The 115343-nt window shown below is 61.8% G+C and carries 101 protein-coding genes, 1 tRNA gene and 2 riboswitches (1 of these 104 running past the window's edge); of the genes, 45 read left to right on the top strand and 57 right to left on the bottom strand.

Annotated features, from left to right (window positions below):
- The 10 genes from EGM97_RS20335 to EGM97_RS20290 form a co-directional block, all read right to left on the bottom strand.
- A protein-coding gene (locus tag EGM97_RS20335) for an OmpP1/FadL family transporter (RefSeq protein ID WP_238964419.1) crosses the window boundary here: on the bottom strand, positions 1–1104 show its 5' portion. It extends 168 nt beyond the left edge of the window; only the first 1104 of its 1272 coding nucleotides appear in the window; its start codon is at positions 1102–1104; the stop codon falls past the left edge of the window.
- A gap of 49 nt (positions 1105–1153) precedes the next feature.
- A complete protein-coding gene (locus EGM97_RS20330; RefSeq protein ID WP_238964418.1) occupies positions 1154–1933 on the bottom strand; it encodes a thioesterase family protein in 780 nt (259 codons plus the stop codon).
- A gap of 105 nt (positions 1934–2038) precedes the next feature.
- Positions 2039–2659, bottom strand: coding sequence for a TetR/AcrR family transcriptional regulator (locus EGM97_RS20325; RefSeq protein WP_238964417.1), 621 nt, complete (start codon positions 2657–2659; stop codon positions 2039–2041).
- A gap of 97 nt (positions 2660–2756) precedes the next feature.
- On the bottom strand, positions 2757–4070 hold the full coding sequence (locus EGM97_RS20320; protein WP_238964416.1) for an NTP/NDP exchange transporter: 1314 nt from the start codon (positions 4068–4070) through the stop codon (positions 2757–2759).
- A gap of 70 nt (positions 4071–4140) precedes the next feature.
- Positions 4141–5184, bottom strand: a complete 1044-nt coding sequence (locus EGM97_RS20315; protein ID WP_477788842.1) for an oxidoreductase — start codon at positions 5182–5184, stop codon at positions 4141–4143.
- Positions 5185–5230: 46 nt separating this feature from the next.
- Positions 5231–5491, bottom strand: coding sequence for a DUF2790 domain-containing protein (locus tag EGM97_RS20310; protein ID WP_053153947.1), 261 nt, complete (start codon positions 5489–5491; stop codon positions 5231–5233).
- Positions 5492–5603: 112 nt separating this feature from the next.
- On the bottom strand, positions 5604–6977 hold the full coding sequence (locus EGM97_RS20305; RefSeq protein WP_238964414.1) for a heavy metal sensor histidine kinase: 1374 nt from the start codon (positions 6975–6977) through the stop codon (positions 5604–5606).
- Positions 6977–7681, bottom strand: coding sequence for a heavy metal response regulator transcription factor (locus EGM97_RS20300; RefSeq protein ID WP_238964413.1), 705 nt, complete (start codon positions 7679–7681; stop codon positions 6977–6979). Before EGM97_RS20300 ends, EGM97_RS20305 begins: the two co-directional genes overlap by 1 nt.
- A gap of 346 nt (positions 7682–8027) precedes the next feature.
- Entirely contained in the window at positions 8028–8846 is an 819-nt protein-coding gene (locus EGM97_RS20295) for an alpha/beta fold hydrolase (RefSeq protein ID WP_238964412.1), read from the bottom strand.
- 119 nt (positions 8847–8965) lie between these two features.
- A complete protein-coding gene (locus EGM97_RS20290) occupies positions 8966–9865 on the bottom strand; it encodes a LysR family transcriptional regulator (protein WP_238964411.1) in 900 nt (299 codons plus the stop codon).
- 104 nt (positions 9866–9969) lie between these two features.
- On the opposite strand from EGM97_RS20290, the gene EGM97_RS20285 reads away from it, so the two are divergent.
- From EGM97_RS20285 to EGM97_RS20270, 4 genes are read left to right on the top strand one after another with little or no spacing between them, the layout of a single operon-like run.
- Positions 9970–10638, top strand: coding sequence for an RraA family protein (locus EGM97_RS20285; protein ID WP_238964410.1), 669 nt, complete (start codon positions 9970–9972; stop codon positions 10636–10638).
- Positions 10635–11297 (top strand): RraA family protein, encoded by a 663-nt coding sequence (locus tag EGM97_RS20280; protein WP_238964409.1) that lies wholly within the window; start codon positions 10635–10637, stop codon positions 11295–11297. Before EGM97_RS20285 ends, EGM97_RS20280 begins: the two co-directional genes overlap by 4 nt.
- Positions 11297–11935, top strand: coding sequence for an RraA family protein (locus EGM97_RS20275; protein WP_238964408.1), 639 nt, complete (start codon positions 11297–11299; stop codon positions 11933–11935). The genes EGM97_RS20280 and EGM97_RS20275 overlap by 1 nt, the downstream gene beginning before the upstream one ends.
- Positions 11932–13146, top strand: coding sequence for a pyridoxal phosphate-dependent aminotransferase (locus EGM97_RS20270; protein WP_238964407.1), 1215 nt, complete (start codon positions 11932–11934; stop codon positions 13144–13146). Before EGM97_RS20275 ends, EGM97_RS20270 begins: the two co-directional genes overlap by 4 nt.
- Positions 13147–13245: 99 nt before the next feature.
- On the opposite strand, the gene EGM97_RS20265 is transcribed toward EGM97_RS20270, so the two are convergent.
- Positions 13246–14010 (bottom strand): SDR family NAD(P)-dependent oxidoreductase, encoded by a 765-nt coding sequence (locus tag EGM97_RS20265; protein WP_238964406.1) that lies wholly within the window; start codon positions 14008–14010, stop codon positions 13246–13248.
- Between the two features lie 261 nt (positions 14011–14271).
- Here EGM97_RS20265 and EGM97_RS20260 point away from each other — a divergent pair, with 261 nt between their 5' ends.
- Together EGM97_RS20260 and EGM97_RS20255 are read left to right on the top strand one after the other, a co-directional pair.
- Complete coding sequence (locus tag EGM97_RS20260) at positions 14272–15141, top strand: helix-turn-helix domain-containing protein (RefSeq protein ID WP_477788841.1); 870 nt, start codon at positions 14272–14274, stop codon at positions 15139–15141.
- 184 nt (positions 15142–15325) lie between these two features.
- Positions 15326–17179 carry an ABC transporter ATP-binding protein gene (locus EGM97_RS20255; RefSeq protein ID WP_238964404.1) on the top strand — a complete coding sequence of 618 codons (1854 nt, stop codon included), beginning with the start codon at positions 15326–15328 and terminating at the stop codon, positions 17177–17179.
- Positions 17180–17249: 70 nt separating this feature from the next.
- Here the strand turns inward: EGM97_RS20255 and EGM97_RS20250 are convergent, their stop codons facing one another.
- The gene (locus tag EGM97_RS20250; RefSeq protein WP_238964403.1) at positions 17250–18263 is read right to left on the bottom strand and encodes a GlxA family transcriptional regulator; all 1014 of its coding nucleotides are present in this window, start codon (positions 18261–18263) and stop codon (positions 17250–17252) included.
- A gap of 275 nt (positions 18264–18538) precedes the next feature.
- On the opposite strand from EGM97_RS20250, the gene gcvA reads away from it, so the two are divergent.
- Complete coding sequence (gene gcvA / locus EGM97_RS20245) at positions 18539–19471, top strand: transcriptional regulator GcvA (RefSeq protein ID WP_238964402.1); 933 nt, start codon at positions 18539–18541, stop codon at positions 19469–19471.
- A gap of 97 nt (positions 19472–19568) precedes the next feature.
- On the opposite strand, the gene EGM97_RS20240 is transcribed toward gcvA, so the two are convergent.
- The gene (locus tag EGM97_RS20240) at positions 19569–21362 is read right to left on the bottom strand and encodes a hypothetical protein (RefSeq protein WP_238964401.1); all 1794 of its coding nucleotides are present in this window, start codon (positions 21360–21362) and stop codon (positions 19569–19571) included.
- 437 nt (positions 21363–21799) lie between these two features.
- On the opposite strand from EGM97_RS20240, the gene yfcF reads away from it, so the two are divergent.
- The gene (gene yfcF, locus EGM97_RS20235; RefSeq protein WP_238964400.1) at positions 21800–22432 is read left to right on the top strand and encodes a glutathione transferase; all 633 of its coding nucleotides are present in this window, start codon (positions 21800–21802) and stop codon (positions 22430–22432) included.
- A gap of 157 nt (positions 22433–22589) precedes the next feature.
- Positions 22590–23417, top strand: coding sequence for an EamA family transporter (locus EGM97_RS20230; protein ID WP_238964399.1), 828 nt, complete (start codon positions 22590–22592; stop codon positions 23415–23417).
- 7 nt (positions 23418–23424) lie between these two features.
- Here EGM97_RS20230 and EGM97_RS20225 read toward each other — a convergent pair whose 3' ends face one another.
- From EGM97_RS20225 to EGM97_RS20210, 4 genes are all read right to left on the bottom strand, one after another.
- Positions 23425–25827, bottom strand: a complete 2403-nt coding sequence (locus EGM97_RS20225; protein ID WP_238964398.1) for an efflux RND transporter permease subunit — start codon at positions 25825–25827, stop codon at positions 23425–23427.
- Complete coding sequence (locus EGM97_RS20220; protein ID WP_238964397.1) at positions 25824–26918, bottom strand: WD40/YVTN/BNR-like repeat-containing protein; 1095 nt, start codon at positions 26916–26918, stop codon at positions 25824–25826. Before EGM97_RS20220 ends, EGM97_RS20225 begins: the two co-directional genes overlap by 4 nt.
- A gap of 89 nt (positions 26919–27007) precedes the next feature.
- Positions 27008–28357 carry a DUF1329 domain-containing protein gene (locus tag EGM97_RS20215; RefSeq protein WP_238964396.1) on the bottom strand — a complete coding sequence of 450 codons (1350 nt, stop codon included), beginning with the start codon at positions 28355–28357 and terminating at the stop codon, positions 27008–27010.
- Positions 28358–28381: 24 nt separating this feature from the next.
- Positions 28382–30034 carry a DUF1302 domain-containing protein gene (locus tag EGM97_RS20210; RefSeq protein ID WP_238964395.1) on the bottom strand — a complete coding sequence of 551 codons (1653 nt, stop codon included), beginning with the start codon at positions 30032–30034 and terminating at the stop codon, positions 28382–28384.
- 216 nt (positions 30035–30250) lie between these two features.
- Between EGM97_RS20210 and EGM97_RS20205 the strand changes: the two genes are divergently transcribed.
- On the top strand, positions 30251–31072 hold the full coding sequence (locus EGM97_RS20205; protein WP_238964394.1) for a GntR family transcriptional regulator: 822 nt from the start codon (positions 30251–30253) through the stop codon (positions 31070–31072).
- 78 nt (positions 31073–31150) lie between these two features.
- Here the strand turns inward: EGM97_RS20205 and EGM97_RS20200 are convergent, their stop codons facing one another.
- The 3 genes from EGM97_RS20200 to EGM97_RS20190 all read right to left on the bottom strand — a co-directional run bounded on the left by EGM97_RS20200 (position 31151) and on the right by EGM97_RS20190 (position 34341).
- Positions 31151–32797, bottom strand: coding sequence for a bifunctional 3-(3-hydroxy-phenyl)propionate/3-hydroxycinnamic acid hydroxylase (locus EGM97_RS20200; RefSeq protein WP_238964393.1), 1647 nt, complete (start codon positions 32795–32797; stop codon positions 31151–31153).
- A 91-nt stretch (positions 32798–32888) separates the two neighbouring features.
- Entirely contained in the window at positions 32889–33449 is a 561-nt protein-coding gene (locus tag EGM97_RS20195) for a VOC family protein (RefSeq protein WP_238964392.1), read from the bottom strand.
- A 40-nt stretch (positions 33450–33489) separates the two neighbouring features.
- Positions 33490–34341 carry a fumarylacetoacetate hydrolase family protein gene (locus EGM97_RS20190; protein ID WP_238964391.1) on the bottom strand — a complete coding sequence of 284 codons (852 nt, stop codon included), beginning with the start codon at positions 34339–34341 and terminating at the stop codon, positions 33490–33492.
- A gap of 125 nt (positions 34342–34466) precedes the next feature.
- Here EGM97_RS20190 and EGM97_RS20185 point away from each other — a divergent pair, with 125 nt between their 5' ends.
- The 6 genes from EGM97_RS20185 to EGM97_RS20160 all read left to right on the top strand — a co-directional run bounded on the left by EGM97_RS20185 (position 34467) and on the right by EGM97_RS20160 (position 38947).
- The gene (locus tag EGM97_RS20185; protein WP_238964390.1) at positions 34467–35048 is read left to right on the top strand and encodes an amino acid synthesis family protein; all 582 of its coding nucleotides are present in this window, start codon (positions 34467–34469) and stop codon (positions 35046–35048) included.
- 70 nt (positions 35049–35118) lie between these two features.
- On the top strand, positions 35119–36234 hold the full coding sequence (locus EGM97_RS20180; protein ID WP_238964389.1) for an alcohol dehydrogenase catalytic domain-containing protein: 1116 nt from the start codon (positions 35119–35121) through the stop codon (positions 36232–36234).
- Between the two features lie 59 nt (positions 36235–36293).
- Positions 36294–36845 (top strand): cupin domain-containing protein, encoded by a 552-nt coding sequence (locus EGM97_RS20175; protein WP_238964388.1) that lies wholly within the window; start codon positions 36294–36296, stop codon positions 36843–36845.
- Positions 36846–36881: 36 nt separating this feature from the next.
- The gene (locus EGM97_RS20170; protein ID WP_238964387.1) at positions 36882–37478 is read left to right on the top strand and encodes an NADPH-dependent FMN reductase; all 597 of its coding nucleotides are present in this window, start codon (positions 36882–36884) and stop codon (positions 37476–37478) included.
- Positions 37468–38319: a 3-hydroxybutyryl-CoA dehydrogenase gene (locus EGM97_RS20165; protein ID WP_238964386.1), complete on the top strand. Its 852-nt coding sequence runs from the start codon at positions 37468–37470 to the stop codon at positions 38317–38319. The genes EGM97_RS20170 and EGM97_RS20165 overlap by 11 nt, the downstream gene beginning before the upstream one ends.
- Positions 38306–38947, top strand: coding sequence for a TetR/AcrR family transcriptional regulator (locus EGM97_RS20160; protein WP_238964385.1), 642 nt, complete (start codon positions 38306–38308; stop codon positions 38945–38947). Before EGM97_RS20165 ends, EGM97_RS20160 begins: the two co-directional genes overlap by 14 nt.
- 148 nt (positions 38948–39095) lie before the next feature.
- Here the strand turns inward: EGM97_RS20160 and EGM97_RS20155 are convergent, their stop codons facing one another.
- Positions 39096–39557, bottom strand: coding sequence for a RidA family protein (locus tag EGM97_RS20155; RefSeq protein ID WP_238964384.1), 462 nt, complete (start codon positions 39555–39557; stop codon positions 39096–39098).
- Between the two features lie 303 nt (positions 39558–39860).
- On the opposite strand from EGM97_RS20155, the gene EGM97_RS20150 reads away from it, so the two are divergent.
- Both EGM97_RS20150 and arsJ read left to right on the top strand, forming a co-directional pair.
- Complete coding sequence (locus EGM97_RS20150) at positions 39861–40865, top strand: ArsJ-associated glyceraldehyde-3-phosphate dehydrogenase (RefSeq protein WP_238964383.1); 1005 nt, start codon at positions 39861–39863, stop codon at positions 40863–40865.
- Complete coding sequence (gene arsJ / locus EGM97_RS20145) at positions 40831–42099, top strand: organoarsenical effux MFS transporter ArsJ (RefSeq protein ID WP_477788840.1); 1269 nt, start codon at positions 40831–40833, stop codon at positions 42097–42099. The genes EGM97_RS20150 and arsJ overlap by 35 nt, the downstream gene beginning before the upstream one ends.
- Before the next feature lie 130 nt (positions 42100–42229).
- Here arsJ and EGM97_RS20140 read toward each other — a convergent pair.
- The 5 genes from EGM97_RS20140 to EGM97_RS20120 form a co-directional block, all read right to left on the bottom strand.
- A tRNA-Gly gene (locus tag EGM97_RS20140) sits at positions 42230–42305 on the bottom strand.
- A 62-nt stretch (positions 42306–42367) separates the two neighbouring features.
- The gene (pgsA, locus tag EGM97_RS20135; protein WP_053154194.1) at positions 42368–42928 is read right to left on the bottom strand and encodes a CDP-diacylglycerol--glycerol-3-phosphate 3-phosphatidyltransferase; all 561 of its coding nucleotides are present in this window, start codon (positions 42926–42928) and stop codon (positions 42368–42370) included.
- A gap of 32 nt (positions 42929–42960) precedes the next feature.
- Positions 42961–44784 (bottom strand): excinuclease ABC subunit UvrC, encoded by a 1824-nt coding sequence (gene uvrC, locus EGM97_RS20130; protein ID WP_053154197.1) that lies wholly within the window; start codon positions 44782–44784, stop codon positions 42961–42963.
- Between the two features lie 2 nt (positions 44785–44786).
- On the bottom strand, positions 44787–45428 hold the full coding sequence (gene gacA / locus EGM97_RS20125; protein WP_238964382.1) for a response regulator transcription factor GacA: 642 nt from the start codon (positions 45426–45428) through the stop codon (positions 44787–44789).
- A gap of 116 nt (positions 45429–45544) precedes the next feature.
- A complete protein-coding gene (locus tag EGM97_RS20120; protein WP_238964381.1) occupies positions 45545–45979 on the bottom strand; it encodes a GNAT family N-acetyltransferase in 435 nt (144 codons plus the stop codon).
- Positions 45980–46615: 636 nt separating this feature from the next.
- Here EGM97_RS20120 and EGM97_RS20115 point away from each other — a divergent pair.
- The gene (locus EGM97_RS20115; protein WP_238964380.1) at positions 46616–47686 is read left to right on the top strand and encodes a 3-deoxy-7-phosphoheptulonate synthase; all 1071 of its coding nucleotides are present in this window, start codon (positions 46616–46618) and stop codon (positions 47684–47686) included.
- Here EGM97_RS20115 and EGM97_RS20110 read toward each other — a convergent pair.
- Positions 47675–48769 (bottom strand): hypothetical protein, encoded by a 1095-nt coding sequence (locus EGM97_RS20110; RefSeq protein ID WP_238964379.1) that lies wholly within the window; start codon positions 48767–48769, stop codon positions 47675–47677. The genes EGM97_RS20115 and EGM97_RS20110 overlap by 12 nt on opposite strands.
- Positions 48770–49094: 325 nt before the next feature.
- Between EGM97_RS20110 and EGM97_RS20105 the strand changes: the two genes are divergently transcribed.
- The 10 genes from EGM97_RS20105 to EGM97_RS20060 all read left to right on the top strand — a co-directional run bounded on the left by EGM97_RS20105 (position 49095) and on the right by EGM97_RS20060 (position 62259).
- The gene (locus EGM97_RS20105) at positions 49095–49973 is read left to right on the top strand and encodes an esterase/lipase family protein (RefSeq protein ID WP_238964378.1); all 879 of its coding nucleotides are present in this window, start codon (positions 49095–49097) and stop codon (positions 49971–49973) included.
- A gap of 98 nt (positions 49974–50071) precedes the next feature.
- Positions 50072–50353, top strand: a complete 282-nt coding sequence (locus EGM97_RS20100; protein WP_053154209.1) for a peptidylprolyl isomerase — start codon at positions 50072–50074, stop codon at positions 50351–50353.
- Positions 50354–50514: 161 nt separating this feature from the next.
- Positions 50515–52383, top strand: coding sequence for an extracellular solute-binding protein (locus tag EGM97_RS20095; protein WP_238964377.1), 1869 nt, complete (start codon positions 50515–50517; stop codon positions 52381–52383).
- Positions 52383–53441: a microcin C ABC transporter permease YejB gene (locus EGM97_RS20090; protein WP_238964376.1), complete on the top strand. Its 1059-nt coding sequence runs from the start codon at positions 52383–52385 to the stop codon at positions 53439–53441. Before EGM97_RS20095 ends, EGM97_RS20090 begins: the two co-directional genes overlap by 1 nt.
- Positions 53441–54463: an ABC transporter permease gene (locus tag EGM97_RS20085; protein WP_238964375.1), complete on the top strand. Its 1023-nt coding sequence runs from the start codon at positions 53441–53443 to the stop codon at positions 54461–54463. The genes EGM97_RS20090 and EGM97_RS20085 overlap by 1 nt, the downstream gene beginning before the upstream one ends.
- A 14-nt stretch (positions 54464–54477) precedes the next feature.
- Positions 54478–56058, top strand: a complete 1581-nt coding sequence (locus EGM97_RS20080) for an ABC transporter ATP-binding protein (protein ID WP_238964424.1) — start codon at positions 54478–54480, stop codon at positions 56056–56058.
- 144 nt (positions 56059–56202) lie between these two features.
- Positions 56203–57618 (top strand): sigma-54 interaction domain-containing protein, encoded by a 1416-nt coding sequence (locus EGM97_RS20075; RefSeq protein ID WP_238964374.1) that lies wholly within the window; start codon positions 56203–56205, stop codon positions 57616–57618.
- A gap of 294 nt (positions 57619–57912) precedes the next feature.
- Complete coding sequence (locus tag EGM97_RS20070) at positions 57913–59304, top strand: GntP family permease (protein ID WP_238964373.1); 1392 nt, start codon at positions 57913–57915, stop codon at positions 59302–59304.
- A gap of 7 nt (positions 59305–59311) precedes the next feature.
- Positions 59312–60088 carry a 3-hydroxybutyrate dehydrogenase gene (gene hbdH, locus EGM97_RS20065; protein WP_238964372.1) on the top strand — a complete coding sequence of 259 codons (777 nt, stop codon included), beginning with the start codon at positions 59312–59314 and terminating at the stop codon, positions 60086–60088.
- A gap of 215 nt (positions 60089–60303) precedes the next feature.
- Entirely contained in the window at positions 60304–62259 is a 1956-nt protein-coding gene (locus EGM97_RS20060; protein WP_238964371.1) for an acetoacetate--CoA ligase, read from the top strand.
- A gap of 156 nt (positions 62260–62415) precedes the next feature.
- On the opposite strand, the gene EGM97_RS20055 is transcribed toward EGM97_RS20060, so the two are convergent.
- Positions 62416–63531: a PilT/PilU family type 4a pilus ATPase gene (locus EGM97_RS20055; protein WP_238964370.1), complete on the bottom strand. Its 1116-nt coding sequence runs from the start codon at positions 63529–63531 to the stop codon at positions 62416–62418.
- Between the two features lie 123 nt (positions 63532–63654).
- Between EGM97_RS20055 and EGM97_RS20050 the strand changes: the two genes are divergently transcribed.
- Positions 63655–66192 (top strand): hybrid sensor histidine kinase/response regulator, encoded by a 2538-nt coding sequence (locus tag EGM97_RS20050; protein ID WP_238964369.1) that lies wholly within the window; start codon positions 63655–63657, stop codon positions 66190–66192.
- A 54-nt stretch (positions 66193–66246) separates the two neighbouring features.
- A complete protein-coding gene (locus tag EGM97_RS20045) occupies positions 66247–66522 on the top strand; it encodes a peptidylprolyl isomerase (protein ID WP_053154239.1) in 276 nt (91 codons plus the stop codon).
- Positions 66523–66647: 125 nt separating this feature from the next.
- Here the strand turns inward: EGM97_RS20045 and EGM97_RS20040 are convergent, their stop codons facing one another.
- From EGM97_RS20040 to cobW, 14 genes are all read right to left on the bottom strand, one after another.
- Positions 66648–67562 carry a sugar kinase gene (locus EGM97_RS20040; protein WP_238964368.1) on the bottom strand — a complete coding sequence of 305 codons (915 nt, stop codon included), beginning with the start codon at positions 67560–67562 and terminating at the stop codon, positions 66648–66650.
- A 153-nt stretch (positions 67563–67715) separates the two neighbouring features.
- Positions 67716–68933: an amino acid deaminase gene (locus EGM97_RS20035; protein WP_238964367.1), complete on the bottom strand. Its 1218-nt coding sequence runs from the start codon at positions 68931–68933 to the stop codon at positions 67716–67718.
- Between the two features lie 39 nt (positions 68934–68972).
- The gene (locus tag EGM97_RS20030; RefSeq protein ID WP_238964366.1) at positions 68973–69737 is read right to left on the bottom strand and encodes an IclR family transcriptional regulator; all 765 of its coding nucleotides are present in this window, start codon (positions 69735–69737) and stop codon (positions 68973–68975) included.
- 175 nt (positions 69738–69912) lie between these two features.
- On the bottom strand, positions 69913–70299 hold the full coding sequence (locus EGM97_RS20025; protein WP_238964365.1) for a RidA family protein: 387 nt from the start codon (positions 70297–70299) through the stop codon (positions 69913–69915).
- 25 nt (positions 70300–70324) lie between these two features.
- On the bottom strand, positions 70325–71116 hold the full coding sequence (locus EGM97_RS20020) for an amino acid ABC transporter ATP-binding protein (protein WP_238964364.1): 792 nt from the start codon (positions 71114–71116) through the stop codon (positions 70325–70327).
- Entirely contained in the window at positions 71113–71775 is a 663-nt protein-coding gene (locus EGM97_RS20015; protein WP_238964363.1) for an amino acid ABC transporter permease, read from the bottom strand. The genes EGM97_RS20020 and EGM97_RS20015 overlap by 4 nt, the downstream gene beginning before the upstream one ends.
- A 9-nt stretch (positions 71776–71784) precedes the next feature.
- Positions 71785–72447, bottom strand: a complete 663-nt coding sequence (locus EGM97_RS20010; protein ID WP_238964362.1) for an amino acid ABC transporter permease — start codon at positions 72445–72447, stop codon at positions 71785–71787.
- Between the two features lie 54 nt (positions 72448–72501).
- Entirely contained in the window at positions 72502–73350 is an 849-nt protein-coding gene (locus EGM97_RS20005) for a transporter substrate-binding domain-containing protein (protein WP_238964361.1), read from the bottom strand.
- Between the two features lie 352 nt (positions 73351–73702).
- On the bottom strand, positions 73703–74026 hold the full coding sequence (locus EGM97_RS20000) for a YdcA family protein (RefSeq protein ID WP_477788839.1): 324 nt from the start codon (positions 74024–74026) through the stop codon (positions 73703–73705).
- A gap of 69 nt (positions 74027–74095) precedes the next feature.
- Positions 74096–75742 carry a phospholipase D-like domain-containing protein gene (locus EGM97_RS19995; RefSeq protein ID WP_238964359.1) on the bottom strand — a complete coding sequence of 549 codons (1647 nt, stop codon included), beginning with the start codon at positions 75740–75742 and terminating at the stop codon, positions 74096–74098.
- 198 nt (positions 75743–75940) lie between these two features.
- Positions 75941–76552: a vWA domain-containing protein gene (locus EGM97_RS19990; protein ID WP_238964358.1), complete on the bottom strand. Its 612-nt coding sequence runs from the start codon at positions 76550–76552 to the stop codon at positions 75941–75943.
- Between the two features lie 53 nt (positions 76553–76605).
- Positions 76606–77622, bottom strand: coding sequence for a magnesium chelatase ATPase subunit I (locus EGM97_RS19985; RefSeq protein ID WP_238964357.1), 1017 nt, complete (start codon positions 77620–77622; stop codon positions 76606–76608).
- A 73-nt stretch (positions 77623–77695) separates the two neighbouring features.
- Entirely contained in the window at positions 77696–81457 is a 3762-nt protein-coding gene (gene cobN, locus EGM97_RS19980; protein WP_238964356.1) for a cobaltochelatase subunit CobN, read from the bottom strand.
- 3 nt (positions 81458–81460) lie between these two features.
- Positions 81461–82525 (bottom strand): cobalamin biosynthesis protein CobW, encoded by a 1065-nt coding sequence (gene cobW, locus EGM97_RS19975; protein ID WP_275300718.1) that lies wholly within the window; start codon positions 82523–82525, stop codon positions 81461–81463.
- A 99-nt stretch (positions 82526–82624) separates the two neighbouring features.
- Positions 82625–82854: riboswitch (cobalamin riboswitch) on the bottom strand.
- 200 nt (positions 82855–83054) lie between these two features.
- A riboswitch (cobalamin riboswitch) is annotated at positions 83055–83277 on the top strand.
- 101 nt (positions 83278–83378) lie between these two features.
- Between cobW and EGM97_RS19970 the strand changes: the two genes are divergently transcribed.
- The 4 genes from EGM97_RS19970 (at position 83379) to cobM (ending at position 85491) form a co-directional block, all read left to right on the top strand.
- The gene (locus EGM97_RS19970; RefSeq protein WP_238964354.1) at positions 83379–83567 is read left to right on the top strand and encodes a CbtB domain-containing protein; all 189 of its coding nucleotides are present in this window, start codon (positions 83379–83381) and stop codon (positions 83565–83567) included.
- A gap of 11 nt (positions 83568–83578) precedes the next feature.
- The gene (locus EGM97_RS19965; protein ID WP_238964353.1) at positions 83579–84274 is read left to right on the top strand and encodes a CbtA family protein; all 696 of its coding nucleotides are present in this window, start codon (positions 83579–83581) and stop codon (positions 84272–84274) included.
- Positions 84271–84669: a cobalamin biosynthesis protein gene (locus EGM97_RS19960; protein ID WP_238964352.1), complete on the top strand. Its 399-nt coding sequence runs from the start codon at positions 84271–84273 to the stop codon at positions 84667–84669. Before EGM97_RS19965 ends, EGM97_RS19960 begins: the two co-directional genes overlap by 4 nt.
- 75 nt (positions 84670–84744) lie before the next feature.
- Positions 84745–85491 carry a precorrin-4 C(11)-methyltransferase gene (cobM, locus tag EGM97_RS19955; protein ID WP_238964351.1) on the top strand — a complete coding sequence of 249 codons (747 nt, stop codon included), beginning with the start codon at positions 84745–84747 and terminating at the stop codon, positions 85489–85491.
- 140 nt (positions 85492–85631) lie between these two features.
- Here cobM and nfuA read toward each other — a convergent pair whose 3' ends face one another.
- Together nfuA and EGM97_RS19945 are read right to left on the bottom strand one after the other, a co-directional pair.
- A complete protein-coding gene (gene nfuA, locus EGM97_RS19950; RefSeq protein WP_053154301.1) occupies positions 85632–86216 on the bottom strand; it encodes a Fe-S biogenesis protein NfuA in 585 nt (194 codons plus the stop codon).
- An 83-nt stretch (positions 86217–86299) separates the two neighbouring features.
- Positions 86300–88591, bottom strand: coding sequence for a fatty acid cis/trans isomerase (locus EGM97_RS19945; RefSeq protein ID WP_238964350.1), 2292 nt, complete (start codon positions 88589–88591; stop codon positions 86300–86302).
- Positions 88592–88744: 153 nt separating this feature from the next.
- Here EGM97_RS19945 and metH point away from each other — a divergent pair, with 153 nt between their 5' ends.
- The 4 genes from metH (at position 88745) to EGM97_RS19925 (ending at position 95443) form a co-directional block, all read left to right on the top strand.
- The gene (gene metH, locus EGM97_RS19940) at positions 88745–92455 is read left to right on the top strand and encodes a methionine synthase (RefSeq protein WP_238964349.1); all 3711 of its coding nucleotides are present in this window, start codon (positions 88745–88747) and stop codon (positions 92453–92455) included.
- An 86-nt stretch (positions 92456–92541) separates the two neighbouring features.
- Positions 92542–92760, top strand: coding sequence for a DUF2970 domain-containing protein (locus EGM97_RS19935; RefSeq protein WP_024781254.1), 219 nt, complete (start codon positions 92542–92544; stop codon positions 92758–92760).
- 546 nt (positions 92761–93306) lie between these two features.
- On the top strand, positions 93307–94965 hold the full coding sequence (locus EGM97_RS19930; protein WP_238964348.1) for a nitrite/sulfite reductase: 1659 nt from the start codon (positions 93307–93309) through the stop codon (positions 94963–94965).
- The gene (locus EGM97_RS19925; protein WP_238964347.1) at positions 94949–95443 is read left to right on the top strand and encodes a DUF934 domain-containing protein; all 495 of its coding nucleotides are present in this window, start codon (positions 94949–94951) and stop codon (positions 95441–95443) included. Before EGM97_RS19930 ends, EGM97_RS19925 begins: the two co-directional genes overlap by 17 nt.
- Positions 95444–95647: 204 nt before the next feature.
- Here EGM97_RS19925 and sohB read toward each other — a convergent pair whose 3' ends face one another.
- Positions 95648–96679: a protease SohB gene (gene sohB / locus EGM97_RS19920; protein WP_238964346.1), complete on the bottom strand. Its 1032-nt coding sequence runs from the start codon at positions 96677–96679 to the stop codon at positions 95648–95650.
- Positions 96680–96908: 229 nt separating this feature from the next.
- Here sohB and EGM97_RS19915 point away from each other — a divergent pair, with 229 nt between their 5' ends.
- The 4 genes from EGM97_RS19915 (at position 96909) to EGM97_RS19900 (ending at position 100858) form a co-directional block, all read left to right on the top strand.
- Positions 96909–97619: a histidine phosphatase family protein gene (locus EGM97_RS19915; protein ID WP_238964345.1), complete on the top strand. Its 711-nt coding sequence runs from the start codon at positions 96909–96911 to the stop codon at positions 97617–97619.
- 52 nt (positions 97620–97671) lie between these two features.
- Entirely contained in the window at positions 97672–97989 is a 318-nt protein-coding gene (locus EGM97_RS19910; RefSeq protein WP_139641940.1) for an SCP2 sterol-binding domain-containing protein, read from the top strand.
- 223 nt (positions 97990–98212) lie between these two features.
- Positions 98213–99931 carry a hydrogenase maturation protein gene (locus tag EGM97_RS19905; protein WP_238964344.1) on the top strand — a complete coding sequence of 573 codons (1719 nt, stop codon included), beginning with the start codon at positions 98213–98215 and terminating at the stop codon, positions 99929–99931.
- 63 nt (positions 99932–99994) lie between these two features.
- Complete coding sequence (locus EGM97_RS19900; protein WP_238964343.1) at positions 99995–100858, top strand: LysR family transcriptional regulator; 864 nt, start codon at positions 99995–99997, stop codon at positions 100856–100858.
- A 64-nt stretch (positions 100859–100922) separates the two neighbouring features.
- Here EGM97_RS19900 and EGM97_RS19895 read toward each other — a convergent pair whose 3' ends face one another.
- Positions 100923–101159, bottom strand: a complete 237-nt coding sequence (locus EGM97_RS19895) for an HP1242/YdcH family protein (protein WP_053154331.1) — start codon at positions 101157–101159, stop codon at positions 100923–100925.
- On the opposite strand from EGM97_RS19895, the gene EGM97_RS19890 reads away from it, so the two are divergent.
- Together EGM97_RS19890 and EGM97_RS19885 are read left to right on the top strand one after the other, a co-directional pair.
- Positions 101158–101328, top strand: a complete 171-nt coding sequence (locus EGM97_RS19890) for a hypothetical protein (RefSeq protein ID WP_238964342.1) — start codon at positions 101158–101160, stop codon at positions 101326–101328. The two genes, EGM97_RS19895 and EGM97_RS19890, sit on opposite strands and share 2 nt — an antisense overlap.
- A 60-nt stretch (positions 101329–101388) precedes the next feature.
- On the top strand, positions 101389–101910 hold the full coding sequence (locus EGM97_RS19885) for a DUF4142 domain-containing protein (protein WP_238964341.1): 522 nt from the start codon (positions 101389–101391) through the stop codon (positions 101908–101910).
- A gap of 70 nt (positions 101911–101980) precedes the next feature.
- Here the strand turns inward: EGM97_RS19885 and EGM97_RS19880 are convergent, their stop codons facing one another.
- From EGM97_RS19880 to EGM97_RS19830, 11 genes are all read right to left on the bottom strand, one after another.
- Positions 101981–102250 (bottom strand): hypothetical protein, encoded by a 270-nt coding sequence (locus EGM97_RS19880; protein WP_053154337.1) that lies wholly within the window; start codon positions 102248–102250, stop codon positions 101981–101983.
- A 109-nt stretch (positions 102251–102359) separates the two neighbouring features.
- Positions 102360–104471, bottom strand: a complete 2112-nt coding sequence (locus tag EGM97_RS19875) for a hybrid sensor histidine kinase/response regulator (RefSeq protein ID WP_238964340.1) — start codon at positions 104469–104471, stop codon at positions 102360–102362.
- A 252-nt stretch (positions 104472–104723) separates the two neighbouring features.
- The gene (locus EGM97_RS19870) at positions 104724–107819 is read right to left on the bottom strand and encodes an error-prone DNA polymerase (protein ID WP_238964339.1); all 3096 of its coding nucleotides are present in this window, start codon (positions 107817–107819) and stop codon (positions 104724–104726) included.
- The gene (locus EGM97_RS19865) at positions 107795–109210 is read right to left on the bottom strand and encodes a Y-family DNA polymerase (protein ID WP_238964338.1); all 1416 of its coding nucleotides are present in this window, start codon (positions 109208–109210) and stop codon (positions 107795–107797) included. The genes EGM97_RS19870 and EGM97_RS19865 overlap by 25 nt, the downstream gene beginning before the upstream one ends.
- 7 nt (positions 109211–109217) lie before the next feature.
- Positions 109218–109850: a translesion DNA synthesis-associated protein ImuA gene (imuA, locus tag EGM97_RS19860; protein ID WP_238964337.1), complete on the bottom strand. Its 633-nt coding sequence runs from the start codon at positions 109848–109850 to the stop codon at positions 109218–109220.
- Positions 109850–110467, bottom strand: a complete 618-nt coding sequence (gene lexA, locus EGM97_RS19855) for a transcriptional repressor LexA (protein WP_238964336.1) — start codon at positions 110465–110467, stop codon at positions 109850–109852. The genes imuA and lexA overlap by 1 nt, the downstream gene beginning before the upstream one ends.
- A gap of 165 nt (positions 110468–110632) precedes the next feature.
- Positions 110633–110911: a DUF971 domain-containing protein gene (locus EGM97_RS19850; protein ID WP_238964335.1), complete on the bottom strand. Its 279-nt coding sequence runs from the start codon at positions 110909–110911 to the stop codon at positions 110633–110635.
- Positions 110908–111870 carry a HEAT repeat domain-containing protein gene (locus tag EGM97_RS19845; RefSeq protein WP_238964334.1) on the bottom strand — a complete coding sequence of 321 codons (963 nt, stop codon included), beginning with the start codon at positions 111868–111870 and terminating at the stop codon, positions 110908–110910. Before EGM97_RS19845 ends, EGM97_RS19850 begins: the two co-directional genes overlap by 4 nt.
- Entirely contained in the window at positions 111867–112712 is an 846-nt protein-coding gene (locus tag EGM97_RS19840) for an ABC transporter ATP-binding protein (protein WP_238964333.1), read from the bottom strand. The genes EGM97_RS19845 and EGM97_RS19840 overlap by 4 nt, the downstream gene beginning before the upstream one ends.
- Positions 112712–113494, bottom strand: a complete 783-nt coding sequence (locus tag EGM97_RS19835; protein WP_238964332.1) for an ABC transporter permease — start codon at positions 113492–113494, stop codon at positions 112712–112714. Before EGM97_RS19835 ends, EGM97_RS19840 begins: the two co-directional genes overlap by 1 nt.
- Before the next feature lie 135 nt (positions 113495–113629).
- A complete protein-coding gene (locus EGM97_RS19830) occupies positions 113630–115033 on the bottom strand; it encodes an ABC transporter substrate-binding protein (RefSeq protein ID WP_238964331.1) in 1404 nt (467 codons plus the stop codon).
- Positions 115034–115343 lie beyond the last annotated feature (310 nt).

Genomic DNA, 115343 nt, shown 5'->3' with positions numbered 1-115343 from the left:
GAGGCTGATCACGCTGCGGTCCCCGGTCGGAATCCGAGGCCCGCGATTGGTGTTGTTGGCTGGCGACTGGTCGACCGAGAAGCCAGCACGAAGGACCCACTGATTGTTCAGCCTGTAGGCCGCGCCAATCGCATGGGCCCAGGTGTCATGCCAGTTCTGCTCTTCGCTGATGGTACCCAGCGCCCCGCTCAGCAGCGGAGGCAGGCCCGAGTTCTCGATGGTCAGCTCCTTGAAGCGACTCCAGCGCGTCCAGGTGCTGCCCAGATACAGGGTCCAGTCATCGTTGAGCTGGTGAGTAACCGAGAAGTCCACCGACTCCGGGGTATCGACGTCCAACGAAGCGTCGTAGCTTGTACCGCTTACCCCCAGCAGGCTGAAGACCCCATTGGTGAGCTTGGACTTGGCATCCAGGTGATAACTGACCTTGGAGTGATAGGTCAGCCCCAGACGAGTCCGATCCGTGGCCTGCACCAGGATGCCGGCGTTGAAACCGAGCGCCGTGTCGTCACCGGTGCTTTTCAGCTTCCCGTCATTGCTGCCGGGAGTGAGCGGGTTGAGCACCATTCCCGATATCTCGCCGCTGATACGATTGATCGTAGGACCGAAACCGATCGACACCTTGTCGTTGAAGGCGTAGCTGATGGTCGGCTGGAAGGTCAGCGTCTTGACCTCGCTCTTGTTGGCGTAATAACGCCCGGCAAAGTCGCTGCCGTAATCGGTAATCAAACCGAACGGGACATAGAAGCCAACGCCAACGGCCCAGTGCTCATCCACAGGCTTGACGTAATACCCCATCGGTATGGTGGTGGTCGGCACCATGTCGCCGTCCTCCTGGCCACCGAAGGTACTGCGCGTCTGGCTGATGTCTGCCTTGGCAAACAAGGTCGCCGCCCCGAGGCTGACCTGTTCCTTTTTCAAGCGAGACATGCCCGCCGGGTTACCGAAGACGGTGCTGGCATCTTCCGCCGAGGAAGAGCGCCCGGCAAACCCCACCCCCATCCCACTGATGCTTTGCTCGTTAAGCGCGAAACCGCTGGCAAGCACTTGGGATGTGGACAGCACTACAGCGAGACCCACCGGGGCCTTGAGCATTATTTTTTTCATTATTGGACTCTGGAAACAATTACCGAGGTATGGAGCAGTTGGTGTGTTGCTACGTAAAAATCGCCACGGTCTGGCGCGCCCAGAGCACCCGCCGACCGCTTTCGTCCCAGACTTCCATGTCCTGCAACGAATAACCTTCCTGTGCCTGCTGACTGAACGAGCTGACCAGAAACCATTCGCCAGCCACGGCCGGCTGCGGCAGGTCAATCGTCCAGGAGGCAGAGCTGATGGCGGCAGGTTCGGTGAAGCAGGTCATGGCCGCCGGTGGCAAGCTGTCCGCCAGCGCGATCAATGCCACCGCCGGGTCCACGCCTTGCGCATCCAAGTGACGTACCCACATCAACAATTCCGGATTGTCGGCGCCGGAGACTGGGAGTGAACCGCCCGCCGGGCGCATCTCGAAGTTGTAGGCACAGGCCGGCGCAATCCGCTTGTCCAGCGCCAGGGTGGCGTATCGAGAAGGCCCTTCCACCATTGGACATCCCCAGGATTCGTGGACGATCCGGCTGGGTCGCGGCTGGGCGAACAGCAATGTCGTGCGCAACGCCAGCTCATCGCCGGACAGGCAGTCCACCGAGACCGAGGTGACGGATCGCCCCTGGCGCAACACGCTGACATCGAAGGTCTGGGGCTGGGTCACCGGACCTATGAATGACACCTGCGCGGACTTGAAGGGAGGAAAGCCCTGGGGACGCTCGCGCAAGACCGCCTCCAGCGACAGCGCCGCCGACAGGCCGCCGAAAATGGTCCGGCCCTGCCGCCATTCTGGCGGACAGACGAAAGGCACACTTGGATCGAATTGCGCCACCACCTGGGCGAAGCTGGTCATAGCAGACCCTCGAAAAGCAGATGCGCCATGATTATTCATGTGACCATTTGTGTCAACAGTCACAAAAAAGGCAACGCAATCCTCATCGCATCAGCCGTGACCGGCTCAGGGCATGAGGCTACGCAAGACCAGATTGCAGATAAGCGTGGGGGCTTCTTCCACGTAATCGAGGTTGTGTTGCAACAGCAGCGGGTTGACGAAGGGCCGCAGCGCGAGATGTATCGCCTCCACGGTCTCATCCAGCGGCGTCTTGCGCTCGAACTCACCGCTCTCGCGCCCTTCGCGCACCACGTCCAGTACGAAGCGTTTGATCCGTTCGTTGTAGACCTGCGAGCTGGGCCAACGCTCCGAAGCCGAGTAGGCGGCAATGTCATACAGCTTGCGTTCGTTGAAGAACAGGTCCACGCCAGTGGTGATCAGAGTCTTGACCAGGCGCCGGAAACGCTCTGTGGAAGAGAGGTCCTCTTCCCGGGTGGCCTGTTCCACGGCCTCGACGATCTTCGCAAGGCAACCGGAGCAGATGGCTTCGCCAATCGCCTGCTTGGAGTCGAAGAACTTGTAGATGTAGGCCTTGGAGAATCCGATGGCCTTGGCCAGGTCGGACACCGTGGTCTTGGCGTAACCGTATTGACTGAAGTGCTCGTTGGCGGCCGCGACAATCTGGTCTCGGATGTCGTGATCGGCTGGGCCACGGGTGCTGGGCGAAGGAGATGATGATTGAGTCATGTGGGCAGCTTACGCATCCTGAGGGCCGATGACAAATTGTGACTTATTTTATTATTGGTCACAATTTGCCGTTCGTCGATTCCGACAGGATTTACGTTTAGGCGACACTGGCGTCCAACTCCGCCTCTTCCTGTCCATCATCAGCCCGCCGTCCCAACTGCCAGCCGAGCAATCCCCACACCAACGCGCAACCCGCACCGATCATGGCCGCCAGCCCGCCCCCCTGCCCCAGCACATCGAGCAGGCTTTTCACCCAACCGCTCATGGCATCACCCGCCCGATAAACCATCGTGTCGATAAAGTTCTTGGCTTTGTATTTGCTCTCGGCATCCAACGAGGCGAACAGCATTTCCCTGCCCGGCCGGACGAACGCGTACTCGCCGATCCGCCGCACCACCATCAATGTCGCCAGCAACGCGAACCCGGGCGCCAAGGCAAGCCCCAGAAAGCCGACGCACATGATCAACGGCACGATTGCCAGCAGCGCACGCACTCCCAGCTTCGGTGCGATACGCCCGCTGATGAACAGTTGGGACAGCAAGGCACCTGCCTGCACGATCACGTCGAGGGTGCCGAAGACACGAACCTGCGCCTCACGATCCGGGAAGTGCTCGCTCACCAGGCGGGCCTGTTCAAAATAGAGAAACGTACTGACCGTGGCCAACAGCACCACGAAGCCAGCGATCCCCAACAGATAGGGTGACCGGAGCACGGCCGTGAAGCCGCTGAACGGGTTGCCGCGCAGGGGCTGGCGAGGATGTTGCGTCGGCGCTGCACCCGGTCGACCGGCCCCGCCCTCCTCGCGCCATGCCATGAGCCTGCGCTTCAAGAGCAGCGTGGCACCGAGCAACAGAGCCGCCAACAGCATCAACCCCGAAGCGCCGACGACACCAATGAGCGCCGCGCTGAGGGCCGGTCCCAACAGCCCGCCGATGCTTGCACCTGCTGCGATGAACGCGAACAGGCGCTTGGCCTGTTCACTGTCGAAGACATCCGCCATCAGGCTCCAGGCCACGGAAACGACGAACAGGTTGTAGACCGATATCCAGACGTAGAAGACCCGAGCCAGCCACAGGCTGTCCGGTTGGTACTCGAACAGCTCGACGAACATCAGCAGGTTGATGCCAAAGAATCCATACACCCAGTCAACGAGTCGCAGGCGTGGAACCCTGGCACTGAGCCAGGCGAACAAAGGAACGGCAGCCAACATGACCAGGAAGGTCGCGGTAAACAGCCATTGCAGATTCTCCACGCCCGCCGCGATGCCCATTGATTCTCGGATCGGGCGCAGCATGAAGTAACCGGCGAAGAGGCAGAGAAACAGCAGAAACCCACACAGCGCCGGACGCAGTTCATCGTCGTGTGCGTTAAGGGCGATGCTCAATCGATGCAGATAAGTAAGCCTGCTCATGGAAGCTCCTGGGGATGGCAATGCACCAAGGGGCAGGCACGGGGGCATATCCCCGTGCCCAAAGGGAACATCAGCGATAGGTGACGCCTGTGAGCCGTTCGGAGACGGTCCAGAGTCGTTCGGCATCCGCCTCGTGGGTCGCGGCCGCCGGCGTTCTGGCAAAGCCCAGCGGGCCGCGTTTTTCCTCGTCGCCGATAGGACCGTAGTAGGCCCCGCCGGCAGCCTCGGGCGCAGTGGCTGCATACAGTGTGGACAACGCCCCTTGCGCGGCGGAGTGGTACGCATCACGGTCCTGCGCCCACCGCTGACCGAACTCGCTGTTCAAGCCGGGGCCACGTTCGACCAACTCGGTCACCGCGACACCCGGATGCGCCGCCAGGCTGCGGATGCCCCAACCGGCTGCCTCGCTGCGCCGTTGCAGCGCGAATGCCCAATGCAGGACGGCAAGCTTGGATTGCGCGTAGGCGGCATAGGGCTCGTATTGGCGCTCAGCCTGCAGATCATCGAAGTTCATCGCGCCACGGGCGGCGGCAATGCTCGAAAGACTGACCACCCGAGGATCCTGGCTCTGGCGCAACAACGGCACCAGCAGGCCGGTCAAGGCGAAATGCCCCAGGTAATTGGTGGCCAACTGGAGCTCGAAGCCATCGGCAGACGTCCCCCGCTCCGGCGGCGCCATGATGGCGGCGTTATTGATCAGGACATCCAGTCGCGGCAGCCTCTGGTTGAGTCTTTCGGCCAGGCCGCGTACCGATGAAAGATCGGCCAGGTCCAGCGTTTCGAACTGCACCCTGGCGTCGGGCACGGCCTGTCTGATCCGCGCGATGGCCTGGGCACCGCGCTCCGGGTTGCGAGCCGCGATGATGACCTCGGCACCCGCGCGGGACAGTGCCAGCGCATCCTCGTAGCCCATACCGCTCGTGCCACCGGTGATGAGGATGATCCGGCCTTTTTGCGACGGCATGTCGCGCGTCGACCATTGCGGTTTCGGTGCAACCTTGTCGGCGGCTTCGACGCTCACCACGCTGAGCAGCGTGACGCTGGCCGCCAGCACACGGGCCAGCCTCACCAGCCGGTTTCTGATGTCTACGGGTGTTGTTGTGCTGATCCACATCATGGGAATTCTCCATTTCGAAGGATGAACCGGCATTGCCGGACGCTTACTGGATGGCGCACGCCTCAGCCAATTGCAGGAAACTGACGCGCTCGATGACCCCTTGCGTATTCACATAGGTCATCTTGGCCCGCACGACCTCGCACGTTTGCGGTGCCGGTGCCTCGATGCGAATGACCCGGGCGATGTCCAGCGGCATGCCATATTCGTAGGCCGGGTCTTGCGTCTGCTCCTTGGCGAACAGGGACGGATTGCTCAATGCGATAACGGCCAGCAGGCTGGCGGTCGATACATTTCGGATGTTCATAACGGACTCCACGACTGTCCTCACCGGGATGGTCGTAGCACTCTAGGGAGGGGTGACTGACGTCAAGGTGACTGGCGACTGACAGGAAGATGTCAAACGCCAATCGGATCGCTTAGCGGACGGCCTGGCTTATCAAGGAAAATCCAAACGTATTGAACCCGTCCTGGCTGCGGGCGAACACGCGTCCTCCGTGCATGGACGCCACCGCCCGCACGATCGAGAGTCCCAGGCCGTGGTGCGCATCGCTTCGGGCCCTGGCGGCGTCGGCGCGATAGAAACGCTCGAACAGACGCTCCAGATGCACGCCGTCAATGGGCTCGCCAGCATTGGAAACGCTGACCTCCACCTGCATTCCCTGGCTCACCAGACTGACCGTGATGGTGCTCGCCGGGACCGCGTAGCGCGCTGCGTTCTGCAACAGATTGGCCAGGGAACGGTGGAACAGGCGCCGGTCGATCCGGGCTCGCATATCGCCGCTGATGACCACGCTCAGTTGCTTGTCGTGCAAGACGGGCTCGAGATATTCCACGGTCTTGGATGCCTCCTCGTAGAGCGAGACATCACTCAGCTCGGTTGCCCGCTGCCCGCTTTCAGCCCCCGCCAGGAACAGCATGTCATTGACGATGCCCCCCAGCCGCTCCAGCTCCTCGAGATTCGATTGCAACAGGTCCTGAAGCTCGCCTACATCCCGCCCGTGGGCCAAGGCCACCTGGGTCTGCCCGATCAGGTTGGTCAGGGGCGTACGCAGTTCATGGGCCACATTGGCATTGAACCCTTCGAGTTGGCACCAGGCGGCCTCCTGGCGAGCCAGGGCGCCGTTGAACGACATCGCCAGCTCCTGCAATTCGCCCGGCAGTGCATCGGTGTCCAGCCGCTGCTTCGAATCGCCCGGCGGCAGGCTGTTGGCCTGCCTGCTGAGTCGCCTCACGGGTCCCAGGCCAAAACGCGCGATCCAGTAACCGAGCAACGCCACCAGCACCACACCCAGGGCGGAAATCAGGATCAGTATCCTGGTGAAGTGGTCCAGGGTTTTCATGAATGGCGTCGAATCCAGCCCCACGATAAATCGCAATTCAGGACGGCTGCCCAGGGCGGGAATGGTTTTGACCAGCAGCTCCATCGGGCGATCCCGGTCAGCGATTTCGAGGGTGGAAAAGCCATCCGGACGCCTCGACCAGTCCTGGCCGTCCGGCATCTGCCCGCCATAACTGTAGGCCGGGTCATCGACCACGACCCAATAGCGCACCCGTTCATCGGCAGGCGTCAGGCCATCCAACTTCTGCCGCAGGCCGACCCAGAACGCCGGCGAGTCGTATTTCGCCAGCACCGGATCGAGCACGGAATGGCGCAGGATCAGCTCGTTCTGCATCTGCTCATTGAGCGATTGTTTCAACGAACAACGCAGCAACGTCGCGCTGACCGATGTGATCAGCATGGCGGCCAGCGCGAACATCAGGGCCAGCCGCCGGGCTATCGAACGCTTCATCATGGCTGCCCGGCCTGGCGACCATCAGTGTCGCGACTCTCCAGCACGTAGCCCATGCCACGGACGGTATGCAGCAGCTTGCGCGGATACGGAGCATCGACCTTGGCCCGGACGCGCTTGATCGCGACCTCGACCACGTTGGCGTCACTGTCGAAGTTCATGTCCCAGACCTGCTCGGCAATCATCAACTTCGACAGGATCTCGCCCTGATGCCGCGCCAACAGGCTCAACAGACAGAACTCCTTGGCCGTCAGGTCCAGGCGCAGCCCGCCCCTGGTCACCTTGCGCGCCTGCAGGTCGACTTCCAGATCGTCGATGCGCAGATGCGTCAGGTCGGCCGTGTCGCCGGCGCGACGCCGTATCAAGGCCTGGACCCGTGCGACGAGTTCGGCGAACGAAAAGGGTTTGCCCAGGTAATCATCCGCGCCCTCGCGCAGCCCTCGCACGCGATCGTCCACCGCTCCTCGGGCCGATAGCATGATGACCGGGGTGTTCTTGTGCGCGCGCAAGCCTTGCAGCACGTCGTATCCGTCCTTGCCGGGCAGCATCACATCGAGGATCACTACGTCGTAATCCAGCTCCAGCGCATAGTGCAGGCCATCGATGCCGTTGTTCGCCACATCGACGATGTAGCCCAGTTCACTCAAGCCACGATGCACATAGGAGGAAGTCTTTTCCTCGTCCTCGACGATGAGCAGGCGCATCAGGTAATTCCTCTGGAAGCGGGACAAGCAGGCACCACAGCCTGCATCAAGCCATCCTCCAGTCTAGATAACGAAAGTGTCCGGAGGCTGACCGCTTCCTGACATTACTGTCAGAATCGCCCGATGGCCGTATCGCGCCCAACCCGCTTCAATCGTCATTGAAAGGCGCGCCCGGGTCACTTTTACCGGGCGGCCCGGACCGCTCGGGGGCGCGACAGGTCGAGGCCAAACCTGACTGATCGGCGGCGGTGGCAGACGCAACCGTTGCCGCAGACACCTGCGCATCTGCCGAACCGTCGTGACATCGGCTCGTCCTGAGGCACCGTCATGCCCTCGTTGACCGAACTCAGCCGGTCCGGTCGCTTCCCTGGAAATCGGCAATCTGTTGCCACATCGCCACCGGGTTGGAATACATCGGAAAATGACCGCAGTGAGCGATCGGCGCCAACCGTACGCCGTTGGCCTGGATATGAGGAAGGTAGGACAATCCAGCGTTCTGCTCGCCATACATGAACATTCTCGGGCAGCTCAAGCCGAGGAACCTGTCCATCAGGTCGCCGTTGTCCGACAGGGCGACCATCGACTGGAAGATCCCTCGCACCGCCCCGGTACGCACCTTGTGCTTCAGGCTCGCCGAGTAGAGTGCGCTGGCGTAGGCCGGCGCCTGGCGGGTGCGCTCGATGAACGCCGCGAAGAAGGCGTGCGGTTCATCGCTGGGATAATCAACGATCTGCCGGCTGAGGAAGCAGTCTTCCGGCGCGATGTTGCCTTCGATGTCGACAAAACTGATCACTCGATCCGGGCATTGATCGGCCAGCATCAAGGCCGTCAGCCCACCCATCGAATGGCCCACCAGGTGGAAGCGTTCGAAATCGAAATGCGCCAGCACCTGTCGCGCCGTTTCCACCAGGAGGGGAATGCAGACTCGCGCCAGGTCATCGCACTGGCTTTCACCGCAACCAGGCGCGTCATAGGCGACAAACGGATGCCCGTCGAATGCCGGGTGCAACACGATATCGGCGTAGTCTTCCTTGGTTGAACCAAACCCGTGCAAGAACAGGATCGGCTCCTTGTCGCCGCCACGGTGGAGGGCGGCGATGTTCAGCGCAACACCCTGCACCGTCAGGGGTATCTCCAGATGATCGAACGTTTCGGCTGCGCACACGTAACAGACTCCTTGGGAAATGGAAGACCGGGCAACGGCACCGGCGGCCAGGCCCGCAATGTCGAGGTAATCCAGTGTTCTGTAAATTCCGGATTCGGGAAGATTTTCATAGGCCAGACCTATCGATTGCCTCGCGTTCGGAAACCGGCCACCACCTCTTCCACCAACGGGTTGCCCCGCTCCGCGTTCCAGGCCACGGCAGTGGTTACAACATTGAGCTTCTGGCTCAGCGACCTGAACACCACCCCTGGCGGTGCAAGTTTCTTCAGCGACGCCGGCACCAGTGCAATGCCCTGGCCATAGCTGACGAAGGCAATCTGCGAGGCAACGGAGCGCACCTCATGCAACACCCGAGGGGAAAATCCACTGGCCCGGCACGTTGCGATCAGGTTATCGAAATACACCGGACTGACCTTGCGGGAAAACATCACCAGGGGCTCGTTGGACAGGCTGGACAAGCTGATCCGCGTGCGCGAAGCCAGGGGATGATCGCTGGGCAAGGCCACCACCAGACGATCCTCCAATAATGGCAGCGACTCGATGGTATCCCCCAGGTCGCCATCCAGCCGCGCAAAAGCCAGATCGATGTCACCGGCCTCCAGCGCCGGGACAGCTTCAACGCTGTCGATTTCACGTACCGACACCGTGAGCTGCGGGTATTTGCTCTTCAAACGCTCGATCAAGCCTGGCAACACATCGAACATGGCGGTGGAGATCGCGCCGATGGTGAGCATGCCCGACTGCCCCGCCACCGCTTCTTCGACGGCCAGCTCCAGGCGCTCCAACTGCTCGGCGAACTTACGCACCGCCGGCAGGATCGCCACCCCCACAGGGGTCAATTGCGCACCGCGCCGTGAACGTTCGAACAACTTCACCTTGAGCGCCTGCTCCAGCACTTGGATCTGTTCGCTCAACGGCGGTTGGGACATGCCCAGACGCTTGGCCGCGCGGCCGAAGTTCTGCTCCTCGGCCACGGCGAGGAACAGCCAGAGATGGCGAATCAAACGAAAATTGATCATGGACGATCCATAGCCTGAGCGTATTTGTGGGTTAGTTGATAAGTAATATACCGATCAAGGCAACTCGCCAACACTGCAGCCTCCGTCATCCTGGAGGATTGCCAATGACCGCTGTGAGTTTGCTTGATCGCCTGTCGGCGCTGGACACCAATACGGTGTCCGATGCGCTGGATTTCCTTGGTCTTTCGGGAGCCACCGTTGGCCTGCGACCGCTGTGGAACTGTCCGAAAATCGTCGGCCGCGCCAGTACAGTGCTGCTGGCCGCGAAAACCGACGACGCGCCCACCGTGCACCTGATTACGCCGGTCATCGAAAGGATCGTCAGCGCCGACCGCGTGTTGGTGATCGCCGGTGGGCTCGAGGGCATTTCCTGCTGGGGCGATATCCTGGCCAACGCCGCAGTGGACAAGCAGGTGCGCGGCACGGTGATCGACGGTTTCAGTCGCGATATCGATGGCAGCGAGGCCATCGGCTACCCAGTGTATGGACGTGGCGTCACCATGATCAGCGCCCGCAATCGGGTCATTCAGGCCGACTCGGCAGTGGCCATCAGCGTCGCCGGTGTCCAGGTCAGCGAGGACGACTTTGTCATCGCCGACCAATGTGGGACGGTCTTCGTGCCCCAGGCTCACATAGACAAAGTACTCGACCTTGGCGAGCGCATCGCCCGACGCCAGGCAGGTATGGTCGAAGCAGTGCGTTGCGGCCGCTCGGTTGCCGAGGTGATGCATGACACTCAGTTCGAAGCCATCCGTGTGGAGGACGCCCGATGAGCCCCGAGGACAAAGATCTGGTGGCGCTGTTCGAGGGCCTGGACACGCCAGGCGTGTCCGACGCGATGGACAAACTCGGCCTGCCCGGCCAGTGCCTGGGCATCGCTGCGCTGGACAATTACAGGCACGTCATCGTCGGGCCAGCCTTCACCGTGCAGTACGTCACGGCCAGCGTTCCCCCTGGCACCGTGGGCGACTTTATCGAAGACGTTGCCCCCGGTGACATCGTGGTCATCGACAACGCAGGCCGCAGCGACTGCACGGTCTGGGGCGACATCATGACCCAGTACGCCGGCGCCCGGCGGATCGCGGCCACGGTCATCGACGGCGTCTGTCGCGACGTGAACAAGGCCCTGGGAGACGGCTATCCGATCTTCAGCAAGGGCCGCTTCATGCGCACCGGCAAGGACCGCGTGCAAGTGCAATCGGTCAACCAGCCAGTGTCCATCGGCACGGCCAGGGTCTGCGCACGAGACATCGTGGTTGCCGACGCCAACGGAGTGCTGATCGTGCCCCGCGACCGGGCCGCTGAGGTGGCGGCCTGCGCCCGTCGGATCGAATCGGTGGAAGCGGATATCCGCGCCCTGATCGCTCAAGGCAAAACCCTGAAAGAAGCCCGCGCCGCATTGGGTTATCACAGTCTGCAGAGGAAAATCTGATGGCCATGCTCCCCTTTCCCCCGGACTTCCAGGCCCAGGCCAGGTTGCTGGGCAGCTCGACCTTGTATGAAGCATCGCACCTGCCTTGCGCGGTGGACAGCGCCATCCGCCCGGTCTGGGACGGTGCGTTCATTGCCGCACGTGCTTATCCGCTGGAGTGTTCGCCAGGCGATAATCTGGCCCTGCACCTGGCCATGGAACGTGTACCGCGTGGCAGCGTGTTGGTCGTGGGCACCGGCGGTTTCATTGCCGGTTACTGGGGCGAAGTGCTCACCGTGGCCGCCGAAGCCGCGGGTGTCGCCGGCCTGGTTATCGACGGCGGCGTACGGGATGTCGCCGCACTTAAAAAACGCCGGTTTCCGGTGTTTGCCCGGGGCATTTCGGTCAAGGGTACGGTCAAGGCGAGCGCCCCGTCGGTGGGCCAGCCTTTCAACTTCGCCGGCGTCCCTGTGGCGCCGGGCGACCTGGTGGTGGCTGACGAAGACGGGGTGATCATCCTGCCCAAGGAGGATGCCGCGCGCACCCTGGCAGAAGGCCAGGCCCGAGCGGACAAGGAAACACAGATGATGCAGGCGTTGACCGAAGGCCGTTCGACCCTGGAACTGATGAACCTGACCGAATGGAGAACCCGTGCATGAACATCGACATCCAACGGTTGAACCGACACTTGGCGAATGCACAACCTTCGGCGACTTACCGGATCATGGATCGGGTGGCTGAACGGCGAGCGCAAGGCGCGAAAATCATTTCGCTGTGTGCCGGCGAACCCGATTTCGATACGCCCAGGCATATACGCGACGCGGCCATTGAAGCTATCGAACAGGGCCATACACGCTACACCCAGGTAGCCGGGGTGCGATCGCTCCGAGAGGCAGTGGCCGCCAAATTCCGCCGCGAGAATGGCCTGGACGTCACCTGGCAAGACACGCTGATCTGCAATGGCGGCAAACAGGTGATCTACAACGCCTTTGCCGCCACGCTCAACGAAGGTGACCAGGTGATCGTGCCGGCGCCGTACTGGGTCAGTTATCCGGAAATGGTGCAACTGTGCGCAGGGCAAGCCCGTATCGTCACCTGCGATATCGACACAGGGTTCAAGCTGACGCCAGCGGCGCTGGCCGATGCGATTACCCCGCAGACCCGCTGGCTGATCCTCAATTCGCCCTCCAACCCAACCGGTGCGGTGTACAGCCGGGACGAATTGCGGGCATTGGCCGAGGTGCTGCTGACTCACCCTCACGTGCTGATCCTGGCGGATGACATTTACGAGCATCTGATCTTCGATGACCAGGCATTCCATACCCTGGCCCAGGTCGAACCACGTCTGGCAGCGCGCACCTTGACCATGAACGGAGTGTCCAAGGCATACGCCATGACCGGTTGGCGCATCGGTTTCGCCACCGGCCCACGCTGGCTGCTGGAGGCCATGGAAAAACTTCAGGGGCAACAGACCTCAGGCGCCAGCTCCGTCTCTCAACAGGCGGCGCTCGCGGCGCTGAAAGGCCCCAAGGACTTCGTCCGGCAAAGCCGCGCCGCTTTCCAACGTCGGCGCGACTTGATGGTGGCGCTGTTGAACGATATCCCGGGCCTTGAATGCGTCAGCCCCGCCGGCGCGTTCTACGCCTTCGCGTCCTGCGCCGGACTGATCGGTCGTACCTCGGCGGGTGGCCGGGTATTGCACAGCGATGAAGAGGTCGCCCATGCCCTGCTCGACGAAGCGGATGTCGCCGTAGTGCACGGCAGCGCCTTTGGCCTGGGCCCATACCTGCGCATCGCCTACGCCCTGGATGACGTTTCGTTGCGCAAGGCCTGCGAGGCCATCGGCGCGTTCTGCACCCGCTTGCGTTGATCGGTGCCGAAAGAAAAAAGCAACCCGGCCGTGGCCGGGTTAGCTGTTACCGCCATTGAGTTTCGCCAGGCCCACCCCCTCGCTTCTGCGTAAGCACGATCAACCCGCAGTGACGGTCATGCCGCCGTCGGCCATCACCACCGAACCGACGATGAAGCTGGCGCGATCCGAGGCGAGGAACGCGACGACTTCAGCGATTTCCTCTGGCTGCGCGGCCCGTCCGATGGGAGCGGCCTCGCCATGCTGAGCCAGGAAACCCGGGCCGTCCTCGACCACGTCGTTGAGGATGTTGGTCACCACGTCGCCGACGCCGACGGCGTTGACGCGGATGCCATGCCCGATCGCTTCGAGGGCCAATGTTCGGGTCAGTTGGGCCAGGGCGCCCTTCGACGCCGTGTAGGCGGCAATGGTCGGGAAGGCGAAATAAGAGGCATAGGACGCGATGTTGACGATGGCGCCGGACTTGTTGGGCATCATCGCCTTGACCGCTTCGCGGCAATGCAGAAAGGCTGCCGTGGCGTTGACTGCCTGGATACGCTCCCAGTCTTCACGGGTCATGTCGATGACCAGCTTGTTGATGATGATCCCGGCGTTATTGACCAGGATGTCCAGCCGGCCGAACTGCTCGACGGCCAGGCCAACCGCGCGTTCGGCGGCGCCATCCTCGGTGATGTCGGCCACCAGCGGCACCAGTCCAGGGCGGGCCAGTTCTTCGACGGCGGGGTTACGGTCTTCGGCGACGACCTTGGCGCCACGGGCATGCAGCAATAGCGCGATAGCCTTGCCAATGCCACTGGCGGCACCGGTTACCAATGCGACTTTGCCTTCGACTTCGTTGGGAAAACGCTGCTTGATATCGGTCATGATTGCTCTCCTGCGTTGCGAGCCCGGGAGACATTCACCGGCTCGGCGCCTGTGAGGCGCTGTCGTTATCGACGGCTTCACTGTCTCGCAACGGGAGGATCCTGGCTTTTGCAGGCTTGCCGGGGCTGTCGGGATTTTGCGCTGGCAGGTCACGGCTGCGTTACCTTATAGGCCTGAATTTCATCCATGGAGCCTGCCGTGCCCCCACCTGACCATGACGACCTGGCCGCCAGCGATAACCGGCGCATCGTGGCCGAAACCATGCCGCAGCACCTGCCAGGAACGCCGCAGGCGTTGCCATCGCAGCCGCACCTGCAGGATGTGGTCGTCCAGCTGTTCAGCCATCACAGCATTGTCGAGCCGATCCTGGTGCCCGCCGTGGTGGAACCGCTACTGGTATGGGTCCTGACGGGTAGAGCCAGGGTCGAAGAGCGCGCCCTCGGCGGCGCGTGGGAATCCACCCTCGTGGAAGCAGGCGATTTCTTCCTCACCAATACCCGCGATCCTTACGAAATGCGCTGGCAAACACTGGAATGCGACACGTTCGAAGTGATGCACCTGTACCTCGGTCTGCCGCTGATCGATCGGGCTGCCCGCGATAGGCTGGGCGAGCACTGCGCCGCGGTGAGCTTTCTGGACATTTCCGGTGCCCGGGATGAACGGGTGAACTTCATCCTCGGTCAGTTGCGCCTCGAACTCACCGAGGAACGTCAGCCCAGCCCGCTGTTCGTTCACAGCCTGGCCCAGGCGCTGGCCGTGCACCTGATCCGTCGATACCTCGACCCGCACGGCAGCAACCGACGCAGCAGTGCCTTGCAAGCCTACAAACTGCGTCGGGTCCTGACGGCCATGGACGAGGGCCTGTCCGAAGACTTCAACCTCGCGCAACTGGCCCGGATCGCCGAGTTGAGCGAGTACCACTTCAGCCGGGTGTTCAAGCGCGCCACGGGATGGTCGCCTTCGCAGTATTTCATTCGCCTGCGGATGAATCGCGCCCGACATCTGCTGCTCGAAACCGACCGCAGCATCATCGATATCGGGCTTGAGGTGGGTTATTCCAGCCCAAGCCACTTCTCGCAGGTCTTTCGCCGCGAGGTGGGTGTCACGCCCAGCGCTTATCGCCAGGCATGAGCCGCGCTACAGAGGTTCCATAGACGAGCTGATGCTGGATCTATCAGGAATTAACTATGCTGGAAGTTCGCTTCTGATGTGGCGCCTTACACCCTGCTCAGCAGTGGCCTTCACCGACAACACGCGCCTCATGTTGCCGTTAGTGGCAAAATCCCTCTCTATTCAGAATCTTTCGGAGGCCCCAATGCTTCGTGTGTTTGAACGAAGACTCGACCCTTTCCCCCCCGATGAAGTCCCCCCGCCCCCCGTCGGCCTGGTCCGGTTCCTTTGGGCCTGCACCCGAGGCGCCCGCGGCTATGTCCTGGTGTTCGCGCTGCTCAGTGCCGGGGTGTCGATCTACGAGGCCTGGTTGTTTTCCTTTCTGGGGCAAGTCGTGGACCTGCTCTCGACCTGGCAAGCAGGCGGCGACGCGCAGGGGCAGGAAAGCCGGGTGCTGTGGGGCATCGGCATCGTGTTGCTCGCCAGCATCGGGTTGGTGGCGCTGCGCACCATGGTTCAGCACCAGGTATTGGCGATCAATCTGCCGCTGCGGCTGCGCTGGGATTTCCATCGCCTGATGCTGCGCCAGAGTCTTTCGTTTTTTTCCGACGAGTTCTCCGGACGGGTGACGACCAAGGTGATGCAGACGGCCCTCGCCGTGCGTGAGGTTCTGTTCACCGTCATCGAAATCGCCCCCGGCATCGGCGTGTACTTCATTGCGATCATCGCCCTGGCCGGCGGTTTCGCCCTGAAACTGATGCTGCCGTTCATTGCCTGGGTCGCGTTGTTCGGCCTGGCCATGCTGTACTTCGTGCCACGCCTGGGGCAAGTCGGACAGGAACAGGCCCATGCGCGGTCGTCGATGACCGGGCGCATTTCGGACGCCTACACCAACATCACCACGGTGAAGCTGTTTTCGCATTCCAAGCGCGAGGCGCATTTCGCCCGTGCGGCCATGGAAGATTTCAAGCTCACCGGCTTTCGCCAGATGCGCCTGGTGAGCCAGTTCGAAATCGTCAACCAGGCATTGGTAGTCGCGCTGATTCTCGGCGCCGGCGGCTATGCCCTGTGGTTGTGGCACCAGGGCGAAGTCGGCACCGGGGCCGTGGCCGCGATCACGGCCATGGCGCTGCGGATCAACGGCATGTCCCACTGGATCATGTGGCAGATGACCTCGTTGTTCGAGAGCATCGGCACCGTACAGGATGGCATGGCGACATTGACTCGCGGCCCCAAGGTCGTGGATGCGCCTGATGCCGGCGTACTGGTGCCCACTGGCGGTGCGGTGACCTTCGACAATGTCCGCTTCAACTACAACGGTGAACGCCAGGTGCTCGATGGCCTGAGCCTGGATATCCGTCCGGGGGAAAAGATCGGCCTGGTGGGCCGTTCCGGCGCCGGCAAATCGACCCTGATCAATCTACTGCTGCGCTTCTACGATGTGGACAGCGGTGAGATTCGCATCGACGGCCAGAACATCGCCCATGTCACCCAAGACAGTCTGCGCAGCGCTATCGGCATGGTCACCCAGGACACCTCGCTGCTGCACCGCTCCATTCGCGACAACATCGCCTATGGTCGTCCGGATGCGACCGAAGAACAGATCCGCAGGGCAGCGGCCAACGCCCAGGCCGATGGCTTCATCCGTCAACTGAGCGACCGACAAGGCCATTCGGGCTATGACACGCTGGTGGGTGAGCGCGGCATCAAGCTGTCGGGCGGGCAACGCCAACGCATCGCTATCGCTCGGGTGATGCTCAAGAATGCCCCGATCCTGTTGCTGGACGAGGCCACCAGCGCGCTGGATTCGGAAGTCGAAGTCGCCATCCAGGAAAGCCTCGATGAAATGATGGAGGGCAAGACAGTCATTGCCATCGCCCATCGACTGTCAACCATCGCCGCCATGGACCGGCTGATTGTCATGGACGAGGGACGCATTGTCGAACAAGGCACCCACGCTGAACTGCTGGCGAAGAACGGCACTTATGCGCGGTTGTGGCACCATCAGAGCGGTGGATTCCTGGGTGAGGATCGGGGAGTGGTTGAAGCGGTGGAATGACCATCCCACCGCTATTGCGGGCAAGCCTTGCTCTCACAGGTTGTGCCCGCTCGTGAAGGTACTTGGCCAATCACTTGACCCGCCGTCTTTCCATTGACGGGCGATAGCCAAAATACGAGGTGTAACACTTACTGAAATGGCTGGGGGAGACGAACCCACAGGCCACCAGGACCTCCGTTTGCGAAAGCGCCGTGTACTGGAGCAGTCGTCGTGCTTCGGTGATGCGCAGTTCCAGGTAATAACGTTGAGGGGGCGTGCCCAGCTGCTCCTTGAACAATCGCTCCAGTTGACGGCGGGAGCGCCCGGCATAACGGGCCAGTTCAGGCATCGCCAACGGTTCCTCCAGGTTCGCCTCCATGAGCGAAATGACTTCGCGCAAGGGCGGGCTCACGCAAACCAGTGGGGAAGCTTTGATACGCCTGTACCGCGATTCTTCGAATGACAGGATGTCTTCGATGCCATCCACCAGCGCCTTGCCATGCAGTCCGCCTACCCAGCTCAACGCCATCTGAAAAGCGCCCGCCGGACTCGACGCGGTGAGCCGATCCTTGTCGATGACCAGGGCGTCACTGGTCACCTGAGTCGCCTTGGCAAGTTCCGCGAGCGCCGGTCGGTGCTCCGGATGAATGGCGCATCGGTAGCCCTCGAGCAAACCGGCGACGCCGAGGAACCACGAACCATTCCATAACCCCGCCAGGCTGATGCCGAGCCCGGACGCGCCTTGCAGCAAAGCGATCAGGCCATCATCGGCCTTCAGCTCGGTCCGATAACCGCCGCAGATCACCAACAGATCCAGCCCCCGCAGCGTTTCCCGAGCCAGTACCGCATCGGGACGAATCACCAGCCCGAGATCACTGACGACCTCGGCGCTGTCCAGGCCGAATGTGGTGGTCGAGAACAGGCCAGGCCGCAGCAGATTCGCGGTCACGAGGGTGTCCAGGAACTGCGTGAACGCCGGTAACGAAAAATGCTCGAGCAACAGAAAGCCTGCGCGGGTTTCTCGTGCGGGTGTTGCCCTTTCTTCCGGCAGGAAGCGAAGGTTTTTCCCTTGCATTACCCCGCTGAACTGACGCCGTGTGATCACTGACTGCCTCGCCTCGCTCAAGCCAACTGGAAACCGTGGGCACGCGGATCTTCTCGTCGACGAAAATGGTGTTGTGCCCGATGATTTCAGCCCAGCCGCCCACGCGAATATGGCAGTCGTAAGTCCTTGAGGCATTATTCTGGTTATGCCGAGTGGTGCTTGCGGCTTGGGCCAAGATTACGTCTTGGCCTTGCGCATCGAAAAGAAATCTTTACGTCGATCAATGCATAACAAAATGTTATCAATCGGCGTCACCGCCGAATTGGGAAAGCAGCATGAGAGATCTGCCACCGACCGCTACATTGCGAGCCTTCGAAGTCGCCACCCGGCACACGACCTTTACCTCGGCAGCCAATGAGCTGCATGTGACTCAAAGCGCGGTCAGCCACCAGCTCAGGCATCTCGAAGAGCTATGGGGGTTGCGGCTGTTCGAACGTGGCAAGTCGCTCGGCCTCACGGCAGCGGGGGCGACGCTGGCGCCCATCGTGAGGGAATTCTTCATGAGCCTCGAAGCCACCCTGGCCGATCTTCGCGAGCAGAAAGGCAGGGTCCGGCTCGAAGTCAGCACCACGTACTCCTTCGCCCTGAAATGGCTGCTGCCACGCCTGCCGAGTCTCTCCCGCCAGCACCCCGAGCTGCTGGTCTCACTGGACACCACGGACAGGATCATCCACTTCTCCGAAGCCCAGGCCGACGTCGCGATCCGGCTCGGCAAGGGCCGTTACCCAGGCCTGTATTCAGAGTTCCTGTTCGGCGAGCAGGTATTTCCGGTGGCAAGTCCCGAGCTGTTGCAGCGATTCGGGACGCCGCACAGCCCCGCCGATCTGCTGCATTACCCATTGCTGACCCGAGACGGCGCCGAGCTGGTGCCGAAATGGGAGGTCTGGTTTGAAAAGGTCGGGCTGGAGTTTCTGCCGCTCAAGGAAAGTGTCAGGTTCGGGGACACCAACATGACCGTCGAGGCGGCCCTGCTTGGCCAGGGCGTAGCCCTGGTACGCAGTGGGCATGTTGAAGCCGAAATCAGCGATGGCCGGCTGGTGCGGTTGTTCGACGTGCCATTCCCGTCCCCCCTTGCCTACTATTTCGTCTGTCCAAAGGGCATCGAATCGCAGCCGCATATCGTCAGCTTTCGCCAGTGGTTGATCGGCGAGGCACTGAAGGTTCAAAAGATTTATGGGATGCATGAAGGGCTGCTCATGGAAGGATGAGGAGACTCCGGGCAGCCGTTGGAAGCGGGTTCACCCCAGCGCAATACAGCCCCCGTCCGCCGCCGGGTCCGGGGACTGTCAACCTCTGCGATGAAGCTCAAGACGATAAAATCGGCGCCAACTCGTTGGTAATCACCGGCTGCGAGAACCCGCACGTTGAGTTCATCTCGCTGACTATTTGGGATGAATACACCTGCACCTGACCGTGGGTGTCCGTAGAACCGGCGAGCGCATAGCCTTTCTTCAGGTCAATCATCGAGGCACTGACAATCGCATCCGACTGGTTGTACACCCACGTCTGGGGCCCGATCACGCCGACCTGGGTCTGTTGCAGGAAGAACTGTGTATAGAGCTGCTCCTTGGTGAACGTCCCCAGCCAGCCGGTCGTCACGCCAAAGCCGTCGTTGGAGAACAGGTTGTACACCAAAGAAGGCGGTGGATACTCGGGACTGCTGCTGGCGAGCGACTGCATCCACCACTCATTGAGCGTGACGTAATCGTCCACCTGTTGCGCATCGTTGTACCAGACCGACAGATCGCTATCGCTGCTGGCAATGTACTTCGAGCAATCACCGCCGGGTGCGGTCACCGACGCAACGGTGCCGTACCACCACTGCTTGTCCGCCGGCCGATTCTGGTAAGTGCGCGACGCGATGCCGTACAACTGCGCGGTGATCTGGACCTTCAGGTTGTCCAGATAGCTCGCTTCCAGCTGTTGCGACAGTTGCGCCCAATAGCTGTCACCGTTGACGACCTCTGCCGGGGTATTGGCGAGCAGCCCTAGGGTAACGCTGCGTCCCGAGAGGGGATCGTCATAGGTGGATTGCCAAAGCGTCTGCAGATCGTCTCCGGTTGCCTGTTGCAACTTGTCGTGCAACTGGGTGACGTAGTTGATCGTGGCATTGGACGCGGCGACGAGCAGGGTCTGGTATTGCTCGAGCGAGAATGTACCGCCGCTGCTCTTGGTCGCGTCGAGGGCCACCTGCACCCCCGATGAGACGAGTGCCGCCAGCGGCCCGCCGACACCCGGAATGGCATTGAGGCAAACCTGCACGGCACCGAACAGGCAATCGGTAAGAATCTGCAACGTCGGATCGGCAATCGCCGGGGCGGTAAAATCGACGAAGACCCCGGTGGACAGCGATGAGGAGACGCTCTCGCAGGTTTGCAGCGACAAGAACGTGCGGTGCAGCAACTTGAGCACGGTGGTGACGTTCTCGGCGCTCGCGTCGGGCACCGCACCGAGGTCATAGGCCGGGATACCGATCAGGCCACGGTTTGTGGTGTATTCCCAGGTCGGCCAGCCGGCCGCGAAGCCCAGGTTGTTGGCCACTCGCATGACGGCATTGGCCCAGACTGCCGGATCCATCAGATTGATCAGCTTGGCCGGTTGTTGGAGTGAAAAATACAGCTGGGTGTTCGGCGCATCGTAGAACGTCAGGGTCGGGTAGCTCGGGGTGAACACCAGCGCATTGAACGTCTCGCCATCGGTGACGTACATCGGGATCGCGAGCTGATTGGAACCGTTTTCCTCAAGCTGCGCCCAGTGCATGACGCCTTGTCCGCAACTCCGTGGGTCGGTCAAGTCATAGCCGGCCAGATCGCTCAGTGGAATCTGCATCACTTGCAATCCAGGATGCGGCAGGAAGCCGATGACGCCCCAGGTACCATCGCCCACTTCCCATGTCGGGACCGCGCCGGCAAAACCCTGCCCCGGTGCCCAGTTCATCACAGTGGCGACCGCATACTGCCCCATGGGTAATGAGGCGTCGGACGGCGCGTACTGCGCCAATGCGCTGGTACTGACATCCTGCCATTGGACGAGGGGCGTTGCTGACGACAAAAGCGGAAGCGCTTTCGAATCGGTAAGAAAGGCTTGCAGTGTATTCACGACAGTTCTCCTACGCGCAGTGTGGACAGCAATAGTCGCCGTGGACTTGCACGACGACCGGGAAATGCGCCGGTTGGCGCAAGCTCATATGGAAACTTTTCAACGAAGGCCCGGGTGCAAATCCAGCAGTGTCATTCGCTCGCAGATGCGCTGGCAGCCGGATTGAGACTCATGGGTTGTGCAATCGCAAGAGAGTCAGGGGAAGTCATGACGGCTCCTTGTCTTGAAGAAAGTTTTCAAAGGACCCAACGAAAACCTGTGGCAGCCGTCGATCCTTCCGGGCCAGCAAAACCGAGTGTAGTCGCAGTTTTTTCAGGCGTAAGAGCAATGCAGCCTGAGCGCTATTCCGGCCAGGAATACCCCCATGAAAAACCTGAATTGTATTTATAACGTGCGAACTCGTAGCGTGAGCCCTTCCCACATAAGGAGATGCCCCCGTGACCCAGTCCCGCCTGCGCCTGTACGTTGACGCCCAGTTCAGCAGCCCCTATGCCATGTCAGTTTTCGTGGCACTTCGTGAAAAGGGCATCGACTTTGAAATGAGCCCTATAGACCTCGATACGTCCGAAAACCTGGCCGAGAACTATGCGAGCCTTTCGCTGACCCAGCGTGTGCCGACCCTGGTGCATGGCGACTTCGCCTTGTCCGAATCGTCGGCGATCACCGAGTACCTGGAAGAGGCCTTTCCATCGACGCCGGTTTACCCGCAGGATCGATTCCAACGGGCGAAGGCACGACAGGTACAGGCATGGTTGCGCAGTGACCTGCTGCCAATCCGACAGGAGCGCTCGACACTGGTGGTGTTCTACGGGATCAAATCGGCGCCTTTGTCGCCAACGGCCGAGTCGGCAGCGCGCAAGCTGGTGAGTGCCGCACAAGCGCTGCTGGCCGACAGCCCGGAGTACCTGTTCGGCCAATGGTCGATTGCCGACGTTGATCTGGCGTTGATGCTCAACCGATTGATACTCAACGGTGACTCCGTGCCCGGCGCGCTGGTGGAATACGCACAGCGCCAATGGCAACGACCCACGGTGCAGGAATGGGTCAAGCTGCAACGTCCTGCGCTATAGAAGACACGCTGCAACAAGGCACGACGGCCGACGACGCCAGGGCCATGAGCGCCCTGGCGCCCTCTCCCATCAGCATCGATGATGCATGAGCGTCTATTCATGAAAGGATGAAGAGACTTCTCTATCGTCCGGGCTCCGGATTGCTTAACATCGGCGCATGCCTATCCATATCACTTTGCTGATCCTTTTCGCCGCACTCCTCCACGCCGGTTGGAATGCGCTGCTGCGTGGCGGCGCCGACCGGCTCTGGTCAATGACGATGATGTGCATCGCGGTCGCCATCGCCTGCACTGTCGCGGCGGCGTTCATGGTCCCGCCAGCGCCCGCCAGCTGGGGCTATGCGATGCTGTCGGCGGTGCTGCATGTCGGCTACAACCTGTTTCTGGTGCGCAGTTACCGGCTCGGCGACCTGGGGCAGACCTATCCGATTGCCCGTGGCTCGTCACCCGTCTTGATCACCCTGGGCGCCGCGATCTTTGCCGGAGAACACATCGCCCCCAGCACGTTGCTGGGGATCGCGCTGGTGTCGGGCGCAATCATTTCGCTGGCCTTCAGTGGACGCGAACTGTCGGTTCCCAGCCTGCCCTATGCGCTGGGAACAGGCTGCTTCATCGCGGCCTACAGCGTCACCGACGGCATCGGCACCCGGCTCTCCGGCGCGCCGCTGGCCTACACCGTGTGGATGTGCGCCTTGTGGGGCGTCCTGATGCCTTTGGTGTACATCGGCGTGCGCGATGCCCGCAGCCTGTTCTCCATCCGGCCCGGAATGTTTACCGCTTTGGCCGGCGGGCTGGTTTCCTTGCTGGCTTATGGAATCGTCATCTACGCCATGAACGAAGCGCCCCTGGGCGCGGTGTCGGCGCTGCGCGAAACCAGCGTGCTGTTTGCCGCGTTGATTGGCTACCTGTTCCTCGGCGAGACACTCACTGCCCGCCGGGTACTGGCGTGCGCGGTGATTGTCAGTGGCACTCTCTTGATTGGCTGACACGGCCTCACACCTTCGCCACCAACGTCCTGGGCTTGAGCAGGAAGTGCCCTAGCGCCGGAACGAGTACCAATGCGCCGACCATGTTCCAGATGAACATGAAGCCCAGCAGAATGCCCATGTCAGCCTGGAACTTGATGGGTGACAGTACCCAGGTCGCCACCGCGACGCCCAATGTGATCCCCGTCATCACGACGACTTTGCCTGTGGAAAGAAGCGCAAGATAGTAGGCATTGGACAAGCTGGAGCCGTTGCGCAGGTTCGTGAGTGTCACGCTGAGGATGTACAACGCGTAATCAACCCCGATACCCACACCCAATGCAATCACCGGCAGGGTTGCCACCTTGACGCCGATGTTCAGGCCCACCATCAAGGCTTCGCACAAGATCGAAGTCAGCATCAATGGCAGCACCGTGCACACCACCGCTCGCCACGACCTGAAGGTGATGAAGCACAGCGCGATGACGGCGGCATACACCATCAGCAGCATCTGCACGTTCGAACGCTTCACAACGATATTGGTGGCCGCCTCGATACCCGCGTTGCCCGCCGCGTTCAGGAATTGGATCTGATCGGTATTGTGGACCGCCGCGAACTGTTCGACGGTCTGGACCACACTTGTGAGCGTGTCAGCCTTGTGGTCCTTGAGGTAGACATACACCGTCAGCAGGTCGCAGTTCTGGTTGAACAGCTCTCGCGGCGCGCGGGTGATGATCGCGTTCAGCAGGCCCTGGTTACGCGGTATCTCATACCAGGTCATGCTGCCTTCGTTCATGCCGGCCGCGGCCTGCTTGCTCAGTGCCGCCAGTGAGGTCGTGGACACCACGCCCGGCAGCTGTTGGAGCTGCGCTTCCAGCGCATCGACCGACACCAGTGTCTGGTAGTTGGCACAGTAGTACTGGGGTGTTTTCACCATCACCACATACTTGTCGCTGCTGGCGGAAAAGTTGCTGACCATGAAGCGGTTATCGCTGTTATAGCGCGACTCGGGACGCAGTTCCGGCGCACCGGGGTTCAGATCGCCTATCTTCACCTGCAAGCTGACGGCAAACCCCACCGCTGCGAGGAGCAAGGCGACGATGATTGCGCCGCTCGCCCATTTACGTTCAGTGAACCGATCCAGGAACGCCCAGAACGGATGCCGGCTGTGATGAGCCTCCAGCCTCGAAAATTTGTCATTGGCGGCTTCACGCAGCGCCGCTGCCTTGCTGACACCGGTGTATGACAACAGTATCGGCAACAAGATCAGGTTGGTGAAGATCAGCGCCAGCACGCCTATCGTCGCGGTGACCGCAAGATCCTGGATCACCGGAATCCGGATGATCATCAGCACGGCGAAACCCACGGCGTCGGCCACCAACGCCATCAGGCCGGTCAGGAACAGCCGGCGGAAGGTGAAGCGTGCCGCCACCCATTTGTCGGCTCCGCGCCCGATGTCCTGCATGATGCCGTTCATTTTTTGCGCGCCATGGCTCAGCCCGATGGCAAACACCAGGAACGGCACCAGGATCGAATACGGATCCAGATCAAAGCCCAGGGTGGGCAGCAATCCCAGCAACCAGACAACGGCGATGATCGAGCACAACAGCACCAGCAACGTGCTGCGTACGCAACGGGTGTACCAGAACAACACGATGCCACAGATCACAAGCGTCGCGGCGAAGAACAGCTGCATCTGGCGCATGCCGTCAATCAGATCGCCGACGACTTTGGCGAAGCCGGTGATGTGGATCTTGATGTTGTCGGTTTCGTACTTCGCACGAATCTCCTCCAACCGGTTGGAGAGTGCGTTGTAGTCAAGCGGCTGTCCGTCATCGGAGGTGCTTTCCTGAAGCGGCAACAGCACGATGCTGGACTTGAAATTGGAAGCGACAAGCCGACCCACCTCACCCGAGCGCTCGACGTTCTGCCGCACCTGGTCCAGGCTTGCGGCAGAGCCGTCGTAATCGTCAGGGATCACTGGTCCGCCGTCGAACCCCTCTTCCGTGACACCGATCCAGCGGGTTGCCGGGGTCCACAGGGATTTCATGTAAGACCGATCAACGCCGGGTAGCAGAAACACCTCATCGTTGATTTTCTTGACCGTTTCAAGGTACGCGGCATCAAAAATGCTGCCGTGCCGGGCCTCGATCGCAATCCGCAGGGTGTTGCCGCCCTCCCCCAACTGGCCACGATTTTTCAAGTAGTTCTGCACATACGGATGATCGGTCGGGATCATCTTCTCGAAGGCGGCATTGAGCTTCAAACCCAGTGCCTGATAGCCGAGCATCAGGCTCAGCAGCACGCAGATCCCCAGAACGATACCGCGGTGATTGAACAACAGCCGTTCAACCGGCGTGCCGGAGGCCGGATCGAATACCTCCTGTTCAGGGACGGCGTGATGTTCGGCAGAACGAGTAAAGCTGTTCATTGGTCATGCTCCGGCGATTCGACTGTCACCGCGGACGACAGCATGCCGCGCGTGCTGCTGATGATCAGATCACCGTTCGCGGCTTGCGCCATGCCTGTGAAGTAGCTGGTATTGGGTATCTGCAAGGCCGTGGCCCGGGTGGCACCGTCGGCGAAGCGCAGCACTCGGCCCGACTCATCCGCGAGGAGTACCGAGCCATCGTCAAGCCGCAGGCCACTGGTCAATGTGACGGGTTGCAATGTGTCGAGTGTTTGCCAGGTAGCGCCGCGATCCCGGGACTCGAAGGCTTTGCCACGCAGCCCGAATGCCACGACGGACCTGCCACCGGTCGCTTGAAGCCCGAAGATGGTGCCCTCATAAGGCGACGCCAGCGCCTCGAACGTCTGCCCCTCGTCACTGGACCGCAACAGCGTCCCCTGCTCCCCGGCGACGAACAGATCCGCCCCCACTCGCTCGATGCTGTAGAGATGCAATCCGTTCGGGTTATCGAGACGGGAACGGATCGATTGCCAGCTGAGCCCGCCATCATGGGTGACGAACGCCAGGCCATAGGCGCCCACCACCCAGCCGTTCCTGGCGTCCAGAAACAGCACATCCAGAAGCGGTTTGTCGGGGCCGTCATCGACCAATTGCTGTGCTTGGGCTTGTTGTTCCTGCGACTCGCGACTGGCTTGCTGCAATTCGATCCCGGCCGCCTGGACGCCATCCAGTTGTTTGCTCCAGCTCAGGCCGCCATCCTGGCTGTGCAAGACTGCTCCGGCATGCCCGACTGCCCAGCCTTGGCGCTCATCAATGAAGCGAACCTTGACCAGTGTCATGCTGACCGGGGAAGCGACTTGCCTCCAGGTAGCGCCGTTGTCGTCAGAGACAACGATGAACCCTCTTTCGCCAACGGCCACCAGCCGTTGCCCTGCCCGCGCCACACTCAACATGACCGACTGGGCGGCCAGGGCGCTGGTGATCGCAGGCGTCATCGGCAATCCCTCGGGTTGTGCCGCCGCCGTGCCGGGGAGCGCCGTCATGATCGAGACGCTCAGTAGCAGCGCCTTGAGCGGATATCTGTGTACAAGCCTGGGTGTTTGAGTACGCATTGGCGAGCCTCGATGGTGCGGTTTCTGCGGCCGCGATGTCAGTGACGTCGCGGCCCTGGAACACAAGTGTGAACGGGCTGTCGCGAGGCTCAGCGCACCGACCCGGACGCTACCGCGTTACCGGTAAAGAAGTTTTCGGGCTTGCGCGGAACAACGCTATACGTTTCGCCATTGAGGCTTTGCACTACGCTGTACGTCTTGGCTTGCAGGTTGTAGATCACCACCGGTTTCACCACCACCGCCGGAATGGAAGGAACCACGAATGGCAGCACCTGGGACACGCGCCACAGTTTGCCCTCGGCGTCGTAGCCGTCGACCAGGGAGACGGTCCAGCTGTCTTCATCGATGAAGAACCTGCGTTTGGGAACGGCGTGGCGCTTACCCGCGGCGACAATCGCCTCCAACTCCCAAACGCGATGCAGCTCCCAGCGCACCTTGTCCGAATTGAGGTGATTTGCCATAAAGGCATCGTCACGTTTCTCGGCGTTGAACTTGTTGGTGTTGTAAGGGATATACATCTCTTTTTTGCCGACCAGCTTCCAGTCGTAGCGATCGGGATGACCGATGAAACCATGCACCTCATCGAAGTAGTTGGCGCCCGAGGCAACGAAGTCCGGAGTGTCATAACCCACGGTAGGCGCACGCCGCACACGCCGCTGGCCGACCAGGTATTGCCACGCTTCCCGTGGCTCCTGGGCGTTGATGCTGTCATGCGTCACCAGCGACTCACCGGCCTTGAAGGGAGGTTCATTGGTCAGGAACCGTAGCAGCGCATACTGCCCCGACCACTTGTCCACGGCGCCGTCCTTGAAGTAATACGGGTACTGCCAGTTCTCGACGCCACGGCTGGCCAGCGTCCGGGTTCCGTCGGCATTGCCGATGATGTTGGCATAGCCCATCTGAATGGATTCGGCCTCGACCCGCAGCAGGAAATTCCAGATGACCTCATTGCCGGTTTTCGGAATCGGGAACGGGATACCACCGTAGCAGCCCTCGACCGACAGGCCATTACTGGTGGTCTTGCATCGAGTGGCGTTGGCAAATGTGTTCTGATAAACGCTGTCCGGCGCCGCAGCGGTGCGATGGGTCGGGTACACATCGAGATGGAAGGTATCGGGGTATTTCGCCAGCAAGGCTTTTGTGCCTTCGCTCAATTTATCCGAGTACTGCGCCGCGTTCTTCGCGGTGATCTGCAGTACCGGCTTCTCGCCCGGGAACGGATCGACCGGCATATCGCCAGATTTCGCCCCGGCTACTTCCTTGGTCAACCCACCGGTCCAGGCGGGAATGGAACCCTCGGCGTTGCCGGCTTTTTCGGCGCCCAGAGGCGTCAAGGTCGTATTGAGCTTCGCCGCCTCATCAGGGCTCACCGCCGCGAATGCCGTACCGGCACAGATCGAAATCGACAGGGTGGAAAGCAGCAGTTTGATTCTTGTCATTATCAGGGCCCGCCTGTTCTTTGCTTAAAAGGTTCGCTGGATGGAAAACGCCACGAAATCCCGGTCTTTCATGTTTTGCTGGTAGGTGAATGAGTTGGCGGAGTTGATGACCGGCCCGGCCTCGCCAAAGAAATTGGTGTAGGTCAGCGAGGCATACCACTGCTTCTTGTAATCGGCCTTGAGACCCAGCGTCAGGTCCCCGCCGTGCTCCGGACCGAATGCCTGGGGCGTGACCGAAGAGCGTCCGGAAGGGTTGTAGCCCACGGTGATCGGGGCTTGGATGTCGACACCAGGGAAGACCTGGAAGTACTGCGGCTCGAACGTGAAGCGCAGTGCGAACGCATCACGCGTGGTGTTGGGGTCCAGCTGGTCGGCATTTTTGGTCACACTCAGCCGGCGGTTGAACGCCAGCTCACCGACGAGCGAAGCACCGTCCCACAGCGCTGATCCGCCGTAGACATTGACCATCGACACCTGGGCATGCCACGACCGACCAATGGGGTATGCCGCGTTCGAGTCGTTGTCCGAATCCATGCCGGTAATGATCGTTCCGCCGACGCCCGCGAGTGGCGTATCAAGCCTGATCGAGGTTTCACCGGCAATGTTGGCTTCGCCGACCTGGGTGCTGAAACTCGCACCGAAGACCTTGACGTCCTCGGGGTAAACGTTGATGAACGAGTCATCCGCACCGGGGACCAGCGCGGCTGGGCGGAAGTAGAACACCGGGGTCTTTTCGTGATATTTCGCCGCGTACAGGCCGAACTCCCAATCCTCGACGGCGAACTTCAGTTGTGCGCCGAACTGCCCGGAGTCCCTGGCATCCTTGTCCTTGCCGTGGTGCAGTTCACCGGTCGGAAAGAACACCCGCTCCCCGCCTTCACCCACGAAGTCGGCGCCACTGAAGTAGCTGCCTGCTGCGGGAAGACGAGTCTTGTTCCACTCGAACTGGTAGTAGGCACCGACACTGACCGTGTCGCTCAGTTGCCAGTTACCCGAGACCTGTTTGGTCGGCATCAAAATCTCTTTGAACTGGGAACCGGGCACCGACTGGAGCTTCACCAGATCGACGGTGGACTGCGCATTGGCGATGCCATTGGCGCCGAAGAAAAGGCTTTCACCGTAAATCTGGGTGAACTGCCCCAGGCGCCCGGACAGCGTGGTGGTGCCGATGTCCTTCGAACCGTAGACAAAGGCATCGAGGATTTCAGTGTGCTGGCCGTGGATACGACGGGTGTCGCTGGTGAACTCATCGTGATCGACACTCACGGAATTGGCGGTGCCGGGGGAGTCGTTATCGTTGTCATGGCTGTAGACATTGTCGTACCAGGACGCCGCACTGAGACGAGCACCAACGTCTTTGTACTTGATGTCGAATTCGGAAAGCAGATCGAGCCGGTTGGAAATCAGCCCGCGATCGAAATTGCGGTCGCCATCGTCCAGGTTGGGATTGCCATTGGCCGTGCCCGGCCCGGCGGCGACCTTATGATCGAGCTTATTCACACGCCAGGCGTTGCTGTATTTGATCGTATTGTCCCAGCTCGCCGAAAGATCGGGATTACCGGTGTCAATCTGGAAGGCTTGCGATGAGGTCGACAGGCCCAGCAGGACCGTTGCGCTGACCGCGCAGGCGAGGCTGGAAACCGGCAACGGGCAGAGCCGCTGGTTGGCTGTTTTCATGGAGATGTTCCTGTTTTTTGTTTTTGTAAAAAGGTCATCCACTCGCAACGTCGGCTGCGAATACCACTGTGTTTTGCGTACCGTTCTGAACGCCTTCGTCTCCCGCGCTTACATTGAATAAATCGTGCGTAAAAAATATTTTGATGCACTTATATCCAATTTGTGCACAAAAAATATTCCCGCGCAAATTCGATGTCAAGCAGATTCGAGAGGTAAATGGGTGGGTTTGGCGCGAGGGGGGATGGAGCGGGAAGGCGACGTGCTGCTCAAGAGGCAACACTCATTTTTTGCACTAAACTAAGTTTTGCGCATAAAATCTGCCTGGTGCAAAATTTCAGGATGACTACGACCATGATCCTCCCCCCTGGCAGCCCACTGATCGATGTCGCATTGGCAAAGATGAAAAAAGCGATTGTTTGCTGTGAGCTGGCCCCCGGCGAAAAGCTCAAGGTCGCGGAGCTATCCAGGACCTATGGGCTCAGCAGTTCCCCCATTCGTGAAGCGCTGAATCGACTGACTCAGGACGGCGTTGTCGAAGCCAGCGATAACAAGGGATTCAGGGTTGCGCCTATTACCGCGACGGATTTTCGAGACATCACCCGGATGCGCTGCCTGCTGGAATGCGAAGCGCTGGGCGATGCCATCCAGTATGGCGATGACGCCTGGGAAGCCGATGTGCTGGGTGCATTCCATCGCTTGAATCTGATCGAGAAGAAACTGGGAAGCGGTGAGCTTGTACTCGACGATGAATGGTCCAACCGGCACAAGGCCTTTCACTTCGCGTTGTTTGCAGCCTGCCCTTCGCCGTTGATGCTGAAGATGATCGACTCCCTGTTTGACCGGGCCGAACGCTACCGACGCTTTTCGGCCAGGCAGCGAATCACTCCAAGGCACAAGGGCAATGAACACCAGGAGCTGATGGAGACTGCACTGGCGCGTGATTGCGAGAAAGCCGTGACGCTCTTGCGCAATCACATCCAGGACACCCTTGGTCGAACCATCGAGGCAATTGAACGCCAACAGGCCACGCTTCAATAAGCTCGCTGGCTGTTCAGGAAAAGCCCTTCGCCCGGCACTGCTTTCGTGGACAGTGCGAAGCGAAGGGCTGTTTTTTTCCTACTGGATGAGCGCCTGCGCACACCCCTGCGTCGTGTTACACGCGCCGCCATGGCCCTGCACAGCCTGCTCAGGCTCCTTGCCCCACAGCGCGAGCTCCATTCCCTCAAGCAGTTCCATCGCCCAGGCCACCGTGACTGCCCCGCCGTATACATAGTGATCCGGCCGAACGATAACGACATTGCAGCCTCGGCGTTCCAGCCATTGCGCCAACACGCCATCGACTTCCTGATAATCGTCGACAGTACGAGCCCCAGGCTGTTGAGCGCTGACCAACCGCACGACACGGATAGGCAATCCTTTTAGCGATTGACTGCTGTGCAGGCATCTCAACAACGCGCTGGCATCGAACCCGGGGGCTATGACCACGCGAAAGGACTGACCGGTAAACTCATCCAGCAGCGCCTGCTTACCGGCATGGTTGATCACCATCGGCTGAGGAAAGAGCTCACCCGCCGGCGCAACGTGGGCAACAAAACCCTGGGTCAAACCGGGAATCAGCGATTGCCTGATGATTCCTCCAGGGTTCTCTGTCATCTGCTGGATCAATCGCGCATCCCGAATCGCGGCTTTCTCGCTATCGCGCTCACAGATCACCCGGCCAAATTCCTTGGCCGCCATTGTAGTCTGTCGAACATGGGGAATTCGCTCGCTCTGGTAGGTGTTCAGAAACTCAGGGGCTGCCAACCCTCCTTTCACCAGCGCAAGCTTCCAGACCAGGTTCAGCGCATCACGGATCCCCTGACACATGCCTTGTGCCAGGAACGGCGGCGTCATATGGGCCGCGTCCCCGAGAAAGAACACTCGGCCGGCCTTCCACTGCTCCAGGATCAGGGCGTGGAATCGATACGCAGAAGCCCGCCATAGCTGGTAGTCACCCTCGGGCAACCAACGGGCGATCAGTTTCTTGATCGCGTCGGGCTGTGAGATTTCCGAAGGCTGTTCATCAGGATTGATCATGAATTCCCAGCGGCGATGTCGACCTGGGCCGACGACAAAGGTGCACGGCCTTGCCAGCTCGCAAAACTGCACGTTGTTTTTTGGCAGATGCTCGCCCGCGCCTTCATTGAGGATCACGTCGACCACCAGCCAAGGCTCGTCGAACGCGAGGTCTTCCATTTTCAGCCCCAGGCGCGTACGGATCGGGCTCGTGCCGCCATCGCAGGCGAGCACGTAGTCCGCCGTGACGGTGCGCTCGATCCCGTCTTTGGCCTGGATGCGCACCTGCGCCTGGGAATCGCGGGAATCAACCGACAACACTTCCGAACCAAGCTCAACGGTTACAGACTTCAAATCGGCAATTTTGCCGCGCAGTGCACGCTCGACCGGCGGTTGCGAGAACACATAGTTAGGCGCCCACCCCAGTTGAAAGGGCGGCTGGGCGGCATCGATGCGCTTGATCAGTGCCGAACCGGTGGTTCGGTACTCCGAAGGACGATACGGCATGACATGCTCGGCGATGTCATTGGCCAGGCCAATATTGCCGAAGACACGCATCACTTCATGGTCAAAACCCATGGCCCGAGGATTGACGTACACCGTTTCGGACTTGTCCACGACGAGCGCATTCAGTCCCCACATACCGGCCAGATTTGCGCACAGGGCGCCCACCGGCCCCATTCCAACAATGATGACATCGTAGTCCATCGTCTACTCCGCTTTTTGTTTTTATCCAGCGTGACCGTCGGTTGATGGCGCGGGTATATCCACGTCCATCAACCGGACCTTTCGATGACCGTCAGCCGAGTCGAACCCGCTGCTCCTCGATCCTCGCCCGAATGGACTCCATCCATTGCGCACGTGTCTGGAATCCCGGACGACGCCTGCACATCGCTTCGGTCTGCGCCAGGATGGCTTCGGCGGGCATCTCCAGATCCAGCGGCTCCCGGCAGGGCTGGGCCGTGTAGAAAGGCGAATCGACATACATTTCGATCGGGTTGCCTTCCGGATCCTTGAAGTAGATCGACCAGGCATTGCCATGATCCACCTGTCCGATCCCGGCAATGCCACTGTTCCTGGCAAATCGGTAATAGGCCTTGAGGTCGTCCAGCGAATCGAGCAGAAACGACAATTGATTGATCGGGTTGAACGGCAGGTCGGCCGGCTTACCGTCGAACAGCACGATCTGATGGTGCAGTTCAGGATTCTGCGTCATGAAAAACAGACGGTGCCCCGTGGAGGCCACCCCTTTGTCGCTGACGACGAAGCCCAGTTTTCGGCAATAGAAATCGACCATGTAATCAAGGTCTTCGCAAAACACGCCAGCATGGGTGAAGTTGATAGTCGGTAACGCGGGCATCTGGAACCTCCGGTTTTTATGATTGTGTAGAGGGCAACGCTCAAGCTTCGTCAATGACGCCGTTCGACAGCGTCCCGATTTCGGTGATGACCACTTCGAATACATCACCGGGCTTCAGGAAAATCGGTGGGTTTCTCTTGAAGCCGATCCCGCTCGGCGTGCCGGTCGCCAGAATGTCCCCCGGGTTCCATGGCAGCGCTTTCGACACGTATGAAATCAGATGCGGAATGTCGAATGCCAATTCTGAAAGGCTACCTTCCTGCAATTGCTCGCCATTGAGTACGCCCCGCACCACCAGCTTACGGTAATCGGAAATTTCCGAAGCCGGAATGATCCATGGACCCAGGGCACCGGTTTTTCTGAAGGTCTTGCCCATGCCGTACTGGTGCGTATGGAACTGCCAGTCGCGAACACTGGCATCGTTGAAACAGGTGTAGCCCGCCACATGATCCATGGCGTTGGCGGGGTCGATGTGCGCGCCGCCCTTTCCGATCACCACGGCCAACTCGGCTTCGAAATCGAATTGCTCCGACACCCGAGGCCTTACCAGCGGTTCTCCGTGAGGCAGCAGGGTTTCGGCAAAGCGCTGGAAAATCACCGGGAACTCCCCCACCTTCCTGCCTGCCTCTTCGGCGTGAGCGACGTAGTTGATGCCTACGCAGATCACCTTGCCGGGATTAGGGATAACGGCATCCAGCTGAATGCCCGAGAAGGGATAGTCAGGCTTGGTGGCCTCTACGACCTTGCGTGCCTCCTGAACCAATATCGGATTGGCCAGGAATGAGGCGAGGTCCGGAACCTGGGCAAAACGACAAGTCAGCTCAACAACCCCATCGCCTGACAAGGCACCGAACCGGGACTTTCCTTCTCTACGGTATGAAATCAGCTTCATGTTTTTCTCCTGATTTTTGTGCACAAAAACTAATTTCTTGCACCATACATTATTAAATGCATAATGCAAAAGGCCGGTTCAAAAAATAACGAGCTGCGTAAGGCTCACGGTTCTGGAGGTCAGGCATGTCGCTGGTGATGGTTCGTAAGATAAAACTGGACATCGAAGAAGTGTTCCACGAAGGCGGGCCTCTCTCCCCGGTCCCACTCAGGATTGCGGTCGCCACCGCCGTGGTTGCCAACCCCTACGCGGGCAGATATGTAGAAGACCTGTTGCCGTTCATGCAGGCGCTGAGGGGCTTGGGCGCGGAACTGTCCGAGCGGCTGATCGATTCACTGGGCGGCGCCCAATACGTGCAAGCCTATGGCAAAGGTGCCATCGTCGGTGAAGACGGTGAGCTGGAACACGGTGCGGTCTGGCACGAAGCCGGTGGCTGGGCAATGCGTGAAGCACTCGGCAATCCCAAGGCGATCGTTCCGGCGGGGAAAACCATCGGCGGCCCTGGTTGCCGGGTGATGATCCCGCTGGGACATATCCAGGCGGCCTATGTTCGCAGCCACTTTGGTGTGGCTGAAATGACCGTTTGGGACGGGCCCCGTCGCGGCGAAATCGCCTTTGGCCTGGCGATGGCGACCGGAGGTCGGATTCATGCACGGCTGGGCGGGCTGGCGGCGGCTGACGTGAAAGGCGAAGACGGGCTGCGTTAGGGCCCGTTATTCAAAGCATGCTCCAAGGTTACGTACCACTACAAAAACAATATGTGTGTCGGAGAAGATCATGACTACAAAAACTATGCGGGCCGCACGTCTGTATGAAGGCGGTAAACCCATGGTCATCGAGCAAGTGCCCGTACCCGGGATTCGCCCGACCGAGGTACTGGTCAAAGTCAAGGCGTGCGGGATCGTCCCGAACCTTCACAACATTCTGACCAACTGGGTCAAATGGTTCCCACAAAGCCCATTGCCCAAGTTGCCTGCCATTTTCGGACTTGACCCTGCCGGGGTCGTCGAAGCCGTCGGCACTCAGGTCTACGACTTCAAGGTCGGTGACCGGGTCTATGTGAACCCGGGTCGGCACTGCGGCTCATGCCGGGCTTGCCGTGCGGGCAACACCATTGCCTGCACCGCCTATACGTTCAACGGTTATTTCGGGTTCACCGCCAAAAGCCCACGCATGTTCGAAGACTACCCTTACGGCGGCCTGTGCGAATACATCCCCGCCCCGCAATACAGTCTGGTCAAACTGCCCGACAACATCAGCTTCGAGACTGCCGCTCGCCTGGGCTATCTGGGCACTGCGTATAAGGCATTGATCAAGGCCAATGCAGGTCCCGGCAGCACCGTGCTGATCAACGGAATCAGCGGCACCCTCGGCTTGGGCGCCGTAGCCCTGGCGCTGGCCATGGGCGTTCGTAAGATACTTGGCACCGCCCGAAACCAGGAGCTGTTCCAGAAAGTGAAAGACCTTGCAGCCCCGGGCCGGATCGAAATCCACACCCTCGGTACTCTCCCGACCAACCAGTGGGTCGATGAAGTCACCCGTGGCGAGGGTGTCGACATCGTCATCGATGCCCTGGGCCCCGGTGCACCGCACGAGACCCTGACCCAAGCGCTCAAATCCCTCAACCGCGGCGGCCACCTGGTCAACGTTGGCGCCATCGCCGGCGATGTTCCCATCGACCTCCACTGGATCATGGACAACGATATCCAGATCAGCGGATCGGCATGGTTCACGACAGGGCAAGGCCAGGACATGGCTGACATGGTTGAATCGGGGGCGCTGGATCTCTCGTTCTTCGAGAACACGGCCTTCAGCCTGGAAGACGTCAACGACGCGATCACCGGTATCGAAAACCGCCACGGCGGGTTCAGCAACTACGTCATCTGTCCTTGATAACACGCAGCGAGCGGATCGGCTCCCCCCTCCCTCGCTGCCTCTTTGGGTCATCCAGAATGAAGATAAGAAGAATCGTGACCGGCCACGACGAACAGGGCCATTCGATATTCGTCTCGGACGACTATGCCCCCAGGGCGCAGTCCTTTGCGTCGATCCCGGGGCACGCCATGGCACATCTGTGGACCACGCCTGCCAACCCGGCCCTCCATCAGCAGCAGCGCGACCCCACGCTGGATTACGCATCACTGATTCCACCCCAGGGAGGCACCAGTATCGCGCTGTACGATTTTCCACCTGACACCGTCATGCAGAACCCCGTCGATGGCGTCCGGGCTTATGAGGAACTGGGCGCCGCACTGCCTGGTTTGTTCGAAAGCTTCGAAGCGGATAATCCGGGCATGCATACCACCCCCACCATCGATTACGGAATCATCCTGGAAGGTGAGATGTGGCTGGAACTGGATAACGGTGAGAGCCGTCTGGTGAAGGCAGGCGAGGTCGTCATACAGAACGGCACGCGACACGCCTGGCGGAACAAAAGCGAACGGATAGCCCGGGCACTTTTCGTGATGATCGGCACATCACGTCCAGGGAAACAGGCTGTGTAGTGTTCAACTCTTTATCACTGCGGTTCAAGGAGCCCTATGGCCACCGTCGCTCATCGTCTGCTTGGCATTTCAGGCAGCCTGCGTTCCCAGTCTACCAATACCGCGATTCTCAGGACCCTGGGTACTCGATTGGGCGATCAGGCACATCTGAGCCTCTTCGCCCTGAATGATATCCCTCTATACAACAGCGACCTGGAAGCGGAGGCGTTGCCCGCACCCGTGGTGGCGCTGAAAGAGGCGATATCAGAAGCCGATGGCTTGATCATCTGCTCGCCTGAATACAACTACGGCACCTCTGGCGTCCTGAAGAATGCACTGGATTGGGCTTCGCGCCCCGGGTTCGACTCACCGCTGAAGCATAAACCGGTGCTGATCATGACCTCGTCACCCGGCGTACTCGGCGGAGTACGCGCGCAGTCGCAACTTCGTGAAACGCTGTCCGCGACTCTTTCCAGCGTTATTTGCAGTCCTCAGGTCGTCATACCCGGTGTCAATCAAAAAATCCGGGATGGCCGGTTCACCGACGAGACAACGATCGAGTTCATGCTGGCAGCCGTCGGCCATCTGATCGCTGAAATCAATCTCATGGCCTCTCGGTTCGTTCAGACACAAGGACATCCGCATGCTTCTTGAGAACATTGGCGTCATCGGCGCCGGCACCATGGGCACCGGCATTGCCCAAGTCTGCGCCTTGGCCGGCCTCAACGTGACGTTGATCGACATCAGCGAAAGCGCCCTGCAGAACGCAATCGCGACCGTCGATAAAAACCTCGATCGGCAGGTCGCCAAGAACACGCTGACGCACAAGCAAAAGCTTGCGGCCCTCGACAAAATTCGCACCAGTACCGATTACAACCGCCTGCACAACGTGCAAATGGTGATCGAAGCCGCCACCGAAAACCTCGACCTGAAATTACGCTTGCTGCAACAGATTGCGGCGCAAGTCAGCGCCGACTGCGTAGTTGCCTCGAACACTTCGTCACTGTCCATCACCCAACTCGCCGCCAGCGTCCGCCAGCCTGGGCGCTTCATTGGCCTGCACTTTTTCAACCCCGTCCCCATCATGGGGCTGATCGAAGTGATTCGTGGCCTGCAAACCAGCGATGCCACCCACGCCCTGGCGCTGGACATGGCGACCAGGCTTGGCAAAACCGCAATAACCGCCGGTAACCGCCCGGGCTTCGTGGTCAACCGGATTCTTATACCGATGATCAATGAGGCAATCCTGGTGTTGCAGGAAGGCCTGGCCAGCGCCGACGACATCGACGTCGGCATGCGCCTGGGCTGCAACCAACCGATCGGTCCCCTGGCATTGGCGGACTTGATTGGCCTGGACACCGTGCTGGCGATCCTTGAAGCCTTCTACGACGGTTTCAACGACAGCAAATACCGCCCTGCTCCGCTGCTCAAGGAGATGGTCGCCGCCGGATACCTGGGGCGTAAGACGGGGCGCGGCTTCCATGCCTATGCCTGAGCGTTGCTCACGCTTTGCCGAATACCGGGACAAGGTACTGGAACTCTTTGCCAGCAAGGGTTTTGGTCAGGTCGGAATGCGTGAGCTCGCGACCTGCCTGGGGCTCGCCCCGGGCTCGTTGTATCACCATTACCCAAGCAAGCAGCATCTGTTGCTCGACCTTATCGAGGAGTTTTATGAAGAGCTGCTGACCGTACTGGGACGCATCGAGCAAACAGCCCCAGTGAAACGCGACAGACTCAACCACTTGATCCGCGGGCACCTCAATCTGCACCAGGAAATGCCTTGGCATTTTCGTCTGGTGGAACGTGATAGCGGATGCCTGAATGAAGCGCAACAGGAGCGGGTTCGGCAACTGCGCGAGGAGTACGAACACAAGTTGCTGTCGATGCTAGGCGTACGACTTCGATTCAGTGAATCGTGTCGGATGGCCGTCGGTCACACCATCGCCACTTTGCTCAACGGCGCGCCCAGCTGGCTCGCGCAATACTCATTGGATGAGCAAGAGCGCGATCATCTTATGGAGAACATGATGGGGGGTGTCATCGAGCGGTTATTGGTGCCGGGCGCAGACGAACAAGGGGTGTTCACGACCCAAGCAGCTACCGGCATGTTATGGTCGTCCTGATTCCGGATCTTGCCATCCAGCTTCGATTGCAAGCGTCGCCTTGGTTGACCCGCCCCCTTCTCGTACCATCAACCCTCCCCACCTGGAATGATTTTCGTGAAGGCCAGCGGGTTCTCCCGACTTCATAGATTGAAACCGGGAGCACAGGTCAATGGGTTCGGGCGCCGATCACCGCCCTGCACACGATCTCGATCAACTGCGGACGTTGCGCAAGCCTCGATACACCGATGATATTACTGGCGGCCTGCGGGCGCTCCGAACCATAAGCCGCCTTGCGTACCTTGCCGACTACGGCAAAGGCAGCGTCCATGTCCAGCACATAGAGCGTCTCTTCGACGACATCCTGAAGACTGGCGCCATACAGGGCGAGCAACTTGGAAATGTTCTCGTAAGAGACGCGCATTTGCTCTCCCATCGACGAGAAATCGCTCGGTTTACCGTCAGCATCCAGCGGTGCGGGGGCTACCAGATTCCCGTCTTCATCATGGTTGAACTGACCCGAAACGAAGATTTCGTTCCCTACCCGCCGCGCCTGCGGATAACCGTAGCCTTCTTCCCATGGAACGCCCCAGTAGGCGGTATCGTCGTTGAAAGGTCGTGAAGCAGCCATTGCCGTCTCCTAGCAAATGACGGATCGATGTGATCCGACTCGTTCCAATGCTAGACGTTGACGAGCACTATCGGTGTCGTATTAATGCCCTTCTAGAGAAGCAAAAATGCACCACTGGCATGCTACAGCCAGTAGATATCTACCGGACATGCACATGTAAACCTGCCCTTTTCGCGGGTTGCGACACATTCGAAAAAGTGTATATTCGAAAAAACATATATAAAAAAAGTGTCAGTGATGACTGACAATTCCACGCCTTGGCGGCCGCTAATCCGTCGCTAACCGCAACCTGAGAACAAGAACATGGCAATCAAAATAGGCATCAATGGGTTTGGGCGTATCGGTCGATTGGCGCTGCGCGCGTCCTGGGATTGGTCGGAATTCGAATTCGTGCAGATCAATGACCCAGCCGGTGACGCGCAGACCCACGCCCACCTGATCAACTTCGACTCGGTCCACGGACGTTGGCACCGTGAAGCAGGCGCAGAAGGCGACTCGGTGGTAATCGATGGCAAGCGCGTCAAGGTCACGGCCAACAAAACCATCATCGACACCGACTGGTCGGGCTGCGACCTGGTCATCGAGGCCAGCGGCAAGATGAAGTCGGTCGCCGTGCTCCAGGCCTACCTGGACCAGGGCGTCAAACGCGTGGTGGTTTGTGCCCCGGTGAAAGAAGAAGGCGCGCTGAACGTGGTGATGGGCGTCAATCAGCACCTGTTCGATCCGGCGCAACACCGTATTGTCACCGCCGCCTCCTGCACCACCAACTGCCTGGCGCCAGTGGTCAAAGTGATTCACGAGAACCTGGGCATCCGCCACGGCTCGATGACCACGATCCACGACTTGACCAATACCCAGAGCATCCTCGATACGCCGCACAAGGACCTGCGCCGCGCCCGAGCCTCGGGCATGAGCCTGATCCCGACCACCACAGGCTCGGCAACCGCCATCGCCGAGATTTTCCCCGAACTGCGCGGCAAATTGAACGGTCACGCCGTGCGGGTACCGCTGGCCAATGCGTCGCTGACCGACTGCGTGTTCGAGGTGGAGCGTGCGACGACGGCTGAAGAGGTGAATGCGTTACTGAAGGCAGCTGCCGAAGGTCCGCTGAAGGACATCCTGGGCTATGAGGAACGCCCCCTGGTGTCCATCGACTACCGCACCGACCCCAGGTCGTCGATCATCGATGCGCTGTCGACCCTGGTGGTCAACGGTACTCAGGTGAAGATCTACGCCTGGTACGACAACGAGTGGGGCTACGCCAATCGTGCAGTTGAACTGGCCCGCCTGGTCGGCACATCGGAGTAACGGCGATGATGAACGCCTTCTGGCCCTGTCTGCGCAAGTGCGTCAGTACCTGCTGGTCACCGGCAACTACTGGGCCTTCACCCTCACCGACGGCGCACTGCGCATGTTGGTGGTATTGCACTTCCATACGCTGGGCTACACACCGCTGCAGATCGCAGCGCTGTTCCTGTTCTATGAAATTTTCGGCGTGATCACCAACCTGGTGGGCGGGTACCTTGGCGCCCGCCTGGGGCTCAATCGCACCATGAACATTGGCCTCGGCATGCAGGTGCTGGCCTTGCTGATGCTCACGGTGCCGGCCGTCTGGCTGACGGTACCCTGGGTGATGTCAGCCCAGGCGTTGTCCGGCATTGCCAAGGACCTGAACAAGATGAGCGCCAAGAGCTCCATCAAGCTTCTGGTACCGGACAGCCAACAAGGCACCCTCTACAAATGGGTGGCCATCCTCACCGGCTCCAAAAACGCGCTCAAAGGCGTGGGCTTCTTCCTGGGTGGAGCACTGCTGGCGCTGCTTGGCTTCACCCTGGCGGTGTTGGCCATGGCGGCAGTGTTGGCGTTAATCTGGATGGGCAGTCTGCTACTGCTGAAAAAGGATCTGGGCAAGGCCAAGGCGAAACCGAAGTTTCGCGACATGCTGTCCAAGAGCCGGGCGATCAACATCCTTTCGGCTGCTCGACTGTTCCTTTTCGGCGCCCGCGACGTCTGGTTCGTCGTAGCGCTGCCGGTTTATCTGAGCACCGCGTTGGGCTGGGACTTCTGGCGGGTCGGTGGGTTTCTTGCTGCCTGGATCATCGGCTACGGCATCGTCCAGTCCTTTGCCCCCCACCTCACCGGCAAGAAGCGCGGCCATTTACCCGACGGTCGAGCAGCATTCATCTGGGCGACAGCCCTGGCCGGGCTGCCCGCTCTGATGGCGCTGGGACTGGCTGCCGCGTGGCCGGCTCAGGTGGTGGTGCTTGGCGGGCTTACGCTGTTCGGTGTGTTGTTCGCCGTGAACTCGTCGCTGCATAGCTACCTGATCGTCAGCTATGCCAAGGAAGATGGGGTATCGCTGGATGTGGGCTTCTACTACATGTCCAACGCGCTGGGACGGCTGATCGGCACGTTGCTTTCTGGTTGGGTGTTCCAAGCCTATGGTCTGGAGGCCTGCTTGTGGGTATCCAGCGTTTTTGTACTGGCTGCTGCGCTCATTTCGGTTGCGTTGCCCAGGCACGGTGAGACGGCACCCGCCTAACAGATCACGGAGGCCAGGATTGAGGCCCTGCGTCACGCGGTGCGTGCCGATATTGTGTTAAGCCCTACGCCGATGCATAGAAATCACAGGCATAAAAAAGCCACTCTGATGAGTGGCTTTTTTTGAATGCTGGAGCGGGAAACGAGACTCGAACTCGCGACCCCGACCTTGGCAAGGTCGTGCTCTACCAACTGAGCTATTCCCGCGTCTTGGTGTGGCGCATTCTATAGATTCCAATAACGCCGTCAACCCTTTGATTCAAAAAAGTTTATTTGGAGTCTACATCCGTTCGCAGATGCGGCCAGGCGGCGCGCAGGTACTGGACCATCGACCAGAGCGTCAGGCCAGCGGATATCAGCAGCAAGGCGTAGCCGAGCAACACCCAGAAGCTGAAGTCCGACGGGTTCGCCAGCAGGATGACCAGGGCCAGCATCTGCGCGGCGGTTTTCCATTTGCCGAGGTTCGACACGGCCACCTGGGCGCGGGCGCCGAGTTCGGCCATCCACTCCCGGAGCGCCGAGACGACGATTTCGCGACCAATGATCACCGCCGCCGGCAAGGTCAGCCAGAGGTTACCGTGCTCCTGCACCAGCAGCACCAGGGCCACCGCGACCATCAGCTTGTCGGCCACCGGGTCGAGAAAGGCACCGAACGGGGTGCTCTGTTTCAACAGCCGGGCCAGATAACCATCCAGCCAGTCGGTGGCGGCGGCGATGGCGAACACCGAGGCGGACGCCACATAGCTCCAGTGGTACGGCAAATAGAACAGCACTATGAAGATCGGGATGAGCAGGACACGTAGAACGGTAAGCAGATTTGGGATATTCATCGGCACAACTGGCTGCGAGGTTGACGGGCATTCTACTCGCTATGCAGGTTTGCATAAATCGACTCAGCGAGCTTTTTACTGATACCGGGTGCTTTGGCTATCTCTTCGATGCTGGCACGAGACAGCTCCTGCAATCCACCGAAATGTTTCAACAGGTCGCGCCGCCGTGTCGGGCCGACGCCCGCCACACCTTCCAGCGTCGAAGTACGGCGGGTCTTGCCTCGACGGGCGCGGTGTCCGGTGATGGCGAAACGGTGGGCTTCGTCACGGATCTGCTGGATCAGGTGCAACGCCGGCGAATCCCCTTTGAGGGTGAATTCATGGGCCGCATCGTTCAGGTACAGCGTCTCGAAACCGGCCTTGCGCGTCGCGCCCTTCGCCACGCCCAACAGGATCAGGTCCGGCACCATCAACTCATTGAGCACATCCCGGGCCATGGACAACTGCCCCTTGCCGCCGTCCACCAGCAGGATGTCCGGGAGCTTGCCCTCCCCGTCCTTGAGTTTGCCGAAGCGGCGCATCAGCGCCTGATGCATCGCGGCGTAGTCGTCGCCGGCGGTCACGCCTTCGATGTTATAGCGCCGGTAATCGGACTTGATCGGGCCTTCCGGACCGAACACCACGCAGGACGCCACGGTGGCTTCGCCGCTGGAATGGCTGATGTCGTAGCACTCCAGCCGCTGGGGCGGTTCGTCCAGATTGAGGACGTCGGCCAGGGCATCAAACCGCGCCGCGACGTGCTGACGATTGGCCAGGCGCGCGCCCAGGGCCTGTTCGGCGTTGGTCACGGCCAGTTGCTGCCAGCGTGCACGGGTGCCGCGTACGCGATGGCTGATGGTCAGTTCGCGACCGCGCAGCGTATGAATGGCTTCGATCAGGGCTGGAAAGTCCTCATGGACCACGTTGACGATCAGCTCGCTCGGCAAGTCGCGCTCAGGACTGCTGACATAGTACTGACCGAGAAACGCCGACATGACCTCGGCCACGTCTTCCTCGATACCCACCTGGGGGAAAAAGTTCTTGCTGCCCAGCACCCGGCCGCCCCGCACGCTGATCAGGTGAACGCAGGCGCCGCCCGGGTTGATGAACGAAGCGATGACGTCGACGTCGCCACTGCCGCCTTCCATGCTTTGCTGGTCCTGGACGCGGCGCAACAGGCCGATCTGGTCCCGCAACTCGGCGGCCTTTTCGAATTCGAGATTGATCGCCGCCTCTTCCATTGCCGCCGACAGTTCATCGGTCAGCGCATTGCTGCGACCTTCCAGGAACATCACCGAGTGACGCACATCCTCGGCATAGACCTGGGGCTCCACCAGCCCGACGCAGGGTGCCTTGCAACGCTTGATCTGGTATTGCAGGCAGGGTCGGGTGCGGTTCTTGTAGTAGCTGTCTTCGCACTGGCGGACGAAAAAGGTCTTTTGCAGCAGACTCAGGCTTTCACGAATCGCCCCGGCGCTGGGGTAAGGACCGAAATACCGACCCTTGGCTTTCTTGGCCCCACGATGAATGCTCAGGCGCGGAAATGCCCCATCGGACAAAAACACGTAGGGGTAGGATTTGTCGTCCCGCAGCAGGATGTTGTAGGGCGGCCGCCACTCCTTGATCAGCGTCTGCTCGAGCAGCAGCGCTTCGGTCTCGTTGGCGGTGATGGTGGTTTCGATTTGCGCGATGCGCCCCACCAGCGCGGAGGTCTTGGGAGCGAGCCCGGTCTTGCGAAAGTAGCTGGCCAGACGCTTCTTGAGGTTCTTGGCCTTGCCGACATAGAGCAGGCGCGCATCGCTGTCGAACATGCGGTACACGCCTGGGCGGCCACTGCATGTAGACAGGAAAGCGCTTGGATCAAACAGTTCGGTCATTGTCAGGCGCTGGCATCGACCATGCCATGGCGCACCGCCAGCAAGGTCAACTCGACGTCGCTGCTGATCGAAAGCTTCTCGAAAATGCGGTAACGGTAGGTGTTGACGGTCTTGGGCGACAGGCACAGCTTATCGGAGATGATCTGCACCTTCTGGCAGCCGACGATCATCAGGGCAATCTGGATTTCCCGTTCCGACAACGCATCGAAGGGCGACTCGGTGGTCGGCTGGAACGACTTGATGGCCAGTTGCTGGGCAATCTGCGGGCTGATGTAGCGCTGGCCGGCGAACACCAGTCGGATGGCCTGGACCATCTCGTTCAGACCGGCGCCCTTGGTGAGATAGCCCGCCGCCCCTGCCTGCAACAAGCGGGTCGGGAACGGATCTTCTTCGCAGACGGTCACCGCGACAACCTTGATATCCGGGTGGCTGCGCAGCAGTTTACGCGTGGCTTCAAGACCGCCGATGCCGGGCATCTTCACGTCCATCAGTACCACATCAGGCTTCAATTCACGTGCCTTGATCAGGGACTCTTCCCCGGATTCGGCCTGGCCAACCACCTGCAGACCGTCGATGTCAGCCAGCATTCGTGTAATGCCCGTACGAACGAGATCATGGTCATCGACCACTAACACCCTAATCAAGCAGACACCTCACGATTGGTCTTATATGGGTTGCTTCACACCTTAGCAAAAAAGCTGTCGACAGACCTAGCGCAAAGGGGCATTTAAAAGTTACAACACATGCAGGTTCCGATGCGTCAAGCATCGGCGTCTCGCTGCATCCTCAGGAAACACTCATCCTCCCCCACGACACGCAGCCCCAGCCGCTCGTAGAGCCCACGGGCCGGGTTGTCCCTGAACACCGTCAGACGCAGCGCCGGCCGACGCTCCAACCTCACCATGCTCCACACCTGTCCGATCGCCCAGGTACCGGCGCCCTGCCCACGGAACGCTTCGGCGATCTGCAGCTCTCGGATGTACAACGCCCTGGCGTCACGACTGAGACTGACAAAACCCAGCGCCTGATCATGGTGGCAGATGATCCAGTTCTGGCGAATGATCCAGGCCAGGTCGAATGCCTCATCCTGCCAGAGCAAATCATGGCGCAGGTGGTAAGGGAGCATATTGGTACAGGTCAGCTGCCGGGCGAAGCCGATGTCCCCGGCCTCGGCTGCGCGCCACTGGAAACTCATGGTTACCTCGTGAGGGTTGGTCAAGGATTTACCTGCCTTGGCATAATGCTGAAGTCTGTCACAACGCCCGCCAGACTCAACCCACCCGGAACGGCATCTTTAGCCGATAGAATTTTCTTATTGAACCCGCGCACCGCCGTCGAGTAAGCTCAGACCCATTCATCGGAGACGCACCATGTCAAACGCCCTCTCATCGCTCCACACCGCCAGTGCCCCGCGCTCGGTTGCGGCTGCGCAGGCGAACGGCGTCCAGACTCCGGTCAACTTTTATTTTGGGTATTGGTTTAGCCACTGGCGCGCCTGATACCCCACCGGCGCCCACTGTAAACGGGTCGCCTTCCAGAGTTTCCAAACCCCCGGTCGGCCTCCCGACCGGGGGTTTTGTTTTTTCCGACCCAACACTTTTTGCAACACCGATAACTTTGAGGATTCAGCCATGAACTACGCCACTTATTACCGTTACGACACGTTTGCCGCCTGGCGATTTACCAGCCACCGCTCGGGACAGCCTGCCGCCTCCGATCGGTCACCTCTCGGTGGCATGCCTGCATTGCCGGCCAATACGGCCAATTGTCGAACACCTCAATAGGACCGACGCGCGGGACCGAACCCGCTGCTCGTCCAGGAAGCCAGATCATGAACTCGTCCGTCTCCGCTTTGCCGCTGTCCACGCTCAACCCTGCCAATGAAGCCCTTACCCTGCGGCTGCCGAGCTCATTGCAGCTCAAACAGCAATTACCCCTGAGCCATGCGTTGAGCCAGCAGGTCAACGGCCACCGCCAGGCCATCCGCTCGATCTTGAACGGTGAAGACTCCCGCCTGCTGGTCATTGTCGGACCCTGCTCCATCCACGACCCGAAATCCGCGCTCGAATACGCCGCGAACCTGGCCCGTCTTGCCCATGACGTGCGTGACAGCATGCTGCTGGTGATGCGCGCCTACGTGGAAAAGCCCCGTACCACGGTGGGCTGGAAAGGCCTCGCATACGACCCCCACCTGGACGGTAGCGATGACATGGCCGCAGGCCTGACGCTGTCGCGTGAACTGATGCGCGAAGTGCTGCGACTCGGACTGCCCGTTGCCACGGAGTTGCTGCAACCCATGGCCGCCAGCTACTTCGACGACTTGCTCAGCTGGGTCGCCATCGGCGCCCGCACCACCGAATCCCAGATCCACCGGGAAATGGCCAGCGGCCTCGGCATGCCGGTCGGCTTCAAGAACGGCACGGACGGCGGGGTCGGCATCGCTTGCGACGCCATGCGTTCCGCCGCTCATCCCCATCGGCATTTCGGCGTCGACAGCCAGGGCCATCCGGCGATCATCCAGACCCAGGGCAACCCCGATACCCATCTGGTGCTGCGGGGCGGGCACCGCGGACCGAACTATGATCGGCAGAGTGTCGAGCAGATACACGACGACTTGAACCGTCTGAAGATACCGGCCCGGATCATGGTCGATTGCAGCCACGCCAACAGCGGCAAGAACCCGGCGCGCCAGCCGCAGGTATTCAACGACGTGCTGGAGCAGCGTCTGCAAGGGAACCGCTCGTTGGTTGGCATGATGCTGGAAAGTCACCTGTTCGAGGGCTGCCAGCCCATCAGTCCGTCGATGCACTACGGCGTATCGGTGACCGACGGTTGCCTGGGCTGGGACACCACCGAGCAGCTGCTGCACCAGGCCCATCGCCAGTTGGTTTCAGCCGCTTGAATGTTCAAGAGCGCCCTCTCCCTCGAGGGCGCTCCGGGAACGAACAGCAACCAGCACCCCGGGAAACTGCTGGCTCACATCGTCCAGCCGCTCGACCTGATAGCGAATACGCACGGACCGGCCAAGCTGGCCGTGCCAATAAGCGGCAGGCACCGTAAAGATGATCGGCTGGCCAACCATGGCCTCGACGATTTCGCGCTCCTCGACATGGCTGTAGTTTCCGTCACATTGCAGCCAGATCCACTCACCGACCTCGAAGTCGCTCGCCTCGATGGTCACGGTGACCCCTTCGCGCAGGGCGTCGACTTCCAGCTCGCCGTCGCTCACGCCCTGGAGCCGCGGCCCCTTCAACGCAGGGCGTACCAGCGCACCGATATGCAGTGACAGAGTCTCGGCGCGACGCACCGCATGCCCACGCCTGACGATGTATGCCAGGTCAAGTTGATGTCCGAGATGCGGAGTCAACTGCGAAGCATCCAGCCAGAACGACACCTCGCGACCGACGGCATGGGCCTCGATTTCCAGCACATCGCGCCACAGAGCCCTGCCGTCCCGGCTGCCTATCAGGATCAGCCGGTCCCCGACCGCCATTCTGGGATAAGGTCGGATGGCCACACAGGTGCCATCGGGTACTCGCCCGGGGTCAAGGCTACCACCCACGGCATCCCTGGCGATGGCCGGCAAGAGTTGCAAGGGCGCATCGCCGATCACCAATTGCAAGGGTTCCGAATCCATCAGTGCCGGCAAGCGTCTTCCGGTCACCCGATAGGAAATTTCCAGTGAACCGCTGTCCAGCTCGACGATATGAGGCGCTCGCACGACAAAGGTGACATCCCGATCGACTTGTCGCTCCGTGACGTAGCGACGGACTTCGTATCGGTACGGCTCGCCATCCGAATTGAGGCCATGCCAGAACAGCATCACCTCATCACCGCACGTCATCATCGGATAGGGTTTGATGTTTATGACGACTTTGGACCAGGCAGGGTCGATCACCCCTCCCCTTGCCGCCGTCAGAAGGGGGGCCCGCAATGTCTTGCGGGCGTTGGGCCGGTTTCGCCGGCCTGACAGTTCAATGCTCATGTGCAACTTCCAGTCCTTGGATGAAGGCGCCGCTCCCGTAAAGCGCCCGACGGGACCATTAAAGCGCTGCCGCACGCGATGCACAGTCAGACGAGACGACAGCGCGAGTGGTCCCTTTGCACCCAAGACTGTAGCCGCACGCCACCGGGCCTATCGGAGGTATCCGGATACCAACCCGCCCACTGGAGCGCACTGCTGATCTTTCCCGCGCCATTTATTCCGTTTTCGACGAGCCGGAGCGGTTTCTTCCTACACCTTCACTTGAGGGCCTGCATTAGAGTGGCGTCGTCAATTCAACATGAACCTCTTCGAAAAAGGTACGAACATGCAACGGAATGCAACCACTCAATTTCCCATCCTGTTGGTCCATGGTTTGTTCGGGTTTGACAGGGTCGCAGGGGGTCAACTTTTCCAGGGAATCAAACAGACATTGCGCGCAGCCGGTGCACGGGTGTTCATCCCCCACCTGTCGGCCACCCATACGAACGAGGCACGCGGGGAAGAACTGCTGACTCAGGTCGACCGTGTCCTGAGCGGAACCGGCGCCACCCGGGTCAACCTGATCGGTCACGGTCAGGGTGCGCTGGCGGCCCGTTACGCCGCCGCCGTGGCACCGGACCGCATCGCCTCGGTGACGTCAGTCAGCGGCCCCAATCATGGCTCCGAACTGGCCGACTTCCTTCGCAAGGCACTCACCCCCGGACGCCTGCCGGAACACGTGGCGAGCAAAGTCGCGACGCTGTTTGCCGATTTCATTTCATTACTGGGCGGCCAGGCGCAGCTGCCTCACCACGCCATAGCGGCATTAGGGGCCCTGACCACCGAAGGCGTAGGCGCGTTCAACGACAAGTTTCCCCAGGGGTTGCCAAAGAACTGGGGCAGCAAGGGGCCGGACGTCGTCAATGGCGTGCGTTATTACTCCTGGAGCGGCACGTTGCAAGACGCCCCCGGCGATGCCCCCGACGCGGCGGCTCCCCTCCAGGCGTTCTGCCGCGCTTTTTCCGAATACTTCATCACCGAAGCCGGGCAGAACGACGGTCTGGTCGGACGATTCAGCTCACACTTGGGCAAGGTCATCCGCTCCGACTATCCAATGGATCATATGGACGCCATTGACCAGGGATCCGGACGAGCCCGCAAGGGCGCAGACCCAGTGGCACTTTATGTCAAACATGCCGAACGCCTGCGCAAAGCCGGCCTTTGATCCACCGGCTCAAGGTTTTGACGCAATTTTGACAACAACCCTCTGTCGAATCCGGTAGGCTCAATGCCTTTGAAAATCATTGAAAGGAATTTTTCTCCATGGCCCAAGCCACTGCCCGCCACATCCTGGTTTCCACCGAAGAGAAGTGCAACGAACTCAAGGCCCAGATCGAAGCCGGCGCCGATTTCGCCGAAGTCGCGAAAGCCAACTCTTCCTGCCCGTCCAGTCGTCAAGGTGGCGATCTGGGTTCGTTCGGCCCTGGCCAGATGGTCAAGGAGTTCGACACCGTGGTGTTCAGCGCCCCGATCAACGTGGTGCAAGGCCCGGTCAAGACCCAGTTCGGCTACCACCTGCTGGAAGTGACCAGCCGCAAGGACTGATCCCGGCTTATCGACATGAAGCCCCCCTTGTAGGAGCAAGGCTTGCCCGCGATTACTGCGCCGCGGTCCAACCGTTAAGCCGCGTTATCATTCATCGCGGGCAAGCCTTGCTCCCACAGGTCTTGCCCTTACAGATAATCCCTTCGCCGCAAGGGCTGACAATGCAACTGGCGTTCCCCTCATTATTCTTGACCGCCCTACTCCTGCTGACAGGTGCCACCGGTGTGGATGCCGCCCCGCAGCATGCCCTGACCGTCTATGGCGAGCCGGCCAAATACCCCGAAGGCTTCAGCCACTTCGCCTACGTCAATCCCCGGGCGCCCAAAGGGGGGACCCTGCGCCGCTCGGCCATCGAGATCGGCCAGTTCGACCATCTGCTGCCCTATATCGACAAGGGTATCGGCGTCAGCCAGATCGACGGTTTGCTGTATTCACCACTGGCCCAGCGTTCCCTCGATGAGCCTTACACCGTCTACGGCCTGGTGGCGGAAAAAATGGAACGCGCCGACGATGGCCTGTCCCTGCGCTTCTACCTGAACCCCAAGGCCCGCTTTGCCGATGGCAAACCCATCACCGCACAGGATGTGCGCTACAGCTTCGAACTGCTGATGACCCAGGGCAGCCTGCGCTACCGCACCCAGTTCGCGGCCGTCAAAGGCGTCGAGGTAGAGTCCGAACGCACCGTTCGCTTCGATTTCAAGAACAACGAGAGCCGCACCCTGCCACTGGACATCGCCACCTTGCCGGTATTTCCCGAACACTGGTGGAAGACCCGGGATTTCGCCGGCGGAGGTGGCTACGAGGCACCGTTGGGCAGCGGCCCGTACCGGGTCGGCAAGGTCGACTCCGGACGCAGCATCACGTTCGAGCGCAATGCCGACTGGTGGGGCAAGGACCTGCCGGTCAGCCGTGGGCTCTACAACTTCGATCACTTCAGCATCGAATATTTCGGCGACACTGACGTGGCGCGCCAGGTGTTGCGCGGCGGCGCCTACGATTACAACCGGGAATTCTCCGCCACCGGCTACTCCATCGGCTACGACAGCCCGGCGCTGCGTGACGGTCGCCTGCAGAAGGCCCACCTGGCCACCGAGGCTCCGCAAACCGCCCAGGGCTTCGTGTTCAACCTGCAACGGCCGCAGTTCCAGGATCGCCGCGTACGCCAGGCCCTGGCCATGCTCTGGGATTTCGAATGGAGCAACCGGCAGATGATGCGCAACCTTTATGTGCGCCAACAGAGCTTCTTTTCCAACACCGACCTGGCAGCCCGGCAACTACCCGACGCGGGCGAACGGGCGATCCTCGAACCGTTGCGCGGCAAAATCCCCGACGAAGTCTTCACCCAGGTGTTCGAAGCGCCCAAGACCGACGGCAGCGGCGTGATCCGGGACAAACAACTGCAGGCCCTGGCACTGCTGGAAGAAGCCGGCTGGAAACCCGACGGCGACCGTCTGGTGAATGCCGAGGGAGAACCGCTGAGCTTCACTTTCCTCAACAGCCAGAACGGTATCGACCGCCTGCTGCTGCCCTACAAGCGGACGTTGAAACAAATCGGCATCGACATGAGCATCCGGCGCATCGACCCGTCCCAGTATGTCAATCGCCTGATGAGTCGCGACTACGACATGATCATCACCGGCTACCCCGTCAGCACGTCGCCGGGCATGGAGCTTTACAACTACTTTGGCTCGGCGGCGGCCAACGATCCGGGTGCCAACAACTACATGGTTCTGCAGGACCCGGCCGTCGACACCCTCATCGACGGGCTGGTCAAGGCCACGACCCAGGGCGACATGCTCCGCCATGCCCATGCCCTGGACCGGGTGCTGCAATGGAATTACTACTGGATACCCAACTATTACCCGCCGGGCAGCTCCACCGTGTGGTGGAATCGCTTCGGCATTCCGAAAATCCAGGCCAGCAATGACGAAGCCATCGAAAGCTGGTGGGAGGTCAGCACCACGCCGCTGACCAACGAGCAGATGACCGCCGAGCGCATCAAGCGCGGTTCACCCGGGGGGCCGCACTGATGTGGGCTTACATCGCGCGGCGCCTGCTGCTGATCATTCCGACGCTGGTCATCATCCTGTTGGTGAATTTCGTCATCGTGCAGGCCGCACCGGGCGGACCGGTGGAACAGGCCATCGCCCACCTGCAAGGCATCGGCGGTGCCAGTGTCGGCAGTTCCGGCAGCGCCATGACCGGCAGCTCGCGAGCCAGTCGCGGCCTCGACCCGCAACTGATCAAGGACATCGAGAAACAATACGGCTTCGACAAACCGGCCCATGAGCGCCTGTGGCTGATGCTCAGCAGCTATGCCCGCCTGGACTTCGGCAAGAGTTTCTTCCGCGGTGCCACAGTCACCGACCTGATTCTTGAAAAAATGCCGGTCACCATTTCCCTGGGGCTCTGGGCCACGCTGATCACCTATCTGGTGTCGATCCCGCTGGGGATTCGCAAAGCGGTGCACCACGGCTCGGCCTTCGACATGTGGAGCAGCACGGCGATCATCATCGGCTATGCGATGCCGGCGTTCCTGTTCGCCATGTTCCTGATCGTGATGTTTGCCGGCGGCACGTCGCTGAACTGGTTTCCGGTGCGCGGGCTGGTGTCGGACAACTTCGAGTCACTGTCGACCCTGGGCAAGATCGCCGACTACTTCTGGCATCTGGTGCTGCCGGTCACGTCGCTGGTGATCGGCGGCTTCGCCACCCTGACGATCCTGACCAAGAACTCGTTTCTCAACGAAATCACCCGTCAGTACGTGGTCACGGCGCGAGCCAAGGGCATGAGCGAACGCCGCGTGTTGTATGGCCATGTGTTCCGTAACGCGATGCTGCTGGTGGTGTCGGGGATTCCCCAGGCCTTCATCAGTGTGTTCTTTGCCGGGTCGCTGCTGATCGAGGTGATTTTTTCCCTCGACGGCCTGGGACGCATGAGCTACGAGGCCGCCGTATCGCGGGATTACCCGGTGGTGTTCGGCTCGTTGTTCATCTTCACGCTGTTCGGCCTGCTCATCAAACTCATCGGCGACCTCTGCTACACCCTGGTGGACCCGCGCATCGATTTCGCCGCGAGGAACGCCTGATGTTCAAGCTCTCGCCCTTGGGCCGACGGCGCTTCGAGCGCTTCAAGAAGAACCGACGCGGCTGGTGGTCGCTGTGGCTGTTCATCGGCCTGTTCATCCTGACCCTGGGTGGCGAGTTGATCGCCAATGACAAGCCCCTGGTGATCAGCTATCAGAACACCCTGTATTTCCCGGTGTTCAAGCGCTACACCGAGCAGGCGTTTGGCGGACAGTTGCCGTTCCAGGCCGACTACCGCAGCAGCTATGTGCAGGACCTGATCCACAAGGGTGGCGGCTGGTTGCTGTTTCCGCCGATTCCGTTCAGCGACGACACGCCCAACTACGACCTCAACCAACCGGCCCCGAGCCCGCCCTCTCCAGTGAACTGGCTCGGCACCGACGACCAGGCCCGGGATGTACTGGCCCGGGTAATCTTCGGCGCACGGGTGTCGATCCTCTTCGCCCTGGCCCTGACCGCCATCAGCGCATTGATCGGCATCGCCGCCGGTGCGTTGCAGGGCTATTACGGCGGCTGGGTCGACCTGCTGGGACAGCGCTTGCTGGAAGTCTGGTCCGGGTTGCCGGTGCTGTACCTGCTGATCATCCTGTCCGGCTTCGTGGAGCCGAATTTCTGGTGGCTGCTGGGGATCATGGCGCTGTTTTCCTGGCTGGCCCTGGTGGATGTGGTGCGCGCCGAGTTCCTGCGCGGGCGCAACCTCGAATACGTCAAGGCGGCCCGGGCCCTGGGCCTGGGTGACCGCAAGGTGATCGTGCGGCACATCCTGCCCAACGCGATGAACGCCACCCTGAGTTACCTGCCGTTCATCCTCACCGGGGCGATTTCCACCCTCACGGCCCTGGACTTCCTCGGTTTCGGCATGCCGGCCGGCAGCGCGTCCCTGGGTGAGCTGATCGCCCAGGGCAAACAGAACCTGCAAGCGCCCTGGCTGGGGCTCACGGCGTTTTTCACCCTGGCGCTGATTCTTTCGCTCCTGGTGTTCATTGGAGAGGCATTGCGTGACGCCTTTGACCCACGATCATGAAGCAGAATCCTGAGATGAGCGAAAACCTGGTCGAAATCCGCGACCTGAACGTTGCCTTCAATGACCACACCGTGGTGCGCAACCTGTGCCTGGACATCCGTCCTGGCGAGTGTTTGGCCCTGGTGGGCGAGTCGGGCTCGGGCAAATCGGTGACGGCCCATTCGATCCTGCAACTGCTGCCGCAAACCGAGAGCCGCACCACCGGCAGCATTCGCTATCGTGGCCAGGAACTGGTGGGCGCCGAGGCCAAGACCCTGCGCGAGCTGCGCGGCAACCGCATCGCGATGATCTTCCAAGAGCCGATGACCTCGTTGAACCCACTGCACAGCGTGGAGAAGCAGATCGGCGAAACCCTGATGCTGCACAAGGGCATGGGCGGTAAAGCGGCGCGCCAGCGCATTCTCGAACTGCTGGCCCTGGTCGGCATCCAGAAGCCCGTCGAACGGCTCAAGGCCTACCCTCATCAGCTGTCCGGCGGCCAGCGGCAACGGGTAATGATCGCCATGGCCCTGGCCTGCGAGCCAGAACTGTTGATCGCCGACGAGCCGACCACCGCACTGGACGTCACCGTGCAGCGCAAGATCCTGCTGCTGCTCAAGTCATTGCAGCAACGCCTGGGCATGTCGTTGCTGTTGATCAGCCACGACCTGAACCTGGTGCGCAGCATCGCCCAACGGGTCTGTGTGATGAAGGCCGGGGAAATCGTCGAACAGGCGCCGTGCGAAACCCTCTTCAGCGCGCCGAAACACCCCTATAGCTGCGAGCTGCTGCACGCCGAGCCGGAAGGCGAAGCCTTGCCCCGGGACGAGCGCGAAGACGTGTTGCAGGTGCAGGACCTGCGGGTGAGTTTCGCCCTGGGGGGCGGGCTGTTCCGGCGCAAGGAATACCTGCGAGCCGTGGACGGCATCAGCCTGAACATCCAGCGCGGCAAGACCCTGGGCATCGTCGGCGAATCCGGCTCGGGCAAGTCGACCCTCGGCCAGGCGATCCTGCGGTTGATCGAATCCGAAGGCAGTATTCGTTTCCAGGGCCAGGCACTGGATCATTTGTCCCAGAAGGAGCTGCGGCCGTGGCGCAAACAGATGCAGGTGGTGTTCCAGGACCCGTTCGGCAGCCTCAGCCCACGGATGTCGGTGCAGCAGATCATCAGCGAAGGCCTCGAAGTCCATAGCCCGTCCAGCGCCCGGGAATGCGAGGCCAGGGTCATCCAGGCCCTCAAGGAAGTCGGCCTCGACCCACAGAGCCGCCATCGCTATCCCCACGAATTCTCCGGCGGCCAGCGCCAGCGCATCGCCATTGCCCGGGCATTGGTGCTCAAGCCGGCGTTGATCCTGCTGGACGAACCGACCTCGGCGCTGGACCGTACCGTGCAGAAACAGGTGGTCGCCCTGCTCCGCCAGCTCCAGGAAAAACATGGGTTGACCTACCTGTTCATCAGCCACGACCTGGCGGTGGTGCGTGCCCTGGCCCACGACATGATCGTGATCAAGGACGGCAAGGTGGTCGAATGCGGCGCCAGCCATGAGGTGTTCGACGCGCCACAACATCCTTACACCCAGGAGCTGTTGGCGGCGGCGCATCCGGGGTGGGCATAATCGAGCCTTGCAGTTGGACCGCGTCGCGGCCTTCGCGAGCAAGCCCGCTCCCACAAGGGCTTTTCAGTGCCACTTAGATCCAATGTGGGAGCGGGCTTGCTCGCGAAGAGGCCAGAACAGCAACCACACACCCTGGAATGCCTGATGAACCCCACCGAAAACCTCAAGGACTACAAGCGCGTACGCACGCTGGCGATCCGTTCGTTGTTCGAGATCATCGAGCAGTCCAGCGAGGGCACGGTGATTGTCGACCGCGACGCGAATATCGTCTGGATGAACGAACGCTACGCCCGGCGCTTCGGCTTGAGCTCGGCGCAGGAGGCGATTGGCCGGGCCTGCGAAAGCGTCATCCCCGGCAGCCTGTTGCGTGAAGTGGTACGTACCGGGCGGCCGATCCTGCTGGACATGCAGGACATGCCCAAGGAGCCGCTGGTGGTCATGCGCCTGCCGATCCACGACAGTGCGGGCGCGGTGATCGGCGCCATCGGCTTTGCCTTGTTCGGCGAACTGCACAGCCTGTCGCCGATGCTCAAGCGTTACCAGAGCATGCAGGAAGAATTGGCCTCCACTCGTTCGCTGCTGCGGGCACGACAGGCCAAATACAACTTCGCCCATTTCATCGGTACCAGCAGCGCCGGCCTGGAGGTCAAGCGACGCGCCCGACGCAGCGCCAGCGCCGACTCGCCGGTGCTGCTGCTCGGCGAGACCGGCACCGGCAAGGAGCTGCTGGCCCAGGCGATCCACAGCGCCTCGCCACGGGCGCACAAAGCGTTCGTGAGCATCAACAGCGCGGCGATTCCCGAATCGCTGCTGGAAGCCGAGTTTTTCGGCACGGCCCCGGGCGCCTTCACCGGCGCCGACCGCAAGGGCCGCCCCGGCAAGTTGCAGATCGCCCAGGGCGGCACGCTGTTTCTCGATGAAATCGGCGACATGCCATTGCCGCTGCAAAGCAAGCTGCTACGAGTGCTCCAGGAGAAGGAATACGAACCGGTGGGCTCCAACGAGGTGCGACAAAGCGATGTGCGGGTGATCGCCGCCACCTCCACGGACCTGGAGGCGGCGATCAAACGGGGCGAGTTCCGCGCCGACCTGTACTACCGCCTCAATGTACTGCCGATTCAGGTTCCGCCGCTGCGCGAACGGCTGGATGACCTGCCGGCCCTGAGCGAATCGATCCTCGAAGAACTGCGCAGCCAGCACGAACTGAACGACGACGCACTCGACCTGCTGGGACAACATGCCTGGCCAGGCAACATCCGGGAGCTGCGCAACGTGCTGGAACGGGCGGCGCTGCTCAGCGACAACCCGGTGCTCACCGCCGCCGACATCCGCGCCGCCATCGGCACCTTCACGCCGGTGACCCGCACGGCAAGCCCCGGCGTGGAGCTGTTGTCGCAGGAGACTTTCGCCCAGGCACGGGCCCGATTCGACCGGCAACTGATTGAATCCACCCTGGCGCAATGCGGGGGCAAGGTGGTGGAAGCGGCGAAGCGGTTGGGGCTGGGGCGGTCGACTTTGTATAAGAAGATGGTGGCATTGGGGATTGCGGAGTCTCAATAGAGAGACATTCTGTCTCTATTGTTGTACTAGTCTTTTTGGAGTGCTTGGCACTCATCGCGAGCAGGCTCGCTCCCACACTTGATCGCGTACACTGCCCCCCTTTGTGGGAGCGAGCCTGCTCGCGATGAAGCCAGCAGCCTCTCAGAAAATCTCAAAACAGAGACAAAATCCTCTATCAACCCTGTCAACCTCTTAAAATATCCATATATTTCAATAAGTTACACACCTGGCACAAAACTCGCTAACCCGTCTCCCACCGATTCACCACAACAATAACAATCCAGGAGACACACCATGAGTGTGATCATTGCCTTGGCAGCCCTCACGCTGCTGATGGTGGCCGCTTACCGCGGCTACAGCGTCATCCTCTTTGCCCCCATCGCCGCCCTCGGCGCCGTCCTGCTCACCGACCCGTCCGCCGTCGCCCCTGCGTTCACCGGGGTGTTCATGGAGAAAATGGTCGGCTTCATCAAACTGTATTTCCCGGTGTTCCTGCTCGGTGCGGTGTTCGGCAAGCTGATCGAACTGTCGGGCTTCTCCCGCTCCATCGTGGCGGCGGCGATTCGGCTGCTGGGCACGCGCCAGGCCATGTTGGTGATCGTGCTGGTCTGCGCATTGCTGACCTACGGCGGCGTGTCGCTGTTTGTCGTGGTGTTCGCGGTGTACCCGTTCGCCGCCGAGATGTTCCGCCAGAGCGACATCCCCAAGCGACTGATCCCGGCCACCATTGCCCTGGGTGCATTCTCGTTCACCATGGACGCCCTGCCCGGCACGCCGCAGATCCAGAACATCATTCCCAGCACCTTCTTCAACACCACCGCCTGGGCCGCGCCATGGCTGGGGGTAATCGGCACGCTCTTCGTGTTCAGCATCGGCATGCTGTTCCTCCAGCGTCAGCGCAACAAGGCCCAGCGCCTGGGCGAAGGCTACGGCACCGAGCTGCGCAACGAGCCGGAAACCGCCGAAGACATCAAGCTGCCCAACCCCTGGGTCGCCGTCTCACCGCTGCTGGCGGTGGGGATCATGAACCTGCTGTTCACCCAATGGATACCGCAGTGGTACGGCAAGACCCATAGCCTGGCGCTGCCGGGCATGGCCGCGCCGGTGACCAGCGACATCGCCAAGCTCACCGCGATCTGGGCGGTGCAGGCGGCTTTGCTGGTGGGCATCATCCTGGTGTTGCTGTTCGGCTTCCGGGCCATTCGCAGCAAGCTGGCCGAAGGCAGTAAAAGCGCGGTGGGCGGCGCATTGCTCGCCGCCATGAACACCGCTTCGGAATACGGCTTCGGCGCCGTCATCGCCTCGCTGCCAGGCTTTCTGGTCCTGGCCGACTGGCTCAAGAGCATCCCCAATCCCCTGGTCAACGAAGCGGTCACCGTGACGCTGCTGGCCGGCATCACCGGTTCCGCCTCGGGTGGCATGAGCATCGCCCTGGCGGCCATGTCCGAAACCTTCATCAGCGCCGCCCACGCTGCCAACATTCCCCTGGAGGTGCTGCACCGCGTGGCCGCCATGGCCAGCGGTGGCATGGACACCCTGCCCCACAACGGCGCGGTGATCACCCTACTGGCAGTGACCGGCCTGACCCACCGTGAAGCCTACAAGGACATTTTCTGCATTACGCTGATCAAGACCCTCGCGGTGTTCTTCGTGATCGGCGTGTTCTACGCCACTGGCATTGTATGAGGTTCCCATGACAACGACGCTTTCGGGCAAGACTGCCCTGGTCACCGGTTCTACCAGCGGCATTGGCCTGGGCATTGCCCTGAGTCTGGCCAAGGCCGGCGCCCATCTGATCCTCAACGGTTTTGGCGATGCCTCGGCGGTGATCGCCGAGGTGAAACAGTTCGGCGGCAAGGTCGGCCATCATCCGGCGGACGTCAGCGACCCGGCGCAGATCGCCGACATGCTCGCCTACGCCGAGCGCGAGTTTGGCGGCGTGGACATCCTGGTCAACAACGCCGGCATCCAGCACGTGGCCGCCGTGGAGGACTTCCCGGTGGAACGCTGGGACTCGATCATCGCCATCAACCTGTCCTCGGTGTTCCATGCCACTCGGCTAAGCCTGCCGGGCATGCGCGCCAAAGGCTGGGGACGGATCGTCAACATCGCCTCGGTCCACGGTCAGGTCGGCTCGGTGGGCAAGGCCGCTTATGTCGCCGCCAAGCACGGGGTCATCGGCCTGACCAAAGTGGTCGGCCTGGAAACCGCCACCAGCAACGTGACGTGCAATGCCATTTGCCCAGGTTGGGTGCTGACGCCGCTGGTGCAGAAACAGATCGACGACCGCATCGCCTCGGGTGTCGACCCGCAACAGGCCCAACACGACCTGCTGGCCGAGAAACAACCTTCCCTGGCGTTCGTGACCCCGCCGCAACTGGGGGAACTGGTGCTGTTTTTGTGCAGCGAAGCCGGCAGCCAGGTGCGCGGCGCGGCGTGGAATATCGATGGCGGGTGGTTGGCTCAGTAAGACCGTCGACTTCCTTGTGGCGAGGGGATTTATCCCCGCTGGGCTGCGTAGCAGCCCGCAACAGGATCAACCCGATGCATCTGGTATCGGCACCCCATTGGGGACCGCTGCGCGGTCCAGCGGGGATAAATCCCCTCGCCACAGAGTGTTCCCTCGACACAATTCGGGCTCCGCCGCTCTATAGTTTGTATAGCCATAAAAACAAGAGGCATCCCATGTCCGACATCCTCTGGCAACCCGCCCCCGAACGCATCGCCCGGTCGCGCATGAACGCCTTTCGCCAGTTCATCAACGCGCGGCACCACCTGCAACTCAATGACTATCCAGCCTTGCACGCCTGGAGTATCGACCAGCGCGATGCCTTCTGGCAGGCCATCGTCGATTTCTTCGATATCCGCTTTCATCAGGCCCCCACACAAGTGCTGGTGGAAGGCCCGCACATGCCCAGCGCCCAATGGTTCCCAGGGGCGACACTGAATTTCGCCGAACACCTGCTGCGCCGTCGCGACGATGCCGTGGCGGTGGTGGCCGTCGACGAAAACGGCGACCAGGCGCAGTTGACCTGGGCCGAACTGGCCGCCCACGTTGCCGGCCTGCAAAAAAGCCTGCAAGCCGCCGGCGTGACCCAAGGGGATCGTGTCGCCGCGTGCATGCCCAATACCTGGCAAACCCTGGTGGGCATGCTTGCCGCCACCAGCCTGGGCGCCATCTGGTCCTGCTCGTCGCCTGACTTCGGCACCCAAGGGGTGATCGACCGCTTCGGCCAGATCGAACCCAAGGTACTGATGACCTGCGCCGGTTACCGCTACGCCGGCAAGGTCATCGACCAGCGGGCCAAGGTCAATGAAATCCTCGAACGACTGCCTTCGCTGCAACAACTGATCGTGCTGCCTTATGCCCGACCCGATGCCGGCCCAGGCGATTTCAAGACCCCGGCCAACGTTGCTTTGTGGGGCGAGTTCTACCAACCCGGCGGCGAGCCGGCATTCATCCACGTGCCGTTCGATCACCCGCTGTACATCCTCTATTCCAGCGGCACCACCGGCGTGCCGAAATGCATCGTCCACGGCACGGGCGGTGTCTTGCTGCAACATATAAAGGAGCACGGCCTGCACGTCGACCTCGATCCCGAGGATCGTCTGTTCTACTACACCACCTGCGGCTGGATGATGTGGAACTGGCTGGTCTCGGCGCTCGCCGTCGGCAGCGCCGTGATCCTCTACGACGGATCGCCGTTTCATCCCGGCCCCGAACGCCTGCTGGACCTGATCGACCAGCAGCGCATCAGCGTGTTCGGTACCAGCCCGAAATTCCTCGCGGCGCTGGAAAGCCAGGGCCTGAAACCCCGGCAATCTCACGACCTGGGCAGTCTGAAGACCGTCCTGTCCACCGGTTCGGCGCTGGCGCCCCATAGCTACGACTATGTGTACCGCGACTTCAAGGCCGACGTCTGCCTGGCGTCGATGTCCGGCGGCACCGACATCGTGTCGTGTTTCGTCAATGGCAACCCGCTGTCAGCGGTGCGTCGCGGCGAGATGCAAGGCAAGAGCCTGGGCATGGCGGTGCAGGTCTGGAACGAGGCTGGGCAGGCCATCATCGGCGAGAAAGGCGAACTGGTGTGCACCCGGCATTTCCCGGCGATGCCCATCGGCTTGTGGAACGATCCCCATCAGGAAAAGCTGCGTGCTTCCTACTTCAGTCAGTTCCCCGGCGTATGGGCCCAGGGCGACTACGCCGAAGAACTGCCCCACGGCGGTTTTCTGATCCACGGACGCTCCGATGCGGTGCTCAACCCCGGCGGGGTGCGTATCGGCACGGCGGAAATCTATCGGCAGGTGGAAAAAGTCGAGGAAGTGCTGGACAGCGTCGCCATCGGCCAGCAATGGCAAGGTGATGTGCGGGTGGTGCTGTTCGTGCGCTTGCGCGATGGCGTGGTGCTGGATGAAGCGCTGGAGCAACGGATCCGCCAGGTCATCCGCGAAAACACCACGCCACGCCATGTCCCGGCGAAGATCCTGGCGGTCAGCGACATTCCACGGACCATCAGCGGCAAGGTGGTGGAGCTGGCGGTGCGTAACGTGGTGCATGGCGAAGCCGTGAAAAACACCGACGCCCTGGCCAACCCCGAGGCACTGGAGCTGTTTCGGGATCGGGTAGAGCTGACTGTCTAGACGCAGCACAAACCGCTTTTCTGTGGCGAGGGGATTTATCCCCGCTGGGCTGCGAAGCAGACCCAAAGCAGCCAACACAGTCTTTCTGATACACCTCGGTGTCTGGATTTAGGGCTGCTTCGCAGCCCAGCGGGGATAAATCCCCTCGCCACAACGTCAATCCATCAATCCCCACTCCCCCGCTGCCGGATCGGCCGGGGGAGCCGTGCCCGACTCGGCATGCAACTTCAATCGCAAGCGCAGGTTATTCGCCGAATCGGCGTTCTTCAGGGCTTCTTCCTCATCGAGCACCCCTTCGACCACCAGGTTGAACAGGGCCTGGTCAAAGGTCTGCATTCCCAGCTCCTCTGACTTTTCCATGATGCCCTTGAGTTCGCCCAGCTCGTTGCGCCGGATCAGGTCGGCCACCGTGGGCGAGCCCAGCATGACCTCCACGGCGGCCCGACGTTGCCCCGTACGAGTGCGCACCAGGCGCTGGGACACGAATGCCTTGAGGTTGTTGCCCAAATCATTGAGCAGTTGCGGCCGTCGCTCTTCCGGAAAGAAATTGATCACCCGGTCCAGGGCCTGGTTGGCGTTGTGGGCATGCAGGGTGGAAATCACCAAGTGTCCGGTGTCGGCGAAGGCCAGGGCATGCTCCATGGTTTCACGGTCGCGGATTTCCCCGATCAGCACCACGTCCGGTGCCTGGCGCAGGGTATTTTTCAGGGCGGCGTGGAAGCTGCGGGTATCGACGCCCACTTCCCGTTGGTTGATGATCGACTTCTTGTGCCGATGGATATATTCCACCGGGTCTTCGATGGTAATGATATGGCCGCTGCTGTTGCGATTGCGGTAGTCGATCAGCGCCGCCAGGGAAGTGGACTTGCCCGAACCCGTCGCACCGACGAACAGCATCAACCCCTGCTTCTGCATGATGGTGTCCAGCAGTATCTTGGGCAGCTTGAGGTCTTCGAAGCGCGGAATATCCAGTTTGACGTTGCGTATCACCATCGACACGTCATTGCGCTGCTTGAAGATGTTGACCCGGAATCGCCCGACACCGGCCAGAGAAATGGCCAGGTTCATTTCCAGTTCCCGATCGAACTCAAGACGCTGTTCGGCGTCCATCAAAGACTCGGCGAGCCCGGCGATGTCGCCGACCTTGAACGCCTGGGTGCCCAATGGCTTGAGCGCGCCTTCGAATTTGGCGCACGGTGGCGCACCGGTGGACAGGTAAAGGTCGGAGCCATCCTGGCTCGCCAGGATTCGCAACAAGGGATCAATTTCCATGGACTGAAACTTCCGCGAGATATCAATGAAACACGTTGACCCGAGCATGCAATCTTCCAGACCAACCCGCGCTTTCCTTTTTCAGAGGATAGTCGACACCACACGACATCCAGGGACTCCGTGATGAACGCGACACCCGCCGGCAGCGTTACCCAGCGCCTGATCGCCCGACTGGACTGGACCTCTAGCCCGCTGGGCGCCCCCGAAACCTGGCCGCAAAGCCTGCGCACCGCCGTGGACATCGTGCTCCACTCCCCCATGCCCATGGCCTTGCTGTGGGGGCCGCAACTGGTCCACGTCTACAACGATGCCTTTTCCCGCCTGGCGGGTGACAAGCACCCCCGGGCCCTTGGCCAGCCCACCCACGAGGCCTGGCCCGAACTGCGCAGCGCGACCGAAACGATTTACCAGGGCGTGTTGCAAGGTCGTACGCACACCTGCCGCGACCAGCTATGGCGTCTGCCCTTCGCCGGCCGCCTCTGCGACCTCTGGCTGGACCTGACCTACAGCCCCGTACGCGATGAAAACGGCGCCGTGGCAGGTATTCTGGTCACCGCCATCGAGACCAGCGAGCGGCGGCGCCTGGCCCTGGAGTTCGAACGACGCTCCGAGGCCAGCCTCAAGGCCCAGCAGGAAAGCGAAGAGCGTCTGCAATTGGCCCTCGCTGCCGCCGATGCGCTGGGCACGTGGGATTGGGACATCAGCGAAGACCGTTTCATCGCCGACGCGCATTTCGCCCTGCTGCATGGGGTCGATCCGAGCCTGTCGCGCCAGTTGCCCATCAGCGCCTACCTCGAAGGCGTGCACCCTGAAGACCGGGCCATGGTGGCCCGCAGTATCAAGCATTGCATCACCCACGGCAGCGAGTACGCCGAGGAATACCGCCTGCTGCAGCCCGACGGCGAACTGCGCTGGGTGTTCGTGCGCGGTCGTTGCTACAAGGATCGCCATGGCCGGCCCAAGCGCTTTCTCGGCGCTGCCCTGGACCTGACCGAGCGCAAGCGTACCGAACAGGCCCTGCGCCAGAGCCAGACCGAACTGCAGCTGATCATCAACGCCATGCCGGTGCTGATCAGCTACGTGGACCACGAAGAGCGTTTCCGGCTGAACAACAGCGCTTACCTGGATTGGTACGGCCTCACCCCGCAGGAGCTGTACGGCAAGACCATCCGCGAGGTCCTCGGGGAAGAGGCCTATGCCGCTCGCGCCGAGCAGATCGCCGGGGCGCTGGCCGGCAAACCGTGCAGCTTCGCTGTGCAGACCTCCCATCGCGATGGCCGGCCGCGCCACGCGCTGGTCAACTACCTGCCCCGCCACGGCGCGGACGGCGCGGTGAACGGCTTCTACATCTTTGTGATCGACGAGACCGAACGCAAGAAAACCGAGGAAGCCCTGCGGCACCTCAACGAAACGCTGGAAGAGCGGGTCATCGCCCGTACCCGACAACTGGCCGAAGCCAACCAGCGCCTGCAGAGCGAGATGTTCGAACGCGAACGCGCCGAAGAAGCCCTGCGCCATGCCCAGAAAATGGAAGCCGTGGGCCAGCTCACCGGCGGTATCGCCCACGACTTCAACAATATGCTGACCGGCATCCTGGGCAGTCTCGACCTGATGCAGCGCTACATCGCCAATGGCCGCGCCGCCGAAATCGGTCGCTTCACCGAAGCGGCCATGTCCTCGGCCAATCGCGCCGCGGCCCTGACCCACCGGCTGCTGGCGTTCTCCCGGCGCCAGTCCCTGGACCGCAAGCCGCTGAACCCCAACGACCTGGTGCATTCACTCGAAGACCTGCTGAGCCGGACCACAGGCGATCACATCCTGCTGCGGCTGCAATTGGCCGATGAGCTTTGGCCGATCAGCACCGATGCCAGCCAGCTGGAAAACGCCCTGCTCAACCTGGTGATCAACGCCAGGGATGCCATGCCCGATGGCGGCGAGCTGACTATCGAAACCGCCAACATCTACCTCGACGGCAGCGATATCAGCACCCTGGAGCCGGTCAAGGCCGGGGATTATGTGATGATCGCCGTCAGCGACAACGGTAGCGGCATGACCCCTTCCGTACTGGCCAAGGCCTTCGACCCCTTCTTCACCACCAAGCCCATCGGCCAGGGCACCGGCCTGGGCTTGTCAATGATCTACGGGTTCGCCCAGCAGTCGGGTGGACACCTGAGTCTGGACAGCATGCCGGGCCAGGGCACGCGGGTGCAGTTATACCTCCCGCGCCTGTACGTGGCACCTGCCGAGCAGCACACCGAGGCCGAGACCGTCGACGCGCCAGCCGCGATTGCCGGGGAGACCGTATTGCTGGTGGAAGACGAACCCGCGGTCCGGATGCTGGTGCTCGACTTGTTGGAGGCCTTGGGTTACGCCGCCCTGGAAGCCAAGGACGCCAAAATGGCCCTGCCACTGCTGGAGTCGGACCGGCGGATCGACTTGCTGGTCACCGACGTCGGCCTGCCTGGCATGAACGGTCGTCAATTGGCTGAAATTGCGCGCCAGCACCGGCCCGACCTGAAAGTGCTGTTCATGACCGGGTACGCGCAAAAGGCCGCCGAACGCCAGGGTTTCCTGGAACAGGGCATGGACATGGTCGCCAAACCGTTCTCCCTGGACCTGTTGGCCAACAAGATTCGGACGATGATCAACCATGGCACCTGACTTGAGGCATAATCGCCGCCCCGTCGCCCCGCCACCGCTCAGGTCACCGCTGCAATGAAAGCCCAAGCCCGCCATATCCTGGTGAAAACCGCCGAAGAAGCCGAACAGCTCAAGCAACGCATCGCCAAGGGCGAAGCCTTCGACGTGCTGGCAAAGAAATACTCCACCTGCCCCTCCGGCAAGCGCGGTGGCGATCTGGGTGAAATTCGGCCAGGGCAGATGGTCGGCGCGATCGATGCAGTGATCTTCAAGAAGCCGTTGCGGGTGGTGCATGGGCCGATCAAGAGCAAGTTCGGGTATCACCTGGTGCAGGTGTTTTACCGGGACTAACTGACGGGCCAAGCCCTTGTGGGCGCGAGCCTGCTCGCGATAGCGGTGTATCAGCCGATACTCATGGTGGCTGATCTGGCGCTATCGCGAGCAAGCTCGCTCCCACAGGTTGTGGGGTGTTTCCATTATCTGGGGATCAACGCCCCCGGCATCTGGATCACCCGGCTCGCCAGCCGATGCCCGGCCTCGGCGGCCTCTGCCGGACTGCCCCCCAATAAGCGGCTCGCCAGGTACGCAGCGCTGAACGAATCCCCCGCCGCGGTCGTATCCACCACGCGTTCGACCCGTTGGGCGGGAATCTCATAGGACAGCCCATCGCAACGGATCAGGCAGGCTTCGGCGCCGCGCTTGAGCACCACTTCCGGCGTGCCGAACGACGCATACGCCGCGAACACCGCGTCGCAGTCGGCATGGCCAAACAGAGCCTGTTCGTCGTCCACCGTCAGCAGGGCCAGTTCCACGTACGGCAAGACACTGCGATAGGCCGCGCGGGCCGCGTCCACCGAGGCCCAGAGCCTGGGTCGATAGTTGTTGTCGAACACCACTTGGGCTCCCCGTCGCCGCGCCTGGATCAGGACTTCAATGAGCCTGGCCCGCCCCTGCTCGCCGAGTACCGCCAGGGTTATGCCGCTGAAATACAGCACGTCGTAGTCCGGCAACGCCGCCAGGATCGGCGCGGCCGCCGGCGTGGTGAAGCAATCGCGCACTGCCGCTTCGTTGCGCCAGTACAGGAACCGCCGCTCGCCTGCCGCGTCGGTCTGGATGCAGTACAAGCCCGGCAAACGTCCGGGCAAGCGCTGAACCCGGTCCAATCCGATATTTTCCGCCGCCCAGCTCTGGCACATGGCATCGCTGAAACTGTCATCGCCCAGGGCAGTGACGTAATCCACCGAGCCTTTGTCGCCCAGGGCACGGGACAGGTACACCGCCGTGTTCAGGGTGTCGCCGCCGAAGCTCTGTTGCAGGCTGCCGTCGGCGCGTTGTTGCAGTTCGATCATGCATTCGCCGATCAGGGCGATGCGGGGTTTGGGAGCGTTCATGGGGGCGTCCTGATGGTTCTTTAGTGTCTGGCAGGTCGCTATCGCGAGCAGGCTCGCTCCCACAGGGTTCGTGGCGGTCACAGAAAATGTGTTCGTAGCCAATCCAGTGTGGGAGCGAGCCTGCTCGCGATTGCTGCGACTCGGTCTCAAGCCTTAAAAACAAGTCTCCATGCTCTCGACCACCCGCAACTGCTCATCCACCAGGCAACCCACCCGCCATTTGTCGAAGGTCAAACACGGGTGGGAAGTACCGAACGCAATGATGTCGCCCACCCGTAGCTCGATACCCGGCGCCACGTTCATGAACGCATGCTGGTCCATCACGGCCGTCACCTTGCAGCCGTTCAGGTCATCGCCCATCACCCCCTCAGCCCCCGCCTTGTAGCGCTTGAGTGGCACCGGCAGCCCGGCGTCGTAGGCTACGTCGCGCTTGCCCAGGGCGATCACTGCAAAGCCCGGCTCCGGCAGCGATTGCACGTGGGCCCAGACTTCCAGGGCCGGGCGCAGGCCTTCGTGCAGGTCGCTGCGGCGCTCCAGCACGCAGCACTGGGCCTCCTTGTAGATGCCATGGTCGTGGGCCACGTAACTGCCAGGGCGCAGCACGCTGAGAAAGCGTCCGTGGGCGTTCTGGGCTTCGAAGGATTCGGCGATCAGGTCGTACCAGGCCGACCCCGAGGCGGTGATGATCGGTTTGGCGATAGCGAAGGCGCCGGCATCCTGCAACTGTACCGCCAGGCGCACCAGGGAAGCGGCGAACGCACGAATCCCGCTGATGGCGTGGTCACCGTGGATCACCCCCTCATAACCTTCGATACCCGTCAACGCCAGGGCCGGTTGCGCCCGGACGGCTTCAGCCAGGGCCAATACCTCGGCCTCGGTCCGGCACCCGCAACGACCGCCGACCACGCCGTACTCGATCATCACGTTCAGCCGAACACCCCGAGAAGCGAAGTACGCGCCCAGGTCCGCAACGTTGTCCGGATGATCCACCATGCAATGGAATTCGAATGTCGGATCGGCCAGCAAATCGGCGATCAACGCCATGTTCGGCGTTCCCACCAATTGGTTGGCCATTAGCACCCGGCGCACACCATGGGCGTAGGCGGCACGGGTCTGCACCGCCGTGGCCAGGGTCAGGCCCCAGGCCCCGGCATCGAGTTGCCGGCGAAACAGCGCCGGGGTCATGCTGGTCTTGCCGTGGGGTGCCAGCTCGGCACCGCTGTCGCTGACAAATTTTTGCATCCAGCGGATGTTGTGCTCCAACGCCTCGCGGTGCAGCACCAGGGCCGGCAGGCTGACGTCCCGCAGCAAGTGTTGGCCGGCGGTGGCGGCGCCCTTTTCTACGGCAGCGGCATGAATGGCAGTGGACATGTTCGAACTCCTCACACGGCCGCAGGCAGCCGTGACGGTTTATTCATTGATGCGACGGGCCAGGTTGTTGGCGCTTTCGATCAGCACCCGGCGATAGTCGGCGTAATTGTTCCTGGCGTCGGCCCGAGGGGCGACGATGCACAGGGTCGCGATGGCCACGCCGTCCGGGTCTTTGACCGGTGCGGCGAAGCAGTGGGTGAAGGTGTCGGCCACGCTGTCGAAGGAGAAAAAGCCATCGACACCGGCCTGGCGGATTTCCTTGAGGAACTGCTCCATAGGCAGGCGCTCACCGTCCGGCAGAATGAAGTCATCAGGGTCGATCAGATCGACGATCTGTTGATCACTCAAGTGCGCCAGCAAGAGGCGACCGGAGGCCGTCCAGGGGATCGGCGCGTTTTCGCCGATGTCCGAGGAAATGCGAAAATGCCGCTCGCCCTCCTTCATCAAGGCCACCGTGTACTTGCGCCCGTTGAGCAGGCACATCTGGGCGGTTTCCCGGGTCTGGCTGACGATTTCCTGCAAGGCATGATCGGCCTCGCGGCTCAGGTCGAAATGCCGCAGGTGCGCCTGCCCGAGAAAGTACAACTGGCGGCCCAAGTAGACATGGCCGTCCTTGCCCACCGGTTCGAGGATGCGCCGCTCCAGCAGCGACGCCACCAGTTCGTAGACCGTGGACTTGGGGCTACCGATGCCGCTGGCGATATCATTCGGGCGCAGCGGCTGGCCGATTTCCTTGAGGAAATCGAGGATATCGAACGCCCGATCCAGTCCTCGGGCCCGGCGCTTGATGGTGTCTTCGGTCATGTCTTGGGTTCCCATTCAGTTGGCCCGGAGTTTAACCAGACAGTTGTGGCGCCTGGTAGATCGCTATCGCGGGCAAGCCTTGCTCCCACAGGTAAAATACTTGCGCTTATGGGAGTAAGCCTGCTCCCACAGGCACAGCTTGATCTGTAGGAGCAAGGCTTGCCCGCGATGGGCCTCACTTTTTCTTGTAGGCAATGCAATCGATCTCAACCTTGCAATCGACCATCATGCTGGCCTGCACACAAGCCCGGGCCGGAGCGTGTTCCGGGCTAAAGTATTCGCCGAACACCTTGTTGAAGCTCCAGAAATCCCGCGGATCGTCCAGCCACACGCCGCAACGCACGACGTCCTCCAGGCCGTAGCCGGCCTCTTCGAGGATGGCGATCAGGTTCTTCATGGTCTGGTGCGTCTGCTCGACGATCCCCCCGGCAATGATCTCGCCATCCACCGCCGGCACTTGGCCGGACACATGCAACCAGCCGTCGGCCTCCACCGCGCGGGCGAATGGGCGAGGCTGACCGCCGCCTGCGGTGCTGCCGGTGCCGTAGCGCGTAATACTCATGGGTGTTTCTCCTTGTCGAATGGGATTAAAAACGAGTGTTCTTGAGAAATTCCGCCAAGCGCGGGGATTGCGGGCGCTCGAACAATGCTTTCGGTGGCCCCTGCTCCTCGATGCGCCCCTGGTTCATGAATACGATCTTGTCGGACACCTCGAAGGCGAAGCGCATCTCGTGGGTCACCAGCAGCATCGTCATGCCGTCTTCGGCCAGGCCCTTGATCACGTTCAGGACCTCGCCCACCAGTTCCGGATCGAGGGCCGAGGTCACTTCATCGAACAGCATCAGGCTGGGGTTCATGGCAATCGCTCGGGCAATCGCCACCCGCTGTTGCTGGCCGCCGGACAACTGACCGGGAAAATGATCGCGACGTTCCAGCAGGCCGACCCGCTCCAGCCATTTCTCGGCCAGGGCCACCGCTTCGTCCTTGTGCAGTTTTTTCACCTTGAGCAAGCCCAGGGTGACGTTCTGCAACGCGGTCAGGTGGGGAAACAGGTTGAATTGCTGGAAGGCCATGCCGGTCATGGCCCGGTGCCGGGCGATGACCTTTTCGGCGTGGCGCACGCGCTTGCCATCGACCTCGTCATAGCCGATGGACTCGCCGTCGAGCACGATCTGGCCGCCCTGGAATTCTTCCAGCATGTTCACGCAGCGCAGCAGCGTGGTCTTGCCCGAGCCGCTGGAGCCGATCAGCGTGACCACGTTGCCGCGCTGCATGCTCAGGTCCACACCCTTGAGCACTTCCAGTGGGCCGTATTGTTTGCGCAGACCGCGAATGTCCAGCAGCGGTCGGGCGTTGGTGGAAGTCGAAACGTCAGTCATGGCAAGGCCACCCGCTTTTCAATGTGCCGACCGAGCAATTCGATGGCGTAATTGATGATGAAAAAGAGAAACCCGGCGAACAGATAGAACTCCAGGGTCATGAAGGTCCGGGCGATGATCTGTTGGGTGCTGAGCAGCAGCTCGGCGACGCCGATCACCGACAGCAGGGTCGACGCCTTGACGATCTCGGTGGAGGAATTGACCCAGGTCGGCAGGATCTGCCGCAGGGCCTGGGGCAACAGCACATAACCCAATGCCTGGTAAAAGGTCAGGCCGATGGCCTGGCTGGCTTCCATCTGCCCACGCGGCAACGCCTGCAAGGCACCGCGCACGATCTCGGCCACGTGGGAACCGCAGAACAGCGTCAGGCCCAGGACACCAGCCTGGAACGCGCCGATCTGCCAGCCCAGCGCTGGCGCCATGTAGAAGCAGGCCAGCACCAGCACGAACACCGGTGTACCGCGAATCAGGTCGACATAGAAGCGAAACGGCGCGCGCATCCAGGTCCTGCCGTACGTCAGCACCAATCCGGCGACCAGACCGATCAAGGTGCCCAGCAAAATCGCCAATACCGAACACTGCACACTGGTGAGGAATCCGGCCCACAGGGTGTCCCGGGCGACCCACAACTCATGCAACCAACTGGGGGATTCGTACATGGGACGCTCCTAACGGCGGATTGCCAGGAGCTGCTCGAAATACCGCAACACCATGGCAATGAGGTAACAGGCCACAACATACAGGGCCGTGGTCACCAACCAGGTTTCGATCACCCGGTAGCTCTCCACGTTGATCTTGCGGGCGTAGTAGGTCAGCTCCGGCACGGCAATCGCCGCCGCCAGGGAGGTGTCCTTGAACAGCGAAATGAAGTTGTTCGACAAGGCCGGCAGCACGTTGCGCAGCATCACCGGCACGGTGATATAGGCTTTGACCTGCCACTCGCCCAGGCCGATGGCCAGCCCCGCCTCGCGCTGGCCCTTGTGGATGCTCAGCAACCCGCCGCGGAACACTTCGGTCAGGTAGGCCCCGGCGTACAGCGAGAGCGTGATGACGAACGACGGCAGCTTGTCCAGGCGAATACCCAGGCTCGGCAAGGCGAAGTAGATCAACAGAATCAACACCAGGATCGGCGTATTGCGGATCACCGTGACGTACACCGACGCGGCGGCCCGCAGGAGCCGATGCTTGCTGAGCAGCGCGAACGCCATCGCCAGGCCGATCACGCAACCGATGGCGATCGACACCAGCGCCAGGGAAAGCCCCAGGCCGAGTCCCGCCAGCAAGGTGTCGAAATCGCGCCAGACGGCGGCAAAGTTCAACTGATAATTCATGGTCGACAGTACCTTCGACGGGGCGCCTCACAGCGGCGCCCCGGGCTCACGGGGTCATTTGTATTCGACAGGGAAACCGATCGCCGGCGACGGCAGCTCCACGCCGAACCATTGCTTGAACGACGCGGCATAGGTGGGGAATTCCACGCCGGTCATGGCTTCATGCAAGGTGGTGTTGACGAAGTTCAGCCAGTCCTGGTCGCCGCGCTTGACCGCGCAGGCGTAGGTCTGCGGGCTCCAGGCGTAGGCCGGGCTGCGGTAACGGCCGGGGTTCTGCACCATCAGGTACTTGACCGAGGATTGGTCGGTGGCGGCGGCATCGGCGCGCCCGGAGTTCACGGCCTGATACATCAGGTCGACGCTGTCGTACTGGTCGACCTTGGCTTTGGGCAGCGCCTGATGCACCAATTCTTCGGCGTAGACGTTCTGCAGAACCGCCACGGTGACACTGTCACCGGTGGCCCTGAGGTCTTCGATTTCCTTGTATTTGCTGTTGGCGGGCAGCAGCAGGCCGACGCCTTCGCGGTAGTACGGCAAGGTGAAGGCCACTTGCTGGGCGCGGCTGGCGGTGACGGTGATGAACTGGCAACTGATGTCGACCTTGTCGGTCAGCAGGTTGGGGATGCGTGCGTCGGAGGACTGCACCACGAACTCGACTTTCTCCGGGTCATTGAACAGCCCCTTGGCGACCATCCGCGCTATATCGATATCGAAACCCTGCAACTTGCCATCCGCTCCCTGGAAGTGCCACGGCGCATTGGTGCTGCCCGTGCCCACAATCAATTTCCCGCGTTGCAGCACACTGTCCAGTTTGCTGTCGGCCGCCTCGGCGACACCCATGGCAGCCGTCGTGGCCGCGAAGAGAAAAACACACGCTTTGAACAAGGAAGGTCGGCGATGCATGGCAAGCACTCCAGGATGGGTTTTATTCCGCTATACCGGAACTAGGTATGTAACAACGGAATAGACAGCAGAAAGTGTGCCACAGGATCGGAGCCTCTGGGGGAGGAAAAAGGAAAGTGAATGAAATCAGGAGGATGGAAAATCCGAGGTGTTTCCGGCGTTCGCGGGCCGCACCCAGGTTGCTACCGTTGGCTACGAGTGGGCGTGTCACCAGGCCCCAAATCGGAACCGCGATGTGCACCCTGTGGGGGCGAACCTGCTCGTGATGGCGTCAGGTCAGCCTTATCTTCATTGGCTGACACTCCGCTATCGCGAGCAGGCTCGCTCCCACAATGGTTTGGCGGTGTTCGGGCTATTTTCGCTTGTAACTCTTGCTGCCACCCGGCGTCAGGCAATAAACCCCGCCCCGCGGTCCCACGCAGTAATTGCCACTGCCGCATTGGCAGCCTTCAGAGGATTTGAGCAACGACTGCGGCGGGGCTTCATTGCGAAGCCCCAGCGTAGCGGAACAGGATTTTTTCGAAGCGCTGATGGAGCCGTCGTTGCAAAGAAAGGTGTCGCCATCACACCCGGCGATCCCACCTTTGCGTCCAGAGCAGGGTTGGTTGGCCGCCAGGGTCGAAGTACCGAGCGCCAACAGCAAGATCGCGACACCGACGCGAAGAGAACCGGACATTCCATGTAGATTCATGACAGCTTCCCGGCTGAAAAGTAGCCTTATGCTATCACTGCATATCGCCTACATCTAGCGCCCGCAAAACCTCACCCTGGACAACATCCGCAGATCCCCGTCGCGGTAATAGTCATCAGTCCAACTGTCATCCGTGGCCAACGGTCTGACCTGCTTGAGAGCGAGTTTTTTCGCAAAGTAGCGAAACCGGTAATGCTCGTAGAACCGCAGCAGTTCCAGCCCGTAGCGGTCGGCCAGGTCGGTGTCGCCCTGGATGATGAGGTAGTTCTCGTCGTTACCGCTGCTGGCCGCGGCACTCAGGTTGTGGCTGCCGCTGATGATGGTCGGCGTGTCGCTGGTGAAGTCGGTGACGATGGCCTTGGTGTGCACCAGCAGGTTGCCTTTCTGGCCTTTCATGTTTTCCCTGAGCCAGCCTTCCAGACCGGTGTTGAGCAGCGCCGTGGCGGCGAATTCCGCGGTGCGGTCGGCATGGAAACCGGTGATGCGGCTGGTGGTGTTTTGCAGGCCGTAGCGCAGGACGTCGTCGTGGGGCTTGCCGAGCAAGGCGTCGAGGATCTGGTCAGGCAGGACAAATGCAGTGACGAACAGCAGATCCTTGCGGGCGCCGTTGATGATGTCGACGAAGCGGTCCAGGTCGCCCTCTCCCGTGCGCGGCGAGAATCCAGCGAACAACGGCTGTTCCGGCTTCATGGGGTTGTTGCGATTGAGCCATTCACGGGTGGCATCGACATCGCCGGGGGTCGCCCAGATTTGTTCGAAGACCTGGTGATAGCTGTCGCTCACCCTGGGATCGTCCAGTACATGAACGACATTCGCCTGGCGGTAGACGCCGTTGGCGGTGAAGTTGGTGCTGCCGCACAAGACGGCCTCGGGCTGTAGCGCCCCGGCGCCATCGACTTTGCTCAGGACGATGAACTTGTCGTGGAAAATATTGTGGGTCACCCGTCCGCGCTTGTTGGCGGCCGGCAGCTTTTCAAGGCTGGCTTCGTTGCGCAACGTGGTGTCGTCGCCCGGCTCGGCGTGGTACAGCACCCGCACCTGTGCACCACGGGTGAACGCAGCATTCACCGCATCGACGATCACTGGCAGCTCGTACTCGTAGATGGCGATATCCAGGGCCCAGGAGGCATCCAGCGCCCGGTCGATGAAACCGATCACGCGCCCCAGCAGGCCGTTTTCCAGCCAACGGCGTGGCGCATCGGGCCAGTCATCGATGGAGAGGTGCTTGTTGGCACTGATCAACGCATCCAGCTCGGGAAACTTGCGTTGGAACGCCTGGCTGGCGGCCACGGCACGATTGAAGATCACCCGCTGGTCGGCCGGCTGGCCGTCGTCGCTGGTGACCGTAACCTCCAGGGATTCCCCCAATTGCGGCGCATCCGGGCTGCCATAAGCCAGGTGCACGCGGTAGTGAAGGGTCACGCCGGGATTGACGGCATAGTCGGCCCAGCGAAATTTCTGCAACGGTGCCTTATCGCTGGGCGTGGCGTGGAACTGGGGAAAGGTGTGGGCCTTATCGGGGAAGGTCAGGCTGTTGAACAGGAACAGCCACGGCTTGTCGCCCTGTTGTTTTTCGATGGCAAAGCCCAGCAAGCCCTTGCGCCGGTGTTCGGCCAGGTCCATGGCCAACAGCACGCCATTGGTGCCGGCGTAGGCCTTGACCCGGAAATCGTCCTGGGGGTTGGTGACGAGGGTGCGCATGGTTCACTCCTTGTGAGGGCTGGCTGAGCATAGTGTAGTGATCCAACTTCAGTATGCAGATCCGGGACCGAGGTGATGCCAATCGCGAGCAGGCTCGCTCCCACAGGGGGAGCTGGTGTCCGGCAGTTATGTGTTCACCACACATCCACTGTGAGAGCGAGCCTGCTCGCGATTGGGCCTTGGCAGTCAATACAAGCCTCAACCCGGCAACTCTTCATCGATATGCCGATACTCAGCCTGCAACTGCCCCGCCAACTGCCGGGCCCGGCCCAACCGGATCGGACCACGCTCGATGTCGATCAGCAGGCACGGGCAATCGAGAGGCGACAACGAAAGCTCCTCTCTTACACGCCCGTCCGTCATCACCAGCACCCGCTGCTGCTCCGTCGGGAAACGCTTGCGTCGGGCAGCCAACCAGTGTCGGGCCTCGTTCAACGCCGCCAGCAACGGCGTACCACCACCGGCGCCCAGATCATCGAGCCAATTCCGCAACCCGGTTGAGGCCTTGGGTCCTTGCACCTGCCAGGTCGGGGCAACGCCACTGGCCTTGAGCAGTGCCAACCGGGCGCGCTGTCGATAAGCGTTGTCGAACAGTTGCGCCAGCAGGCCCTTGCCATCGCTCAAGGCCCGATGACGACGGGTCGAAGCCGAGGCATCCACGACCACCAGCCACAGTTCATGGGGCGAACGGTGGCGCTCCTCCAAACGCAGGTCTTTACGCTGGCGCGGACGCCCGTTGAGCAAGGTCGCCGGCCAATTCACCGTGCCGCTGGCCGCCGCTTTACCGCGCCCCTGGCGTCCCTGGCCCAACTGTCCCGCCCGGGGCCTGGCATCCGCCCCCTCGGGCGAACGGGGGCGGATGCCTAAGGCTTTTTTGGCCAGATCGGCACGTCGCGCCGGGCACCGGTCGGCAGCGCAGGGGCCGGCAGATCCCCCCACTGCCCCTGGCCTTCCATCGGCTCCGAAGCCGTTTCGGCCGTGGTCGGGGCCTGGGACGGTGCCGGTGCCGGTGCCGGTGCGGGCATCGAATGGCCACGCTTGCGGTGACGCAAGGCAAATTCGGCCACGGCGTCGATGTCTTCAGCGTCGATGGCGTCGGCACCGCGCCATGCGGCATGAGCCCGAGCAGCCCGCAGCCAGACCAGATCGGCACGCAAACCGTCGACGCCGGCAGCGAAACAACGCTCGGTGATCTGCCCCAGTGAAACATCGTCCAGGGCGATGGCGGGCAACCGGTCGCGGGCTCGCTGGCAACGCTCGCGCAACTGTTGCTGAGCCAGCGACCACTCGGCACAGAACGCCACCGGATCGCTGTCGAAATCCAGCCGCCGACGAATGATCTGTCCACGCTCGGCCGGCGCGGTATGGCCGTCGAGGGCCACGTTCAGGCCGAAACGGTCGAGCAGTTGCGGGCGCAATTCGCCCTCTTCCGGGTTCATCGTGCCGATCAACACGAAACGTGCCGGATGCCGGTGGGAAATGCCATCGCGCTCGATCAGGTTGACGCCACTGGCCGCCACATCCAACAGCAGGTCCACCAGATGATCGGGCAGCAGGTTCACCTCATCGACGTACAGCACGCCACCGTCGGCCTTGGCCAGCACGCCGGGGGAAAACTGCGCGCGCCCTTCCCCCAGCGCCGCGTCGAGATCGAGCGTACCCACCAGCCGCTCTTCAGTGGCGCCCAAGGGCAAGGTAACGAATTGCCCGCTCGCCAGCAGATCCGCCAGGCCCCGGGCCAATGTCGACTTGGCCATGCCCCGCGGGCCCTCGATCAGCACGCCGCCGATTTTAGGGTCGATAGCGGCCAGGCACAGGGCCAGTTTCAGCGGGTCGGCGCCGACCACGGCGGATAGAGGGAAATGGGGGGGATGGGTCATGTTGTTCTCTCGAAGGTGGTCGGTAACATCAGTGTGAACAGAGTAACTGTGGCAAGGGTATTGCGGTGTCTGGTTAACCATCTTCCTCGATATCCAACAACAGATTCTCGAGCGCCTCGCGATACCCCCCCGGATCCTGCCACATCCCCCGCTGCTGGGCTTCGAGCATGCGCTCGGTCATGTCCCGCAGTGCGTCGGGATTGTGTTGGCGAACAAAGTCCCGAGTATCGGGGTCGAGCAGGTAGGCATCGGCCAGCAAGGCGTACTGGTGATCGTCGATCAATTGGGTGGTGGCGTCGAACGCAAACAGGTTGTCCACCGTCGCCGCCAGTTCGAACGCACCTTTATAGCCGTGGCGCTTGACCCCGTCGATCCACTTGGGGTTGGCCGCACGGGAGCGGATGACCCGGTTGAGTTCTTCTTTCAAGGTCCGAACCTTCGGCAGATCCGGCTGGCTGTGATCGCCGTGGTAACTGGCCGCCGCTGCGCCGCTGAGGGTTTCCACGGCCGCCAGCATGCCGCCCTGGAATTGGTAGTAATCATTGGAGTCGAGCAGGTCGTGCTCGCGGTTGTCCTGGTTCTGCAAGACCGCTTGCACCTGGCTCAGGCGCCGGGAGAACGATTCACGGGCGGCGGTGCCTTCATCGCTGCCGCCATAGGCGTAACCGCCCCAGTTAAGGTAGACCTCGGCCAGGTCTTCGCGGCTCTGCCACAGGCGTCCGTCGACCGCGCCCTGTACGCCTGCGCCGTAGGCGCCGGGCTTGGCGCCGAAGATCCGCCAACCGGCCTGACGGGCCGCCGCATCCGGCTCAAGGCCCGACGCCAACAACGCCTCACGCTCGCTGCGCACCTTGGCTGCCAGCGGGTTCATGTCATCCGGCTCATCGAGGGCGGCGACGGCCTGTACCGCCGCGTCGAACAACCGGATCAGGTTGGCGAAGGCGTCCCGGAAGAACCCGGACACCCGCAATGTCACATCGACCCGAGGCCGGTCCAGCAGGCTCAACGGCAGGATTTCGAAATCATCGACCCGCTGGCTGCCCGTGGCCCACACGGGACGCACGCCCATCAGTGCCATGGCCTGGGCAATGTCGTCGCCACCGGTGCGCATGGTGGCGGTGCCCCATACCGAGAGGCCAAGCTGGCGCAGGTGATCGCCGTGGTCCTGCAAATGCCGTTCAAGTATCAGGTTCGCCGACTGGAAACCGATGCGCCACGCCGTGGTGGTGGGCAGGTTGCGCACGTCCACCGAGAAGAAATTGCGTCCGGTGGGCAGCACGTCCAGGCGTCCTCGACTCGGCGCTCCACTTGGGCCGGCCGGTACGAAGCGACCGCTCAGCGCATCGAGCAGGCCACGCATTTCCGCCGGGCCGCAGGCGTCCAGACGAGGGGCCACGACGGATCGCAGGTGCTCGACGATGCAGCCCACCGCCCCCCACCCCGGTGCATGCAATTGCTCGACCTCGCCCGCCAGGGCCTGCTCGATCAACTGCCCGGCGAACAATTCCAGGCGCTCCCGGGTATCGCCCAGGGTGCGCCAAGGTTCATCGCTGACCCGCCGCAAGGCCTCGGGACAGGCCCCGTTCCAGGGCTCGGCCAATGCACAATCCAGCGGATCGAAACTCAGCTCGAACGCCTTGGCCAGCGCCCGCAACAAACTCGATTGCGCGCCCTTGCCATCCCCCCGGGGAATGCGCAGCAACGCCAGCAAGGTGTCGATGCGCAGCCGGCCAGTGGGGGATTCACCGAGGATGTGCAGGCCATCGCGGATCTGCGACTCTTTCAGGTCACACAGGTAAGTGTCCAGGCGCGGCAGCCACACCGCCGCATCAGTGTCGCCGTCCAGTTCAAGTTCGCGGTCGATATGGGTTTCGCGCACCAGATCGAGGATGTCCCGCTGCAATTCCCGGGCACGGCGAGGGTCGAGCAATTGTGCTTCGTAGTATTCGTCGGCCAGCAGCTCGAGATTGCGCAACGGTCCGTAGGTTTCGGCCCGGGTCAATGGCGGCATCAGGTGGTCGATGATCACCGCCTGGGTCCGCCGCTTGGCCTGGGCGCCCTCGCCCGGATCGTTGACGATGAAGGGATAGATATTCGGCAGCGGCCCCAGCAACGCATCCGGCCAGCAGCTTTCCGACAACCCGACGCCCTTGCCCGGCAACCATTCGAGGTTGCCGTGCTTGCCGACATGAATCACGCCATGGGCACCGTAGGCATGGCGCAACCAGAAATAGAACGCCAGGTAACCGTGAGGCGGCACCAGGTCCGGGTCGTGATACACCGCGCTCGGATCGATCTGATAACCCCGGGCCGGTTGGATACCTACGAAGGTCAGGCCCAGGCGCAGGCCGGCAATCATCAGGCACCCCTCGCGGAACATCGGATCCTGCTCGGGACCGCCCCAGCGTTCGAATACGGCTCGGCGGTTGGCCTCGGGCAGTGCGTCGAACATCGCCCGGTAAGCCTCCAGTGTCAGACTCTGGTGACAAGGCCGCAGGTCGAGGCTGTCCAGATCGTTGCTGACACCGCCGAGTAGCTGCTGGATCAACGCAGTCCCGCTGGGAGGTAATTCGGCCGGCAGCGGATAGCCCTCCGCCTGCAAGGCCCGCAGAATGTTCAACGCTGCTGCGGGGGTGTCCAGGCCCACCCCGTTGCCGATGCGCCCGTCCCGGGTCGGGTAGTTGGCGAGGACCAGCGCCACACGTTTCTCTGCGTTGGGCAGGCGCGCCAGGGTGGTCCAGCGCCGGGCCAGTTCGGCGACGAAATCCATGCGCTCGGCGGCCGCCCGGTAACAGACCACGTCGCTCTGGCTGCGCTCGCTGCGCCAGGCCAGGTCCTTGAAGCTGATGGGGCGACTGATGATCCGTCCGTCCAGCTCCGGCAGGGCAATGTGCATGGCCAGGTCTCGCGGCCCCAACCCCTGATCACTGGCGCGCCAACCGGGCTCGTTGTCCTGGGCGCAGATGGCCTGGATCACCGGGATGTTACGGCGGAACGGGCGCAGGTGCGGCGCTTCGGGACTGGACTGGGCGAATCCGGTGGTGTTGAGGATCACCCCGGCCTCGGCCTCGTCCAGCCAGTCCTCGACCTGTGCCAGACAACCGGGCTCCTTGAGGCTGGCGACGGCCATCGGCAAGGGATTGAGCCCGGCCGCTTGCAGGCGCTGGCAGAACACGTCGATGAACGCGGTATTCGCCGCTTGCAAGTGAGAGCGATAGAACAGCACCGCCGCCACTGTTTGATCGGCCTGCCAGTCGGCTCGCCAATCGTCCAGGGTGGCGCTGGTGTTGTCCGGGTGGTAGATGGCTGTGCGCGGCAGGGTTTGCGGTTCACCCCAAGGGTAATCGCGGCCGAACCATTGGCTGGCGAGCTGATGGAACAGGTCAAGGGCGTTGCCCAGACCGCCCTGGCGCAGGTACTGCCAGAGCCGGTCGCGGTCGGCGGCGGGCACGTTGCTCAAATCACTGAGTTCCGGGTCCGGCCGGTCGTCCCCCGGCACCAGGATCAGTTTCACGCCACGCCCGGCCAGTTCCATCAGGCGTTCGATGCCGTAGCGCCAATAGCCGATGCCGCCATGCAGCGACAACAGGATCACTTTGGCGTGACGCAATACGTCTTCGAAATACAGGTCCACCGACGCGTGGTTCTGCACCTGCATCGGGTTGGCAAGACGGAATTGGGGATAGTCGTCCGGCAACTGCCGCGCCGCTTCGGCCAACAGCGCCAGACTGCTGTCGCCGCTGCACAGGATCACCAGCTCGGCGGGGGTTTGCCCCAGGTCGGCGATGTTGTCATCCGACACGAAACCGCCGGGCTGGGTCCTGAGCAGGTGCATGGCTCAGGCGCTGAGGGCGGCGCGCAGTTGCGCTTCAAGTTGAGTGGCGTCCAGGGTCTGGCCGATCAGCACCAGACGGGTGACGCGCGCTTCTTCGGCGCCCCACTGGCGATCGAAATGCTTGTCGAAGCGCGTGCCCACCCCCTGGATCAACAGGCGCATCGGCTTGTTCGGGATCGCCGCGAACCCCTTGACCCGCAGCACGTTGTGCTGGACCACCAGTTGGGTCAGTGCGTCCAGCAGCAGGCTTTCGTCGGCCTGGGGCAGTTCGATGGAAATGGAATCGAAGGCGTCATGGTCGTGGTCGTCATCGTCGCCGTCATGGTGATGATCGTGGTGACTGTGACGGCTGTCGATGTGCTCTTCGGAGCCGGCGCCCAGGCCGATCAGCACGTCCAACGGAAGGCGACCGCTGCTGGCTTCGATGACCTTGACTGCCGGCGGCAGCTCCTCGGCGACTTCCAGGCGTACTTTCGCCAGATCGTCCGGGCTGATGAGGTCAGCCTTGTTGAGAATCACCAGGTCGGCGCTGGCCAGTTGGTCGGCGAACAGTTCATGCAAGGGCGATTCGTGGTCCAGGTTCGGGTCGAGCTTGCGCTGGGCATCCACCTGGTCCGGGAAGGCGGCGAACGTGCCTGCGGCCACGGCCGGGCTGTCGACCACGGTGATCACTGCGTCGACGGTGCAGGCACTGCGGATTTCCGGCCACTGGAAAGCCTGGACCAGCGGCTTGGGCAGCGCCAGCCCGGAGGTCTCGATGAGGATATGGTCGAGGTCGCCACGGCGTGCGACCAACTCACGCATCACCGGGAAGAACTCTTCCTGCACCGTGCAGCACAGGCAGCCGTTGGCCAGTTCATAGACGCGACCGCTGGCTTCTTCCTCGGTGCAGCCGATGGAACATTGCTTGAGGATCTCGCCGTCAATGCCCAGCTCACCGAACTCGTTGACGATGACGGCGATACGCCGGCCCTGGGCGTTGTCGAGCATGTGCCGCAGCAAGGTGGTCTTACCCGAGCCGAGGAAACCGGTAACGATGGTGACGGGGAGCTTGGCCAGTGTTTTCATCGGATGCCCTTTGGCAAGGTGGCGGGCAAACGGGACGACAACCGCTGGCACAGACATGCGCGGAAGATTTCGCCACCGGATCACCCCGCCCGGTTGTCGTAAGAATTCTGTTTCGAGGCAGGTCTCCTGGCTGACGGCGGGCCGGTCCGGCTTTTCATCCAAAGCCTGGACTGGCGTTTGCTGCGCCTTCCCGTGTGCCCTTGATCAGGCATCTACAGTGGCCTTGCAGCAACATCACCGTTCACAGTTGCGGGGGCAGCCGCGGCTTGGACCGCGTTCCCTTCTTAGCTTCGACGCTGTGTCGAAGAACCTCGAAGGCGCAAGGCTACGCAGGGTATGGGGGCGGGTCAATGTCTTCGCGTTCTGTGGTGTCTGTGCCGACCTCATCGCGAGCAGGCTCGCTCCCACAATTAATCTCGTCGCAGACAACATTCATGTTCAACACAGATCAACTGTGGGAGCGAGCCTGCTCGCGATGGCCGCGACTCGGTTTCAGCCTCTAATTGACGCCCCGCCCCCGCCCATGCTCTCCTGTGCGCTTGTTATGGGTGCCCTTCACAGGGTGAAACGGGAAACCGGTGAATCGTGTGCTTTACTCCAAGGCCACGTCAGTCCGGTGCTGCCCCCGCAACGGTAAGCGAGCGAAGCGTCTGAGCCACTGTGTCCGATGACATGGGAAGGTGACGCTTGCAGGCAAGGCGCAGGCCCTGCCCCTCGCGAGCCCGGAGACCGGCCCATGACTCAAACACTGACAAACCCGCGGTGGGCGGGCGCTGTTCGAATTCTGGCGGGCTTTCGCCCGGGATTTCATTGCGCTCGACTCACCCACTGGACAACAACAGAGGGAAGCGCCATGTCGACCATCAGCAGCACCGCCCGCTCCGCCAGCAGCACCAGCACCCTGAGCCAACGCCTGAGCGCGGCCATCCTTGCCTCGATCATGGGCGCGGCGCTGGTGTATTTCGCCGGTTTCTCACACATCGAAGCGGTGCACAACGCCGCCCACGACACCCGCCACAGCGCCGCCTTTCCCTGCCACTGAGATCTGACGCCATGTTCAAGCGAATCGCCCGGACCGCCGGTTTCAGCGGATTGCTGGCCGCCCTGCTGCTGACGCTCCTGCAGAGTCTTTGGGTGTCGCCGCTGATTCTGCAGGCCGAAACCTACGAAAAAGCGCCGGCCGTCGAAGTCCATCAGCACGCCGACGGTGTTGCCCACACCCACGATGCCGAAGCCTGGGAACCGGAAGATGGTTGGCAACGCGTGCTCTCCACCACCGGCGGTAATCTGGTGGTCGCGGTGGGTTTCGCCCTGATGCTGGCGGGCCTGTACGCCTTGCGCGCGCCGACCCGCACGTCCCAGGGCTTGCTTTGGGGCCTGGCCGGCTATGCCACCTTCGTCCTGGCGCCGACCCTCGGCCTGCCACCGGAGCTCCCCGGCACAGCCGCTGCCGACCTGGCTCAGCGGCAGATGTGGTGGATCGGCACCGCGGCGTCCACGGCGGTGGGTATCGCCCTGATTGCGTTCGGCAGGCATGGCTTGCTCAAGCTGCTGGGCCTGGCGACCCTGGTGGTGCCCCACGTGATCGGCGCACCGCAACCGGAAGTTCACTCGATGCTGGCGCCCGAAGCGCTTGAAAGCCAGTTCAAGATCGCCTCGCAACTGACCAACATTGCGTTCTGGCTGGCCCTGGGCCTGATCAGCGCCTGGCTGTTCCGCCGTGGCGACCCGGCTCATCACGGCGCGTGAGCCACATTCTGGTGGCGGGTCTTGGCTGTCGCCGGGGTTGCTCCGCCGAGACGTTGCGGGCCCTGCTTGAGCAAACGCTGCGGGCCCACGGCATTGAGCTGAATGAACTGCGGGCCCTGGCGAGTATCGACCTCAAGCGCAACGAGCCGGGCCTGCTGCAACTGGCCGAACAACTGGAACTGCCGCTGATCTGCTTCAGCGCCGTCCAACTGGCGGGTTATGATCAACGGCTCAGCCACCGCTCCCAGAGCACATTCGAACGCACCGGCTGCTACGGCGTTGCCGAAAGCGCGGCGCTGGCCCTGGCCGAGCAGTTGGGCTCCCCACCCGCCACGCTGCGGATTCCCCGCCAGAAAAGCCCTCAGGCGACGCTGGCATTGGCGGTCAGCTGTTAAAAACCGATAATCGCCCTCCCTGGATCATGAGCGCTTCTCATCCAGGCGTCGCCCACCCTCTTTCAGGAACCGGTCATGACCGTTTACTTCATCGGCGCCGGCCCCGGCGATCCGGAACTGATCACCGTCAAAGGCCAGCGCCTGATTCGCAGTTGTCCGGTGATCATCTATGCCGGCTCCCTGGTGCCGGAGGCCGTCCTTGACGGTCACAGTGCCGAACGGGTGATCAACAGCGCCGAACTGCACCTGGAACAGATCATCGAGTTGATCAGCAGCGCCCATCTCAAGGGCCAGGACGTGGCCCGCGTGCATTCTGGCGATCCGAGCCTGTACGGCGCCATTGGCGAGCAGATTCGCTGCCTGCGGGAACTGGATATCCCCTTCGAGATCATCCCCGGCGTCACCGCCACTTCCGCCTGCGCCGCCCTGCTGGGTACCGAACTGACGTTGCCGGACGTGTCCCAGAGCGTGATTCTCACCCGCTATGCCGACAAAACCGTCATGCCCGCCGGAGAAGAACTGTGCAGCCTCGCGCAGCATGGCGCGACAATGGCGATTCACCTGGGGGTCAATCACCTGGAAAAAATCGTCGAGGAGTTACTGCCCCACTACGGCGCGGATTGTCCGATTGCCGTGATTCACCGAGCCACCTGGCCGGATCAGGATTGGGCGATGGGTACGCTGGCCGACATCGCGGCACGGGTGCAGGCCAAGGGCTTTCGCCGCACGGCGCTGATTCTGGTGGGACGGGTATTGGGCAATGACGTGTTCAGCGAATCGTCGCTGTACCGCGCCGGACATGCGCATCTCTACAGGCCTTGAGACCTGCTCGCGAAAGCGGTGGGCCAGCTTGCATCAATGTCGAATGTGCCGCCGTCATCGCGAGCAGGCTCGCTCCCACAAGGGGTCCCCGGGTGTTCAAGGTTCTGCATCCAGCATAAACCTGTGGGAGCGAGTAGCCGTCAGTAGTAGGCGTTTTCTTTCTGGGTGTGGTCGGTCACATCGCGCACGCCCTTGAGCTCCGGAATACGCTCAAGCAAGGTGCGTTCGATGCCTTCCTTCAGCGTAACGTCCGCCTGGCCGCAGCCCTGGCAGCCACCGCCGAACTGGAGCACGGCGATGCCGTCGTCCACCACATCAATCAGCGAAACCTGCCCGCCGTGGCTGGCCAGCCCCGGGTTGATTTCGGTTTGCAGGTAATAGTTGATGCGCTCGTTGATCGGGCTGTCGGCATTGACCATCGGCACCTTGGCGTTCGGGGCCTTGATGGTCAGTTGGCCGCCCATGCGATCGGTGGCGTAGTCGACCACCGCGTCGTCCAGGAAAGCTTCGCTGAACGAGTCGATGTATGCGGTGAAGCTCTTGAGCCCCAGGGCGGTGTCTTCGGGTTTCTCTTCCCCCGGCTTGCAGTAGGCAATGCACGTCTCCGCGTACTGGGTGCCAGGCTGGGTGATGAAGATGCGGATCCCGATACCCGGGGTGTTCTGCTTGGACAGCAGGTCGGCCAGGTAATCGTGGGCGGCGTCGGTAATGGTAATGGCGGTCATGGAAACTCCTCGCAGGCTTGCCGGCAGTTTACGCCAAATCAGGGCGCCGGACAAAGTCCCAGTATTTTTGTCAGGAAAGCCGATCAAAGGTTCTGATAGCGATTCATATCCAACACACCCGCCTCCAGGGGCTCGGTTTCCTGGATGTACCGGCTCAGATCATGGAAGTACTGCCAGAACTGCGGGTGGCTGCGCCGGATGCCCCAGCGCTCGACAATCCGCTCGAAGGCTTGACTCTCCTCGGCTTTTCCCATGGCATCGACAAACGCCGGGACCTGCCCGGCCGGGATGTTGAACATGAAATTCGGGTAACTGCTGAGTACGCCCGGGTATACCGTCAGGGTGTCCAGCCCCGGCTGGTAACGCATCGCTTCGCCCAGCAGGAAGGCTACGTTGCTGTGGGCCCGGTTGCGCAGCAAGCTGTAGACCTCGCGCCGGCCGCCAGCGGTTTCGATACGCAGCAGGGTGGCCTCGGGCAAGTGGTGTATCACGCCAAGCCCGGCGGCCGGCCGTGATACCAGGCGACTGAGGGCCTGTTCGGCATTCTGCAGCGCAGGATCGATGTTCGGGCGCGAGCAATAGGCCCCTTCGCAACGGTTGATCGGATCGGGTCGCGCATTGAGCTCCCCGTAGCGAAGCAGCAATTGCCTGGCGAAATCACGCTTGGGATCCTGCTCATCGAGCTTGAGGGCGGTCGGCTTATCGTTGTCGATGTCCTCGTAATCCAACCACATCTTGAACTTGCCGCCGGACTGATACCAGTCATCGAGGTAGCCCTGCCGTGAATCGGCCGGCATCAGGCGCAGGAAATTCAGTTCCGCGCCATTTCGGATCAGGTCGAAGTACAGCCGGGTCTGGGCCTGGTGGGAGACATTGCCGAAGACATCGAAATTGCCCGCCAATTGGTAGTAAGTGCGCTCCAGCAACGGGAAATCGAACAGCCACATGGTCTGCGGCACGTCGCCGATCAGCCCCTTGGTAACCGAGGCGCTGTCGAAGTGCCGGAAAATGCTCAACAGCGCGTTGTCGTTTCCGGCCCACAGGGTCGACCAACTCGGTGCCGGCAGCTCGGCGTAGTTGTCCCGGCGCAAGGCTTCGTACTCGTTGCGCTTGTCGCGGTAATCGAGCCACAAGCTGACGACACTGCCCACGTCGTCGTTCTGCCCCGGCATCGCCAGCAGGGGCGTGGCCTGGCCGCGATAGTTCGGGTCGGTAATGTAGAGATCATGTTCGGGGGCCTGGAACAGCGCCCAGAAATTGTCGCGAATCACATCCGTGGCAATCTGGCCCCGGCACACCGGGCCGCGAATGAAAGTGCGGACAAAATACTCGGCATTGTCGAGCATGAACTGATAACGGGCCTGGGCCGGGATCGCCTCGAACGTGGAGAACGGATTGGACCGCCGCTCCGGGCCGTAGCCCGGCAATGCCGTGACTTGCCAATTGCCCTTGTAGAACAGGCTCTTGACCCGCGCCATTTTGGCCGCGCTCAAGCCATAGGTGATGTGGGTCTTGTGCACAATCACCCCTTGCACCGGCCAGAGCCGGTAATAGAAGCGGGTGCCGGGGTCGTCGTTCGGGCGGCGGGTATTGATCAGGTCGATGGGCTGGCCGGTGGGCGTACGCGAACGCACCCACTGGAAGAAATGCCCTGGCTCGCCGTCCTTGAAGTAGATATGCGCCAGGAACCAATGCTCGAACAACCAGCGGGCGACCAGACTTTCCCGAGCGCCAGGGGCATTGAGCAGGTTTTCCCACTGCACCACCTGCAAGGCTTCGGCAGCGCTCGGAGCAAGGGCCTGCTGGTCGATGGGGGCGCCGGCGGCCAGCCAGCGCTGCAGGGTCTGGTATTGTTGGTCGGTCAGGCCGGTGACGGCCAGGGGCATGCCTTCCCTGGGATGCGCGGCGGCATATTCAGCGAATTGCCCTGGCATCGCGCAGCTGTTTTCCCGATCCAGCCCCAATACGATGTCTTCCGGCAATTTGGCGTTGGGCTGTAGCGGCGTGCTGTGCCCCAGCTCCAGCATCTGCGCCATCAGTGCCGCCTGGCTGCCCTGGGCATCGAGTACGGAATAAAAGCCCTTTTGCTGCCAGGCACGCTTACCGGAAGCGTCATAGAACAAGCGCGTCGGAGCGGCCGCCTGGCGCCGCTCGCCGTCGTACACCGACAGCTTGCTGGCGCCCCGGGTCGCGCCCTCACCGCTGCCCAGGTTCAACTGGCAAGCGGAGTCATAGCAAGCGTGGCAGGCCACACACTTCTCGGTAAAGATCGGTTGGATGTCGCGAGTATAGGACAGCGCCTGGGCGGGATCCTTTGCGGCTGCGTGAAAAGACAACAGCAGCAACAGACTGCCGAATAAGACGCGGTACGGCATGTCTCGATCCTTAAGCGTGAATCCGGCGATTCTACCGGGCCAGCACGCCGATGCAAACATGAGCGATATTCATGTAAAAGCTGCTCATGATCAAATCCTGCACAAGCTTGCTATCATTTCTGCCTTCGTAATGGCTTTTTCCGGGTAGTCCTCATGTCTGATCGCAGCGCTCGCCTCTATCTTCTCCAGCAAGCCCTCAAGGAACGCATCCTGATCCTCGACGGCGGCATGGGCACGATGATTCAGAGCTATAAGCTGGAAGAACAGGATTACCGGGGCAAACGCTTCGCCGACTGGCCGAGTGACGTCAAGGGTAACAACGACCTGCTGGTGCTGACCCGCCCCGACGTGATCGGCGCCATTGAAAAAGCCTACCTGGACGCTGGCGCCGACATCCTGGAAACCAACACCTTCAACGCGACCCAGGTGTCCCAGGCCGACTACGGCATGCAGGGCCTGGCCTATGAGCTGAACCTGGAAGGCGCACGCCTGGCCCGCAAGGTCGCCGACGCCAAGACCCTCGAAACCCCGGACAAGCCACGTTTTGTGGCCGGCGTGCTCGGCCCGACCAGCCGCACCTGCTCGCTGTCGCCGGACGTGAACAACCCTGGCTACCGCAACGTGACCTTCGATGAACTGGTGGAGAACTACACCGAGGGCACCAAGGGCCTGATCGAAGGCGGTGCGGACCTGATCCTGATCGAAACCATTTTCGACACGCTGAACGCCAAGGCGGCGATCTTTGCCGTGCAGGGCGTCTATGAAGAACTGGGCGTCGAGCTGCCGATCATGATCTCCGGCACCATCACCGACGCCTCCGGCCGAACCCTTTCGGGCCAGACCACCGAAGCGTTCTGGAACTCCGTGGCCCACGCCAAGCCGATTTCCGTCGGCCTGAACTGCGCGTTGGGTGCTCGCGAATTGCGCCCATACCTCGAAGAACTGTCGAACAAGGCCAGCACCCACGTCTCGGCGCACCCGAACGCCGGCCTGCCCAACGAATTCGGCGAGTACGACGAACTGCCGGCGGACACCGCCAAGGTCATCGAAGAATTTGCCCAGAGCGGCTTCCTGAACATCGTCGGTGGCTGCTGCGGCACCACCCCGGCGCACATCGAAGCCATCGCCAAGGCCGTGGCCGGCTATGCACCGCGGCAGATCCCCGAGATCCCCAGGGCTTGCCGCCTGTCGGGCCTGGAACCGTTCACCATCGATCGCAACTCGCTGTTCGTCAACGTCGGCGAGCGGACCAACATCACCGGCTCCGCCAAATTCGCCCGGTTGATCCGCGAGGACAACTACACCGAAGCACTGGAAGTGGCCCTGCAACAGGTCGAGGCCGGTGCGCAGGTGATCGACATCAACATGGACGAGGGCATGCTCGATTCGAAGAAGGCCATGGTGACCTTCCTCAATCTGATCGCCGGCGAACCGGACATCTCCCGTGTGCCGATCATGATCGACTCCTCGAAATGGGAGGTGATCGAAGCCGGTCTCAAATGCATTCAGGGCAAGGGCATCGTCAACTCCATCAGCATGAAGGAAGGCGTCGAGCAGTTCATCCATCACGCCAAGCTGTGCAAGCGCTACGGCGCCGCCGTGGTGGTGATGGCCTTCGACGAAGCCGGCCAGGCCGATACCGAGGCGCGCAAGAAGGAAATCTGCAAACGCTCCTACGACATTCTGGTCAATGAAGTCGGCTTCCCGCCAGAAGACATCATTTTCGACCCGAACATCTTCGCCGTCGCCACCGGTATCGAAGAGCACAACAACTATGCCGTGGACTTCATCAACGCCTGTGCCTATGTCCGCGACGAGCTGCCTTATGCGCTGACCTCCGGCGGCGTGTCCAACGTGTCGTTCTCGTTCCGGGGCAACAACCCGGTGCGCGAAGCGATTCACTCAGTCTTTTTGCTGTATGCAATCCGTGCGGGCCTGACCATGGGCATCGTCAACGCCGGCCAACTGGAGATCTACGACCAGATCCCGCAGGAACTGCGCGACGCCGTGGAAGACGTGATCCTCAACCGGACCCCGGAAGGCACCGATGCCCTCCTCGCCATCGCTGACAAGTACAAGGGCGACGGCGGCGTCAAGGAAGCGGAAACCGAGGAATGGCGCAACTGGGACGTCAACAAGCGCCTGGAACATGCGCTGGTCAAGGGCATCACCACGCACATCGTCGAAGACACCGAAGAGTCGCGCCTGTCCTTCGCCCGCCCGATCGAAGTGATCGAGGGACCATTGATGGCTGGCATGAACATCGTTGGCGACCTGTTCGGCGCCGGCAAAATGTTTCTGCCCCAAGTGGTCAAGTCCGCCCGCGTCATGAAGCAGGCCGTGGCCCACCTGATTCCGTTCATCGAAGCGGAAAAAGGCGACAAGCCGCAAGCCAAGGGCAAGATCCTGATGGCAACGGTCAAGGGTGACGTCCACGACATCGGCAAGAACATCGTCGGCGTGGTGCTGGGCTGCAACGGCTATGACATCGTCGACCTGGGCGTGATGGTGCCAGCGGAGAAGATCCTGCAAGTCGCCAAGGACGAGAAATGCGACATCATCGGCCTGTCCGGCCTGATCACTCCGTCCCTGGATGAAATGGTGCACGTGGCGCGCGAGATGCAGCGCCAGGACTTCCATCTGCCCCTGATGATCGGCGGCGCGACGACCTCCAAGGCCCACACGGCCGTCAAGATCGAACCCAAGTACAGCAATGACGCGGTGATCTACGTCACCGACGCCTCCCGCGCCGTAGGCGTGGCGACCCAGCTGCTGTCCAAGGAACTCAAGTCCGCGTTCGTCGAGAAGGCCCGTCAGGAATACGCTGACGTGCGCGAGCGCACCGCCAACCGCAGCGCCCGCACCGAGCGCCTGAGCTATCCGGCAGCGGTGGCCAAGAAACCACAGTTCGACTGGAGCAGCTACGAGCCGGTCAAGCCGACCTTCACCGGTACCCGGGTGCTGGACGACATCGATCTGGATGTCCTGGCCGACTACATCGACTGGACGCCGTTCTTCATTTCCTGGGACCTGGCGGGCAAGTTCCCACGCATCCTCACCGACGAGGTGGTGGGTGAAGCCGCTACCGCGCTGTACGAGGACGCCCGGGCGATGCTGCGCAAGCTCATCGATGAAAAGCTGATCAGCGCCCGCGCCGTGTTCGGTTTCTGGCCGGCCAACCAGGTGCACGACGACGATCTGGAAGTCTATGGCGAGGACGGCAAGCCCCTGGCGCGCCTGCATCACCTGCGCCAGCAGATCATCAAGACCGACGGCAAGCCTAATTTCTCCCTCGCCGATTTCGTCGCGCCGAAGGACAGCGGCGTGACCGACTACGTGGGCGGCTTCATCACCACCGCCGGCATCGGCGCCGAAGAAGTGGCCAAGGCCTACCAGGAGGCTGGTGACGACTACAACTCGATCATGGTCAAGGCCCTGGCCGACCGCCTGGCCGAAGCCTGCGCCGAATGGCTGCACCAGCAGGTGCGCAAGGACTATTGGGGCTACGCCAAGGACGAAAACCTGGACAACGAGGCTCTGATCAAGGAGCAATACACCGGCATCCGCCCTGCCCCTGGCTACCCGGCCTGCCCGGACCACACCGAGAAAGCCACCTTGTTCCGCCTGCTCGACCCCGAGGCCAGCGAACTGAAGGCCGGGCGCAGCGGCGTGTTCCTCACCGAGCACTACGCCATGTTCCCGGCGGCGGCGGTCAGCGGCTGGTACTTCGCCCATCCCCAGGCGCAGTATTTTGCCGTGGGCAAGATCGACAAGGACCAGGTCCAGAGCTACACCGGCCGCAAGGGCCAGGACCTGAGCGTGACCGAGCGCTGGCTGGCGCCTAACCTGGGTTACGACAGCTGATCCGGAAGATCGCGGCCGGCAACGGTCGCGATCTTTTTTCGCGGGTTGTCTATGCTTGTCCCAAACACATGGCAGACGAGGGATATATGGACGATCCAGTCGACAACAAGCCGCCTACCCTGTTGCAGATGATGCACAGCGTACTGGCTGCCGCCTTCGGCGTGCAGAGCGGCAAGAACCGCGCCCGTGACTTCACCCACGGCAAACCGAGTCACTTCGTGATACTGGGCATCGCCTTCACGGTGATATTCGCCCTGACCCTGTTCGGCATCGTCAAGCTGGTGGTGCACCTGGCGGGGTTGTAGCGATCTTCGAATCACACAACGAACCTTGTGGGAGCGAGCCTGCTCGCGATAGCGGTGCATCAGTCAATGATGATGTCGACTGACATGCCGCTATCACGAGCAGGCTCGCTCTCACAGGTTTTTCATTGCCTGGATAACGGGTTATTGATGGCTGACCCAGAACACCGCGGTGCCTACCACCAGGATAATCAGGAACAGAATGGCCCAGGCATCAACGGTACTGTCGCTTTTCCTTGCTTTGGTCGGATTGCTCATTGCATCGCCTCTTGTCGGTTTTGTAGGTGATTGCATAGGGACTCGACCACAGTTAAGACGATGATTGCCCGCACGACAAATGTGGGTTAGGCAATAATCAATCTCATTAGTCGATTTGGTTCTTTGCATATACTCAAACATCACTTTTGCGCATATCTCAAAACAGGTATCTTGCACCGGCTCCTCTAGGAGTGCGCGGCCGTGCGCGCAGAATTGCCGAGGCAGAACCCGATTCCAGCGAGCCAACACGCAGCTGTTTCTGATCGGCCCAAGCCTGAGACCGAGACTTATATGTACGTATATGACGAGTACGATCAGCGGATCATCGAGGACCGCGTCAAGCAGTTCCGTGATCAGACCCGACGCTATCTGGCAGGCGAGCTGAGCGAAGAAGAATTCCGCCCCCTGCGCTTGCAGAATGGCCTGTATATCCAGCGTTTCGCCCCGATGCTGCGCGTGGCGGTGCCCTACGGCCAACTGGCCTCGCGCCAGGTGCGCAAGCTGGCCCAGATCGCCCGCGACTATGATAAGGGCTACGCCCACATCAGTACCCGGCAGAACGTCCAGTACAACTGGCCGGCCCTGGAAGACGTACCTGACATTCTGGCCGAGCTGGCGACCGTGCAGATGCACGCGATCCAGACCAGCGGCAACTGCCTGCGCAACGTCACCACCGACCAGTTCGCCGGTGTCGCCGCCGATGAGCTGATCGACCCTCGGCCGTGGTGTGAAATCGTGCGCCAGTGGACGACCTTCCACCCGGAATTCGCCTACTTGCCACGTAAGTTCAAGATCGCCATCAACGGCTCGAGTTCGGACCGTGCAGCCATCGAGGTACACGACATCGGCCTGGAGGCGGTCTACAACGCCCAGGGCGAGTTGGGCTTCCGTGTGCTGGTCGGTGGCGGCCTGGGCCGTACCCCGGTGGTCGGCTCGTTCATCAATGAGTTCCTGCCGTGGCAGGACCTGTTGAGCTACCTCGACGCCATCCTGCGGGTGTACAACCGCTACGGCCGTCGCGACAACAAGTACAAGGCGCGGATCAAGATCCTGGTCAAGGCGCTCACGCCTGAAGTGTTCGCCGAAAAGGTCGAGGCCGAAATGGTTCACCTGCGCGGCGGCCAGACCACGCTGACCGAAGCCGAAGTCCACCGGGTGGCCAAGCACTTCGTCGACCCGCAGTACAAGGCCTTGAGCAATCAAGACGCCGAGCTGGCTGCGCTGGACAAGGAATATCCAGGTTTCGCCCGCTGGCGCACCCGCAACACCCTGGCCCACAAGAAGCCTGGCTACGTTGCGGTCACCCTGTCCCTGAAGCCGACCGGCGTCGCACCGGGCGACATCACCGACAAGCAGCTCGATGCCGTGGCCGACCTGGCCGACCGCTATAGCTTCGGCCTCCTGCGCACGTCCCACGAGCAGAACATCATCCTGGCGGATGTCGAGCAAAGCCAACTGTTCACCTTGTGGGGCGAGTTGCGCGAGCAAGGCTTCGCCACGCCGAACATCGGCCTGCTGACCGACATCATCTGCTGCCCGGGTGGCGACTTCTGCTCGCTGGCCAACGCCAAGTCGATCCCTATCGCCGAATCGATCCAGCGTCGTTTCGATGACCTGGACTACCTGTTCGACATCGGTGAGCTGGACCTGAACATTTCCGGCTGCATGAACGCGTGTGGTCACCACCATGTGGGCCATATCGGCATTCTGGGCGTGGACAAGAAAGGCGAAGAGTTCTATCAGGTTTCCCTGGGCGGCAGCGGTTCCCGTGATGCCAGCCTGGGCAAGATCCTCGGCCCGTCCTTCGCACAGGATGACATGCCCGACGTGATCGAGAAGCTGATCGACGTGTACATCGAACAACGTACCGAAGACGAGCGCTTCATCGACACTTACCAACGTATCGGCATCGACCTCTTCAAGGAACGCGTCTATGCAGCGAATCATTAAGAACAACGAAGTCATCGACGAAACCTGGCACCTGCTGCCCAAGGACGCGACCCTCGACGGTATCTCCAATTGCGACGATCTGATCGTGCCCCTGGCGCTATGGCGGGATCACGCTCGCGCCCTGCAGGTCCGTGACGGCGGCCTGGGCGTATGGCTGGACGCGGACGAGGAAGCCGAAGAAATCGGTGACGACGCCAACCAGTTCCAGGTCATCGCCTTGAATTTCCCGGCATTCACCGACGGGCGCAGCTATTCCAACGCTCGCCTGCTGCGTGATCGTTACGGCTTCAAGGGCGAACTTCGAGCCATTGGCGACGTACTGCGGGACCAGTTGTTCTACATGCGCCGCTGCGGTTTCGATGCCTTTGCCCTGCGCGCCGACAAGGACCCTTACGAAGCCCTCGAAAGCCTCAAGGACTTTTCGGTGACGTACCAGGCGGCCACTGACGAACCGCTGCCGCTGTTTCGTCGTCGCTGAGACTGCTCCAAATAAAAAGCCCTGATCCGGTTATGCCGGTTCAGGGCTTTTTTTATTGTCAAAGCCGCCAAGTCAACACGAGTCCCTGTGGGAGCGGGCTTGCTCGCGAAAGCAGTCTGTCTGAATAGATGATGCTAACTGGGCCGCCGCCTTCGCGAGCAAGCCCGCTCCCACAGGGGCAGTGGCGCAAGCGAGGCTGGCGGATTACCAAAACCGCTGCTGGGTCAAACGACTCCACCAGTTCAGCAGCAACCGGTCCACCGAACCGCTGGCAGCCACGCCAATACGCTCCTGCAAGCTTTTGCGTTCGGCGTAGTGCAGGTGATAGAGCTCGGCAGTCTTGGCGCGTTCGGCCAGGTATTCGTCACTGGTCTTCAATTCGTCCACCAACTGCTTGCCCAGCGCGGCGACCCCTAGCCAGACTTCACCGGTCGCTACTTCATCAATGGCCAGTTGCGGCCGGTAGCTGGACACGAAACGCTTGAACAACTGGTGGGTGATGTCCAGGTCTTCCTGGAATTTCTCCCGGCCCTTCTCGGTGTTTTCGCCGAACACCGTCAACGTGCGCTTGTATTCACCGGCCGTCAGGACTTCGAAGTCGATGTCATGTTTCTTCAGCAGGCGATTGACGTTCGGCAACTGTGCCACCACGCCAATGGAGCCGAGAATGGCGAACGGCGCGCTGATGATCTTCTCGCCGATACAGGCCATCATGTAGCCGCCGCTGGCCGCGACCTTGTCGATGCACACCGTCAGCGGTATGCCGGCTTGCCGGATCCGGGCCAGTTGCGAAGAGGCCAGGCCGTAGCTGTGGACCATGCCGCCACCGCTTTCCAGCCGCAGTACCACTTCGTCCTTCGGGGTCGCCAGGGTCAGCAACGCGGTGATTTCATGACGCAAGCTCTCGGTGGCCGATGCCTTGATATCGCCGTCGAAATCCAGCACGAACACCCGCGACTTGGTCGCCGGCTTGTCCTTCTGTTTCTTTTTGGCCTTCTCAGTCTTGCCTTCGGTCTTGCGCAGGGCCTTGAGCTGATCCTTGTCCAGCAGCGTCTGTTCCAGGCGCTCACGCAACCCTTTGTAGAAATCGTTGAGTTTGCTCACCTGCAACTGGCCGGCCGACTTGCGCCGCCCCTTGCTGCGCAGCGCAGCAAAACTGGCCAGCACCACCAGTATGGCGATCACCAGCGTCACGGTCTTGGCCAGGAACCCGGCGTATTCGATAAAAAACTCCACGATGACTCCTAATAGATTCAACTCACCGCTCGGGGGCGGATACCAGACGCTCCCAGCATACCCATGCACCCGCGTCGCTGCCAGCCGGGAAACCTATGGTTACCTTACGCCGGACGAGGCCAGACAAGGCTGTAACGAGCATTTCAAACAAGCGTATGTTTTTTCATTGACAGCTCACCGCCATCCTCATAACCTCGCCAGACCTTCAACGTACCGGGATGACGCGGACGTGGGCAGTATTTATCTGATTCGACATGGCCAGGCCTCCTTTGGTGCGGACGACTACGATGTTCTGTCGCCCAACGGTGTCCGCCAGGCGCAAGTGCTGGGAAGTCACCTGGCGGAGCTTGGTGTCGTGTTCGATCGCTGCCTCTCGGGCGACCTGCGCCGCCAGCAGGACACCGCCACGGGCGCGCTGGGCCAGATGTCCGCCGCCGGGCTGCCGGTGCCTGAACTGGAAATCGACCCGGCGTTCAACGAATTCGACGCCGACGCGGTGATCCGCGCCCTGCTGCCGGACATGTTGCCCGAAGAACCCGAGGCCTTGTATATCCTGCGCAACGCCGCGCAGAACCGCGCCGAATTCCAGCGTATCTTCGCCTTGATCATCGAGCGCTGGCTCAGCGGCCAGTACGACCCGCCAGGACTGGAAAGCTGGTCGGGTTTCGTGGAGCGGGTCCAGGCCGGCCTGCATCGTCTCCTGGATCAGGCCGACAACACCCACAAGATCGCCGTGTTCACCTCCGGCGGCACCATCACCGCCCTGCTCCACCTGATTACCCATATACCGGCCCGACAGGCCTTCGAACTGAACTGGCAGATCGTCAACACCTCGCTCAACCACCTGAAATTCAGGGACCGCGAGGTCGCCCTGGCTTCCTTCAACAGTCATGCTCACTTGCAACTGTTGAGGACCCCGGACCTCATCACCTTTCGCTGAGGTCGAATTACCGTAGACCCTTGCTGTATCCACCCGAATAAGGATCGAAACCATGACCTCTGTAGTCGACGCCGTACAAAAGATGAAAGAAAAATTCAACCCAGCCGCCGCTGCCGGCCTGGACCTGGTGTTCGGTTTCAACATCACCGACGAAGACAAGCAATACGCCCTGATCGTCAAGGACGGCACCTGTGAATTGCAGGAAGGTGAAAACGCCGATGCCAACTGCACGCTGGTCATGGACAGCGAAACCCTCAAGGGCATCGTCAGCGGCGAAACCGACGGCATGCAGGCCTTCATGGGTGGCAAGCTGCGCGTCGAAGGCGACATGATGCTGTCGATGAAGCTGTCCGAACTGTTCCCGGCCTGAGACCAGGCGCCCTCGCAGGCGCTGCCCGGCTGCTGACGAATCCCGCCCCGAGGCGGGATTCGTGTTTCTGCCCTCCCGAGCCTCCCTCCCGAGCCTCCCAAGGCACACAACCTTGATCCTCGTCAGTTCACCCTCGCCTCTCAACCGCTAACTTGGCGTCTCCATCAAGGCCAGGGACGGCTCATTCGGAGCCTGTGCCCGCTCATCTCAAGGAAAGAGACCCATGCCTGCACTGAAGATCATTCTTCTGTCGACCGCCTTCAACGGCCTGACCCAACGCGCCTGGCTGGAACTGCGCGAAGCCGGTCATCGTCCCAGCGTGGTGCTGTTCACCGATGGCGACTCGGTCTGTCGACAAATCGAAGCAAGCGGCGCCCACCTGGTGATCTGCCCGTTTCTCAAGGATCGCGTCCCCGAGCGGTTGTGGCGCAATCCTCGCCGTCCGGTGGTGATCATTCACCCTGGCATTGTCGGCGATCGCGGTGCCAGCGCTCTGGACTGGGCCATCATGCGACAAGTCGAACGCTGGGGCGTGACGGCACTGCAAGCGGTAGAAGAGATGGATGCCGGGCCGGTCTGGGCCACCTGCGAGTTCAACCTGCCCGAGGGTTTGCGCAAGTCCGAGTTGTACAACGGCCCGGTCAGCGATGCGGCTATCCGTTGTATCCATGAAGTGGTGGAAAAATTCACCAATGGTTTCGCCCCGATACCACTGGATTACAACCGCCGTGACGTGATCGGCCGCCTGCAGCCGAACATGACCCAGGACGACCGGACCTTCAGTTGGCACGACAGCACTGCATTCATCAAACGCTGCATCGACGCCGCGGACGGCCAGCCCGGCGTGCTGGCAAGCCTGGCCGGTGGCCAGTTCTATCTCTACGACGCCCATCCGGATGTCCGCCGTGGCTTGCCCGGCACGCTGCTGGCCGTGCGTGACGATGCGGTGCTGGTGGCGACCGGCGATGCGAGCCTGTGGATCGGTTCCCTGCGTCGCAAACCACAACCCGGCGAACAGAACTTCAAGCGACCGGCACGCCACGTACTGGCGGGGCAGCTCGACGATGTCCCGGTGCTCGACAGCTCGCTGGCCCGGCACCCCTTCAGCGATGAGGCCTACCAACCCATCCGCTACCGCGAATGCGGCCACGTAGGCGAGCTGACGTTCGAGTTCTATAACGGCGCGATGAGCACCGAACAATGTCGACGCCTGGTGGACGCACTGCGCTGGGCCAAGTCCAGGGATACTCGGGTCCTGCTGATCCGGGGCGGACGCGGCAGTTTTTCCAACGGCGTGCACCTGAACGTGATCCAGGCTGCCGCCGAACCCGGCCTGGAAGCCTGGGCCAATATCCAGGCCATCGATGACGTCTGCCTGGAGTTGCTGAACGCCCGGCAACTGGTGGTCTGCGGACTGACGGGCAACGCCGGGGCCGGCGGTGTGATGCTGGCCCTTGCCGCCGATATCGTGTTGGCGCGCAGCGACATCGTGCTCAATCCCCACTACGCGACCATGGGCTTGTACGGCTCCGAATACTGGACCTACAGCCTGCCGCGCGCGGTCGGCCCGGACATGGCTTGGAAGCTCACCCAGGACTGCCTGCCCATCAGCGCACGCCAGGCGCTGCGCTACGGCATGGTCCAGGAGATTGGCCCACGTTGCCTCGACGAATTCGGCCTTTGGGTGCTGCAACGGGCCAATGGCGCGTGGCTCGATCCGGCCTATGAAGCCATCCGGACCCGCAAGGCCGAACGGAGCCTGCCGGCGATCCAGGCGTGTCGTGACGGTGAACTCAAGGAAATGCGCCACGACATGGTGGACAATCGTCGCGGTTTCGCCGAGAAGTGTCGCCACTTCGTGTTCAAGCACAAGGCCTGCCGTACGCCCGAGCGCCTGGTTGCGCCATGGGCGCGGGTGGCGGAGGCCGAAGCCGTCCAGTGACTGCCGGTATCGGGGAGGCGAGCCAGCTCTTACAATGCCCGCTTCCCCAGCATCGGCTTGAACATGGACATCGACCTCGCCCGCACCTTCCTGGAAATTGTCCGCCACGGCAGCCTCGCCGCCGCGGCTGACAAGCTGCACGTCACCCAAACGGCGATCACCGCCAGGGTCCAGAAGCTCGAAAGCCAGTTAGGCTGCGCGCTGTTCGTGCGCAATCGCGCCGGCGCACGCTTGACTGCAGACGGCGAGGCCTTCGTCGTCTACGCCAATCAACTTGTGCAGACCTGGGAAGCGGCCCGTCGAGACCTGCCATTGCCCGAGGGCTATCGCAATGTCCTGCACCTCGGCGGCGAGGTCAGCCTGTGTAACCCGTTGATGCTCAGTTGGGCCCGGGAACTGCGTCAGAAAATCCCCGGTCACGCCTTGCGCATGGACATCCGCGATGGCGAAAAACTGCTGCAGCAACTGGAATTGGGTCTGCTGGACGCGGCGGTGGTGTATCAACCCGAATACTGGCCAAGACTGCAGGTGGAACAACTGCTGGAGGAGAAACTGATCCTGGTGCGCCTGGCCACGTGCCCCGAGCCCTACGTGTACATCGACTGGAGCAGCGATTTCCGTCGCCAGCACGACACGGCCTTGCCGGACAAGGCCAAGGCCGCCGTGACCTTCAACCTGGGCCCACTGGCCCTTCAATACATCCTGGAAAACGGTGGCAGCGGCTACTTCCGCACGCGCGTCGTGCAAAGCTACCTGGACAGCGGCATTCTCGAACGGGTACCCAAGGCACCGGAATTCAACTACCCCACTTACCTGGTCTATTCCAGGGATCGGGATTCAGCGGCGTTGCAACAGGCGTTCGACGTGCTGCGAGCCATCGTCAGGAGCGGCAGCGACTGGTCCCAGCGCTGGGACCCGTTGAGCTGATCGCCCCTGGACAAGCCGTTGAAAGGGCCGCTCGCGGCCCTGTGGGATGACCCTCGCCACCCGTTTACTTCTTCAGGTGCAGCACGATTTGGTCCTTGATCATCAACCGCTCCTTCTTGAGTGTCTCCAGGGCAGCGTCAGGCATTCCCGCGGATGTCGGCTTCTCGGCCTCTACAACCTCGGCATCGAGTTGGGAGTATTTTTGAAGTAATGAATCCAGCCTTGGATTCTCGCTGCGCTTTTGCTGGATCTCGTCCTTGGTGAAGTTGAGATCCTGGGACAAATCATGGGGCACCGGCATGGAACACCTCCTTTGGTGGTTCGGTGGCAAGCACCTTGACGGGCTCGTCGATTATCAGGATGGCCTTGCCGACGGGGTTCTGTCGACCGCCAATCCGACCAGCGGTGACCGTTCGTCGTACCGCAGCGCTTTCCAATCAAACCTTTGTCCGCACGCCATCCTCCATTGATCAGTGACGCCAAGAATCACGCGTACAAACTGTTCGTACAACCTGTATGGAGACTGACCAATGGACGGATTTACCCTGCGCCGACTCGGCCTGGCAGTTGCCCTGAGTACCAGCATGGGCATGGCTTGGGCCGCGAGTTCCAACGACTTCGTCGACAACGCCGCGGCCGGTGGCATTGCGGAAATCGAAACCAGCAAACTGGCCCTGGAGAAAAGTGCCTCGGCGGATGTGAAAGCGTTCGCCAACACAATGATCACCGACCACACCAAGGCCAACCAGGAACTGATGTCGCTGGCGAAACAACACGACATCGAAGTGCCGGACGAAACCACGCTGATGAAGAAGGCCAAGGCCAAGATTCTCGAAGTGCGCGATGAGTCCTTCGATGCCGCTTATGCGAACAACCAGGTCAAGGCCCACGAAGAAACCATCGCCTTGTTCAAGAAAGAAGCCGAGACCGTGACGGACGACAAGAAAGCGGGCAACACCGAGCTCAAGGCGTTTGCTCAGAAAATGTTGCCGCACCTGCAGGAACACTTAGAAATGGCCAAGAAACTCCAGGCCGCCCATCCCAGCAAATAACGGTTTGCTACCTGCATCGTGAGTAAAAAAGGGTCGTCCTACTCTGGACGACCCTTTTCGCGTGATGCCATCAACCACCGTCGGTGTCGATATCGGCGTCGGTGCTGTCACCCGATTTCGGCCGGTCTGGATCGGGCTTGAAGCCCGGGCTGAAGGTATTGTCGTTCTCGTGGTGATGTTGTTTCTGATCGACCTCCTCGGCAGCGCTCTGCGCCTGGTCCGCTCCGGCCGGACCGACCGGACTGGCACCCGGCACCTGGGGATCGATGGCCGGGTCGTTACGCGGTGATGAGGTCTGCGTCTGACCTTGATGCTGAGTGTTTGCAGGCTTGTCGTTCATGGACACCTCTTCCCGACAGGGGCTCTTGACAGGGGCCAGCTCGATGGCCGGCCTTGATCATTCGAAGGGAGCCTTGCAGCTTCGGTTCCATTTGTTTGCCGCCCCGCGATCAACCGTTGAGCACCGCCCTGACCATCTGCGTCAGGGCGTCGGGCCCGTAGGGTTTGCTCAGCAGATGAGTGTCCGGGCTCAGCTGGTGGTTGCGGGAGATGATGTCCCGGGTATAACCCGAGGTGAACAGCACCGGTACCGGCGGGGTCTGTACCTTCGCCCACGCCTCCAGGTCTGAACTCTTGATCAGGCCGGGCATGACCACGTCGGTAAAAATCAGGTCCACCGAGGCGCCTTCGAGCAGCAACTTCATGGCCACGTCGGCGTTGGGGGCCGTGATGGTTCGATAACCCGCCTGCTCCAGCAGCTCTACCGATGCACTGCGCACGTCGTCGTTGTCCTCCACCACCAGGATCGTCTCATGCTTGCCGGGCGCAAGTGGGTGACATTGCATTTGTTCCCCGGTTTCTGGCTTGTGGCTGCGGGGGAAATACATCTGCGCCCGCGTGCCCTCGCCCACGTCGCTGGTTATCTCGATATGACCGCCGCTCTGCTTGACGAACCCGAACACCATGCTCAGTCCCAGGCCGGTACCCTGGCCGTCGGTCTTGGTGGTGAAAAATGGTTCGAACACTTGATTCAGTACATCAGGCGGCATGCCGGCGCCGCTGTCGATCACCGACAGTCGCACATAATCACCTGCCGGGATGCCCTTGCCGGCACAGTCCGATTCATCGAGCGCGATGTTCTCGCCGACCATGCGGATGGTGCCCTCGCCGCCCATGGCATCGCGGGCGTTGATCGCCAGGTTCAACAGCGCGTTTTCCAACTGATTGCGATCCACGTGGATGCACCAGGGATCGTCGGGCAAGGTCACTTCGATCCGGATGGTCTCGCCCAAGGCCCGCTGCAGCAATTCGACCAGGCCGTCGAAAATGCGCCACGGGTTGTAGACCATCGGCGACAACGGCTGGCGACGAGCGAACGCCAACAGTTGCGAGGACAACTTGGCGCCCCGCTCCACGGCTTCAATGGAGGCACTGACCCGTCGCTGCACGTTCCGGTTGTCCGGCTCGTGGCGCGCCAGCAGATGCAGGTTGCCGGCGATCACTTGCAACAGGTTGTTGAAGTCGTGAGCCACGCCGCCGGTGAGCCCGCCAATGGCCTCCAGTTTTTGCGATTGACGCAACTGCTCTTCGGCCGCCAACCGCGCCTGGACCTCATCGGCTACCCGCTGCTCCAGGTTTCGGGTAAACCTGAGCAGCGACGCTTCGGCAGTCTTGCGCTCGTTGATGTCGATCAGCACGCCAGGGAAACGCAAGGGCCTGCCCAGCGCATCGAACTCGCAGCGGCCACTGGCTTGTACCCATAGATCGTCATCCCCAGGTCGACGGACCCGATACTCGGCATTGAAAGGGCCACCCGTGCGCAAGGTCAGCTCGATCCGTTGGTTGAGCTCATCCAGGTCGTCGGGATGAATACGCTGGCGGGCGACCTCGATGGGCAGCGCATCCAGCGACGTGTCCGGCGGGTAGTTGAAGGTGCGGGCGAAGCGCTCATCGCCCGACAGCGTATCGGATTGGATGTCCCAGACGAACGAACCCAGCAAAGGCCCGGCGGAAAGGGCCAACTGAATACGCTCGTTGACGGCACGATAACTGCGCTCCGCCTCCTGGCGCGCTCGCTCGGACAACACCAGTTCAGTGGTTTCCACGACAATCGCCAGCACACCGGCCGGGGCCTGGTCATCGTCGGGCACGGGGCTGTAGAACAGGTCCATCCATACATCTTCGGGCTTGCCATTGCGCAGCAGCACCAGCTCCTTGCTGCGATAGGACAAAGTGCCACCGGCCAGACAGACGTCCAACACGTGACGGTTGAACTCGGCCACCTCCGGCCAACCCAGTTCCACCGCGCATCCCAACAGATAAGGGTGACGCCCGCCGGCGAACTCGGCATAGGCGTCGTTGTAAATCATGAAGCCCTGGCGGCCCCACAACATGACCATCGGCAAGGGCGAAGCCAGCAACATCTGGACGGCACTGCGCAGGCTGGCGGACCAGTGTTCGATAGCGCCCAGTTCAGTCTGGCTCCAATCGTACGACCGGATACGCCGGGCCATTTCACCGCCCCAACCGGGACACCCGTGATGCTGGGATAAGAACTGCATGGGTCGACTCTGAACCTCGAATACCTGCCGGGAAATCGGCTTGCGAACTTCTTGTGCTCAGAGCTTCGAGCATGGGGTTGGCGTTTGGTTTCATGTTCAAGCCATGATGGTGGCGGTAAAGCCAGAATCCATGGGCACAGACACACCGCTATCGTGAGCAGGCTCGCTCCCACAAGGGACGATGTCGATCACAAAGCCTGAGAACAACACAAACCTACTGTGGGAGCGAGCCTGCTCGCGATTCGGCCTGGGTCAACGAAAATCGCGACTGCGTACGTTGATGCCTGCCAGCAGCCCGGTCAGGTCACTCAAGCGTCCGGCGATCAGGTGGCGCACTTCGCCGACGCTTTCCCAGCGTCCATCGACCCTGAGCAATTGCGACCCCACCAGGATTTTGCGCTGGCGCTCGGCCAGGTCGCGCCAGACCACCACGTTGAGGTTGCCGAATTCATCCTCCAGAGTAACGAAGGTCACGCCGCTGGCCGTGCCGGGGCGCTGACGACCGGTGACCAGCCCGGCGACGCTGACGTTGCGTCCATGTTCCACGTCCTGCAATTCCCGCGAACTGCGACAACGCCGGGCGCGCAGTTCAGGACGCAGCAGGGCCAGCGGGTGGGGGCCCAATGTCGTACCGAGCGTGACGTAATCAGCGAACAGATTTTCGCCCACCGAGGGTTTGGGCAGTATCACAGGCGGCTCTTCCTGACTGGGCAAGCCAGCGAACAGGCCCAATTGTTTTTGCACCCCGGCCACCTCCCAGCGGGCGCGATGGCGATCCCCCGCCAGGCCGCGCAAGGCACCGGCATCGGCCAGTTGTTCCAAGGCCCGTGCATCGAGTTGCGCACGCTCGCCCAGGTCGGCCACGTCATGGAAAATCCGTTGCCGACGCGCCACTTCGATACGCCGGGCATCGTCCTCGCGAAAACCCTTGATCAGCCGCAAGCCCATGCGGATCGCCGGTTGCCGGCCTTCCAGGGGCTCCAGGCTGCAATCCCAGTCACTGGCGCGCACATCCACCGGACGGATCTGCAACTGATGCCGGCGGGCATCCTGCAGGATCTGGTCCGGGCTGTAGAAACCCATGGGCCAGCTATTGATCAGGGCACAGGCGAACGCCGCCGGTTCGTGGCATTTGAGCCAGCTGCTGACGTAGGTCAACAAGGCGAAACTGGCGGCGTGGGACTCGGGAAAACCGTAATTGCCGAAGCCCTTGATCTGCTCGAAGAGTTGCGCGGCGTATTCAAGGCTGTAGCCGTTTTTACGCATTCTGTCGGCCAGACGTTCCCGATGAGGCTCAAGACCACCGTGGCGCTTCCACGCGGCCATGGAACGGCGCAACTGGTCTGCCTCGCCGGGTGTGTAATCGGCAGCAACGATGGCGATCTGCATGACCTGCTCTTGGAACAGCGGGATACCCAAGGTGCGCTCAAGCACCTCTTGCAATTCTGGCGAAGGGTAGACGACGGCTTCCTCCCCGTTTCGCCGCTTCAAGTACGGATGGACCATTCCACCCTGGATCGGGCCGGGTCGCACGATCGCCACTTCGATCACCAGGTCGTAATACTTGCTGGGCTTGAGCCGAGGCAACATCGCCATCTGCGCCCGTGACTCGATCTGGAACACGCCGATGGTGTCGGCGCGGCTGATCATCTCGTAGGTGGCCGCATCGTCACGGGGCAAATCCGCCAGGGTGTAGCGCTGCCCCCGATAGCGCTCGATCAGGTCGAAACAACGGCGGATCGCACTGAGCATGCCCAACGCCAGGATGTCCACCTTGAGCAGCCCGACCGCGTCCAGGTCATCCTTGTCCCACTGGATGATGGTGCGCTCGGCCATGGCAGCGTTTTCCACCGGGACCAGGGTGTCCAGGGGTTGTTCGCTGATCACGAAGCCACCGGGGTGTTGGGACAGGTGCCGGGGAAAGCCGATCAGTTGTTGGGTGAGGCTCAGCACCCGGCGCAACACCGGGCTGTCCGGGTCGAAGCCGCCCTCACGCAAGCGATCCAGCGGCGGTGCCTCGTCGCTCCAGCGTCCGCAACAATCGGCCAATGCATTGACCTGATCCGGCGGCAGGCCCAGGGCCTTGGCGACGTCCCGCACCGCTCCGGCTCCGTGATAACTGCTGACCACCGCCGTCAACGCTGCCCGATGACGCCCGTAGCGCTGGAAAACGTATTGCAGCACTTCTTCGCGGCGCTCGTGTTCAAAATCGACGTCGATGTCCGGCGGCTCGTTACGTTCCCGGGACAGAAATCGCTCGAACAACAGGTTGGTCTGGCTCGGGTCGATTTCGGTGATACCCAGGGCATAACACACCGCCGAGTTGGCCGCCGAACCACGTCCCTGGCAGAGGATGTTCTGCTTGCGCGCAAAACTGACGATGTCCTGCACGGTGAGGAAATAACTGTCGTAGCCCAGCTCGGCGATCAACGCCAATTCGTTGTCGATCTGCTGCCGGACCTTGTCTGTCACGAGCCCTTTCCAACGCTCACGGATGCCACGCTCGGTCAGCTCCCGCAGCCAGGACGCCGGATCATGCCCCTCGGGCACCAGTTCACGAGGATATTCATAGCGCAACTGGCCCAGATCGAAAGTGCAACGCCGGGCGATGGCCAGGGTCTCGTCGAGCAACGCACGGGGGTAGAGATCGGCCAGGGCCTGGAGACTGCGCAAGTGTCGCTCGCCGTTGGGATGCAGACGCTGGCCGGCCTCGGCCACCGTGACGTGGTGGCGGATGGCAGTCATGGTGTCCTGCAAGGCGCGACGCCCACGCACGTGCATGTGCACATCGCCCGTCGCCACGGCGGGAAGCCCAAGGTGTTCGGCCAGCGCCAGCAGGTCGGCCAGGCGACGCTGGTCGTCCTGCCCGCAGTGCAATTGAACGGACAACCACAAACGCCCGGCAAAAATCGATTGGAGCCAACGCCCCTGTTCCTCGGCGTTGTCATCAGGCACCCACAGCACCAGCAGCCCCGGCAAGGGCTCGTCGAAATCCTCCCGGACGATGCGATAACGGCCCTTCTCGCTGCGACGCCGGGCACGAGTGATCAGCCGGCACAGGGCTTGATAGCCCTCCAGGTCTTCCACCAGTAACACCAGTTTCGGACCGTTTTCGACCTGGATCTCACTGCCGACGATCAAGTGCAGTTTCAGTTCCCTGGCCGCCTGCCACGCCCGGACGATCCCGGCCAACGTGCATTCGTCAGTGATCGCCAGGGCCCGATAACCCTGTTGACTGGCCCGCCGACACAGCTCCAACGCACTGGAGGCACCGCGCTGGAAACTGAAGTTGGACAGGCAATGCAGCTCGGCATATTCGACGCTCATGCGAACCAGCCCTGCAGCCACAGCGGCCCGCCCTCGCCCACCGGTCGATAGGCCCAGCCTCGTTGTCCGGCGCGGGTTTCGACCAAGTAGTAATCGCGGCGTACATCGGCACCGTCCCACCAACCGGTCTCGATGCGCTCCGGGCCCATGAGGATACGCGCCTGGCCTTCCGGCAAGACCTGGCATTCGTCCAGCAACCAGCCAGGACGCTGTACACCGGTGCGCACGGGACAGGTTTGGGGCTCAGACGTCATCTGCCAGGCACATTCAGGTCGGTGATCATCACGAAAACCCAGGCCCTGCACCGCTTCATCGCCCAGTCGGGCCCGCAGCCGTTCCCGCAATTGCTCCCAAGGCAAGGATTGCTGGGGGCGCTCATCGAACAATTCCAGACGCTGGGGTACGAAACTCGGCAGGTCTTCGGCACACAAGCGAAAGCCACGCACCGGCGCCTCGACTTGCGCCTGCTCCAGCCGGCCGCGGGCCAGTTCGAAGAGCATCGAGGGCTCCCGTTCGGCGCTGAGCAGGCCGACCTTGATCACGGTGTCCGGCAACCCGGCGTGCTCCAGGTGCAGGTCAAAACGCTGCACACCGCTGTCGCGACCACACAGGAAGGCCGACAGATCCCCTGTCAACCGACGCAATGGAAACAGCAATGCCTGGTGCGACTGGACGTCGTAATTGAGTTCGATGCGCACATCGAAACGGTCCGGCGGCAGGTAGAACGACAGCGCCAGGGTGCGACTGCCGGTCAACGCATCGAGGTGTTTGAGTACCTGGGCTTCGAAGCGCCGCGCCAAGGTGTGCCGGGGCAAGGCCTGGACCTGCCCCAGGCAACGCAGCCCCATGCGCGACAACGCGGTGGCGACATCGGGCGCAAGGCCGATCCGGTCCACCGGCATCTGCGCCAGGTGTTGTTGCAGGGTTTCGGCATCGGGCACCACCAGGGCATCGTGGGCATTGGCGAGCACCCGGGCCGCCACCGGGTTCGGGGCGGCGACGATGCGATGACGAAATCCCAACTCCGTCAGTTCGGCCCGCAGCCGCGCCTCGAACACCGGCCAGGGGCCGAACAGGCCCAGGCTCGACTCGATCTCGAACAACACTGTGCGCGGATAATGCACGCTGACCTGAGAGCTGAAACGGTAGGCCCAGGCCGCCAGGAACTGTTGCCAGTGCTCGATCTGCGCTGCGTCGTATTCGGCGGTGGCAAAGCCTTTGCTCAAGGCCTGGGCGGCGGTCATGGTCTGGCCGGGGCGCAAACCCAGGGCCCGTGCCGAGTCATTGACCGCTTGCAGCACCCGACGCTGGGCCGGGCCAGTCAGCAGCGCCAGGGGCTCCCCGGGATCGGGTCGCTGGCGCAGCGCGGCGTCCAGCGCCAATTGCGGGAAGAGAATGCAGACCCAGCGCATCGCAACCTCAATACCCGGTTCGTGATGCAGGTGTAGCGAAGGCAATCGGCCCGGAATGGGCCAAGCCGCCCCGGCACTTGAGCACACGCAATTGCCCGGGTCGGGCATCGATGGCGATGCGCAGTGCGGCCGGTGACGGGTTGACGGCTTCCTGGATCGAGCGCCAGGCGAATGCCAGGGTCTGGCCGGTTTCCGCCGCCACTTGCAGGCGGCGCAGGGCCCGGTCGTCCGCCTGGCGAGGCCAGCACAGGACTGCGCCGCAACAGCCCGAACGCAGGCACTGTTCGGTGGCCCAGAGGGCATCGCGCTCGTCGGCCCGGATCACCGACAACTGGCGCAGGTCTACCCCGGCGTTCTGCCAGGCCTGGGGATAGGGCACGAACGGCGGCGCCACCAGCACGATCCGCTCACCCGCCGCCGACAGCCGCGCCAGGGTCGGCCACACCAGTTGCAACTCGCCTACGCCCGGCGCGGCCAGGAGAATTTCCGTCAACGCCGCCTCCGGCCAGCCGCCGCTGGGCAACGCCGCGTCCAGGGCGGCATGGCCGGTGGGCTGCGGGCTGGCGGCCGACGGCGCAGGGCGGCCCTTCCAGACCTGGCCGCCGTTGAACAGCGTGTCCAGCGCAACGACCGCGCCCATCAGCCTTGCCTCAACAGGCCACAGAACACCCCTTCTATCGCCAGGTCCCGGTCGGCCTCGACGATGATCGGCTGATAGGCCGGGTTGCGCGGCAGCAAACGCACCTGTTCGCCGACTCGCTCGAAGCGCTTGATGGTGACCTCACCGTCGAGCCGTGCCACCACGATCTGCCCGTTCGAAGCCTGGGGCGTGCGTTGTACGCCCACCAGGTCACCGTCGAGAATGCCGTCGCCGATCATCGAGTCGCCCTGGACCCGCAGCAGGTAATCGGGCGCTTTGGTGAAGATCGCCGGGTCCAGCATCAGGCGGTCATGAACCTCGGCATCGGCACCGATGGGCAGGCCGGCAGCTACGCGTCCCAGCACCGGCACGTCCAGCAGTTCCGGGCGCGGCGGCTGGTTCAGCAACCGGATGCCCCGGGCCTGGTGCGGATTGACTTCGATAAAACCGGCTTCGCTCAGCGCCAGCACATGCTTGCGCGCCACGCTACGGGAGGCAAAACCGAACGCCTCGCTGATTTCAGCGAGGCTGGGAGGCTGGCCCTGATCGGCGATGCGTTCGCGAATGAAGGTCAGGATGGCGGTGCGGCGGGGAGTGAGTGTCGTCATGGAGTACATTTGTACTCCTGTCGGTTTTTTCTGACAAGCGCCGCCAGTCAGTTCACAGGCGGCCTGGGTTGCCGCCATCGCGAGCAGGCTCGCTCCCACAGTTTCCGTGGCGTTCACAGTGTTGATGTACACCCGGAACCCTGTGGGAGCGAGCCTGCTCGCGATAGCGGTGGGTCAGTGTCCGAGTCCCGCCAGGTACGCCCACGGATAAATCCCCCGCTCATGCCCATCACTGAAGACCAGTTGCACCCCATACCCCTGGGTATTGACCGCAACCACCCGGATCCGCGAGTCCACCAGGACCGTCGAGCCTTGCAGGCGAAACGCCCGGCATTGGGAGCAGGGACATTGGCGGCGCAGTTCGGCGTGGTCCAGGCGTTGTTCGCGACCATCGGGCCAGTTCAGCCGCAATTGCCTTTTATCCTGGGAATTGCCCAACGCCAGCGGGCTCATTGCAACTGTCCCAAGGCAATCCGCACGGCCTTGCGCACTTCGGGATCACCATCATCCTGGGCGGCCTTCAAAGCCGGGATGGCGTTGCGATCAGCCAATTCCCCCAGAGCCAGGGCCGCCTCCTTGCGCAGGTTGCTGATGCGATGGCCCAGGGTTTCGATCAATGCCGTCAGCGCCGGGGCGTAGCGTAAACGGCCGAGGCTGCGGGTGGCTCGCAGGCGCACTTGCCAATAATCATCGGCCAACGCTTCGATCAGGGCCGGGCCGGCCTCGGCGTGACCGACCTTGCCCAGCGTGGTGGCCGCTTCTTCGCGCACTGCCCAGGCCGGGTCCCGCAGCGCCTGGCATAGAGCCGGCAGGACTTGCGCATCCGACGCCAGGCCAAGAGCGCCGGTGGCCGCCCGCCGCACCTCGGTGTCCGGATCATCGCTGGCGAGTCGCGCCAACGCCGGCAGCGCATCGAGATGCTTGAGCCACCCCAGCACGCCAACGGCTTCGCGGCGCACGCCGGCATCGCGGTCGGCCAAGGCACCGAGGGCAGCCGGTGCTGCATCGGCCAGACGCAACTCACGCAAGGCCCGGAACGCCGCACCCCGTACGTTGACGTCCTGATGGGCGGCCCAGGGCAGGATCACCCTCCCCGCTGCTTCGCTCTTGAGCAAACTCAGGCTCTGGGCCGCAGCGGCCTGCACCGTCGCCGACGGATCGGTCAGGGCCTGGCACAGGGCTGCGACCACCGGAGCCTCTTCCCAGGCTTCAAGCAAGCACGCAGCTTCGGCACGGACCTCGTCGCTGGGGTCTTGGGCCAGGCGTTCCACCAGCCACAGCAAGCCTTCGGGCTCTTCCAGGTCGGCCAGTTCAATCAAGGCGATACGGCGCACGCCCGGATCTTCATCGGTCAGGCGCGGTTGCAGGGCGAGGATGTCATCGTTGTCGGTGTCTTCGAATAGAGAGGTCATAGGGCAAATCGCGGCAAGGAGGTTTCAGGGAGCCCGAGGGGGTTGAGGCGCGGCAACTGCCGGCCTTCTTCATGGCGCAGCAACTCGAGGCAGTGACGTTTCAAGTGGGAGAATTCGGGACTGGTCACCAGTGCGGTGGTCCGTGGCCGAGGGAAATCCAGGCGCAGGTCCTCGATGATCCGACCCGGTCGCGGGCTCATCACCAGCAGTCGATCGGCCAGGAACAGCGCCTCGTCGATGTCATGGGTGACGAACACCACAGTGGTGCGAATGCGCGTCCAGATATCCAGCAACAGCTCCTGCATGTTCAAGCGAGTCAAGGCGTCCAACGCGCCGAACGGTTCGTCCATCAGCAACAGGCGTGGGCGGTTGACCAGTACCCGGGCGATCTCCACCCGTTGCTGCATGCCCCCTGAAAGCTGGTCCGGCCAGTGCCCGGCAAAACCTTCCAGCCCCACCAGGGCGAGAATTTCATCGGCGGCCCGGTGCCGTTCGGCCTTGCCCAGGCCACGCATTTTCAAGCCGAAGGCGACGTTGTCGCGCACCGTGCGCCACGGGAACAGCGTGTGCTGCTGGAACACCATGCCGCGCTGTGGCGACGGACCGGACACCGCCGCCCCATCGACATTCAACGTGCCGGTGCGCGGTTGCAGATGCCCCGCGAGTGCGCCGAGCAGGGTCGATTTCCCGCAACCGGACGGCCCCAGGACGCAGACGAACTGACCGGCCTCGATCTGGCAATCCAGGCCCTGGACGGCTTCGAACGCCTGGACGCCCTGGCCCAGGACAATGGACAACTGACGGATGTCGATCCGTCCTTCCGGCGCTTGCATCACGCTCATCAGGCTTTTCCTCGTGGTCGATGCCAGGGCGTGAACAGCCCGCCGAGGCGTTTGATCAACAGACTGCTGCCCATGCCCAACACGCCGATCAGCAACATGCCGACGACGATGTCGGGGTAGTTCTGCACGGTGTAGGAGGCCCAGGTGTAGTAGCCGATGCCGTACTGACCGGCGATCATTTCCGCCGTCACCAGGCAGAACCAGGACGTACCCATGCCAATGGCCAGGCCGGTGATGATGCTCGGCGCGGCGCCCGGCAAAATTACTTCCAGCAGGATCGCCCGACGCCCTGCCCCGAGGCTTTTCGCCGACGCAACCAGCCGCCGGTCCACACCCTCGACGCCGTGCACGGTGTTGAGCAGGATGGGAAACAACGCACCGGTGAAGGTGATGAACACCATCGACAGCTCCGACGACGGAAACATCAGGATCGCCAAGGGAATCCAGGCCACCGCCGGGATCGGCCGCAGGACTTCCAACGGCGGCAACAGCAGGTCTTCGGCCCATTTCGAGCGACCGATGGCCAGCCCCAGCGCCACGCCAATCAGCAGCGCCGCGCCATAGCCGGCGAAGACCCGACCCAGGCTGCTGCCCAGGTGTCGCCCGAGGCTGCCCGACTCCCCCAGGCCGAGCGCGGCCTGGATCACGGCCACGGGCGTCGGAACGTTGGCAAACGTCACCAGGCCCAGGTCCCAGTGGTACGTGGCGGCGAGTTGCCAGAACAGCAGGCAGAGCACCAGGGAAGCGGCTCGCAGGAGCCAGCGAAAATAAGATCGGAACACAACTCTTCCTCTCAACCGAGTTCCCTGTGGGAGCGGGCTTGCTCGCGAATGCGGACTGACATTCAACATCGATGTCACTGAAATATCGCTTTCGCGAGCAAGCCCGCTCCCACAGGTCATTGAATATTCTGACGATCAGCGTGCAGCAACGGCCTGCGCAGTCGCTTCGTTAAAGTCCAAAACCTTCCCACCCTGGGCCGTGGCAAATTGCTGGGCCTGGCCCTTCAACAGAAACGCGCTGAGCCGCCCCTTGGCATCAGTGGCAAACCACGCCTGCTCGGCCAGCAGCTTGATCCCGCTGTCGCTCGCCTGGGCGTAGACGGCGCGGATGCCCTTGCCTTCCTGCTTGAGGCTCGCCAGCGCGGCAAAGGCCGATTGCGCCGAGGCGTAATGCCGGACTTTCGGCTCGCCACGCACCCAGATTTCGGCCACACGGCGCACATCGGTGATGGCCTGGCCGGTCGCGGCATCGGTGCTGTTCAGTGGCGTCTGGGTGTAGTCAGCCAGTTGCGCGGTGTAATCCAGATTCGAGGCCTTGAACGCGGCACGGATGTACTGGTCATCGATGAAGGTGTCGAGGTCCAGGCCGCGATCGGCTTTTTTCAGCAGCTTGAGGGTATCGATGGCGGTGCCGACGGCTTGCCGGTATTCCGGCTTCCAGGTCAGGTCACGGGTCTGCACGCCCAACGGTCCGTGGAACAGGTAATTGACCTCGGCATCGACACCGGTGACCTTGGCGATCAGCTCGCTGTATTTCTCCGGTTCAGCGGCCAGCAACTGATTGGCCTCGATGCTTGCGCGCAGGTAGGCGACCACGATTTCCGGGTACTTGCGGGCATAGGCCTGATCCACCAGTGCGCCATGGAACGTCGGCGCGCCGGCCTGGGCGCCGTCGTAGATCTTGCGGGCGAAACCGCGGCTGGGGAACAGCTCGGCGAACGGTACGAAGTCGGCATGGGCGTCGATCTTGCCCGCTTGCAGCGCCGAGCCGGCCACCTCCGGCGGCTGGGCGATGATGTTCACGTCTTTGAGCGGGTCCCAGCCCTGGGCTGCGACGGCGCGCAGCAACATGCCGTGGGCGGTGGAGGCAAACGGCACGGAAATGGTCTTGCCCTTGAGCTCGGCCAGGGACTGCACGCCCGAGGCGCTGGGCACCACGATGCCGTTGCCGCTGCCCTGGGTGCTGCCCGACAACACGCTGATGAACAGGCTGTGCTTGCCAGCGGCTTCGAACGCTACGCCGTTGAACGAGCCGGGGAAATCGGCCATGGCGCCGAAGTCGAGCTTGCCGGCGACCATCTCGTTGGTCAGCGGCGCGCCACTGGTGAAGTTCTTCCATTGGATGTCGTATTGGGCGTCCTTGTAGGCGCCGTCATGGGGCAGGTATTTGTCCAGCAGGCCCAGCTCGCGAATCAACAATCCGCCGGCGGCGCAATTGATGGTGGTGTCCTGGGTGCCGATGGCGATGCGGATGGTTTCTGCCTGGGCAGACAAGGTCAATGAAGCCAGTACCAGACCGGCCAGCGCTGCACGCAACATGGGGATTCCCCTCGAATCATGTATAGGAGGTTCGTCTCCGCCGTGATCTTTGCACGGTGGGAAACGAGGGGTGTTTTTGAATCGGGCGTCCGGGGGTGGCCGGATGGCTTTGTAGTGACTGGGCTGGCCCCATCGCGAGCAGGCTCGCTCCCACAATTGTTCTCAGGCGTTCACAAGTCCGGCGTCCACCACAAATCCACTGTGGGAGATTCTATGGTTGAGGGGAAGCCCTCAAGCCGCTTTTGGTTGGTATTCGCTTTGCCCTTTCAGCAGAGCGAATACGATCCGAGCAAGCTTGCGAGCCAGCATT

The organism is Pseudomonas sp. AF32 (assembly GCF_022342325.2).
Lineage (GTDB): Bacteria > Pseudomonadota > Gammaproteobacteria > Pseudomonadales > Pseudomonadaceae > Aquipseudomonas > Aquipseudomonas uvaldensis.
Note: the sequence above shows the minus strand (reverse complement) of the source record. Positions and strands in the feature narration are given on the sequence as shown.

What these genes read in the sequence shown, in the direction of transcription:
- EGM97_RS20045 (WP_053154239.1), top strand. Translation starts at nt 66,247, where the DNA reads ATGAAAGCCCAAGCCCGCCATATCCTGGTGAAAACCGCCGAAGAAGCC.
- EGM97_RS19995 (WP_238964359.1), bottom strand. Translation starts at nt 75,742, where the DNA reads ATGCGCACCCTCGTCACCAACCCCCAGGACGATTTCCGGGTCAAGGCC.
- EGM97_RS20185 (WP_238964390.1), top strand. Translation starts at nt 34,467, where the DNA reads ATGTCGCTGGTGATGGTTCGTAAGATAAAACTGGACATCGAAGAAGTG.
- cobM (WP_238964351.1), top strand. Translation starts at nt 84,745, where the DNA reads ATGACCGTTTACTTCATCGGCGCCGGCCCCGGCGATCCGGAACTGATC.
- EGM97_RS20285 (WP_238964410.1), top strand. Translation starts at nt 9,970, where the DNA reads ATGACCGCTGTGAGTTTGCTTGATCGCCTGTCGGCGCTGGACACCAAT.
- EGM97_RS20280 (WP_238964409.1), top strand. Translation starts at nt 10,635, where the DNA reads ATGAGCCCCGAGGACAAAGATCTGGTGGCGCTGTTCGAGGGCCTGGAC.
- uvrC (WP_053154197.1), bottom strand. Translation starts at nt 44,784, where the DNA reads ATGACCGAACTGTTTGATCCAAGCGCTTTCCTGTCTACATGCAGTGGC.
- EGM97_RS20110 (WP_238964379.1), bottom strand. Translation starts at nt 48,769, where the DNA reads ATGAGCATTGAACTGTCAGGCCGGCGAAACCGGCCCAACGCCCGCAAG.
- EGM97_RS20320 (WP_238964416.1), bottom strand. Translation starts at nt 4,070, where the DNA reads ATGAGCAGGCTTACTTATCTGCATCGATTGAGCATCGCCCTTAACGCA.
- EGM97_RS19850 (WP_238964335.1), bottom strand. Translation starts at nt 110,911, where the DNA reads ATGAGCCCGCTGGCGTTGGGCAATTCCCAGGATAAAAGGCAATTGCGG.
- EGM97_RS20315 (WP_477788842.1), bottom strand. Translation starts at nt 5,184, where the DNA reads ATGTGGATCAGCACAACAACACCCGTAGACATCAGAAACCGGCTGGTG.
- EGM97_RS20265 (WP_238964406.1), bottom strand. Translation starts at nt 14,010, where the DNA reads ATGACCGATATCAAGCAGCGTTTTCCCAACGAAGTCGAAGGCAAAGTC.
- EGM97_RS20160 (WP_238964385.1), top strand. Translation starts at nt 38,306, where the DNA reads ATGCCTATGCCTGAGCGTTGCTCACGCTTTGCCGAATACCGGGACAAG.
- nfuA (WP_053154301.1), bottom strand. Translation starts at nt 86,216, where the DNA reads ATGACCGCCATTACCATTACCGACGCCGCCCACGATTACCTGGCCGAC.
- EGM97_RS20205 (WP_238964394.1), top strand. Translation starts at nt 30,251, where the DNA reads ATGGGTGGGTTTGGCGCGAGGGGGGATGGAGCGGGAAGGCGACGTGCT.
- EGM97_RS20090 (WP_238964376.1), top strand. Translation starts at nt 52,383, where the DNA reads ATGTGGGCTTACATCGCGCGGCGCCTGCTGCTGATCATTCCGACGCTG.
- EGM97_RS20060 (WP_238964371.1), top strand. Translation starts at nt 60,304, where the DNA reads ATGTCCGACATCCTCTGGCAACCCGCCCCCGAACGCATCGCCCGGTCG.
- EGM97_RS20075 (WP_238964374.1), top strand. Translation starts at nt 56,203, where the DNA reads ATGAACCCCACCGAAAACCTCAAGGACTACAAGCGCGTACGCACGCTG.
- EGM97_RS20100 (WP_053154209.1), top strand. Translation starts at nt 50,072, where the DNA reads ATGGCCCAAGCCACTGCCCGCCACATCCTGGTTTCCACCGAAGAGAAG.
- EGM97_RS19935 (WP_024781254.1), top strand. Translation starts at nt 92,542, where the DNA reads ATGGACGATCCAGTCGACAACAAGCCGCCTACCCTGTTGCAGATGATG.
- EGM97_RS20230 (WP_238964399.1), top strand. Translation starts at nt 22,590, where the DNA reads ATGCCTATCCATATCACTTTGCTGATCCTTTTCGCCGCACTCCTCCAC.
- EGM97_RS20225 (WP_238964398.1), bottom strand. Translation starts at nt 25,827, where the DNA reads ATGAACAGCTTTACTCGTTCTGCCGAACATCACGCCGTCCCTGAACAG.
- EGM97_RS19930 (WP_238964348.1), top strand. Translation starts at nt 93,307, where the DNA reads ATGTACGTATATGACGAGTACGATCAGCGGATCATCGAGGACCGCGTC.
- EGM97_RS19880 (WP_053154337.1), bottom strand. Translation starts at nt 102,250, where the DNA reads ATGAACGACAAGCCTGCAAACACTCAGCATCAAGGTCAGACGCAGACC.
- EGM97_RS20180 (WP_238964389.1), top strand. Translation starts at nt 35,119, where the DNA reads ATGACTACAAAAACTATGCGGGCCGCACGTCTGTATGAAGGCGGTAAA.
- EGM97_RS20005 (WP_238964361.1), bottom strand. Translation starts at nt 73,350, where the DNA reads ATGCATCGCCGACCTTCCTTGTTCAAAGCGTGTGTTTTTCTCTTCGCG.
- EGM97_RS20310 (WP_053153947.1), bottom strand. Translation starts at nt 5,491, where the DNA reads ATGAACATCCGAAATGTATCGACCGCCAGCCTGCTGGCCGTTATCGCA.
- EGM97_RS19875 (WP_238964340.1), bottom strand. Translation starts at nt 104,471, where the DNA reads ATGCAGTTCTTATCCCAGCATCACGGGTGTCCCGGTTGGGGCGGTGAA.
- metH (WP_238964349.1), top strand. Translation starts at nt 88,745, where the DNA reads ATGTCTGATCGCAGCGCTCGCCTCTATCTTCTCCAGCAAGCCCTCAAG.
- EGM97_RS19905 (WP_238964344.1), top strand. Translation starts at nt 98,213, where the DNA reads ATGCCTGCACTGAAGATCATTCTTCTGTCGACCGCCTTCAACGGCCTG.
- cobW (WP_275300718.1), bottom strand. Translation starts at nt 82,525, where the DNA reads ATGAAAACACTGGCCAAGCTCCCCGTCACCATCGTTACCGGTTTCCTC.
- EGM97_RS20025 (WP_238964365.1), bottom strand. Translation starts at nt 70,299, where the DNA reads ATGAGTATTACGCGCTACGGCACCGGCAGCACCGCAGGCGGCGGTCAG.
- EGM97_RS20200 (WP_238964393.1), bottom strand. Translation starts at nt 32,797, where the DNA reads ATGGACTACGATGTCATCATTGTTGGAATGGGGCCGGTGGGCGCCCTG.
- EGM97_RS20020 (WP_238964364.1), bottom strand. Translation starts at nt 71,116, where the DNA reads ATGACTGACGTTTCGACTTCCACCAACGCCCGACCGCTGCTGGACATT.
- EGM97_RS20270 (WP_238964407.1), top strand. Translation starts at nt 11,932, where the DNA reads ATGAACATCGACATCCAACGGTTGAACCGACACTTGGCGAATGCACAA.
- EGM97_RS20300 (WP_238964413.1), bottom strand. Translation starts at nt 7,681, where the DNA reads ATGCGCCTGCTCATCGTCGAGGACGAGGAAAAGACTTCCTCCTATGTG.
- EGM97_RS20215 (WP_238964396.1), bottom strand. Translation starts at nt 28,357, where the DNA reads ATGACAAGAATCAAACTGCTGCTTTCCACCCTGTCGATTTCGATCTGT.
- EGM97_RS20030 (WP_238964366.1), bottom strand. Translation starts at nt 69,737, where the DNA reads ATGACCGAAGACACCATCAAGCGCCGGGCCCGAGGACTGGATCGGGCG.
- EGM97_RS20095 (WP_238964377.1), top strand. Translation starts at nt 50,515, where the DNA reads ATGCAACTGGCGTTCCCCTCATTATTCTTGACCGCCCTACTCCTGCTG.
- EGM97_RS20290 (WP_238964411.1), bottom strand. Translation starts at nt 9,865, where the DNA reads ATGATCAATTTTCGTTTGATTCGCCATCTCTGGCTGTTCCTCGCCGTG.
- EGM97_RS20120 (WP_238964381.1), bottom strand. Translation starts at nt 45,979, where the DNA reads ATGAGTTTCCAGTGGCGCGCAGCCGAGGCCGGGGACATCGGCTTCGCC.
- EGM97_RS20260 (WP_477788841.1), top strand. Translation starts at nt 14,272, where the DNA reads ATGCCGCAGCACCTGCCAGGAACGCCGCAGGCGTTGCCATCGCAGCCG.
- pgsA (WP_053154194.1), bottom strand. Translation starts at nt 42,928, where the DNA reads ATGAATATCCCAAATCTGCTTACCGTTCTACGTGTCCTGCTCATCCCG.
- EGM97_RS20010 (WP_238964362.1), bottom strand. Translation starts at nt 72,447, where the DNA reads ATGAATTATCAGTTGAACTTTGCCGCCGTCTGGCGCGATTTCGACACC.
- EGM97_RS19900 (WP_238964343.1), top strand. Translation starts at nt 99,995, where the DNA reads ATGGACATCGACCTCGCCCGCACCTTCCTGGAAATTGTCCGCCACGGC.
- EGM97_RS20035 (WP_238964367.1), bottom strand. Translation starts at nt 68,933, where the DNA reads ATGTCCACTGCCATTCATGCCGCTGCCGTAGAAAAGGGCGCCGCCACC.
- EGM97_RS19885 (WP_238964341.1), top strand. Translation starts at nt 101,389, where the DNA reads ATGGACGGATTTACCCTGCGCCGACTCGGCCTGGCAGTTGCCCTGAGT.
- hbdH (WP_238964372.1), top strand. Translation starts at nt 59,312, where the DNA reads ATGACAACGACGCTTTCGGGCAAGACTGCCCTGGTCACCGGTTCTACC.
- EGM97_RS19965 (WP_238964353.1), top strand. Translation starts at nt 83,579, where the DNA reads ATGTTCAAGCGAATCGCCCGGACCGCCGGTTTCAGCGGATTGCTGGCC.
- EGM97_RS20015 (WP_238964363.1), bottom strand. Translation starts at nt 71,775, where the DNA reads ATGTACGAATCCCCCAGTTGGTTGCATGAGTTGTGGGTCGCCCGGGAC.
- EGM97_RS20150 (WP_238964383.1), top strand. Translation starts at nt 39,861, where the DNA reads ATGGCAATCAAAATAGGCATCAATGGGTTTGGGCGTATCGGTCGATTG.
- EGM97_RS20220 (WP_238964397.1), bottom strand. Translation starts at nt 26,918, where the DNA reads ATGCGTACTCAAACACCCAGGCTTGTACACAGATATCCGCTCAAGGCG.
- EGM97_RS19985 (WP_238964357.1), bottom strand. Translation starts at nt 77,622, where the DNA reads ATGACCCATCCCCCCCATTTCCCTCTATCCGCCGTGGTCGGCGCCGAC.
- EGM97_RS19910 (WP_139641940.1), top strand. Translation starts at nt 97,672, where the DNA reads ATGACCTCTGTAGTCGACGCCGTACAAAAGATGAAAGAAAAATTCAAC.
- EGM97_RS20195 (WP_238964392.1), bottom strand. Translation starts at nt 33,449, where the DNA reads ATGCCCGCGTTACCGACTATCAACTTCACCCATGCTGGCGTGTTTTGC.
- EGM97_RS20255 (WP_238964404.1), top strand. Translation starts at nt 15,326, where the DNA reads ATGCTTCGTGTGTTTGAACGAAGACTCGACCCTTTCCCCCCCGATGAA.
- EGM97_RS19895 (WP_053154331.1), bottom strand. Translation starts at nt 101,159, where the DNA reads ATGCCGGTGCCCCATGATTTGTCCCAGGATCTCAACTTCACCAAGGAC.
- EGM97_RS20275 (WP_238964408.1), top strand. Translation starts at nt 11,297, where the DNA reads ATGGCCATGCTCCCCTTTCCCCCGGACTTCCAGGCCCAGGCCAGGTTG.
- EGM97_RS20210 (WP_238964395.1), bottom strand. Translation starts at nt 30,034, where the DNA reads ATGAAAACAGCCAACCAGCGGCTCTGCCCGTTGCCGGTTTCCAGCCTC.
- EGM97_RS20165 (WP_238964386.1), top strand. Translation starts at nt 37,468, where the DNA reads ATGCTTCTTGAGAACATTGGCGTCATCGGCGCCGGCACCATGGGCACC.
- EGM97_RS19830 (WP_238964331.1), bottom strand. Translation starts at nt 115,033, where the DNA reads ATGTTGCGTGCAGCGCTGGCCGGTCTGGTACTGGCTTCATTGACCTTG.
- gcvA (WP_238964402.1), top strand. Translation starts at nt 18,539, where the DNA reads ATGAGAGATCTGCCACCGACCGCTACATTGCGAGCCTTCGAAGTCGCC.
- EGM97_RS20105 (WP_238964378.1), top strand. Translation starts at nt 49,095, where the DNA reads ATGCAACGGAATGCAACCACTCAATTTCCCATCCTGTTGGTCCATGGT.
- EGM97_RS19845 (WP_238964334.1), bottom strand. Translation starts at nt 111,870, where the DNA reads ATGACCTCTCTATTCGAAGACACCGACAACGATGACATCCTCGCCCTG.
- EGM97_RS20330 (WP_238964418.1), bottom strand. Translation starts at nt 1,933, where the DNA reads ATGACCAGCTTCGCCCAGGTGGTGGCGCAATTCGATCCAAGTGTGCCT.
- EGM97_RS20115 (WP_238964380.1), top strand. Translation starts at nt 46,616, where the DNA reads ATGAACTCGTCCGTCTCCGCTTTGCCGCTGTCCACGCTCAACCCTGCC.
- EGM97_RS20325 (WP_238964417.1), bottom strand. Translation starts at nt 2,659, where the DNA reads ATGACTCAATCATCATCTCCTTCGCCCAGCACCCGTGGCCCAGCCGAT.
- EGM97_RS19890 (WP_238964342.1), top strand. Translation starts at nt 101,158, where the DNA reads ATGGAACACCTCCTTTGGTGGTTCGGTGGCAAGCACCTTGACGGGCTC.
- EGM97_RS20175 (WP_238964388.1), top strand. Translation starts at nt 36,294, where the DNA reads ATGAAGATAAGAAGAATCGTGACCGGCCACGACGAACAGGGCCATTCG.
- EGM97_RS20305 (WP_238964414.1), bottom strand. Translation starts at nt 6,977, where the DNA reads ATGAAGCGTTCGATAGCCCGGCGGCTGGCCCTGATGTTCGCGCTGGCC.
- EGM97_RS20170 (WP_238964387.1), top strand. Translation starts at nt 36,882, where the DNA reads ATGGCCACCGTCGCTCATCGTCTGCTTGGCATTTCAGGCAGCCTGCGT.
- EGM97_RS20000 (WP_477788839.1), bottom strand. Translation starts at nt 74,026, where the DNA reads ATGTCCGGTTCTCTTCGCGTCGGTGTCGCGATCTTGCTGTTGGCGCTC.
- imuA (WP_238964337.1), bottom strand. Translation starts at nt 109,850, where the DNA reads ATGGGCGCGGTCGTTGCGCTGGACACGCTGTTCAACGGCGGCCAGGTC.
- EGM97_RS20050 (WP_238964369.1), top strand. Translation starts at nt 63,655, where the DNA reads ATGAACGCGACACCCGCCGGCAGCGTTACCCAGCGCCTGATCGCCCGA.
- EGM97_RS19945 (WP_238964350.1), bottom strand. Translation starts at nt 88,591, where the DNA reads ATGCCGTACCGCGTCTTATTCGGCAGTCTGTTGCTGCTGTTGTCTTTT.
- EGM97_RS20040 (WP_238964368.1), bottom strand. Translation starts at nt 67,562, where the DNA reads ATGAACGCTCCCAAACCCCGCATCGCCCTGATCGGCGAATGCATGATC.
- EGM97_RS20070 (WP_238964373.1), top strand. Translation starts at nt 57,913, where the DNA reads ATGAGTGTGATCATTGCCTTGGCAGCCCTCACGCTGCTGATGGTGGCC.
- EGM97_RS20055 (WP_238964370.1), bottom strand. Translation starts at nt 63,531, where the DNA reads ATGGAAATTGATCCCTTGTTGCGAATCCTGGCGAGCCAGGATGGCTCC.
- EGM97_RS20155 (WP_238964384.1), bottom strand. Translation starts at nt 39,557, where the DNA reads ATGGCTGCTTCACGACCTTTCAACGACGATACCGCCTACTGGGGCGTT.
- lexA (WP_238964336.1), bottom strand. Translation starts at nt 110,467, where the DNA reads ATGTACTCCATGACGACACTCACTCCCCGCCGCACCGCCATCCTGACC.
- EGM97_RS20085 (WP_238964375.1), top strand. Translation starts at nt 53,441, where the DNA reads ATGTTCAAGCTCTCGCCCTTGGGCCGACGGCGCTTCGAGCGCTTCAAG.
- cobN (WP_238964356.1), bottom strand. Translation starts at nt 81,457, where the DNA reads ATGCACCTGCTCAGGACCCAGCCCGGCGGTTTCGTGTCGGATGACAAC.
- EGM97_RS20080 (WP_238964424.1), top strand. Translation starts at nt 54,478, where the DNA reads ATGAGCGAAAACCTGGTCGAAATCCGCGACCTGAACGTTGCCTTCAAT.
- EGM97_RS19865 (WP_238964338.1), bottom strand. Translation starts at nt 109,210, where the DNA reads ATGCGCTGGGTCTGCATTCTCTTCCCGCAATTGGCGCTGGACGCCGCG.
- EGM97_RS19840 (WP_238964333.1), bottom strand. Translation starts at nt 112,712, where the DNA reads ATGAGCGTGATGCAAGCGCCGGAAGGACGGATCGACATCCGTCAGTTG.
- EGM97_RS20190 (WP_238964391.1), bottom strand. Translation starts at nt 34,341, where the DNA reads ATGAAGCTGATTTCATACCGTAGAGAAGGAAAGTCCCGGTTCGGTGCC.
- EGM97_RS19970 (WP_238964354.1), top strand. Translation starts at nt 83,379, where the DNA reads ATGTCGACCATCAGCAGCACCGCCCGCTCCGCCAGCAGCACCAGCACC.
- EGM97_RS19925 (WP_238964347.1), top strand. Translation starts at nt 94,949, where the DNA reads ATGCAGCGAATCATTAAGAACAACGAAGTCATCGACGAAACCTGGCAC.